At 58.4% G+C, this 99036-nt stretch carries 81 protein-coding genes and 3 pseudogenes; 59 read left to right on the plus strand and 25 right to left on the minus strand.

Annotated features, from left to right (window positions below):
* Positions 1–655: 655 nt before the first annotated feature.
* Positions 656–7774, plus strand: coding sequence for a DUF7507 domain-containing protein (locus ACYBHZ_RS17830; protein ID WP_460275655.1), 7119 nt, complete (start codon positions 656–658; stop codon positions 7772–7774).
* An 11-nt stretch (positions 7775–7785) separates the two neighbouring features.
* The gene (locus ACYBHZ_RS17835; protein WP_460275656.1) at positions 7786–11376 is read left to right on the plus strand and encodes a TonB-dependent receptor; all 3591 of its coding nucleotides are present in this window, start codon (positions 7786–7788) and stop codon (positions 11374–11376) included.
* Positions 11377–11424: 48 nt separating this feature from the next.
* On the opposite strand, the gene ACYBHZ_RS17840 is transcribed toward ACYBHZ_RS17835, so the two are convergent.
* From ACYBHZ_RS17840 to ACYBHZ_RS17850, 3 genes and pseudogenes are all read right to left on the minus strand, one after another.
* Positions 11425–12228: a helix-turn-helix domain-containing protein gene (locus tag ACYBHZ_RS17840; RefSeq protein ID WP_460275657.1), complete on the minus strand. Its 804-nt coding sequence runs from the start codon at positions 12226–12228 to the stop codon at positions 11425–11427.
* Between the two features lie 206 nt (positions 12229–12434).
* A pseudogene (locus ACYBHZ_RS17845) lies at positions 12435–12653 on the minus strand (ATP-binding protein); the annotation flags it as partial.
* 296 nt (positions 12654–12949) lie between these two features.
* Positions 12950–14380 (minus strand): NAD-dependent succinate-semialdehyde dehydrogenase, encoded by a 1431-nt coding sequence (locus ACYBHZ_RS17850; protein ID WP_460275658.1) that lies wholly within the window; start codon positions 14378–14380, stop codon positions 12950–12952.
* A 157-nt stretch (positions 14381–14537) separates the two neighbouring features.
* Here ACYBHZ_RS17850 and ACYBHZ_RS17855 point away from each other — a divergent pair, with 157 nt between their 5' ends.
* The 10 genes from ACYBHZ_RS17855 to ACYBHZ_RS17900 all read left to right on the plus strand — a co-directional run bounded on the left by ACYBHZ_RS17855 (position 14538) and on the right by ACYBHZ_RS17900 (position 25598).
* Positions 14538–15224: a GntR family transcriptional regulator gene (locus ACYBHZ_RS17855; protein ID WP_460275659.1), complete on the plus strand. Its 687-nt coding sequence runs from the start codon at positions 14538–14540 to the stop codon at positions 15222–15224.
* Positions 15221–16213, plus strand: coding sequence for a proline racemase family protein (locus ACYBHZ_RS17860; RefSeq protein ID WP_460275660.1), 993 nt, complete (start codon positions 15221–15223; stop codon positions 16211–16213). Before ACYBHZ_RS17855 ends, ACYBHZ_RS17860 begins: the two co-directional genes overlap by 4 nt.
* Before the next feature lie 54 nt (positions 16214–16267).
* Complete coding sequence (locus ACYBHZ_RS17865) at positions 16268–17104, plus strand: transporter substrate-binding domain-containing protein (protein ID WP_460275661.1); 837 nt, start codon at positions 16268–16270, stop codon at positions 17102–17104.
* Between the two features lie 106 nt (positions 17105–17210).
* Positions 17211–17867 carry an amino acid ABC transporter permease gene (locus ACYBHZ_RS17870; protein WP_460275663.1) on the plus strand — a complete coding sequence of 219 codons (657 nt, stop codon included), beginning with the start codon at positions 17211–17213 and terminating at the stop codon, positions 17865–17867.
* Positions 17864–18712, plus strand: a complete 849-nt coding sequence (locus ACYBHZ_RS17875; RefSeq protein WP_460275664.1) for an amino acid ABC transporter ATP-binding protein — start codon at positions 17864–17866, stop codon at positions 18710–18712. The genes ACYBHZ_RS17870 and ACYBHZ_RS17875 overlap by 4 nt, the downstream gene beginning before the upstream one ends.
* A 156-nt stretch (positions 18713–18868) precedes the next feature.
* Positions 18869–20347 (plus strand): aldehyde dehydrogenase family protein, encoded by a 1479-nt coding sequence (locus ACYBHZ_RS17880; protein ID WP_460275665.1) that lies wholly within the window; start codon positions 18869–18871, stop codon positions 20345–20347.
* Between the two features lie 10 nt (positions 20348–20357).
* Positions 20358–22049 carry a GMC family oxidoreductase gene (locus tag ACYBHZ_RS17885; RefSeq protein ID WP_460275666.1) on the plus strand — a complete coding sequence of 564 codons (1692 nt, stop codon included), beginning with the start codon at positions 20358–20360 and terminating at the stop codon, positions 22047–22049.
* 25 nt (positions 22050–22074) lie between these two features.
* A complete protein-coding gene (locus ACYBHZ_RS17890; RefSeq protein WP_460275667.1) occupies positions 22075–22857 on the plus strand; it encodes an HpcH/HpaI aldolase family protein in 783 nt (260 codons plus the stop codon).
* A 41-nt stretch (positions 22858–22898) separates the two neighbouring features.
* Positions 22899–24173, plus strand: coding sequence for an NAD(P)/FAD-dependent oxidoreductase (locus ACYBHZ_RS17895; protein WP_460275668.1), 1275 nt, complete (start codon positions 22899–22901; stop codon positions 24171–24173).
* A gap of 27 nt (positions 24174–24200) precedes the next feature.
* Entirely contained in the window at positions 24201–25598 is a 1398-nt protein-coding gene (locus ACYBHZ_RS17900; RefSeq protein WP_460275669.1) for an NAD(P)-dependent oxidoreductase, read from the plus strand.
* A gap of 156 nt (positions 25599–25754) precedes the next feature.
* Here ACYBHZ_RS17900 and ACYBHZ_RS17905 read toward each other — a convergent pair whose 3' ends face one another.
* Positions 25755–26585, minus strand: a complete 831-nt coding sequence (locus tag ACYBHZ_RS17905; RefSeq protein ID WP_460275670.1) for an amidohydrolase family protein — start codon at positions 26583–26585, stop codon at positions 25755–25757.
* A 232-nt stretch (positions 26586–26817) separates the two neighbouring features.
* On the opposite strand from ACYBHZ_RS17905, the gene ACYBHZ_RS17910 reads away from it, so the two are divergent.
* The 12 genes from ACYBHZ_RS17910 (at position 26818) to ACYBHZ_RS17965 (ending at position 37199) form a co-directional block, all read left to right on the plus strand.
* Positions 26818–28122, plus strand: coding sequence for an ABC transporter substrate-binding protein (locus ACYBHZ_RS17910; protein WP_460275671.1), 1305 nt, complete (start codon positions 26818–26820; stop codon positions 28120–28122).
* A gap of 168 nt (positions 28123–28290) precedes the next feature.
* Positions 28291–29148 carry a carbohydrate ABC transporter permease gene (locus tag ACYBHZ_RS17915; RefSeq protein ID WP_460275672.1) on the plus strand — a complete coding sequence of 286 codons (858 nt, stop codon included), beginning with the start codon at positions 28291–28293 and terminating at the stop codon, positions 29146–29148.
* Positions 29149–29151: 3 nt separating this feature from the next.
* Positions 29152–30018 (plus strand): carbohydrate ABC transporter permease, encoded by an 867-nt coding sequence (locus ACYBHZ_RS17920; protein WP_460275673.1) that lies wholly within the window; start codon positions 29152–29154, stop codon positions 30016–30018.
* 4 nt (positions 30019–30022) lie between these two features.
* Positions 30023–31108, plus strand: a complete 1086-nt coding sequence (locus ACYBHZ_RS17925) for an ABC transporter ATP-binding protein (protein ID WP_460275674.1) — start codon at positions 30023–30025, stop codon at positions 31106–31108.
* A gap of 3 nt (positions 31109–31111) precedes the next feature.
* On the plus strand, positions 31112–32230 hold the full coding sequence (locus ACYBHZ_RS17930) for a mandelate racemase/muconate lactonizing enzyme family protein (RefSeq protein ID WP_460275675.1): 1119 nt from the start codon (positions 31112–31114) through the stop codon (positions 32228–32230).
* Entirely contained in the window at positions 32227–32556 is a 330-nt protein-coding gene (locus ACYBHZ_RS17935) for an L-rhamnose mutarotase (protein WP_460275676.1), read from the plus strand. Before ACYBHZ_RS17930 ends, ACYBHZ_RS17935 begins: the two co-directional genes overlap by 4 nt.
* Positions 32549–33634 carry a Gfo/Idh/MocA family protein gene (locus tag ACYBHZ_RS17940; RefSeq protein ID WP_460275677.1) on the plus strand — a complete coding sequence of 362 codons (1086 nt, stop codon included), beginning with the start codon at positions 32549–32551 and terminating at the stop codon, positions 33632–33634. The genes ACYBHZ_RS17935 and ACYBHZ_RS17940 overlap by 8 nt, the downstream gene beginning before the upstream one ends.
* Entirely contained in the window at positions 33627–34073 is a 447-nt protein-coding gene (locus ACYBHZ_RS17945) for a MaoC family dehydratase (protein ID WP_460275678.1), read from the plus strand. The genes ACYBHZ_RS17940 and ACYBHZ_RS17945 overlap by 8 nt, the downstream gene beginning before the upstream one ends.
* Entirely contained in the window at positions 34070–34387 is a 318-nt protein-coding gene (locus ACYBHZ_RS17950; RefSeq protein ID WP_460275679.1) for a UxaA family hydrolase, read from the plus strand. Before ACYBHZ_RS17945 ends, ACYBHZ_RS17950 begins: the two co-directional genes overlap by 4 nt.
* Entirely contained in the window at positions 34384–35586 is a 1203-nt protein-coding gene (locus ACYBHZ_RS17955) for a UxaA family hydrolase (RefSeq protein WP_460275680.1), read from the plus strand. The genes ACYBHZ_RS17950 and ACYBHZ_RS17955 overlap by 4 nt, the downstream gene beginning before the upstream one ends.
* A 9-nt stretch (positions 35587–35595) precedes the next feature.
* Complete coding sequence (locus tag ACYBHZ_RS17960; protein WP_460275681.1) at positions 35596–36333, plus strand: SDR family oxidoreductase; 738 nt, start codon at positions 35596–35598, stop codon at positions 36331–36333.
* A 26-nt stretch (positions 36334–36359) separates the two neighbouring features.
* Positions 36360–37199, plus strand: a complete 840-nt coding sequence (locus tag ACYBHZ_RS17965; RefSeq protein ID WP_460275682.1) for a fumarylacetoacetate hydrolase family protein — start codon at positions 36360–36362, stop codon at positions 37197–37199.
* 87 nt (positions 37200–37286) lie between these two features.
* Here ACYBHZ_RS17965 and ACYBHZ_RS17970 read toward each other — a convergent pair whose 3' ends face one another.
* Both ACYBHZ_RS17970 and ACYBHZ_RS17975 read right to left on the minus strand, forming a co-directional pair.
* Positions 37287–38423, minus strand: a complete 1137-nt coding sequence (locus ACYBHZ_RS17970; RefSeq protein ID WP_460275683.1) for a CaiB/BaiF CoA transferase family protein — start codon at positions 38421–38423, stop codon at positions 37287–37289.
* Entirely contained in the window at positions 38420–39532 is a 1113-nt protein-coding gene (locus ACYBHZ_RS17975; protein ID WP_460275684.1) for an extracellular solute-binding protein, read from the minus strand. Before ACYBHZ_RS17975 ends, ACYBHZ_RS17970 begins: the two co-directional genes overlap by 4 nt.
* 203 nt (positions 39533–39735) lie before the next feature.
* On the opposite strand from ACYBHZ_RS17975, the gene ACYBHZ_RS17980 reads away from it, so the two are divergent.
* Positions 39736–40530 (plus strand): IclR family transcriptional regulator, encoded by a 795-nt coding sequence (locus ACYBHZ_RS17980; RefSeq protein ID WP_460275685.1) that lies wholly within the window; start codon positions 39736–39738, stop codon positions 40528–40530.
* Between the two features lie 402 nt (positions 40531–40932).
* Here ACYBHZ_RS17980 and ACYBHZ_RS17985 read toward each other — a convergent pair whose 3' ends face one another.
* From ACYBHZ_RS17985 to ACYBHZ_RS18020, 8 genes are all read right to left on the minus strand, one after another.
* Positions 40933–42375, minus strand: coding sequence for a M20 family metallopeptidase (locus tag ACYBHZ_RS17985; protein WP_460275686.1), 1443 nt, complete (start codon positions 42373–42375; stop codon positions 40933–40935).
* A 66-nt stretch (positions 42376–42441) separates the two neighbouring features.
* Positions 42442–43479 carry an ABC transporter ATP-binding protein gene (locus ACYBHZ_RS17990; RefSeq protein ID WP_460275687.1) on the minus strand — a complete coding sequence of 346 codons (1038 nt, stop codon included), beginning with the start codon at positions 43477–43479 and terminating at the stop codon, positions 42442–42444.
* Between the two features lie 3 nt (positions 43480–43482).
* Positions 43483–44481: an ABC transporter ATP-binding protein gene (locus ACYBHZ_RS17995; RefSeq protein ID WP_460275688.1), complete on the minus strand. Its 999-nt coding sequence runs from the start codon at positions 44479–44481 to the stop codon at positions 43483–43485.
* A complete protein-coding gene (locus ACYBHZ_RS18000; RefSeq protein WP_460275689.1) occupies positions 44481–45389 on the minus strand; it encodes an ABC transporter permease in 909 nt (302 codons plus the stop codon). The genes ACYBHZ_RS17995 and ACYBHZ_RS18000 overlap by 1 nt, the downstream gene beginning before the upstream one ends.
* Positions 45389–46363 (minus strand): ABC transporter permease, encoded by a 975-nt coding sequence (locus tag ACYBHZ_RS18005; RefSeq protein WP_460275690.1) that lies wholly within the window; start codon positions 46361–46363, stop codon positions 45389–45391. The genes ACYBHZ_RS18000 and ACYBHZ_RS18005 overlap by 1 nt, the downstream gene beginning before the upstream one ends.
* Positions 46364–46412: 49 nt before the next feature.
* Positions 46413–48008, minus strand: coding sequence for an ABC transporter substrate-binding protein (locus ACYBHZ_RS18010; RefSeq protein WP_460275691.1), 1596 nt, complete (start codon positions 48006–48008; stop codon positions 46413–46415).
* A 329-nt stretch (positions 48009–48337) separates the two neighbouring features.
* On the minus strand, positions 48338–49258 hold the full coding sequence (locus ACYBHZ_RS18015; protein WP_460275692.1) for a LysR family transcriptional regulator: 921 nt from the start codon (positions 49256–49258) through the stop codon (positions 48338–48340).
* Entirely contained in the window at positions 49249–50193 is a 945-nt protein-coding gene (locus ACYBHZ_RS18020) for a LysR family transcriptional regulator (protein ID WP_460275693.1), read from the minus strand. The genes ACYBHZ_RS18015 and ACYBHZ_RS18020 overlap by 10 nt, the downstream gene beginning before the upstream one ends.
* A gap of 242 nt (positions 50194–50435) precedes the next feature.
* On the opposite strand from ACYBHZ_RS18020, the pseudogene ACYBHZ_RS18025 reads away from it, so the two are divergent.
* From ACYBHZ_RS18025 to ACYBHZ_RS18075, 11 genes and pseudogenes are all read left to right on the plus strand, one after another.
* A pseudogene (locus ACYBHZ_RS18025) lies at positions 50436–50904 on the plus strand (IS6 family transposase); the annotation flags it as partial.
* A 193-nt stretch (positions 50905–51097) separates the two neighbouring features.
* Positions 51098–52387 carry a flavin-containing monooxygenase gene (locus ACYBHZ_RS18030; protein WP_460275694.1) on the plus strand — a complete coding sequence of 430 codons (1290 nt, stop codon included), beginning with the start codon at positions 51098–51100 and terminating at the stop codon, positions 52385–52387.
* 282 nt (positions 52388–52669) lie between these two features.
* Positions 52670–54283: a GMC family oxidoreductase gene (locus ACYBHZ_RS18035; RefSeq protein WP_460275695.1), complete on the plus strand. Its 1614-nt coding sequence runs from the start codon at positions 52670–52672 to the stop codon at positions 54281–54283.
* 39 nt (positions 54284–54322) lie between these two features.
* Positions 54323–55408, plus strand: coding sequence for an ABC transporter ATP-binding protein (locus ACYBHZ_RS18040; protein WP_460275696.1), 1086 nt, complete (start codon positions 54323–54325; stop codon positions 55406–55408).
* Positions 55405–56280: an ABC transporter permease gene (locus ACYBHZ_RS18045; RefSeq protein WP_460275697.1), complete on the plus strand. Its 876-nt coding sequence runs from the start codon at positions 55405–55407 to the stop codon at positions 56278–56280. The genes ACYBHZ_RS18040 and ACYBHZ_RS18045 overlap by 4 nt, the downstream gene beginning before the upstream one ends.
* A complete protein-coding gene (locus ACYBHZ_RS18050) occupies positions 56277–57077 on the plus strand; it encodes an ABC transporter permease (RefSeq protein ID WP_460275698.1) in 801 nt (266 codons plus the stop codon). Before ACYBHZ_RS18045 ends, ACYBHZ_RS18050 begins: the two co-directional genes overlap by 4 nt.
* 60 nt (positions 57078–57137) lie before the next feature.
* Positions 57138–58151, plus strand: a complete 1014-nt coding sequence (locus ACYBHZ_RS18055) for an extracellular solute-binding protein (protein ID WP_460275699.1) — start codon at positions 57138–57140, stop codon at positions 58149–58151.
* A 73-nt stretch (positions 58152–58224) separates the two neighbouring features.
* On the plus strand, positions 58225–58662 hold the full coding sequence (locus ACYBHZ_RS18060; RefSeq protein WP_460275700.1) for a RidA family protein: 438 nt from the start codon (positions 58225–58227) through the stop codon (positions 58660–58662).
* Positions 58663–58666: 4 nt separating this feature from the next.
* Complete coding sequence (locus ACYBHZ_RS18065; RefSeq protein ID WP_460275701.1) at positions 58667–59341, plus strand: DUF1028 domain-containing protein; 675 nt, start codon at positions 58667–58669, stop codon at positions 59339–59341.
* A gap of 47 nt (positions 59342–59388) precedes the next feature.
* Positions 59389–60882: an aldehyde dehydrogenase gene (locus ACYBHZ_RS18070; protein ID WP_460275702.1), complete on the plus strand. Its 1494-nt coding sequence runs from the start codon at positions 59389–59391 to the stop codon at positions 60880–60882.
* A 9-nt stretch (positions 60883–60891) separates the two neighbouring features.
* Positions 60892–61902, plus strand: coding sequence for a LysR family transcriptional regulator (locus tag ACYBHZ_RS18075; RefSeq protein ID WP_460275703.1), 1011 nt, complete (start codon positions 60892–60894; stop codon positions 61900–61902).
* Here the strand turns inward: ACYBHZ_RS18075 and ACYBHZ_RS18080 are convergent.
* The gene (locus ACYBHZ_RS18080; protein ID WP_460275704.1) at positions 61838–62647 is read right to left on the minus strand and encodes a helix-turn-helix transcriptional regulator; all 810 of its coding nucleotides are present in this window, start codon (positions 62645–62647) and stop codon (positions 61838–61840) included. The genes ACYBHZ_RS18075 and ACYBHZ_RS18080 overlap by 65 nt on opposite strands.
* 101 nt (positions 62648–62748) lie before the next feature.
* Between ACYBHZ_RS18080 and ACYBHZ_RS18085 the strand changes: the two genes are divergently transcribed.
* Together ACYBHZ_RS18085 and argE are read left to right on the plus strand one after the other, a co-directional pair.
* Positions 62749–64098 carry an aminotransferase class III-fold pyridoxal phosphate-dependent enzyme gene (locus tag ACYBHZ_RS18085; protein ID WP_460275705.1) on the plus strand — a complete coding sequence of 450 codons (1350 nt, stop codon included), beginning with the start codon at positions 62749–62751 and terminating at the stop codon, positions 64096–64098.
* Positions 64099–64129: 31 nt separating this feature from the next.
* Positions 64130–65272 carry an acetylornithine deacetylase gene (gene argE / locus ACYBHZ_RS18090; RefSeq protein ID WP_460275706.1) on the plus strand — a complete coding sequence of 381 codons (1143 nt, stop codon included), beginning with the start codon at positions 64130–64132 and terminating at the stop codon, positions 65270–65272.
* Positions 65273–65710: 438 nt separating this feature from the next.
* Here argE and ACYBHZ_RS18095 read toward each other — a convergent pair whose 3' ends face one another.
* Complete coding sequence (locus ACYBHZ_RS18095) at positions 65711–66337, minus strand: TetR/AcrR family transcriptional regulator (RefSeq protein WP_460275707.1); 627 nt, start codon at positions 66335–66337, stop codon at positions 65711–65713.
* A 385-nt stretch (positions 66338–66722) separates the two neighbouring features.
* Between ACYBHZ_RS18095 and ACYBHZ_RS18100 the strand changes: the two genes are divergently transcribed.
* From ACYBHZ_RS18100 to ACYBHZ_RS18140, 9 genes and pseudogenes are all read left to right on the plus strand, one after another.
* Positions 66723–67571, plus strand: coding sequence for an ABC transporter ATP-binding protein (locus tag ACYBHZ_RS18100; protein WP_460275737.1), 849 nt, complete (start codon positions 66723–66725; stop codon positions 67569–67571).
* Between the two features lie 33 nt (positions 67572–67604).
* Positions 67605–68891, plus strand: coding sequence for an ABC transporter substrate-binding protein (locus ACYBHZ_RS18105; RefSeq protein WP_460275708.1), 1287 nt, complete (start codon positions 67605–67607; stop codon positions 68889–68891).
* Positions 68888–69721, plus strand: coding sequence for an ABC transporter permease (locus ACYBHZ_RS18110; protein WP_460275709.1), 834 nt, complete (start codon positions 68888–68890; stop codon positions 69719–69721). The genes ACYBHZ_RS18105 and ACYBHZ_RS18110 overlap by 4 nt, the downstream gene beginning before the upstream one ends.
* Positions 69722–69771: 50 nt before the next feature.
* Positions 69772–70329, plus strand: coding sequence for an OsmC family protein (locus ACYBHZ_RS18115; RefSeq protein ID WP_460275710.1), 558 nt, complete (start codon positions 69772–69774; stop codon positions 70327–70329).
* A gap of 84 nt (positions 70330–70413) precedes the next feature.
* Positions 70414–71523: an acyl-CoA dehydrogenase family protein gene (locus ACYBHZ_RS18120; RefSeq protein WP_460275711.1), complete on the plus strand. Its 1110-nt coding sequence runs from the start codon at positions 70414–70416 to the stop codon at positions 71521–71523.
* A 114-nt stretch (positions 71524–71637) separates the two neighbouring features.
* Positions 71638–72495: a sulfurtransferase gene (locus ACYBHZ_RS18125; RefSeq protein ID WP_460275712.1), complete on the plus strand. Its 858-nt coding sequence runs from the start codon at positions 71638–71640 to the stop codon at positions 72493–72495.
* A gap of 38 nt (positions 72496–72533) precedes the next feature.
* Entirely contained in the window at positions 72534–72986 is a 453-nt protein-coding gene (gene cynS / locus ACYBHZ_RS18130; protein ID WP_460275713.1) for a cyanase, read from the plus strand.
* A 52-nt stretch (positions 72987–73038) separates the two neighbouring features.
* On the plus strand, positions 73039–74265 hold the full coding sequence (locus ACYBHZ_RS18135) for an NAD(P)/FAD-dependent oxidoreductase (RefSeq protein ID WP_460275714.1): 1227 nt from the start codon (positions 73039–73041) through the stop codon (positions 74263–74265).
* A gap of 75 nt (positions 74266–74340) precedes the next feature.
* Positions 74341–74412, plus strand: a pseudogene (locus ACYBHZ_RS18140) (IS6 family transposase); the annotation flags it as partial.
* Between the two features lie 266 nt (positions 74413–74678).
* Here the strand turns inward: ACYBHZ_RS18140 and ACYBHZ_RS18145 are convergent.
* From ACYBHZ_RS18145 to ACYBHZ_RS18160, 4 genes are all read right to left on the minus strand, one after another.
* Complete coding sequence (locus ACYBHZ_RS18145) at positions 74679–75611, minus strand: putative B6 ABC transporter permease subunit 1 (RefSeq protein WP_460275715.1); 933 nt, start codon at positions 75609–75611, stop codon at positions 74679–74681.
* Position 75612: 1 nt separating this feature from the next.
* Entirely contained in the window at positions 75613–76695 is a 1083-nt protein-coding gene (locus ACYBHZ_RS18150; RefSeq protein WP_460275716.1) for a putative B6 ABC transporter permease subunit 2, read from the minus strand.
* The gene (locus ACYBHZ_RS18155) at positions 76692–78275 is read right to left on the minus strand and encodes a putative B6 ABC transporter ATP-binding protein (protein WP_460275717.1); all 1584 of its coding nucleotides are present in this window, start codon (positions 78273–78275) and stop codon (positions 76692–76694) included. Before ACYBHZ_RS18155 ends, ACYBHZ_RS18150 begins: the two co-directional genes overlap by 4 nt.
* A 64-nt stretch (positions 78276–78339) precedes the next feature.
* A complete protein-coding gene (locus ACYBHZ_RS18160; protein ID WP_460275718.1) occupies positions 78340–79374 on the minus strand; it encodes a putative B6 ABC transporter substrate-binding protein in 1035 nt (344 codons plus the stop codon).
* Between the two features lie 105 nt (positions 79375–79479).
* Here ACYBHZ_RS18160 and ACYBHZ_RS18165 point away from each other — a divergent pair, with 105 nt between their 5' ends.
* From ACYBHZ_RS18165 to ACYBHZ_RS18200, 8 genes are all read left to right on the plus strand, one after another.
* Positions 79480–79947, plus strand: a complete 468-nt coding sequence (locus ACYBHZ_RS18165) for a hypothetical protein (RefSeq protein ID WP_460275719.1) — start codon at positions 79480–79482, stop codon at positions 79945–79947.
* 542 nt (positions 79948–80489) lie between these two features.
* Positions 80490–81983 carry a 4-hydroxyphenylacetate 3-hydroxylase N-terminal domain-containing protein gene (locus ACYBHZ_RS18170; RefSeq protein WP_460275720.1) on the plus strand — a complete coding sequence of 498 codons (1494 nt, stop codon included), beginning with the start codon at positions 80490–80492 and terminating at the stop codon, positions 81981–81983.
* Positions 81984–82070: 87 nt separating this feature from the next.
* Positions 82071–82472, plus strand: coding sequence for a nuclear transport factor 2 family protein (locus tag ACYBHZ_RS18175; protein ID WP_460275721.1), 402 nt, complete (start codon positions 82071–82073; stop codon positions 82470–82472).
* Between the two features lie 3 nt (positions 82473–82475).
* On the plus strand, positions 82476–83915 hold the full coding sequence (locus ACYBHZ_RS18180) for an amidase (protein WP_460275722.1): 1440 nt from the start codon (positions 82476–82478) through the stop codon (positions 83913–83915).
* Complete coding sequence (locus ACYBHZ_RS18185) at positions 83912–85204, plus strand: amidase (protein WP_460275723.1); 1293 nt, start codon at positions 83912–83914, stop codon at positions 85202–85204. Before ACYBHZ_RS18180 ends, ACYBHZ_RS18185 begins: the two co-directional genes overlap by 4 nt.
* Positions 85201–86301, plus strand: a complete 1101-nt coding sequence (locus ACYBHZ_RS18190; protein ID WP_460275724.1) for an AbrB family transcriptional regulator — start codon at positions 85201–85203, stop codon at positions 86299–86301. Before ACYBHZ_RS18185 ends, ACYBHZ_RS18190 begins: the two co-directional genes overlap by 4 nt.
* A 2-nt stretch (positions 86302–86303) precedes the next feature.
* The gene (locus ACYBHZ_RS18195) at positions 86304–86816 is read left to right on the plus strand and encodes a flavin reductase family protein (protein WP_460275725.1); all 513 of its coding nucleotides are present in this window, start codon (positions 86304–86306) and stop codon (positions 86814–86816) included.
* A 17-nt stretch (positions 86817–86833) separates the two neighbouring features.
* A complete protein-coding gene (locus ACYBHZ_RS18200; RefSeq protein ID WP_460275726.1) occupies positions 86834–87877 on the plus strand; it encodes a M29 family metallopeptidase in 1044 nt (347 codons plus the stop codon).
* 70 nt (positions 87878–87947) lie between these two features.
* Here ACYBHZ_RS18200 and ppaT read toward each other — a convergent pair whose 3' ends face one another.
* A complete protein-coding gene (gene ppaT / locus ACYBHZ_RS18205; protein WP_460275728.1) occupies positions 87948–89132 on the minus strand; it encodes a pyridoxamine--pyruvate transaminase in 1185 nt (394 codons plus the stop codon).
* 233 nt (positions 89133–89365) lie between these two features.
* Here ppaT and ACYBHZ_RS18210 point away from each other — a divergent pair, with 233 nt between their 5' ends.
* On the plus strand, positions 89366–90052 hold the full coding sequence (locus ACYBHZ_RS18210; protein ID WP_460275729.1) for a FadR/GntR family transcriptional regulator: 687 nt from the start codon (positions 89366–89368) through the stop codon (positions 90050–90052).
* The gene (locus tag ACYBHZ_RS18215) at positions 90042–91580 is read left to right on the plus strand and encodes a GMC family oxidoreductase (RefSeq protein WP_460275730.1); all 1539 of its coding nucleotides are present in this window, start codon (positions 90042–90044) and stop codon (positions 91578–91580) included. Before ACYBHZ_RS18210 ends, ACYBHZ_RS18215 begins: the two co-directional genes overlap by 11 nt.
* A 639-nt stretch (positions 91581–92219) precedes the next feature.
* On the opposite strand, the gene ACYBHZ_RS18220 is transcribed toward ACYBHZ_RS18215, so the two are convergent.
* The 4 genes from ACYBHZ_RS18220 to ACYBHZ_RS18235 all read right to left on the minus strand — a co-directional run bounded on the left by ACYBHZ_RS18220 (position 92220) and on the right by ACYBHZ_RS18235 (position 96505).
* A complete protein-coding gene (locus ACYBHZ_RS18220) occupies positions 92220–93317 on the minus strand; it encodes an ABC transporter ATP-binding protein (protein WP_460275731.1) in 1098 nt (365 codons plus the stop codon).
* A 4-nt stretch (positions 93318–93321) separates the two neighbouring features.
* Positions 93322–94215 (minus strand): carbohydrate ABC transporter permease, encoded by an 894-nt coding sequence (locus tag ACYBHZ_RS18225; protein WP_460275732.1) that lies wholly within the window; start codon positions 94213–94215, stop codon positions 93322–93324.
* The gene (locus tag ACYBHZ_RS18230; protein WP_460275733.1) at positions 94208–95080 is read right to left on the minus strand and encodes a carbohydrate ABC transporter permease; all 873 of its coding nucleotides are present in this window, start codon (positions 95078–95080) and stop codon (positions 94208–94210) included. The genes ACYBHZ_RS18225 and ACYBHZ_RS18230 overlap by 8 nt, the downstream gene beginning before the upstream one ends.
* Before the next feature lie 180 nt (positions 95081–95260).
* Positions 95261–96505 carry an ABC transporter substrate-binding protein gene (locus ACYBHZ_RS18235; protein WP_460275734.1) on the minus strand — a complete coding sequence of 415 codons (1245 nt, stop codon included), beginning with the start codon at positions 96503–96505 and terminating at the stop codon, positions 95261–95263.
* 198 nt (positions 96506–96703) lie between these two features.
* Here ACYBHZ_RS18235 and ACYBHZ_RS18240 point away from each other — a divergent pair, with 198 nt between their 5' ends.
* Entirely contained in the window at positions 96704–97441 is a 738-nt protein-coding gene (locus tag ACYBHZ_RS18240) for a response regulator transcription factor (RefSeq protein ID WP_460275735.1), read from the plus strand.
* A complete protein-coding gene (locus ACYBHZ_RS18245; protein WP_460275736.1) occupies positions 97438–98895 on the plus strand; it encodes a sensor histidine kinase in 1458 nt (485 codons plus the stop codon). Before ACYBHZ_RS18240 ends, ACYBHZ_RS18245 begins: the two co-directional genes overlap by 4 nt.
* Positions 98896–99036 lie beyond the last annotated feature (141 nt).

Below are 99036 nucleotides of genomic sequence, written 5' to 3' on the forward strand. Positions count from 1 at the left end.
CACTCAATTTGGCTGGCGCTATTCAGCGTCACTCATGACGCAAGTTAGAGAATTCCGCCTTACTTCTCATCTGGTTAAGCATTTCCTCAAAGTCGAATGTGAACGAAGGCCGTTTTGGTGAGAACGGCTTCATGTGTGGCAAGTGTAGATGAGTTATGGGGGGCGGTATGTGCTGCCGAGAGCTACAAGACATCACGATTATGGAATATTAAGTGTTTTTAATGCGCTGCTGTGAAAAGTGGTGTCATGTTGTTCGTGGTACTAACCGATATGTTTGTTAGCAATGGTTTCGCTCCCTAAGGGCTTCCGAAATGCTTGATTGCTTTGGCAAATATTCTGTCTGGGCAGACTAACGTCTATTTTAGGCGTGGTCTCTCTTTGCAGCGACCGAGAATGTGAAATCTCGAAAATACGACAAATAAATTCCTGATAAGGCAGATGACCGACTGTCTCCCTCCTGCGTGGGGCATTCGGCGTAGGTCTAATGTCATTAGCGATTGTACGCACAGCCTCTCTCTTTCTGATCCGGACGATGTCCGGATCGGTCCGATTGAAAACGGAGAGAGCAGACATGAACAAGGGGCATCAACCCAAAGAATCTTTTGGCTTCAAGAGGCGGAGAAGAACGCCCTTTGTGGTCTCAGCAAAAGCCGTGATGACCATTCTCATATTGTCTCTGGGGGGGATGTTGGCTCCCGCAGGTGCCAGCGCGCAAAGCTACGACTGGGTCGTCAACGTGACCGATGCCGGCTCGGACCCGACGGTTGCTGGCGGTGATGTGACCTATGACATCACGGTCAACAACAACGCTGCAATGGCCGGTGTCGGAGCGACCCCCGAAACCGTAATCAACCTGAATATTCCGTTGGGTGGCGTGCTGAAGGACGTGACCAATACGACCTGTGATCCTGCGCTTCCGATCACTGGGCCTGCGTCCGTTTCTTGTGTGATCCCAGTTCTGGCCGAGGACGAAACCTTTGCACTTTCCGCGATTGTCACATCGACAGAAGCGGGCACCATCACCATGTCTGGTTCCGTGCCGAGCGCGGATGACACGGCTCCTTCCAATAACAGCTTCTCCGAAACCACAACGATTCTCAGCGGTGCTGATGTGGCGCTTGAGATTGTCGGGCCGACGGAAGCCGCCTCCGGTGAAGTGGTCACGTACACTTATACACTTGAAAACAATGGCCCTGATACGGCGACGGAAGTCGTGGTCGAAATCCCGGCGATCACCGGTCTGACGATCACCTCGGTGCCGTCCTATTGTAGCGCCAGCGCCGGAGGGTATCTGTGTACGATCCCGAACGATATTCTGGTCGGCGGGACATTTGACTTTGAGTTGGCGGGGCAAGTGACGGCAGCGGGGACGGGGTCGTCCTTGATCGTCTCAGGGATGGCAGACATTTCCGAACCTCAGGACCCTCTCACCGACGATAACTCTGCCTCTTTGACCACTCAGGTCAGTGACGGCAGCGATGTGCGCCTGACGAAAAGCAACTCTGCATCGGGAACGGTGCTTGTGGGCGATCCGGTCATCTTTACGCTCTCCCCGAGCTTCACAGGCGGGGTGCCCTACGGTCTTGAGATTGCTGACAGCGTGCCATCCGCCTACCAGATCGACTCTGTCAATGTGCTGTCCGGCGGTTGGGATTGCACGATCAGCGATCAGGATGTGAATTGTACGCGCACGTCCGACGGACTTGTGGCCGGTACCGATGTGCCGCTTGGCGACATCTTGATCAACACCACGGCCATCGCGCCGGGCTCTGTCAGCAATAGTGCGACGGTGAGTTCTTCTGGCCCAGAAGATACAAATCTCGGCAACAACACTGACACCGATGATGGTCGCACCATCGAAAATCCGGTGGTTGACCTTTCCGTGTCCAAAACCGGCCCCAGCCCCGCGCTGGTCGTGGTTGGCAATGAGTATGAGTTCAATCTGCGCACGCAGAACACCGGCAATGCCGATTTCTACGGTACACTTTACATGACCGACAGCCTGCCGGCGGGGATGACCTTTACGGGGTACGATGGCAATGGCTGGACTTGTTCGCCGGTGGCACCTGCTACTGGGCCGGTGGACGTGGTTTGCGAACTCGTCTACGAGGCTGGTGTGTCGGGCGCTTTGGCGGCTGGTGACAGCACGCCTGTCGTGGTGATCCGCGCCGAGGCGACACAGTCGGGCACCTTGACCAATACTGCCAGTGTCTCCTCACCGGAATACCTGGGCGTCGGGAATTCCGACAGCTACGATGTGGACAGCAGCGCCGACAGCGCCTCTGCCGACATCACCGTGAACAAAACCGTGGCAGCGTCGGCGGTCACCGTGGGCGACATTCAGACCTATTACATCGAGGTGGTGAACGCGGGCCCCGCGGCATCTGCCGATGTCACCGTGACAGATCCCTTGTTGAGCCTCATCAACAATCAGGTTGGCGCAACGGACGCGGGTCTCGTCAGCATCACCGCACCCGCAGGCGCCACCTGTGGCAGCACGGCGCGGTGGCGGGGCAGGGATCTGACCTGCACATTCGCCGCCCTGCCGGTCTGTACTGCCGGAAGTAATTGCCCGGTGATCGAGGTTCAGGTGCGCCCCGGCGGCAATGCCGGACAGCGGAGCAACACGGTTCAGGTTCTGTCGACGAGCGTGGCCGACCCCGATCTGACCAACAACGACGATACCGTGACCTTCGACGTCGAGGCCCGCACGGATGTGACCGTGACCAAAACCGCGACGCCTGAGACGGCTGTCGTTGGCCAGAACCTCAGCTACGTCGTCACGGCACTCAACCCGTCGACAGAGTTCTTCCTTAGCAACGCGCCGGATACGACGATTACGGATGTGTTGCCGGATGGGCTGATCTTTGTTTCCGCAACGCCGACGACGGGAAGCTGTTCAACCTTGCCAACTGTCGGAAGTGAGACCGCATCGGGCAACAATCAGGTTGTCTGTAATCTCGGCACGGTGACGTCCGGCGGTCAACAAGCCGTCGAAATCGTGGTGCAACCGACCGAGGCCCTGATCGGCTCTGCGATGGAAAACATCGCGACCGTGAGCACCAGCCTCGATGAAACCGACGACACCAACAACAGTGCCTCGGTGCAGACGACCGTCGCGGCGCCCAGCTATGATCTTCAGGTCAACAAGGTCGATAGCATCGACCCGGTGGCAGTCGGTGAGGAGGTGACCTACACGGTCACGATCCGCAACAACGGGCCTTCTGCGGCAGAGAACGTCACGATGAACGATCTCATGCCCGCGCAATATCTGAGCTATCAGTCGCATAATGCGGGTACAGGCAGTTGTACGGCTCCGAGCGTTGGCCAAGTCGGCGGCACGTTGAGCTGTAGTTTCGACCGTATCGAAGCGGGCGGATCGCGCGTGGTGACCATCTTGGCGCAGGGGGTGCAAAAAGGCACCGCGACCAATACGGCGAACCTGACCTCTCCGGGGATCACCAATGGCTACGATCCGCTTCCGGCGAACAACGAAGTGACCGAAAACACCACCGTGCGCACCCGCGCCGATGTCGAGGTCGTCAGCAAGGTTGCAAGCAAATCTTCGGTCGAACTGCTTGAGACCTTCGATTTCGTCATCACCGTGCGCAACAACACCGGCTCCGATGGGGGCGTTGTGCTGGCCGAGGCGGATGGGGTCGAGGTGACGGACAGCCTGCCGGCCAATATGGTGCTGGCGGGGACGCCGTCGGTCAATGTGACCTCTGGCTCGGCGACGCTGCAAAGCTGTGACGGGGCCGCAGGCGGCACCAGTTTCACCTGTGAGCTTGGCACGTTCTCAAGCGGGGCTACGGCGGAAATCACGGTTCCCGTCAAAATCACCAGTGTGACCTCTGATCCGCAGAGCTTTACCAACACGGCAGAGATCACAACGACCTCGCTCGACGTCGATCCGAACAACAACGAAAACTCCGGCCCGGTCGATGTCGTGTCTTCTGCGCTCTCTGGCACGGTGTTCCGCGATTTCGATGACAATGGCGATTTCGATACCGACGACACCGGCGTGGCCGGGGTGACGGTGACGGTGACCGGGACGGCCTTTGACGGAACGCCCGTTTCCGTGTCGGCGACGACGGATGCGAATGGCGATTATACCATCGCCAACCTGCCGCGCGGCACCTACACGGTGACACGCGGAAGCGTGAGCGAGACGTATCTCGAAGATAGCCAAGCCATGAGTGGGTCCGAGGGCGGGAGCCCATCTGGCGCCACCGCGATTACGACGATTGATCTGCCGTCCGACACGGATGCCACCGATTACGATTTCACTCTCGTGCCGCAAGCGCGGATCGGGATTGCGAAACGTGTCAGCTCCGGCCCGACTTCTGCGGCGGATGGCTCCTTCACCGTTGGCTTCAGCTTTGTCGTGGAGAACTTCAGCCTAGAGCCGCTCGACACGGTGGTTGTGACGGACGCCCTGTCGGGAGCCGCACCGCTGTTCGGCAGCTATGCGAGCCTGTCCAATCCGGCAACGGATGACATGGTGCGCGGCTCCTACACGATCCTCTCCGCTCCGGGCGGCTCCTGTGGGGGGCTGAACGCCGGGTTCAACGGCGAAGGCGATCAGACGCTGGTCTCCGGGGCGACGCTTGCGGCGGGGGCAACCTGTGAGATTTCCCTCTCGCTGCGCGTCCGCCCAGAAGTTCCGCTGCCGAGCGCTCAGGCTTCTGGCGGTGTTTATGAAAACCAGGCGACGGTGACGGGCAACGGCACGTGGACCGGGCAAACGCCGGGCGACAACCCGCTGCTCAGCGATGATTCCGACGACGGCACCGATCCGGACCCGAATGGCAACGGTCGCGCCGATGAGACGGGTGAAAACGACCCGACGCCGGTGACGCCTATCTATGAGCCTGCCATCGCGCTGGTGAAATCCGCGACCACGGCGTTCTCCGATCCGCCGGTGCCGGGTAACACGATCACCTACAGCTTTGCGATCACCAACACCGGCTCGCAGACCCTGACCGATGTGACGCTCACGGATGCGATGCTTGAAGGTGTGGGTGTTCTGACAGGAAACCCGATTGCGGCGCTGGCGCCGGGTGCCACAGACGACACGACCTATTCTGCCATCTATGAATTGACGCAGGAGGACATCGACCGCGGGTATGTGGAAAATACCGCGCTTGTGACCGGCACCGATCCGTTTGATGAGGAGGTGACCGACACCTCCGGCACGTCGCAGGACAACGACACACCGACCATAACGCCGGTGGCGCGCACTGCGGCGATTGAGCTGATCAAAACCGCGGATGCGAGCAACGTGAGCGATCCCTCCGAAGTCGGCGAGATCGTGACCTACAGCTTTACGGTGACCAACACCGGCAACGTGACGCTGACCGATGTGACGCTTGCGGACATCCTTCCGGGGATCGTTTGGGAGACACCGGGCGCCAGCATTGCCGAAATGGCACCGGGGGCTGTCGATACCGACACGTTCAAGGCGAGCTATGTGCTGACGCAGGCCGATCTGGATGCAGGCCAACTGGTGAATGAGGCGACGGTCACGGCAGACTCGGTTGTCGGCGAGGTCTCGGATACGGACGATGAAACCGTGCCGCTCGGTCAGGCACCGTCGATCGTTCTTGAGAAAACCGTCGACAATTCCGGTCTGACGCAAACCGTCGGGCAGGTGGGCGAGGAGCTTGAATACACGTTCAAGGTCACGAACACGGGCACCGTCACGCTGACGAATGTCACGATCACCGACCCGCTCTTGGGCGCCAATCAGATCAGCGAGGTTATCCCGTCTCTGGCCCCCGGCGAAGAGTACACCTTCACGGAAAAAGGCATCTACGCGATCACTCAGGCTGACATCGACGCGGGCGAAGTGCTCAACACTGCGACTGCGACCGGCACCTATGGTGAGGACGGAAATGGCGGCGACCTGATGGTCGATGACGAAGACGACGCGGTAGCGGAAACCGTCTTCATCGAGGCCATTCCTGAGACGCCTTGGGAGTTCGACACCGACGGTGGCATCACCACCTCGATGCTGGCCTCCGACAAGATCGGTCAGGAACAGGCGACGCTCGACAATGTGACGATCACGGTCGTGGACAGCGATCCTGAGCTGACACTTGATCCCTCCACGGGTTTCATCACCCTGTCCGAGGGCAATCCGGCGGGCACCTATGAGGTGACCTATGAGATCTGCCGCATCGACAATCCTTTGGTTTGCGATCAGGCCACCGAAACGGTGATCCAACGTCCGATCAGCGCGATTGAGGCGGTGAAGACGCAGGAGCTGACCGACAATGGCGACGGTGTCGATGGGGTTGGCGATCTTATGACCTACACGATCACGGTCGAGAACCTCGGCAACACCACGGTGAATGATGTGGCGCTCGAGGACACTTTCCTGACGCTGACCACCGGCCAGACGCTGGCCCTCGACAGCGGTCCGACCTTTGTGTCGGCGAGCGAAGGCTCTTCGGAAGGCACGTTGGTGATGGGCGAGACCGCCACTTACACCGCGACCTTTGAACTGACCATTGAAGCGGTAGACGCAGGCGGCCTGTCGAACCAGATCCTCGCCACGGCGATGCCGGAGTACCCGGACGAATTCACCGAAGACCCGACCGAGGTGAACGATCTCTCCGACGACGGCGACGATGGCGACGGCAATACCGTGGACGATCCGACGGAGTATCCGCTTGAGCCTCTGCTCTATGACAGCGGTCTGGTGCTGCGCAAAACAACGCCGCGTGGCGTGGTGGAGCGCGGGTCCGTGGTGCCCTATACGATCACGGTGACCAATGAGAACCCGCGCACCAGTGGCACGATGGATCTCATGGACGTGCTGCCTGCCGACTTCGTTTATGTCGAGGACACGGCGACTTGGGACGGGGAACCGATCGAGGTCACGGTGCAGGGCAAGGTCGTGACCTGGCCCAGCGTCACCGTGCCGCCGCTCACCACCGTCGAGGCGACGCTTTCGGCGCGGGTTCTGACCAGCGCGGATGTGGGTGATCACGTGAACCGGGCGCGTCTGCGAGATTCCGACACGCTTGAGCCTCTGTCACCCGAGGCGACGGCCACTGTCTCGATCTTCCCGGAACCGGTGTTCGATTGTGGCGATGTCTACGGCAAGGTGTTCAACGATCTGAATCGGGACGGCTATCAAAACGGTCCGATCAGCCGGATCGTCGATGAGGACGCGATCTTCAGCGGCAAATACAGCGGCAAGGGCGATGCGCCCGTGGAGCTGGACCGCGAGATCGTCGAGAACGGCATCCCCGCTGTGCGCCTGACCGGTGTCGATGGCACGGTGATCACCACCGACCAATACGGCCGCTTCCATGTGCCCTGTGCGATGCTGCCGGAAGATCGCGGTTCGAACTTTATCCTGAAGCTCGACACCCGCTCTCTGCCGACCGGCTATCGCCTGACCACGGAGAACCCGCGTGTCGTGCGTCTCACGCCCGGCAAAATGACCGAGTTGAACTTCGGTGCGGCGCTGACCCGTGTGGTGCGTGTGGATGTGAATGCGCAGGGCTTCGCGCAAACCGCCTCCGGTCCGAAGATGACGCCTGCGCTCGAAACGGCGCTTGCAGGTCTGGTGCAGCAAATCGCTGGCGACCCCGTGCATCTGCGTATCGCCTATCACCTGCCGGATGAGGCGGGATCTGCGGAGAAACGTCTGGCGCGGCAATCCATGCGACAGGTCGAAAGAGAGCTGCGGGATCTATGGAGAGAGCCGGGCCGTGTGAAACTGACCATCGAGAAAACCATCGTGAGGGTGGAGCAATGAGGACGCTTGGTATGAGCAGCAAACAGAAAACCTTCACGCGGATTTTGTGCGGTGGATCGGTGATCGCAATCAGTGCCGTACTTCTGGCGGGGGAGGCGCGGGCGGAAACGCTCTGTGCCGAGGCGCTGGCACCGCAGCCCGAAGGCTGTGAACGGTCCAATTCCGATGTGGTCGTGACCATGCCGGTGGGCAAGAACACCGAAATGGTGAAGGAAGTGATGGGATCGGATTTCGACGCTCAGGGCTTTTCGATCTCCATCGACAAGACGCCGGTGGCGGGGGCGATGCCGCCCCCCGATCCGCGCCGTCCGGCCGACATCGTGGCGGACAGGGCGGATGTCGATATTCGTTTCGACGGGTTGACGCCGCGCCGGTTGCTCAATGTGTCGACCGATGATCTTCGGGCGACCTATCGGGCAGGAGAGGTGGTGCGGTTCCGCGCTTCCACCAACTACCCGGCCTATATTGCCCGCGCCGAAGTGCGGGTGATCGACACCACGGGGCGCACTCCGCGCACGGTGGAAACTCTGCCGGTGGCGCCCAATGGCACGGTCAATTGGACCATGCCGGAGGATGGTCCCGCAGAGATGGTCTATGTGGTCCGCGTCTATGACGCCAAGGGGCGTTACGACGAAACCTGGCCGCTGGAACTGAACCGCAGCGAAGGCCATTTCGACACGCATGAGATCACCGGCGCGCCACTGACGGCGGCGGGCGAGGGCGAAGATCGCACCCGCCAACGCGCCATTCCCATCGCGGGCGGCATGGTCACCGTTTCGGGCCGCGCCGATGCCGGTCAGCCGGTGCGCGTCATGGGCGAGACGGTTCCGGTGACGCCCTCCGGCGAGTTTCTCGTGAGCCGGATCGTTCCGGCGGGCGACCGTACGGTGGATGTGGAGTTCAACCGCTACGGGCAACCGCAACAGATCACCCGCAGGCTCGAAATTCCGGCGAGCGATTGGCACTATGTGGCCATTGCCGACCTGACCTTCGGGCATCGGATCAAGGACACGGAATCTGAGGCCGACCCGGATTACGAACGCAACTACGCCGAGGGGCGTTTGGCCTATTATGCTTCGGGGATCACCCGCAACGGCTGGTCAGTGACCTCGTCTTTGGATACGGGCGAGGGCGATTTGGAGGACATCTTCCGCCGCCTCGACGAAAAGGACCCGCGCTCGGTGATCGAACGCCTGGACCCGGAAGACCTCTATCCGACCTATGGCGACGACTCGACGAGCTATGATGATACGCCGACCTCGGGCCGGGTGTATCTGCGGTTGGAGAAAGACGACACGCGCCTGACTTGGGGCGATTTCAAGGCCGATGTCTCCGGCGGAGAGTTGTTGTCAAACACGCGCTCGCTTTACGGCGCGGAGCTGCGCAGTGCCACGAGTGCCCGTACCGAGGACGGCGAAGCGCGGGTGCAGGGTGTGCTCTATGGCGCCCAGCCCGACACTTTGCCGCAACGCGACATTCTGCGCGGCACCGGCGGCTCGGTCTATTTCCTGACCCGTCAGGACCTCAATGGGGGCTCCGAGACAGTTAAAGTCCAGGTAGTGGATCCCGACACCGGTCGTGTGCTCTCGACTGAAACTCTTCTGTCTGGCGTGGATTACGAGATCGATTATCTGCAAGGCGTGATCACCCTGACCCAACCTCTGGGCTCGTCGAGTTCAGATGGCGGTCTCGTGGGCTCCGGCACGGGCGCCTATGACGTCAATCTGGTGGTGCAATACGAATACACCCCGACCGTCGAGGATGTGGACGGCTTCTCCTACGGCGGACGTATCGAAGCCTGGGCGACCAACGATCTGCGCCTCGGCTTCACCGCGATGAACGAGACCACGGGCGTGGCCGATCAGCGTATGGCGGCGGTGGATGCCTATTACAAATTCGGCAAATCGAGTTTCCTCGAGGTCGAAGTGGCCGGCACTGACGGGCCGGGGTTCAGCCGCAGCCTTTCGTCGGACGGTGGCCTGACGATCACCGAGGATGGTGTCTCCGGTCTCGAAGACGCGATGGCCTACCGCTTCGACAGCCATGTCGAGTTTGCCGATCTCGGCCTGTCCACCGGCGGCTATGCCGAGCTTTACTACGAGCGCAAAGAGGCCGGGTTCTCGACCCTCAACGAGGACATCACCGAGGATCAAACCCTGATCGGTTTGCGCAGCGAGATCGAGGTGTCCGATCGGCTCAGCTTGGGCGTGCGGATCGAGGATTTCGACCGAGACGGTGGCGACAGCAAGGCCGAGGGCGAGCTGGGCGTGGCCTATGATCTGACGGACGCCTGGACCATTGAGGCGGCGCTTGGCTATCTCGACGAGACCACGATTGGCGATCCGACGGAAACCGGGGATCGCACCGATCTGGCGGCGCGTCTGAGCTATGCGTTCAGCGATGACACCAAAGTCTGGGTCTTGGGGAAGGCGACGGTGGACCGCTCCGGCGGGCTGGACCGCGACGACCGTCTGGGCTTTGGAGCGGCCACTCGTCTGGGCGAAAAGGTCAAAGTCTCTGGCGAGGCCTCCGACGGCACCGCAGGCTTTGCGGCCAACGCGCGTCTGGCCTATTCGCCGACCGCCGACAATGAGCTCTATCTCGGCTACACGCTGGACCCGACGCGGACCAACGGCGGCTATGAGCTTGTCGGCGAAGATCGCGGCAAGGTGGTGATGGGCGGGCGCTATCGCCATTCCCAAACCTTCTCGAGCTTTGCCGAAACCTCGATGGATTTCTTTGGCGAACGTCATGCCATGACGGACGCTTACGGGATCACCTATACGCCCAACGCGCGCTGGTCTTTCAGTGGCGCGATGGAAAGCGGCACGGTGCGCGACAAGATCAACGGCGACATCGAACGCGATGCCTATTCCTTTGGTGTGGCCTATACCGAAGAGGATCGCCTGCGTGCGCGTGGTCGGTTGGAATACCGCACTGAAAGCGGCGATGGGGTGTCGCAGGATGCCGACACCTGGGCCTTTGCTGGCGGGTTCGAATACCACGTCAGCGAAAGCGCGCGGTGGCTCGGCAATGTCGATGCGTTGATCTCCGACAATGACGATGACAGTTTCCGCGATGGGGAATATGTCGAGGCCAGCCTCGGCTACGGTTTCCGTCCGATCGACAACGAGCGTCTGAACGTGCTGTTCAAATACACCTATCTTTACGACCTACCGGGGGCGGATCAGGTGACGGCGAACGGCGATACCGAGGGGGATGCGCAGAAAAGCCACGTCCTGTCGATTGATGCCGATTACGACCTGAACCAGCACTTCACGCTGGGCGGCAAATACGGCTATCGCCGGTCCGAGGTCGCCCCGCGCGGCACGGAGGACTTTAGCGACTCGACGGCGCATCTCGGGATCATGCGGCTCGACTGGCATGTCGTTCACAACTGGGATGCGATGGCCGAGGGGCGCTTGATGTATACTGAAGAGAGCGAAACCTATGATACGGGAGCTTTGTTTGGCGTGTACCGCCATGTCGGGAACAATGCGAAAATCGGTGTCGGTTATGAATGGGGGCAGGTGTCTGAGGACATGACCGATCTCGATTACGAAAGCTCCGGGGTCTTCCTGAATCTTATCGCCAAGTTCTGAGGCAGAACGGTAAATGAAAATGCAAAGAGGGGGCAAAGGCCCCCTCTTTTATTCTAAGTGCATTCCGGAGTTGAAATGTGTTTTTACCGTATCACCCAAATTGGGGTCTTCAAGCGACCAAGCGCCACAATGCTTGCGAAACAATTGAAGGGGATTGCCGGTCACCTTTTGAAAGATCACTTTCGACGGTACGATTTGCCCCGGTAGTGAAATACTCGTCGTCAATGTATGGCCAAATAGATATTTTTCAGAATTGAAGCGCGGTAATGACAGGACCAGCAGGCCCAGATCGGTATCCCCGTCATTCAGTCCAGACATTCGGAGAATTTGGAGACATCCGGAGTTCAGGAACACAAGCGAGCCATGCTTGTAGGTTTTGATGCCCGTTCTCGGCTGACCATTCTGACGCAGGGCCATCAAGGATTTTGCATAGGTTTTTCCCACTTCCTGATAGATTCGGATCAAGCTGACATGCACATGGCGCTCTGACATCGCAGTGCGGTGATAGAGCAGGTAGTCACCACAGTGTTGTGCTAAGGCATGCTCTTCGCGCATCGTGCGCGCCATTGCCCGATTAAATGTATTGGCCATTGAAACTTCGAGATCAGTGGTCAGCTTCAATGACGCACCCGCGATGTATTCGCTGTGTCCGGCGGGCTTGAATAACATGTCCATCTCGATGTCGAGCGCCTTGGCGATGCGGTTAAGCGTATGTGCGGAAGGGATGCTGCTGCCGTTCAGATACTTGTTCAACTGCTGACGGTTGACCCCGATGCTATGAGCAGCATCTGTCAACGTGCGATATTTCTCAAGCAGTAGCCTGAGGTTGTGTGCGATGTTTCGGGAGGGCATTGTTTTTAAAAACAGTTTTGTTGTATATTTTGTACTTATTTTTGTATACTAAAGTTTTGTGGTGAATACAAATACTTATATCGTTGGTGTTAGGGGATTTTGGTTTGAATCGTTTGTTTGATTTTAAAGGTGCGCGCCCAGAGGTCAGCGGCTTATCACATAGCAAGCGGGTTCCCGGTCGCATTACCCGTAAGGGCAATTCCTGATCAGTTGTTCGGTGTTGTTTTCCGGCTATGTGCGAGGTGGTAGCTTTCACCATTCATCGAAAGAATGGAGACATGATGGTGGAGCCACTTGAGAAGTGCGCCGTTGAGACGTTCTGATCTGTGCGCTTCGGTCCATTCCTCGAAGGGAAGGTTTCTTGTGGTTAATGTCGAGGCGCGTTTGTATCTCTGCGAGATCAGTTCGATGAGGAGTTCTGCGCCGAGGAAAACGTCTCGTTTGGGCTGGGGCCGGTCCTTTTTGCGCACTGCGCGCATGTCCGGCATGCGCAGGAAGCGACTGTGCTAAATCAAATAGAGTGCCGTTTGAAGATTAAGAGCGGATCAACCAGCCCAGTGCGGAGCTTCGCTCAGTTCGCAGAGAAGGTGCGGAGACAGCCCAAACATACTCCTCGACGCGTTACACCATGACCGAGGCAGCAGACCCTCGCTCAGGAACTTTGACTGTAAACACTGGCAGCAATCGGGACATGCTGCCAGTGTTTCTATGGGAATGGATCTTAAAGTTCTGCGACGTATTTCACGCGCATGTACTCCTCGAGCCCCTCGAGGCCGCTCTCCGATCCGTCACCGGATTCATTGACACCGCCAAATGGGGTTTCCGGGGTCGAGATTCCCATGAAGTTGACGCCGACCATACCGGCTTCGAGTTCTTCTTCGGTTTTGCGAGCGAGGGCGCCGTCCTGGGTAAAGACAAAGGACGCAAGACCGTAGGGAAGGGAATTCGCGCGCTCCAACAGGGAGTCGAAATCCGAGAACGAGGTGAAGGGCGCGATCGGGCCAAAGGGTTCTTCGGACATGATCCGTGCGGTGTCTGGGACGTCACGCAGGACGGTCGGCGCGTAGAAATAGCCTTTGTTCGCGATCCGTGCGCCACCTGTCAGAAGAGTTGCCCCCTTTTCGACGGCGTCGGCAACCAGCCCGTCCATCACATCGAGACGGCGCTCTGCGATCATCGGCCCCATTTGCGTGCCTTCATCGACGCCAGCGCCGATCTTGATCTTCTTCACACGCTCCACAAACCCATTTAGCGCATGTTCATAAATCTTTTCATGGACGTAGAAGCGGGTCGGGGATGTGCAGACCTGACCGGCGTTGCGGAATTTAAACGCCGCAAGAAGGTCGAGAGTCTTTTCAAGGTCTGCGTCTTCATGAATGATGACCGGCGCATGGCCGCCAAGCTCCATGAGGCAGCGTTTGAGCGTGTCGGCGGACTGTTTTTGCAGCAGTTTTCCGACGGCCGTGGAGCCGGTCAGGGTGACGGCCTTGGGGACCGGGGAGGCAATCAGGTGGCTCGAAACAACGGCCGGATCACCGAACACGATATTCAGGACGCCATCCGGCAGGCCCGCTTCCTGAAAGCAGCGGCCGAAAGCCACGGCTGTGCCTGGGGTTTCTTCGGCGGGCTTGATAATGATCGAACATCCTGCCGCAAGGGCGCCACCGAGTTTACGGATCACGTTCGATGCGGGGAAATTCCATGCCGTGAAAGCGGCTACGGGGCCGATTGGTTCTTTGAACACCATCTGGCGAACGCCAGGTGTGCGTGACGGAATAATGCGTCCATAGGCGCGTTTGCCCTCCTCCGCATAAAACCGGAGTGCTTCGGCAGAAAAGGCGATCTCGCCTGCAGCCTCGCCGAGAGGCTTCCCGTTCTCTAAGGTTAGGATCTTTGCGATTTCGTCTTTGCGCCCATCAACCAGTTCCGCCGCTTTCGCAAGAATATTGTAGCGTTCGATCGCTGTCTTCTTTTTCCAAACCTTGAAACCTTTCGCTGCGGCAGCGAGCGCTTCGTCCAGATCGGCAGCCGAGGCATGGGGCACCTCTGCGAGCACCTCTTCGGTTGCTGGATCGAGAAGCGATTCGGATTTTCCTTCGCTCCCCTGACGCCATTTCCCGTCGATCAAGAGTTCGATCTTTTCGTTATACATAACGGTCTCCTGTTGAGTGCTGTGCATTGTATGCATTGGCCATTTATGACCTATGGTGGTTTCGGATGTTGTCGTAATCGCCGTTGAAAATCGCGAAAAACGGCAGAAATCCATTCAAGACTATTGCATTGTATACAGAGCACAGTATGGTGTCTACATGAACAACAGAAAAATACATAAGCTCTCTGCGGGAATCTCCGACAACCTCGCCTCGGTGTTGGAAGAGGAAATCGTGACCCTCGGTTTGGCGCCAGAAGCGCGGCTGACCGAGGAAGAAATCGCAGAAAAATATGGTGTCAGCCGCTCCCCGGTGCGCGACGCACTGCGGACTTTGGAGCGAGAAGGGCTGGTCGTAAGACAGGCACGCAAGGGGATTTGGGTCGCCCCGATGTCTCTGCGTGACTTCGATGAAGTTTATACCTGCCGCATTGCGCTTGAGGCACTTGCCTCTGAAGCGGCTGCGCGGTCCGGGAACTCTGAGTTGAAAAAAGAGCTTGGCGAAGCGCTTGAGGCGATGCGGCATGCCAGCGAAATTGGCGATGCGCATTCCTTCTTCACCGCTGACGTGCGCGGCTCCGAGCTGATTTACGACCTCGCGGACAATCAGACGCTCCGTCGCTTGTTGCAGGGCCTCGAAAAACAGGCTCTTCGATATCGCTTTTATCTCTACAAGGTCGCGCCGGATCTCGTGCGTCTTTCCTTCGACGAAACCGGTGAAATCTTTGCGGCCATCAGCGAGTCTCGTGCGGAAGATGCAAAGCACCTGTCCTCGGCACTCATTGAGAAGATCTGGCAGGCCGCTCGCAGCATCATTGAACAAGAGTTCGGGAAAGAGAACGCATGACGAACTTTGAGGGTGCCTATTCCTACGTCGACAGCCACACGGCAGGGCACCCCACCCGCATCATCCTGAGCGGGATTCCGGCGCTCATTGGGGAGAGCGTCAAAGAAATGCGGATGGATTTCGAACGCCGTTTCGATCATCTGCGCACCGCGCTCCTCCACGAGCCGCGCGGCCACGCCGCAATGGTTGGCCTGATCCCTGTCCCCTCGAAAGTGGCCGATTTCGGAGCGATTTTCATCTCCTCCTATGTCTATCTCGGTATGTGCGGGCACGGCACAATCGGCTATGCAAAGACTCTCGCGCATACCGGGGCGATCAGCCGCGAGACGGGGGATCACTTCACGCTTGAAACGCCCGCTGGCGTGGTCACTGTTCATTTGAACTGGCGCGACAACGGAAGCCTCGAAAATGTCTCCCTTCGAAACGTGCCCGCCGTCATGGGGTATCAGGGTCTCACAGTGAATGTGCCCGGCGTCGGCGAGGTTACCTCAGACATTCTCTATAGCGGAATGTGGTATGCGATGGTGGATGCGCGCCAGGCGGGGCTTACGCTTGATCCCGATCATGCCTCAAAGGCGCTCGACATCGGTTGGCGGATCAAGACGGCGATTGCCGCGACGACCAAAGACGACCCGCTCATGGCGGGCGATCCGGCACCTTCGGTCTTGTTCTACGAGGAGCACGCCCGTGACCGCGCCCGGCATTTTCTCGTCCTTGCTCCGAACAAATACGATCGCTCTCCGTGTGGAACGGGAACCTGCGCACGGATGGCGCAACTCCTCATCCGCGGACAGCTGACATCAGACGAAACCTATCACGCCGAGAATATTTTTGGCGTCGAATTTATGGCCAATCTCCATGCCAAGACCACCGAAGAGGGTCGAGATGGCTATGAAGTTGTGATCCTGGGAAGTGCATACATCACCTCCCAGGGCACACTTTTCCTCGAGAAGGATGATCCCCTCACTCGAGGTTTCCTCAGCCAGTGACCGATCGGTCCTCTGGCACACAGAAACAAAGTAAGCACAGGGAAAGTAACACTTATGTCTATGATTGGAAACATCCTGCGGGCTGCCGCACTCGGTGTCGGTCTCTTGGGCGCCTCTCAAGGTGCAATGGCACAAGAAGACCCCTCCGCCGTTCTCAACGAAATCCGCTCCTCGGGCGAGCTGAAAATTCCCGTCATGGTCGGCGAAGAACCGGGCTACATCAAAGACCCTGCGACCGGAAAATGGAGCGGTTTCTATGTCGACTTCCTTCAGGATGTCGCCGATGCGCTCGGTGTCGAACTGACCACCGTTGAAACCACCTGGGGCAATCTTGCCGCTGACTTTCAGTCCAACAAGATTGACGTCGCTATCGGTGTGAACCCGAACCCGAGCCGTGGTCTCGTTGTGGACTACCTCTGGGAGCCGCTCTTCACCGACGCATGGGCCATGCTGACCCCTGAGGGTGCCCCGATCGCAACTTGGGCAGAACTGAACACGCCGGAAAAAACCGTCGTCGTCCAGAAAGGGTCCACCATGCAGATCGTTGCCGAAGCCCTCCTTCCGAAAGCAACCATCACCGTCGTCGAAGACCGCAACCTTGCGATCATGGAGCTTCAGGCGAAACGCGCGGATGGTATCCTGCTCTCCGTTTTCGACGCTCTGCAAATTTCCGAAATGGCTGTTGGCGACGTGTCCGTTCCGGAGCCGATGCTCCGCAACCCGGCAACCCTCGCTGTTGCACGCAAATCCGGTAACGCCGGGTTCATCAACTTCCTGACCAACTGGGTGCAACAACAGCGCTCCCTCGGTCTGGCACAAGGCCGTCTTCAGAAGTCCTGGGAAGACCGTGGGATCGACCTCTCCATCCTGCCGTCCAACTTCAGCTTCTGATTTGAACGCCTGACGCCGCTTTCCGGTCGGCCTTTCTCCCCTTGTGGTCGACCGGTTTTTACTTCGCAACCAAGAATTGCCGCCAAACGGCATTCCGGAGACGCACATGTTCGACTACTCGGTCATCATACAGAACTGGCCACTGTTCTGGAAAGGATTGCTGGTCACGCTCTTCTACTCTGCAATCTCGATTTCCGCGGGCCTCTTCATCGGACTGATCGTCGGTCTGATGCAATTGACCGGCTCCCGCCTTCTCAAAACCATCGGCCGTATCTACGTCGAGATTTTCCGCAATATTCCGCTCTTGGTGATCCTGCTTTGGATCTACTACGCCTTCCCGATCTTCGCCGGACTTTCGATCACCAAGTTCTGGGCGGGTTTCGCGGGCCTGAGCCTCTACGCTGCCGCCTTCTACGCCGAAATCCTCCGCGCTGGCGTACAGTCGATCGACCCCGGCCAGACCGATGCCACGACCGCGCTTGGCATGACCTATTACCAGCGGATGCGCCGCGTGATCCTGCCTCAGGCCTTCCGCCGCATGATCCCACCGCTTGCCGGTCAGTCGATCATCCAGATCAAGAACACGACGCTCATGTCGATGATCACGGTGCCGGATATTCTCTATCAGGCGAGCTATGTGAGTTCCTTCACCTATCGGCCCATGGAGGTCTACACCTTCGTAGGCATCATGTTCCTCGTCCTCCTTGTGCCGCTCACCCTGTTGTCACGCAAACTCGAAAAAATCTCGGAGACCGTGAAATGAGCGCTGATATCAAAAAGACAGAGCCCCTCCTGCAGATCGAAGCGTTGCATCTTCATTACGGGATCAAACCTGTGCTGCGCGGCATTGACCTCGATGTGATGCAAGGGGAGGTTGTCGTCCTCATCGGCGCCTCCGGGTCCGGCAAGACGAGCTTGCTTCGCTGCATCAATCTGCTGAACGCCCCGACAGGGGGACGGATCACGATTGCAGGTGAAGACATCTATAACTCCGGCGATGACGCAGGCGTCGCGCCGAGCATGGACACTGGGGCAAACACTGTTCCCATGCGTGAGGTAAACCGCATCCGGTCTCAGACGGGCATGGTGTTCCAGCAATTCAACCTCTTCCCGCATATGACGGCGCTCGAAAACGTCATGGAAGGTCCGGTCACCGTGAAACGTGCCGACCCGGAGAAGACGAAGGAAGAGGCGATGGCGCTTCTCGCTCAAATGGGCCTTGAGGGTCACGAACACAAATACCCGCGTCAACTCTCGGGCGGCCAGCAACAGCGTGTCGCCATCGCACGTGCATCGGCCATGCATCCGAAAGTTATGCTCTTTGATGAGCCGACATCGGCGCTTGATCCTGAATTGGTCGGCGAGGTTATGAAGGCCATGACACAGCTTGCGAAGTCCGGCATGACCATGGTGATCGTGACCCACGAACTTGGCTTTGCCTTCGAAATCGCAGATCGCGTCATCTTTCTCGATCAGGGCTGCATCGCCGAAGACGGCCCCCCCAATGACGTTCTCCTGCATCCGACACATGAACGCCTGAAGAGCTTCGTCGGCCGCTTCCACGAAACCGCCAATCTGCTGAGACCCTTCCTCGAAGGCACCGGCTGACTCGCGGTCCATAATACTCGGCGTGGCCAAGCTCATCTGGCCACGCCTTCCCACCGTGCTCGTAACCACGAGACCAAACGAACTCCCGCTAAAGCTGCGCCTTTTAGCGAAACCATTCTTGCGGCCTGACGACTGGCCAAGACGACGAGGTAAATCATGACGTATTCATTCAATCCAGACACGATCACCGTCCCCTCCGGCCACCACATTGGGGGCAAATTTGTCGAACTCCCGGGCGAAGAAATTGTTGTCCTGCGGCCGTCTGACGAAAAGCCGATGGGCGTGATCACGGACGGTGGGGTCGCCTCTGTCGAAATGTCCGTGGCCGCCGCAAAGGAAGCGCTCGCGGAAACGGGTTGGGCGAGGATGGCTCCGCGCGAGCGCGCCAAAATCCTGTTCCGTTTTGCCGAGAAGATCGAAGAAAAGGCCGAATACCTCGGACGCCTGGAGGCCATGGGCTCCGCGCGTCTCGTCTCCGGCACGATCATCGGGGATGCGGTCCGCACCGCTGGCGTCGTGCGCTATTTTGCCGAGTTCTGCGATAAGATCGAAGGGACGGTGACGGCGACCCGCGAGAACACACTGAGCTACACCAGACGCGAACCCTACGGCATCGCAGGTGCCATCGTGCCGTGGAACTTCCCGATGATCACGGCAGCTTGGAAATTCGCGCCCGCGCTCGCCGCGGGCAACGCTGTCGTGATGAAAACCTCGGAGATCACGCCGCACAGCCTTTTGGCCCTCGCGGAATGCGCGGCGGAAGCCGGTCTTCCCGGTGGGTTGTTCAACGTGGTGAACGGTTACGGTCACACGACAGGCGCGGAAATCGTCCGCCACCCTGACATCGGCATCATTTCCTTCACCGGCTCGACCCAAACCGGCGAAGCCATCATGAAGCTCGCCGCAGAGTCGGGCATCAAACCGGTCATTCTCGAACTCGGTGGCAAAAGCCCGCAGATCGTCACAAAAAATTGCGGGGATCTGGATGGTGTCGCGACGCGCGTCGCCAACAATTTCATGGTGAATGGTGGTCAGGTCTGCACGCTCGCGTCTCGCCTCCTGATCGAAGACAGCATCGCGGATGAGTTGACTGAGAAAGTTCTCGCCCGCACACAAGACATCAAAGCGGGCCCGACCTGGGATGAAACGACGACGTTTGCACCGATCATCTCCGCCAAACAATTCGACCGCATCGACAGCATGGTTCAGGAAACGATTGCCCAAGGCGCTGAGGTTTTGACGGGTGCAAAACGTCTCGAAGCTGTCAACGAAGGCAATTTCTATGCGCCGACCGTACTGACCAACGTCTCGCGCGATAACATCGGGTTCTTGGGCGAATTCTTTGGGCCGATCGTCAACGTCTCCCGCTTCGCTGATCTTGATGAGGCCATCGCGGAGGCCCAGCACCCTGTTTATGGCCTCGCCGCCTCCGTTCACACCCTCGACATGAAGGAAGCGATGCGCGTCGCCGACAACGTCGAAGCCGGGATGGTTTTCGTCAACCAGCACGGTCGCGACCCGGAATTCACCTACACCGCTGGCGGCTTCAAAGCCTCCGGCTTCGGCAAAGACATGGGGCGCGCCGGGTTCGAAGCCTTCACCCGCGAAAAAGCGGTGTGGATCAATTACGCCTGAGGATGATGCGATGGAATTTGATTATGTCATCGTAGGTGGTGGATCGGCGGGGGCCACATTGGCCGCACGCCTGTCCGCTGACCGGCGCAAGACAGTTGCGCTGCTTGAGGCAGGTCCGGACACGCCGCCGGATGATGTCCCGGAGATCATTGCCGACAGCTACCCCGGGCTGTCCTATTTCGACCCGAAATATCATTGGTCCGCGCTGCGGGTCTTTGCTCGGAACCCGCGCTCAAATAGCGCCCCTGTGCCGCCGACACGCCTCGAACAGGCGAAAGTCATGGGGGGGGGGTCCTCGATCAACGGGCAATTCGCCGTGCGCGGGCTTCCGGCCGATTATGACGAATGGGCCGAAAAGGGTGCGACCGGATGGGACTGGGAAGGCATGTTGCCCTATCTCAAAAAACTCGAACGCGATCAGGACTTTGATGGTCCGCTCCACAACACGGACGGCCCAATGCCGATCCGTCGGGTGTTCCCCAAGGATTGGGCGGGCTTTTCACGTAGCGTGCTTGATGTCGTCTCCGAGGACATCCCCTACCGCGAAGATTACAACGCGTCTTTCGAGGAAGGGTCTTTCCCTCTCCCCCTGACCAACGAAAAAGACCGCCGCGTGTCTACTGCAGTGGGCTATCTCACCAAGGAAGTTCGCGCTCGGGACAATTTCTCCATCTTCGCGAACACACAGGTCGAGGCGCTGACCACAGAAGGTACCCGTATCACAGGCGTCCGCGCGCACTCCGAAGGTGCTGACCCTGTGATCTACAAGGCTAAGGAAGTGATCGTCTGCTCCGGTGCGCTGCACACACCTGCGATCCTCATGCGTGCGGGGATCGGTCCGGCTGAGGAACTTAAACGCCACGGGATCAAGGTCATCGCTGATCTCCCCGGTGTCGGGGCGAACCTGATGGATCACCCGCACCTCGCCATCGGGGCGCATTTCAAAAAATCCGCGCGACTGAAGCCCCGCCAACGGCGCCACATCTTCCTCGGTGTGCGCTATTCCTCCGGATACGAGGGCTGTACCCCCTCCGACATGTTGATGATGCCGGTGAACCGCGCGGGGTGGCATCCGCTCGGCAAAGCCATGGGGGCGCTCAATGTCTGTGTGAACAAGAGCTATTCGCGCGGCAGCGTCACGCTGACTTCAGCCGATTGGCGGGATGAGCCCTGCGTGAACCTGAATCTCGCAGGTGATGAGCGCGACCTGATGCGTCTCGTCGACGGGTTCGAGCGCATGTACCGGATCATGGAAGACCCGCGCGTCCGCGGCCACGTCAACACGTGGTTCCTCGCCGGATACACCGAAGAAGCGCGGTCTCTCTCGGTTCGCAAGCCATCGAACTACCTCAAAACCGGATCTGCCGCCTGGATGTTCGATTACCTTCCGATCTTCCGTGACACCTTGCTCAAGCACAAATTCGGCACCCAGGACCGGATGCACGCCATGATGAAAAACCGCGATCTCATCGTCGACTGGGCGCGCGAGGCCGTCTGGTCCGGCTGGCACGTCTCCTGTTCCTGCAAAATGGGCGGCGATGACGATCCGATGGCCGTGCTCGATCCGCAATGCCGTGTGCGCGGGGTTCAGGGCCTGCGCGTGGTCGATGCCTCCATCATGCCTTCTGTCATCGCAGCCAACACCAACATCACAACGATCGCAGCCGCAGAGAAAGCGGCCGATCTGATCCTTGCATCCTAATCCTCCATTCAAAGGAAACCAAACAATGCGCGAAAGCAAAACCAAAACCCTCTGGGCCAGCGGTGAAGAAGTTCTCACCGGCTGGCTCGCGACCAACTCTTCCCTGATGGCCGAAATGATGGCGCAGCAGGATTTCGATGCCGTGACAATCGACATGCAGCACGGTGTGGCCGATTACTCCGACGCGCTCGCGATGCTTCAGGCGATCTCCACCACGGACAAAACGCCGATTGTGCGCGTGCCGTGGAATGATCCGGCGATCATCGGTCGTATGCTCGATGCCGGCGCTTACGGGATCATCTGCCCGATGGTGAACTCCGCCGAAGAATGCAAAGCCTTTGTCGAAGCCTGCCGCTACTACCCGCAAGGCGGCCGTTCCGTCGGTCCGATCCGTGCCGGTCTCTATGGCGGTTCAGATTATTTCACCAATGCCAATGACACGATCATCACCTTCGCCATGATCGAACATAAAGACGGCGTCGCCAATCTGGATGAAATCCTCTCCACTCCGGGTCTGGATGCCGTGTTCGTCGGGCCGTCCGATCTTGCTGTGTCCATGGGCCATACACCTGGGTTCGACCCGAAATGGCCGGATGTCGTCGAGGCGATCGAATATATCGCGGAGCGCTGCAAGGCACATGGCGTTGTGCCCGGGATTCACGTCGGCTCGGTCGAATACGGTCAGAAAATGCGGGAGATGGGCTATAAATTCCAAGCCTACCTGTCGGATTTTCGCATGACGCAAATGGCCTTTGGCAAAGCCATGCCTGCCTTCCGCGCAGGCAAACCGGACGCCACCGCTCCGTAATCCCGAACAGCGGCATTCCACAGGCAAATCAGGGTCGAAAAATGACGTCTATCGCGACAGGCAAACACGCCATCGTTATTGGTGCGGGCATCATTGGTGTCTGCACCGCCAATGCCCTTTTGGACAAGGGCTATACGGTTGATGTTTTCGACCCTGCTGAGCCGGGCTCTCCCGACCAGTGTTCCTACGGGAATGCGGGCGGGATTTGCCCCGGCTCCTGCCTGCCGAATGCCATGCCGGGCCTGATGAAAAACGTGCCTCAGTGGCTCCTCGATCCAGAGGGGCCGCTCTATATCCGGTTGTCTTACCTTCCGCATGCTTTGCCTTGGCTCATGCGGTTTGTGCTGGCGGGGCGGAAGTCTCGGGTCGAAAAAATCTCTCAGGCGATGATCAACCTTCATCGGCTGAGTTTCGAAGCCTATGAACCCATGATGGCAGAGGCTGGATGTCTCGATCTTTTGCAAAAGCGCGGCCAGCTCTTTGTCTTCGAGCGCGAGAACGGCCCCGACGGCAGTGCCTATGGCATGGGCCTGCGCCGTTCGCATGGGGTCAAAGTCGAAACGCTCAACGCGGACGAAATTCAGGATTTGGAACCGGCTCTGACCGACCGTTTCAAGAGTGCGATCTATCTGCCGGATCAGGGGCAAAGCCCGAACCCGGGCCGCCTTGTGGCCGAACTGGCGAAGCTCGCAACACGAAAAGGCGCGCGCTTCCATCGTGACTCCATCAAAGGGTTTACATACACCCTTGGCGATGCAACCGGGATCATCACGGCGTCGGGCGACTACACGGCGGATCGTATCGTGCTTGCGGCCGGTGCGTGGTCTGCGGATCTTGCGCGCCAACTGGGCGACCGTATCCCCTTTGAGACCGAACGCGGCTACCATGTGATGCTCCCACAGGCCGATACGGGCCTGAAGGTTCAAACCATCTCGGCAGACCGCAAGTTTGTCGCCTCCCCAATGGAAGGCGGGCTTCGTCTCGCCGGAACCGTGGAATTCGCGGGCCTGAATGCGCCGCCGAATTACAAACGGTCAGACATCCTCGTCAAACAGGCGCAGGGCATGTTTAAACGCTTTGAAAAGAGCGAGGTTCATCGCTGGATGGGCCATCGCCCCGGGACGCCGGATTCCATCCCCGTCATCGACACTTCAAAACGCCACAAGCGTGTGATCTACGCCTTTGGGCACGGACACCAGGGCCTGATCGGCGGGGCTGTGACGGGCCGGATTGTTGCGGATATGGCCTCGGGCCTGCCTGCTCCAATTGATATGAGCCCCTTCCGCCTTGACCGTTTCGGTCTCAGAAACCTCTAAATACTCGACTGCACCTTTAGGATCGTTATGACTGATATGACCCGACCAACTCGCGTTCTCATTGCCGACCTGATCGGACTTGCCTTCGATGCGGACGGCCAGCCGGACCCATCCGAGGCGCGCGCCTATATCGAAGGGATCGAGGGCTGTTCGTTCCATTTGGGCTCAGCCAAGGACACGATTGCGGGCACGGTCGACCCCGCACGCGTCGAGTTCTATTACTGCCCGAACGTATCGACGCGCGAAGAGCTTATCTCTCTCTGTGCAGGCAATGCCTACGATGCCCTAATCGCGGCGGCGACGTTCATTCCGACGGAATGCCAGTTCGATCTCGGCGGTGTGCGCATCGGGGCTGGGACAGGCAACATGGGGTCCGAAAGCTGGGGCGGTGGAAACGGGCTTGGCGGCGTGGCCCCCTTGATGAACACCCCCGGGATTAACAGTCGTGCGACCGCCCAGATGGTGTGGAAGGCTCTCATGTCTACGCTGCCAGACCTGCCGTTCGACACGCTCCATGATCGCGTTGCTGAGGGCACATTCGACACAGGTCGCCACCTGCGCGATTTTCCGACCTCGAAACTCGAAGGTCAGAAACTTGCTGTCATCGGCTATGGCAATATCGGCCGCGAAGTCGCGAAGCTCGGCAAAGCCTTTCACATGGACGTCGCAATCTTTGCCCGTGCGCGCCACAAGGACTGGATCGAAGCCGAGGGTTTCACCTACGCTGCGACGATTGAAGAGGCATCGGCATCGGCGAACGCCCTCTCCGTCCACCTTGGCCTCGGTCCGATGGACGCCGACCGCGGTGTGCCCGCCAACACCGGCTTGATTGACGCAGAGGTTCTGTCCGCCATGGCACCCGGCGGCGTGCTCATCAATTTCGACCGTGGCGAGCTTGTCGATACAACGGCGCTCGGTGCAGCACTCGCGTCTGGTCAAATCGGACAGGCGGTCATTGACGCGGATGTTTTTGTCTCAGAGGAGACGGGTGAGGTTTCTGGGCCGATGGCTCCGTATCTCCCGCTGTTGGAGAAGCACAGAGACAAACTCTGCCTTCTGCCTCATGCGGCCGCCGATACGGACCACCCGACCCGCGTCGCAGGTGCGAAACAAGCTGTCGATCAAATCCTGTCGGTTATTCGGGAACGTGCGGTTGATAATGCTGTCGGAGATGTACCCGATGCGCTAACTCGAGGTGGATCCATAGTTCCGGCGGGTGTCGGGGCTGTGCCTCTGGAGCGATTGATTTCGATATTTGAGACGTCTCGTGGTGATGAGCTGAGAAGCCTTGTGTCGGCCTTACATACAAATCTTGAACTGTTTTCCTCGGCGGATGTAGAGGCTGCAAGTGGGCTGATGTTCGACCTGAACAAATTGCGGTCTCTCATGAACGAGCTTGGTCTTGAGGGCCCGATGCAGATTTGAACTGGTTGATCCATCAAAGGCTTCGTGGAGAGGTATGTCAGAGGAACTTGGCTTGAGAGGGGCAGCTATACTGTCCATGTAAAGACGAGTTCGAATTAGTCTGCCTGCCGTCCGCCACCAATGACCTTGCATTAGAGTGAATTTTTTTGTGACGTTTCAGATTCGCCAAATGCGTTTGGCGTTCTTGTGGGACAAGGCAGCCTGCTCACTTTCTGAGGCGCCAGAGATGAGAGCCAGAGTGATCGCCATCCATTGGTCGAGTGAAGAGTTGAGTGTGCATACAGGACTGTCCGATCCCCAGACGACACGGTCCCAACCAAACGCGTTGATTGCATGCTCGACGTAGGGGCGAAGCGTTTCAAGGGTCCAGTCGGGAGCAGTATATGCGGTCAGCCCCGATATTTTCACGTTTACATGAGGGCGTTCTGCAAGGCGCGTGATCGCGTTGGCCCAGTTTGAAAAGTCACCTCCGGCAATATCCGGCACGCCACAATGATCGAGTATAAAGACAGTATTGTCGCAGGCATCGACCAGATCGGTCGCGTCGGAAAGTTGCCGTTCCAGCATGCAGATGTCGAACGGCAATCCCTTCGCGCCAATCTTTCGAATGTTGCTCCGAAAGAGAGGGGCGCGGTGCAGATCGTCGCTTACGACATGAAGAACGCGTCGTATTCCCTTGACCACAGTCGTGTCCATACGTTCGAGAAAGGCATCAAACTCCGAGCTTTCGGGGCGTGCGGAGGAAATGGCACCCCGAATTAGGCTGTTCGGACGCTTCATCAGTTCAGCAACGACCTCATTCTCATGTTCAATGTCACCCTCGGCACAATCGACCTCCATATGGAGTGTGCCTGAGATACCGATCCGTTTTGCGGTCAACTCATAGTCTTCATAGCTCCAGTCCTTATCCAAAGCCGGAGCCTCCATGAGCCACGGATACTTTATGCGGTTCTTGTTCACGAGATGCAGATGGGTGTCGATAAACATGGTGGGCTCCTCCAAGCGTGTGGTCGTACTTTCTGGCGGGTTCGCCACACTGTCTAAAGTCTGACAAACTATCTGAAGGATCGGAAATCTTTTCCGAGTTCAGCTTGACACATGAGAATAGTTAAGTTTACCTATAAAACAAGCTTCCGAATATGAAATTCATATTTTGACTGTGGAGGGTCGCGGAAGTGGGAGCGGACTTGTTCAAAAAGCCGCACACAGGGAGGAAAGTATGAAAACGATAGCACGAGGCGTGTCATGCGCCGCATTTGCCATCACGGCAGTTTCAGCCGCCTTTGCTGCGGAGTTCGACGGGGTGACCCTCGAAGCGAAGTTGATCGGGGGGCAGCAATACGAGGCGCTATATGCGCGCATTCCCGAATGGGAGGCTGCAACCGGCGCCAAAGTGAACATCATTTCGAAGAAAAACCACTTTGAACTCGACAAGGAATTCAAGTCCGATATCGCCGCGGGGACAACAGACTGGTGTGTCGGTTCCAACCACTCGTCCTTTGCTTCGCAGTACCCATCGCTCTATACCGATCTGAGCGCGCTGATCGACGCAGATACTATCGCGGGCTTTGTTCCGGCGAACATCTCCGCCGCGACGATTGGTGGCAAACTCGTCATGCTGCCGCGTGCGCAATTCGATGTCTCCGCGCTTTATTACCAGAAAGACCTCTATGAAGATGCCGACAAAGCCGCCGCGTTCGAGGCAGAATACGGGTATCCGCTGGCTGTTCCGGAGACTTGGGAACAGGTGAAGGATCAGGCCATCTTCTTTGCAGATCCGCCGAACTTCTACGGCACACAATATGCGGGCAAGGACGAAGCCATCGTTGGTCGTTTCTACGAAATGATCGTTGCCGAGGGCGGCAATCTCTTTGATGAGGAGTTCCATCCGATCTTCAATTCCGATGCGGGCAAGCGTGCGCTCCAGTGGTTCGTGGACCTTTATGACGCGGGCGCCGTTCCTCCGGGCACCACCAACTATCTCTGGGATGATCTCGGCAACGGCTTTGCCTCCGGCACCGTCGCGCTCAATCTGGACTGGCCGGGCTGGGCGGGCTTCTTCAACGACCCAGCAGCCTCGAAACTGGCTGGCAACGTGGGGGTCGCGCCCGCCCCGAAAGGCTCTGCGGGTGTCCGCACCGGTTGGTCCGGCTTCCACGGTTTCTCCGTGACCGAAGATTGTGCCAACAAAGAGGCAGCAGCTTCTCTTGTGGCCTTCCTCACCAACGAAGACAGTCAGAAGCTTGAGAGCGCCGCCGGGCCGTTGCCCTCGCGCACGGCGGTTTGGGACTACATTTCCGAACAGGCGAAGGACGATCCCTACCGCTCCGAAGTGCTGGCCGCGTTCAAGGAAACCGCTGCGACCGCCTTTGCCGTGCCGCCGACACCGCTCTGGATTGAGGCCACCAACCTTATCTATCCGGAACTGCAGGCTGCCATCCTCGGCGACAAGACCGTCGAAGAAGCCCTCTCGGACGCCTCCGACGAGGTCGATGACCTGATGCGCGAAGAAGGCGTATACTAAGACATGTCCACCTTGGGGCGGTGTGCTTCGGCCTGCCGCTCCAAGCCCCCCCCCCCCGACTGACATGACCGAAATGCATGGGCCGCGAACACGCGTCCGCGCCCTGTGCCCAAGTCACGGAACATTCCGATGAAGCGCATGAAGCTCCCTCCCTGGTTGGCACTTTTGATGCCCGCCATCATTATCCTTTCGGCCGTCGTGCTGATCCCGCTATTGTTGTCGCTCTATTCGAGCTTCACCTCCTACCGGTTGACGCGGCCTGACAGCCTTTTCAACTGGGTTGGACTGTTCAACTACGAAAAGGCCGTGACCGACACGAAGTTCTGGGCCGCATTCGGGCGGACCGTGTTGTTGCTTACCTTGGCTCTGAACCTTGAGATGCTCTTCGGATTGGGATTGGCATTGATGGTGTCGAAGGTCACGCGCGGTCAGCGGGCTTTGCGCACGATGATGATGTTCCCGATGATGTTTTCGCCCATTCTCGTCGGCTTCCAGTTCAAGTTCATCTTCAACGACAACGTCGGTCTGGTGAACAACGCTCTGCAATCTCTCGGGATCACCGATGTTGCAATTCCGTGGCTGGTCGATGGCCGACTTGCGATGTTCTCGATCATCTTTGCCGAGATATGGACCTCGACCTCTGTCTTCGCGATTCTCATTCTCGCCGGTCTCTACGCGATCCCGCGCGACCCACTGGAGGCTGCGAAGGTTGATGGGTGCACCGCCTGGCAGTCTTTCAGATATGTCACGTTGCCGTTCCTGATGCCGTTCATCTACATCGCAATGGCGATCCGGTCGCTCGATGTGGCGCGTGCCTATGACATCGTGCAGATCATGACCAATGGCGGTCCTGCAAGGCGCACGGAGCTCTTGTGGACGCTGATCGGACGGACCGGCTACGTCGATGCCCGCATGGGCTACGCGAATGCGATGGGCTATATCTCCATCTTTCTCGCGATCTTCTTCACCGTCTACTTCTTCAAGAAACTGACCAAGGCTCGGGCCGAACTCGGGATGGGGGTGTAAACCATGGCGAGCAATCTCACACATCGTAACCGCCGTCGCACGCTGAAGGTTCTGCATTTCACGGGCCTGTTCATTGCCATGTTGGTGCTCTGCGTGCCGGGCTTCTGGATTGTGCTCAACTCCTTCCGTCCGACCGTGGAAATCATGGCGAAACCGCCGGTCTGGATCCCCAATGAACTGAACCTCGATCACTACCGCGCGATGTTCGGCGGGGCGGGCGAGGGGGGCGTGCCGGTTCTGACCTATTTCCGCAATTCGTTGGTCATTTCGGTCACGTCGACAGTCATTGCGCTCTTGATCGGTATGGCAGGCGGCTATGCCTTCGCGCGGTACCGCTTCAAATTCAAAGGGGCGATCTTTGTTGGGCTGATGGTCACGCGTGCCGTACCGGGTGTGGCGCTCTCGCTCCCGCTTTTCATCCTCTTCGCACGGGTTGGCATCATCGACACGCATATCGGGATGATCCTAGCCTATGTGGCATTGAACGTGCCTTTCACGATCTGGTTGATCGACGGGTTCTTTCGGCAAGTGCCGCCGGAGCTGGCCGAAGCGGCTGAGATCGACGGCTGCACCCGCTGGCAGGCCTTCTGGAAAGTCGAATTCCCCGTCGCGAAATCGGGGATCGCCTCGGCAGGCATCTTTGCTTTCCTTACGGCCTGGAACGAATACGCTTTGGCATCGCAACTCACGCGGTCGACGACCTCGAAAACCATGCCCGTCGGGCTTTTGGACTTCACCTCAGAATTTACGCTCAATTGGGGCGGGATGTGTGCGCTGGCGGTCTTGATGATCATTCCTGCGCTTATTCTCACCTTCCTCGTGCAAAAACACCTCATTGCCGGCCTCACCTTTGGCGGCGTGAAAGGATAAGAACATGGCTCAGGTTCACCTTCGCAACGTGGTTAAGAAATACGGCGCACTTGAAGTCGTTCATGCCATCAATCTTGATATTGAAGACAACGAGTTCGTGGTCCTTGTTGGCCCTTCCGGGTGCGGGAAATCGACGACACTTCGGATGATCGCAGGCTTGGAGGATATTTCGGGGGGCGACATCGCAATTGGGGATCGCGTGGTCAACGATTTGCCGCCTCGGGATCGCAACATCTCGATGGTGTTTCAGAACTACGCGCTCTACCCGCATATGACCGTGCGCGAAAACCTCGGGTTTTCGTTAAAGATCGCAAAGCGTCCGCAAGCGGAAATCGATGCGGCGGTGGATCATGCCGCAGGTATTCTGTCGCTGACCCCAATGCTCGACCGCAAACCCGGCGCGCTTTCTGGCGGACAACGTCAACGAGTGGCGATGGGGCGCGCGATCGTGCGTCACCCCGAAGTTTTTCTCTTTGATGAACCGCTGTCGAACCTCGATGCCAAACTGCGTACGCAGATGCGGGTCGAGATCAAGAAACTGCACCAGAAGGTGAAATCGACCATCGTTTACGTGACCCATGACCAAATCGAGGCGATGACGCTCGCTGATCGGATCGTGATCATGAAGGATGGTCACATCGAACAAGTCGGCACGCCTTTGGATGTCTTTGAAAACCCCGTGAATACTTTTGTCGCGACCTTTATCGGATCGCCGCCGATGAATCTCTTGAAAGGCGAGATCAAAGGCGGGCAGGTCGTACTGCTCGACGGAACGACGGTCGCAATTCCACCTGCCTATGCGGCCCGTGAAGGCCAATCCGTCATCTTTGGCGTGCGTGCTGACAACATTATGCCTGTGGGACATGCGCTTCCGCCAACTGAACATATGGCGCAGATCGAATTGGGCGTGAACCTCACCGAACCTTTGGGCACTGAGACGCTTTTGTTTGCGGAACTGGCTGGTGAGGAAGTGCAGGCCAAAATGCTCAACCCACGCCCCGTGTCACCGGGCGAGCAGATGACGTTCCAGGTTATGCTGGACAAATGTCATCTGTTCGACGCTGACACCGGTCTGGCCCTGAAAGTCTGAACGATGGGCCGGATCACGCGCGCGGAGGCCTTTATGGTGGACCTTGTACCCAAGGTCACACGCACCGATGCCATCCAATCCTTTAAATCGCAAGAGACGATTTTCGTCGTGCTTCATGACGCAGACGGGGCAACCGGGCGCGGCTATTCCTACACCATTGGCGATGGCGGTCCATCAGTTCTGATGCTGTTGCAACGGACCCTGTTGCCGCGCTTGATGGGACAGGACGGCGACCGGATAGAAGCCATATGGCGCGATTTGCTGTTCTGTTCACATGCGACGGCTGTGGGGCCAATCATGTCATTGGCTCTGGCGGCAATTGATACGGCACTTTGGGATATGCGCGGGCTAAAGTCGGGCCTGCCACTTCATGTTCTGGCAGGCGGAGCGAAATCTTCGGTCCAGATGTACACGACCGAGGGCGGATGGTTGCACTTGCCGCCAGAAGCGTTGGTCGAGGATGCCTTGGATGCGCAATCCCAAGGGTTCAAAGGATCGAAGGTCAAAATCGGCACGCCGAGCGTGGCCGGGGATGCCGCGCGACTTGAAGCCGTGCGTGAAGCGCTGGGTGACAGTTACGAACTGATGACCGATGCGAACCAGTCGATGACAGCGGCCGAGGCGCTGCGCCGTATTCCAATGTTGGAAAGACTGAATGTCGCGTGGTTCGAGGAGCCTCTGCCGACTGACGACATTGCCGGACATAGGCGCCTTCAGGCACAATCCTGTGTGCCGGTGGCAGTGGGCGAAAGCCTATATAGCCCCGGACAGTTCGCAGACTATATCGCAGCAGAGGCCTGCGGTATTGTTCAGGCCGATGTGGCTCGGGTCGGTGGGATCACCCCATGGCTCAAGGTCGCCCATATGGCCGAAGCGCATAATCTGGTGATCTGCCCACACTTTCTGATGGAGCTGCATGTTAGCCTTGTCTGTGCCGTGCCGAATGCGCCTTGGCTCGAATATATCCCTCAGCTCGAAGATATCGCGGCACCGATGGGGCGTGAGGGCGGATTGGCCGTTGCTCCGACCGCGCCGGGGTTGGGGATCAGTTGGGATGAAGACAAACTTTCCGCGCTCAGCGTCGAAGGAAGTGCTTTTGAGATCGAAGGGGAAGCCGCATGACCCGTCACGGACAAATCATCGGGATCGGACCAAAGGCGATTGCCGAGTACAAACATCTTCACGCCGAGGTCTGGCCCGGCGTTCTCGAAAAGATCACCGCCTGCAACATTCGCAACTATTCGATTTTCCTACGGGAACCAGAGAACCTGCTCTTCGCCTATTTTGAATATGTGGGCGAGGATTTCGAGGCTGATATGGCCAAAATGGCGGCCGATCCGGAAACCCAACGCTGGTGGGCTGTCTGTATGCCGTTGCAGGAGCCGCTTTCGATCCGCGCCGATGGCGAATGGTGGGCGGAAATGGAAGAGGTGTTTCACCATGACTGATCTTGTAGGAACGGCTCTTGAGGTTGCTGATCTGAGCCAATCGGTGGAGATGCCGGAGACGCCCGTTCCGGTCGTGATCATTGGCGCGGGCTCCATCGTCACGGATGCCCACCTGCCAGCCTATCGTGACCTTGGTGTTCCCGTGCTTGGGATTTTCGATCCGGATCGCGAAAAGGCGGCGGCGGTTGCCGAGGCATGGGGAACGCGGGCGCTTGAAAGTGCCACTCAGGCAAGCGCTCAGAACGGCGTGATTTACGATCTGGCCGTTCCGCCCGCCGCGATTGCAGACGTTTTAGAGACCCTGCCTGACCATGCGATAGCGATCATTCAAAAGCCGCTTGGCTCGAACCTCGGGGAGGCGGATCGCATCATTTCTGTCCTTCGCCGTAAGAAAATCAAAGCGGCTGTCAATTTTCAGTTGCGCTTTGCCCCCATGTCACTGGCTTTAAAAGATGCAGTGCAAAAGGGCTTTCTCGGGGATGTCGTAGATTTCGACGCCTGGCTCGCACTCGATACGCCATGGCATCTCTGGGCGTTTCTGGCAGATTTGCCGCGAGTCGAAATCCTGCTGCACTCGATCCACTATCTTGATTTCACCCGTGATCTTTTGGGCAATCCGAAGGGCATTCATGCGCGCACGATGGGGCACCCGTCTTCAACCGTGTCGAACACGCGTACGGCGATGATGCTCGATTACGGCGAACAGATACGATGCAATTTGTCGATCAATCACAACCACGCGTTCGGGCGCAAGTTCCAGGCCTGTGAGTTCCGCATCTGTGGCACCAAAGGCGCCGCATATATGAAACTCGGCGTCAATCTCGACTACCCCAAGGGCGAGCCGGATGAACTCTGGCTCAACACCGACGGCGAATGGCGGCAGGTGCCGCTGATCGGCAATTGGTTCCTCGCGGCGTTTCACGGCCGTTTCGCACAGGTCCAACGCTTTGCCGCAGGGCTGGATGACAGGCTTGAAGGCTCCGCCGAAGACGCATGGCACACCATGGCATTGGTTGAGGCGGCCTATGAGAGCTCTGCCAAACCCATGCACCCGATCAAGGAGGCACCCGATGCTTGAACAAATCAAATATTACGAGGATTTCGAGATTGGCGAGGGGCGCGACACAGTCGGACGCACGATCACCGAGACCGATTTCGTTGTCCATGCCGGACATTCCGGTGATTTCTTTCCGCATCATCTGGATGAGGAATTCTGTAAGACTCTGCCGTTCGGACAACGCATCGCTCATGGCACGATGGTGTTCACCATCGGGGTCGGTCTGACCGCGACGATCATCAACCCAGTGGCCTTTTCCTATGGCTACGACCGTCTGCGCTTCATCAAGCCGGTGTTCATCGGCGACACGATCAAGTCCCGGGTCGAGATCATCGGTCTGGAAGTGATGGAGAAGCGCCCCGGCTATGGGCGCGTAACCGAGCGCCTGACCGTGACGAAGCAGAGCGGCGAGACCGCACTGGTCGCGGATCATATCTACATGGTGGAGATGAAGCCGTGAGCGGGCCGTTCCTTTTGCTGCATGCCGACGACAACGTGCTCGTCGCGCGCAACCTCGTGCCCGAAGGGGCCGAGGTGGCACTGGACGGTGGCAGCACCATTCGCCTCGCCGCGTCTGTTCCTCGCGCGCATAAGATCGCGCGGCGTGACATCGTAGCCGGCGAGAAAATCCTCAAATATGGCATGCCGATCGGCATCGCGACCGAAGCCATTCCGGCCGGCGCTCATGTCCATATCCATAACATCCGCTCGGCCTATACGCCCACACATGCGCTTCAGGATGCGGATGGGTTGAGTACAGGAGGGATGCAATGACGGTCGAACTCACAGGTTATCTTCGTGCGGACGGGCGCAAAGGCATCCGCAACACGGTTCTGGTCGCCTACCTTGTCGAATGTGCGCATTTCGTAGCCTCGAAAATTGTCGCGGGCTTTGAGGGGGAAGACGTGGAGCTGATCGGTTTTCCAGGATGTTTCCCCAATGAATATGCCGCCACGATGATGGAGCGGCTCTGCACCCACCCAAATGTGGGAGCGGTACTGTTTGTCTCGCTAGGTTGCGAAAGCTTCGACAAGGTGCGGGTCTCCAATGCGGTCTCGGAGACCGGTCGGCCAGTGAAAACCCTTGTGATTCAGAAAGCCGGAGGCACAGCGTCGACCATGGAGGCCGGGCGTGCTTGGGTGCGCGCGGCTCTGGATGAAATCAAGGCCCTCGATCGGGTTCCTATGGGGATCGATGAGTTGGTCATTGGGACGATCTGTGGCGGCTCCGATGGGACGTCCGGCATTTCGGGCAATCCAGCAGCGGGGCGGGCCTTTGATACTCTCGTTGGAGAAGGGGCCGCTTGTATCTTCGAAGAAACTGGTGAGTTGATCGGGTGCGAAGATATCATGGTAGCACGCGCTATCACTCCGGAACTTGGGGCGGAATTGCGCGCTTCGGTCCAGAAAGCCGAGCGCTACTATGCAACACTGGGCTATGGTTCCTTTGCGGCAGGCAATGCCGCGGGAGGTCTGTCGACCATCGAGGAAAAGAGCCTCGGCGCCTATGTGAAATCCGGTGAGAGCCAGATTTCCGGCCTGATCAAGCCGGGTGATGTGCCTCCAAAAGGCGGGCTCTACCTGATGGATGTCGTGCCGGACGGTGACGTACGCTTTGGGTTCCCAAACATTTCCGACAATGCCGAGATCGTCGAGATGATCGCGAGCGGAGCGCATATGACTCTGTTCGTGACAGGGCGCGGCTCCGTCGTCGGGTCCGCCATTTCGCCCGTGATCAAAATTTGTGCCAATCCAGACACTTACCGTGCGCTTGAAGGAGATATGGATGTGAACGCGGGCGACATCATCGAGGGAAAGCGCAGCATTGATGCGGTGGGCCGCGAGATTCACGATCTTGTGCTGTCGGTCGCGGCGGGCACGCAAACCAAATCCGAGGCCATGGGGCATCGGGAGTTTATTCTGACCTATAAGACATTCGAGCCGATCGGGCCATCGTGCCTGCCTGCGGCATGAGGAGGAAAAATGCAAAGACTTGATGGAAAACTATGCCTTGTCACGGCTGCAGGGCAGGGGATCGGACGGGCGTCTGCCGAGCGTATGGCCGCCGAGGGGGCGCGTGTCATCGCAACCGATATCAATGATGCCGCGCTGGCGGAACTCGCTGCGATCGACGGGATCGAGGCGAAAAAGCTTAATGTTCTGGATGGAACTGCGATCACCGCGCTGATTGAGGAAACCGGCCCGATCGATGTGCTGTTCAACTGCGCAGGCATCGTCCACAACGGCACGATCATGGAGGCCACGGAAGAGGAGTGGGACTTTGCCTTTGATCTGAATGTCAAAGCCCAGTTCCGGCTGATCCGTGCCGTGCTGCCGGGCATGCTGGAAAAGGGCAAGGGATCCATCATCAACATGTCCTCGGTCGCGGGGCCGGTCACGGGGCCGGTCAATCGTCTTGTCTACTCCGCGTCCAAGGCGGCTGTGGCAGGGATGACCAAGGCCATCGCCAATGACTATGTGACCCAAGGCATTCGCTGCAACGCTATCGCGCCGGGTACGGTCGATAGCCCAAGTTTGCACGAGCGGCTCCGCGCCACCGGCGACTACGAAGGGGCACTGAAAGCCTTTATCGCACGCCAGCCCATGGGGCGGATCGGCAGGCCCGAAGAAATCGCGGCGCTGGTGACATATCTTGCGGCGGATGAAAGCGCATTCACCACTGGGGTCGTCCACGTCATCGATGGCGGATGGACCGCCTGATCGGGAAGTATTGAAAGGAAATCGACATGAAATTCGCACGTTATGGAGAGGCCGGTTCAGAAAAACCTGCGCTGATTGACGCCGACGGCAACCTGCGCGACCTGTCCGCCCATGTGGCCGATGTGGCCGGAGAGATGCTGACGCGGTTGGATGATTTTAAATCCATAGATCCCGAAAGCCTGCCGCTGGTCGAGGGCGCACCGCGTTATGGGGCCTGTGTCGGGCAGGTGGGCAAGTTCATCTGTATCGGGCTCAACTATGCAGACCATGCCGCAGAAAGCGGTATGGAAGTGCCGCCGGAGCCGGTGATCTTCGCTAAATACACCTCCGCGATTTGCGGGCCGAACGACCCGATCATCATCCCGCGCGGGTCCGAGAAGACCGACTGGGAGGTCGAACTGGGCTTCGTGATTGGCAAGAAGGCCAAGTATGTTTCCGAGGCGGATGCAATGGATCACGTCGCGGGCTTCTGCCTGATCAACGATGTCTCCGAACGCGCCTACCAGATTGAGCGGGCAGGCCAGTGGTCTAAAGGCAAATCCTCCGACAATTTCGGCCCGACCGGTCCGTGGCTGGTCACTCCCGACGAAGTGGGAGATTTCGACAATCTCGGCATGTGGCTCGATGTAAACGGCGAGCGGGTTCAGGACGGTTCCACCGCGACAATGGTCTACCGTGTACCCTATCTGGTTTCTTACCTGTCCCAGTTCTTCACGCTCCATCCCGGCGACATCATTTCGACCGGCACGCCTCCGGGTGTGGGGCTTGGCATGACCCCACCGCGCTATCTGAAGGCGGGTGACGTGGTTGAGCTGGGCATTGATGGTCTGGGTACTCAGCGTCAGGTCTGTGTCGACGACGTTTGAGGCGAGTGCCATTTCGCACCTTATGCGAGACATAAAAAAGGCGGCTCCCGACGGGGCCGCCTTTTGCGTTCCTGAGAGGAGGAGGGCTTACCAGCCGTCCTCCAACAATGCGTTGGCATCGCCCAGATCGGGTGCTGCGCGCGAGGAGGTCGGACGCGTCCCGTCGATACGTAGCGGAAGTTTGGTCGTCTGCATCGCCACTTCGCCACGTGAGATTTCCTGAACCATGTCGAGTGTGTCGAGTACGCCGCTGTTCATCATGCCGTCCCAGTCCATCACCGGTGCGGCCCAGATGTCGGCTTCGACGAATTTTTCCATCCAGTGTTCTGTCGCGGCTGTCTTGAGACGCGTGGCCAGTTCGGCTTTGATCTCGTCGCGTTTTTCGAAGGCATCCAATGCGGCGGTCTCGGGGGCCAGCCCCGTGATCCCGGCCAACAGTTCGAGCTTACCCATTGCGATTGCCACATGCCCGTCCTGGGTCTCGTAGATACCATAGGGGGCGGCGAGATAGGCATGGGCGGGGTTGTTGGCGGAGCGGGTCGGCGTGCGATGCCCGTCGTTAAACCACGTCGTCAGCAACTCGAATTGCAGATCGGCAAGCACTTCGATGAGCGAGGTTTCGACCTGACCGCCGATGCCCTGCATCGCGCGGCGATAGAGCAGGGCAAGAACGCCGTGGGTCAGCGCCGCGCCTGCGAGCACGTCAGCCACGGGCAAACCCATCGCGACGGGGCCATGTTCAGAGCCGCCCGACAGCCACATGACGCCGGAACGGGCCTGCGCGAGCAAATCCTGCCCCGGCAGATCGACCCACGGTCCGTCAGAGCCATAGCCCGTCACGGTGCCATAGACGACAGTCGGGTTGATCTCCTTGACGGCCTCGTAGCCGTAGCCCAGACGTTCCATCACGCCGGGGCGAAAGTTCTGTAGGATCACATCCGCCTCTTTCACGAGTTGCGAGAGACGTGCCTTGTCCTCGTCGGATTTCAGGTCAACGGCAATGGAGCGTTTGTTGCGGTTGATCGCGTGGAAGATCGTGCTCTCGCCCGCTATTTTCGTATCCGTGAGGTAGAGATAGCGGGAGAGATCTCCTAGCCCCGCGCGTTCGACCTTGACCACGTCGGCCCCGAGATCCGCGAGTTTGAGCGCACAGTAAGGTCCTGCGAGAAATTGCGAAAAATCGAGGACTTTCAGCCCTTTCAGCGGAAGATTCAGATCAGTCATTTTGAAAAGCTCTCGTCAAAGCGGGTCTGGAGTGCAGCCAGCGCCGCCGCATGTGTCGCGCGCCCTGTGAGCGCATCCTGCAGAATGTGGGAACCGTCTTCCTGGAAAGCCATATATCCGTCGTGGCGCGGGCGCAGCCATGCGGCTTCGTGGCTCATCCGTGTGTCGGCATAAGCACCATTGACGCGGGCGTTGACGGTTTCGTCACCCCATGCAAGCGCGTTTCCCGGTTGGCCGTTGTTGGCGCAATAGAGCCCGCGTTGGATCTCCGCGGAGGCGACCCATGTGCAGAATTCGACGCACAATTCGGGGTGTTCTGTCTTGGCTGACACGGCAAGCCCTGTTCCGCCAAGTGCCGAACCGAGCGGACCGGAGGCGCCGACGGCGGGCATGTCGTGGAAGGTGATGCGGTGGTCGCGATAGCCTTCACTTGCGTAGGGCGCATAGAGATAGGCGAAGGGACATAGCGCGAACCGGTTCCCTTCGGAGAATGCATCCAGTGCGGCGATAGGGTCCATGTCGTGGCAGGCCGGATCGACCAGATCGACCAGCGCCTGCATCTTCTCCAGCGTTTTCATAGCAGCGGCTTGGTCGATTTCTGTTCTCCGCGCGACGGGGAATGGCACACCAGAATTCGCCATAAGGGAATAGAAGGTCATCAGGATGTGGGGTGGGCGCAAGGGCCAGATGACTTTGCCGTTTCGGGCAAAGCCGAGCACAGCGTCGAATGTGTCAACCGGTGCATGCAACAAATCGGGACGGATCGCCTGCACCTGAGTCGCTGCATCTACGGGCAAGGCCCACTGATGACCCCCGTAAAAATAGCTCTGAAAACTCTTGCCTACAGTCTCGGAAGCCAGTTGTTCCAAGACGTCAGGAGAGGCGATGCTCTCAAGAGGCAAGAGACAGTCTTCCGCGACTACGGCGCCGACATGTGGGTGGTCGATGATCATCAGGTCGTATTCATGCGCAAGTTCATCGACCGGCGTGCTTTCGAACCCTTGCAGCGAGCGTTTGTCCCAGTGGATTTCCACGTCAGGATGGCGCTCCTGAAAGGCCGCGCTGGCCGCGATCAAGGGATCGTACCCGCGCGGATCGGACCACGTCATTCCTCGCAGTCTTCGGGTTTTCAACATGAATTCATCCTCCCGAGAACAACATACAGTAGATATTTTACAAATAAAAGACTATTTTATATTTGATTTATAGCCTGAGGTGTGATGGCTCAGTTGCAACATTGATATGCGCCCGCATATATTCGACAGACTGGAAAATGCAGGAAGAGTACCTGTCAATGCGTGAGAGATGAGACATGGTTGAAAAGCTTGAGGGGCAACAGGACGCAGAAAAATACCGCGCACCTGCGCTGTCTAAGGGACTGGATATATTGGAGCTTTTGGCGTCAGAGGCTGACGGCCTGTCTCAGGTGGAAATTGCCACGCAGCTTGGTCGGAGCACGTCGGAAATTTTTCGGATGCTGATGGTGCTGTCCCAAAGGAACTACATTGAGCAACGCGAAGGCGATGATCGGTATCATCTCACGACAAAAATGTTCGAGATTGCTCATCGCCATCCTCCGGTCCGGCGTCTTACCTCGATTGCAGGCGAGGCGATGCAACGTTTGGCAAATGAAATCAACCAGTCGCTACATCTTGGAATTCTCCATTCAGGGCGAGTGCTTGTCATCGCACAGGTCGATTGTCCCGACAATAATATCACGTCAGTGAGGCTGGGCGCGAATATCCCGATTTTCTACACGGCATCGGGGAGAGTTCTGTGTGCTTGGATGGAGGAACCCGAACTGAAGGCGTTGCTCGGTCAGGCCGGACAGGATCCGGTTGACAGGTATGAGTCTTTCCTTTCGGACCTGCCACATGTTCGAAGCGCTGGATATTGTCAGTCCCCGTCTCTGACCATTGAAGGTGTGGTCAACATTTCCGCCCCTATATTTGACTTTACGGGAAAAGTTGTGGGCGCAATCACCATCCCATTTATCCGTCGTTTGTCGGGAACCTCAATTGTGACGGAGGAAGAGTGCCGGGATCGCCTCATCGCGCTTGGCAGCGACATATCCCGACGTCTGGGCGCTGGCGCGGCTGACGAATAATCCGGGATGTGAGGCCCGCTCAGCGGCCCCTGCCAAAGCCGACTTTCGACTATATTGACGACGACATGAACGTGCGAGGCTGTGTTTCAGGCAAAGGCGATGCCTGCAGAAATTGGTCGTCGTTCATTCTTTCGTTTGCAATTTTTCAATCAGGAGCTTGCTGTTCTACAATCGAGATCATTTCAAACAGGACCGGACCATAGCTCTTGTCGAGTAGCGCGGTCTTAGTGCGGAATAAGGGGCAGCGAGCCTGTTCATGTAGAGACGAGTTAGAATTCGTCTGGCAGCACCCAACCGAGTCCAAGCAGAAAGATCACAGGATGCCCCTTGCCGGGGGCATCCTGCCAAATCGTGTCCTGTCCCCCGATGTGAGGCGGAACCTATGGGGGACAAGTGTCCGTGTCATCGACGAAGCGATGAGGTCGGGGGCGTAAGGTCGCGATTGAGGTTCGACTCCGAAAAGTAGTCCCGGCCATTCAGGCGCTTTGTCAGTTCTGCTTTCGCACGAGCCAACAAATCAGGGTCTTGGACAGCTTCGAGCGCGGTGGCTGCCATCACCTTAGACGCCGTGACCATGGCCTTGTGGGCGGAGGGCAATTTGCCCTGTGTGACGGTTTGCCAGGCATGGAACGGCGTGCCGATGGCATGGGTGGCGGTCAGGCATTGTGCCGTGGGCACGACCCAAGAGACATCGGCCACATCGGTCGATCCCATCAGGACACCGGGTTTGTCCGCGATCGGAAGAACGGCATCATGGAAGGATTTCGGGTAGTCATCCGGTCCGCCGTAGGCCACAGCGCAGGCATCGATATCGTCTTGCGTCAGCGCGGCCTTCTGAAGCGCATCGCCAAAGGCGAAATCTTCGTTGTCGAAGGCCGGAGCACCGATTTCATCGAACTTGCGTTGCATCGTTTCTTCGAGGGTGCGGTTCGGCATCATTTCGGCGGTGACACGATCAAGGGTGATCTCAAAGGTCGTGTCGGTCATCAGCGCCGCGCCTTCGGCAATGCGTTTGACCCGCTCATAGAGGCTTTTGACATCGTTCGAGCGCGGGGACCGGATCAAGTAAAGGCCTTCTGCGGACCCCTGTACGACATTCGGAGAGATGCCCCCGGCGTCAATGATAGAATAATGGACGCGGGCGTCGTCCGGCATGTGTTCGCGCATGAAGTTAATGCCGATGTTCATCAGTTCAAGCGCATCAAGAGCCGAGCGTCCGACCTGCGGTGACATGGCTGCATGAGAGGGGCGTCCAGTGAATTTGAAATAGGCCTGAATGTTGCCCAGCGTCACAGCGGATTGCACGAAGTTGAAAACGCAAGGGTGCCATGTGAAGGCAGCATCGACATCTTCGAAGGCGCCTGCGCGCACCATGTAGGTCTTGCCGGATCCACCTTCTTCGGCGGGGCAGCCATAATAGCGCACACGGGCCTTGATGCCGGCCTCGCGCAGAGCATCGCGCAGACCGACTGCGGCGAGGGCAGAGGCGGAGCCCAAAAGGTTATGGCCACAGCCATGCCCCGGAGCGCCGGGGGTGTCGCTGCGTTGTTCCAAGACGCCGGGGTCTTGCGACAGGCTTGCGAGTGCATCGAATTCGCCGAGAAACGCAATGCAGGGGCCTTCATCTCCAGACTCGGCCATAAATGCTGTGGGCAAGCCGCCCACGTTTCTGGTGATGGTGAAGCCCTCCGCTTCCATTGCGGCGATTTGTTCTGCGACGGATTTCACTTCTTCAAAGCGCAGTTCGGGCATGTCGAAGATGCGATCTGCGAGTGCGGTGAATGCGGGCGCGCGGGCGTCAATTGCCGTCAGGACCTGCTCGAGTGGGAGGTCGTCGTTTTTCATTGGTTTGTCCTGTTTAAGTCGTTGATATATATTGTAAATGTTGCCGGTGTCTAGCGGTGGCGGGGATTAAGCTTGCGCCGCGACGAGATGGCATGCCGAAATGTGATCTGCTCCGATCTGACGAAGCTCCGGTCGCTGGGTGCGACACAGATCGGTCGCGGATGGGCAGCGTGGATGAAACGGGCAGCCGGGCGGAGGATCGAGTGGTGAAGGCAGGTCGCCCGCAATCGGTCGGTGATCACGCCGTTCGACGCTCAGCGTCGGCAGATGCTCCATCAGCAGGCGTGTGTAGGGGTGGTGCGGGTTGGCATAGAGTTCTTCGGTCGGCGCACTTTCGACGACGCGTCCGAGGTACATGATGACGACCCGGTCCGAGATATGTTCCACGACGCCGAGGTTGTGACTGATAAAGAGGTAAGTGAGGCCCAGGCTGTCGCGCAGGTCCATGAAGAGGTTCAAAACCTGCGCCTGAATCGACACATCAAGCGCGGCAACGCTTTCGTCACAAATCAACACGTCGGGTTTCAGAGCGAGTGCGCGGGCAATGCCAATGCGTTGTCGCTGGCCGCCTGAGAACTGATGCGGGAACCGATCTGCCATGTCGGGAGCAAGGCCGACACGGTTCATCAGATCTTCAACATAAGCGTCCATCTCGGAACGGGTGACATAGCCATGCACGACCGCCGCTTCGCCGATGATGTCTCGCACCCGCATCCGCGGGTTGAGCGAGGCGTAGGGGTCTTGGAAAATCATCTGGATGGAGAGCGCGAAATCATCGCGCTCCTCTTTGGTCATTTTTGAGCGCGCTTTGCCGCGATAGGTGATTTCCCCGCCGGTCGGCGTCGAAATTCCGGCGAGCATACGTGCGACCGTCGATTTTCCACAGCCGGACTCTCCGACGATGCCAACGATTTCTCCGGTTTGAACTTTTAGGTTCACGCCGGCCACGGCCTGGACTTCCTGACGTTTGATGCCTGCGCCGAACAGATTGGCGATGTGGCCGCCGATACCCGGCGTAGAGACAAAGCTTTTGCTCAGCCCTGTGAGTTCAAGGATGGTGTCGGAGGGCGAACCAGTATCAGTTTGAGATGTAATCTGGGTCATCAATTATGCTCCCTGAGGATGCCAGCAGCGGATCGACTGGGCCTGTTCATATTGAGTCAGCTCTGGCATTCGCTGACAGGAGGGGCTCGCAAAAGCGCAGCGCTCCCGGAAAGAGCATCCCTCTGGCAGGTTCAAAAGCGACGGGGTTGAGCCGGGGATGCGCGCCAAGCGCTGTCCGCGCGTTTCGTGCATCGGCACGGAGCCCATGAGACCACGCGTATAGGGGTGGCGTGGTTGCTGGATGACTTCGGCGGTGGTGCCTTCCTCTACGATACGGCCCGCGTACATGACGGCCAAACGATCCGCCATTCCGGCGACGACAGCCAAGTCATGCGTGACCCAGATCATCGCGGTCCCGGTGTCACGGCAAAGCGTTTGAAGCTCGTAGATGATCTGGCTCTGGATTGAGACATCGAGCGCGGTTGTGGGTTCATCCGCAACGATGAGCCGGGGCTTGTTCAAAAGCGCGATGGCGATTGCCACCCGTTGACGCATCCCGCCGGACAGTTCGAAGGGGTAGGCGCGCAAGCGCTCTTCGGCGGATGGAATACCCACCATATCGAGCGCATCTTTGGCCCGTCTGCGAGCTTGCGCCTTGGAGCAGGCTTCATGCGCGCGCACGGCCTCGATCATTTGCGTTTCAATTCGCAAAGTCGGGTTCAGGGTCATCGACGGATCCTGAAAGATCATCGCGATGTCCTTGCCCCGCATGCGGCGTTGCTCTTCTGCGGAGAGCTGGGTCAGATCGCGCCCGTCGAGCAGAATGCGTCCCGAAGCGATCCGCCCGGGCGGATCAATGAGACCCATCATAGAATAGCCAGTAACTGATTTGCCCGAACCGCTTTCGCCGACGAGGCCAAGGATTTCGCCCTCATAGAGCTCAAGGTCCACACCATCGACCGCACGCGCGATGCCTGCGCGGGTATCGAACCATGTCTGAAGTTTTTCGATTTTAAGAACGGGCGCGCCCAGATCGGCGTCTCTGTTATGCATGTTCGTCATCAGGCGTTCCTCGGGTTCAGAATGTCGCGCAAGTGGTCGCCTGCGAGATTGATGCCCATGATCACAAGGGCCAAAGCGATGCCGGGAAAGATCGAAATCCAGTAAGCCCCTGACATCAGAAATTCGAAGCCATTCGAAATCAGCATGCCGAGGGAGGGCTGTGTGACCGGAACGCCAACACCAAGGAAAGACAGGGTTGCTTCCACAGCAATGGCGGCGGCGAGATCAATCAGGGCGATGACGATCAGAGGGGGCAGGCAATTGGGGAGAAGGTGGCGCAGTATGATGCGTGGCGCGGAGAGGTTCAGGCAGCGCACGGCGAGAATATATTCTCGGTTGCGTTCCACCAAAGCCGCCCCGCGTGCGGTTCGTGCAAAATATGGCCACTGTGCAATGATCAGCGCCAAGATGACTTTGTCTACGCCTTGGCCCAGAATGGCGAGTAGGACGAGTGCAACAAGGATGGCGGGGAAGGAAAGCTGAATGTCTACGATCCGCATCAGCACCGCATCGAGAAACCCGCCAAAATAGGCTGCACTCAACCCGGCCACCAGACCGATGGCCATGGAGAGACCGACGGAGGAAAAGGCGACAAGCAGGCTGGTGCGGAGGCCGTAAAGGATTGAGGAGAACACGTCGCGCCCTTGGCCATCTGTGCCAAGAAGGTAATGCGTCCCCGTCATTTCGCCGACTGAGCCCGGTGGCAGGATGCTGTCGAAAATGTCCAACGAGGCAATGTCATAGGGGTTTTGCGGGGCAATCCATGGTGCGAAGGCCGCAGCGAAAACGGAAAGACCCACAAGAATGAGGCCGAATACGGCAAGCCAGTTTTCGAAAAAGCGGACTCTGAGTTGTGCGAAACGGCTGGGTTTCTTCGCGGGGGGAGTGAGTGTTGTGGTGTTGGTCATTAGTCGCGACCCTTTTCGCGCGCAGCGGGATCAAGCCAAAGATAGGCGAGGTCCACAATGAGGTTCAGGAAAACAAGGAAAACGACCATCAGCAGGAGGTAGGCGACCACGACGGGGCGATCGAGCGTGAGGATCGAGTCGATGAGTAGTTTGCCCATGCCCGGCCATGAAAAGATGGATTCCGTGACAACGGCGAAAGCGGCAGTACGGCCGAATTCAAGCCCGATAACTGTGATCAGCGGCACCATGATGTTTTTGAGAAGATGCACGCCCACGATGCGGTTGCGGCGAAGCCCTTTGGCGCGCGCGAACTTGATATATTCCTGCCCGGCCACTTCCCGCGTCGCCGCACGAGCCACACGGATAATCAGGGCCATTTTGGTCAAGGACAAAGTGATGGCTGGCAGAAGCAGGTGATGGAGTCCATCGAGCGTGAGAAAGCTGAGCGAAACTGGGCCTAGATCGACGGTGTCGCCGCGCCCCGATGCGGGGACCCAGCCGAGACCGACGGCAAAGACGAGAATGAGGACGAGCGCCACCCAGAAATTGGGAAGGCTGAAGCCCAGAATGGATCCCGCCATGATCGTTTTGCTTGAGGGCGCGTCCGGGCGCAAACCTGCAAGAATGCCAAGGGGAAGGCCGATGCCGGTCGCAAGGATCATCGAGAAGATGACGAGTTCGAAGGTTGCTGGCATGCGCTGAAGGATGAGTTCCATCGCGGGGGCACCGGTCAGGAAGCTATTGCCGAGGTCGCCATGGACTGCGTCGCGCATAAAGGATGCGTATTGTACGAGAAACGAACGGTCGAGACCGAGGGCCTGACGCACGGCTTCTTTTTCGATGTCTGTCGCATCTGGGCTGACCAGCATCTGGACGGGGTCTCCAATGACGAAGAGGCCCGCAAAGACCAAAAGCGTCATGACGAGGACCACGACCAGGGATTGTAGGATTCTGTTGATGATGAAGGCTTGCATCGATGGGCTCCGGTGAGAGGAAGGGGCGACGCGCGCCCCTTCCAAGAGGTTATTTTACGCTGTGAACGTCTTGCGGAAGCGTGCTCTGATCCGCGCGGGCTTCGTAGGTGAGGCCGGTGCGCAGAGCCCAGAGAGGTTTTTCGAAGTGCAGCGGCAGCAGGGCGAAATCGTCGAGTACGATCTTGTCGGCCTTGGACAGCATTTCTTCGCGGGTTGCGGGATCCATGGTGGTGGCCCCAGTCAAAACCAGCTCATCGACCTCCGGGTTGGAATAGCCGGAGTTGTTGGCCGTCCCGATGCCCTGTTCGGGGTCGCGGGTGACTACGAGAGCCTTGAGGGTGGTGCCAACCTCACCCGAGTTGTTACCCCAAGACGCGAGATAAACGCTGTAGGCAAGGCCATAGTAGTTTTTGAAGAACACCGAAGGTGTGCTGGCCTCGACTGTGGTGCGGATGCCGATGCGGGACCACATCGCGGCCAAGGTTTGCGCAATGCGGGCGTCGTTTACGTAGCGGCCCGACGGAGTGCCCAGAACCAGATCGAACCCGTCGGAGTAACCGGCCTCTGCCAGCAGTGCCTTGGCTTTTTCGATGTCAGCGGCGGGGGCTTCGGTATGGCTCGGATCAGCTCCGAACATGGTGGAGGGGACAAAATCGCCTGCTGCCTCGGCTGCGCCACCCATCACGCGGGTAACGATGGCATTGCGGTCGATGGCGAGCGACATAGCTTCGCGCACGCGGTGGTCTTTGAACGGATTGTTGTCGACACCCGACACTCCGGGCGTTTCGTCCCGCGCCTGATCCATGCCGACGTAAAGCACGCGAGCCGGCGGCCCCGCGATGACGGTGACGTCCGGATTAGATTTCATCTTTTCAAGATCAGTGGTGGGCGGAGATTCCATCAAGTCGATGTCGCCTGCCAAGAGTGCTGCCGAGCGCGAAGCAGGATTGATCATCGGCAGATAGATGACGTGATCCCATTCCGGTGCGTCCCCATGGAAGTTTTCATTGCGCGACAGCACAAGGCTTGCGCCATGTTCCCAGCTGTCGAACTTGTAGGGGCCGGACCCGATCAGACCTTCGCCGCGGTTGAGTTCCGTCGTGGTCTTGCCTTCCGGAGCATCTCCTGATGCTGCGGCTTTGGACATGATCGGAAGATATGCGAGATCATTCACCAGAAGGGGGTAGGGCGCTTTTGTTGTGATCTTCACAGTTGTCGGATCGATAGCTTCAACACTGGCGATTTGCCGAGTGAAGAGTGTGAAGGGGCTTGGGCTATTGGGCACCTTTGCCACGCGGTCGAGTGAGAAGACGACATCCTCTGCCGTGAGTTTGCTTCCGTCAGAGAAGGATACATCGGGATCAAGATGGAAAATCCATTCCGTGCCGTCGAATTCCCAACTTTGGGCAATTTCAGGCTCAATGCCGAGTTCTGTGTCCTGCGCCACAAGCGGTTCAAAGATTGCCATCGAGATTTGCATGTTGCTGGCGAGCACATGGAACTGCGGGTCAAGCGATGTCGGTTCACTTTTAAGGCCGATTGTGAGGTCGGCAGCTTGTGCTGACGTGAGAAGCGCAAGGCTGCTTACGGCGGTCACAGCGCCTGCACGAAGTATGTTGCCGAAGCATTTCGTGATCGAAGTCATGGGTCCATCCTGTTGGTGTATAAGGTGTCTTGGCCACCAAGTTGGACCGGACCACAATACACCAGCGGCTCAGATCTGAAGATCTGGCCCAACCCTCGTGGGAAAAAGGACGAGTTGGCTGTTTTGATGTTGCGATCCTATTGGCCCATCCGGGAGCAACTCAACCCTATTCGGTGGTCGTCATATGACGCAAATGAATAGAAATTCAAAAGATAAAACTTTTAGTTATATGTGAGTTGTGCAGAAAATGGTCCGCGGCTCATAAAATATGATGCAAAACAAATGGATGATGCTAAATCATTTTAAATGATTTTACTGATTTGTCGTATTTATTGGGGCAAGCAAGCGACGAAAGGCTCTGCGTAGATGGTACGCAGACGCCGTAGGAATGCTTTTACAAGCGGGCGTTTGGCGCCGTTGGCGCGATAGACCGCATGAATTTCGCGGGTCCATGTCGGAACACTCAGGCGCAAGGGGACCAATTGCTGCATCTCTGAAAAGGATGTCAGCGCGGTCCGCGGCACGAAGGACAACCATTCGGTGCCCTCAAGCATTGGGATCAGAAACGTATTCGAGGTCGTGGTGCAGACAGCTTTGGGGGCTGGCAAGCTCGCCATGAGGAACATGTTTTCGAGGATGCTCAAATCGTTTTCGCCGCTGATAGGGAGCACCCACACGAAATCGACTAGGTCTTTGAGATCAACCGTTGAACGACGGGCCAGCGGGTGTGTGCGGTCTGCGATGATTTCCATCGGCGTACGGGTCAGAAGTTCTGTGTCGACGAGGCCAACGTCTTGAGGCTGTAGCCCCGAGACCAACGCGATATCGATGCGCCCCTCGTGAAGGGCGCTCATCAGTCCACGGTTGGTTTCTGCTGTGACGCTGACTACGACATTCGGGTGATCGAGCAGAAAATCTTTCGTAACGCGAGGCACCATTACACGCACCTCAGAGACCAGAGCTCCAATCCGAATGGATCCGCGTTTCGCGCCGCGCATTTCATCCAATTGATCCCGCACATCACTGCTCAGGCTGAGAACCTGATCGGCATAGAGCAGAAAGCGTTCCCCGAATTCTGTCAGGGTCACCCCGGAGCTGCTCCGATGAAAAAGGGCAACGCCCAGATCAGTTTCCAAGGTGCGTATGGATTTGCTCAGTGCAGGTTGTGTGAGACTCAGATGCTCGGCTGCGGCGGCGAAACTCGCGTGGCGTGCAACGGCCTCGAAATGTCGGATTTGTCTTAGGTCCAAGCTGGGCTCGCTTTCGGATTGTAGTCAGGTGGCACCATAGAAGTCAGGAGCGATACGATTATCCCGTGCAGCCATTGTATCCCGGGGTCTGACTGGAATTGAACATGATAGTGTACTGCCACATTCGTTTGGGGAACGCTGAAGGGCAGAGCAGAGAAGTAAAAACCGCCTTGAGCATTCGCATGGAGCGCTGGCGAATATGGGAAGAGCGCCACCAAGTCTGTCTCACGGACAATTTTGGGTATGGATGCATAATGCGCGGTCGTCATGACGACCTTCCGCTTGACGTGAAACTCTTCCAATGTCCGCTTAGCGACCGCAAATCCCGGCGCATCATCCTGTATGTCAACAAAGCGCAGTCTTGCCATTTCCTCAAGCGTGAGGGGCCTTCCCGCTTTCGGATGATCTTTGGACATAAGGCACACGAAGCTATCTTGCCAAAGAGACGTACTCTTAATGCCATCAGCCGCGGCATCAGGGATATGGCCGAGTGCCAGATCAGTTTGGCCAGAGCGCAATTGACCTATGACGGATGTGGAGTCCAACGGATTAATCGCGATCTGGATGCTTGGCGCGCTGTCCTGCAATTCTGCCGCGAGTTTTGGCAGTAAGTTGGTTTCCGCGATATCAGACATGGTGAGGCTGAAGCGGCGGTTCGAGGTTTTGGGATCGAAGGCTTGATCGGAGTGAACCGTTGCGGCGATTGTCTCGAGTGCTTGCCGAAGCGGCCTGTAAAGATCTTTCGCCTTTTGTGTCGGCTCCATCATGTTGGCTGCGCGAAGGAAAAGCGGGTCGGAATACAAGTCTCTCAAGCGCCGAAGCGACTGACTCACAGCTGGCTGTGTCAGCTTCAGATTCTCGGCCGCGAGCGTGACAGAACGGTGGTCCCAGATTGCGATAAAGACGCGCACGAGGTTCAAGTCGAAATGGCTCATAGCTGTTCCTCGGTGCAGGTCCTACAGGCGAGGGCCGGTTTATTGGCTCTCCTCGTGTTGAGTGTCGCTATAATTCTAGTGGCCCGGCGGCCCAGACTGCAAGGGGCAGACTTTCATAGTGGTGTGGTGATCAAATGGGCAGTGTCACAAGAACTTGGCTTGAGCGGGGCAGGGCCGTCTCGTAGCCTTGTGCGATATTCAAACGTGCTCCTGCCAAATAGTTCAAAACGAGCCCTGAGATCATGCGTCTGGCTGTGATCTTCTACGTTCGATGCCCGCTGTCGCTTGGGGATGTTGAAGATTTGCTGCACACGCTGGGTATCGATGTGAGCCACGAAGCTGTCCGATTTTGGTGGCGGCGGTTTGGCCCAATGTTTGCCGCAAAGATCAGAAAGCGCGGCGTTGAGGGTATGAGACCGAGCCATTGGCGATGGCATCTAGGCGAAATCTTCGTGAAAAATAACGGTGAACGGCACTACTTGTTGCGGGCCGTGGATCGCGAGGGCGAAGTTTTGGAAAGCTTTGTCACAAAGATACGAGATAAGCGTGTGGCATTGAAATTATTAAGAAAAGCAATGCGCAAACACGTACGGCCAGAAGTGATCGTGACCGACAATCTCCGCTCTTATGGGGCTGGATTGCATGAAGTCGGTGCCACGCGCGATGCTGTGTTTCCGGCGCATGCGAAGTTTGCAGAAATTTGCCGCGGTCTCTGTACGGAATAATGGGCCGTGCCGCTGTCCAAGCCGAGATGAGCTCGAATTTGGCACACACATGCCTTGATTAGCTGAAACAAAATCAAGGCTTCAGTAAATCATGTTTTTCGCTCCTTCGGAGGCTCCATAGGATCAGGACAAAGTCCGCGGCAAGCGGTCGAAGCACTGTTTCTGGGAAAGGATTGGGAATGACGATCGAAAAGGTCGAAACATTGATTGTAGGTGCGGGTCAGGCGGGGGTCGCCATGTGCGAACACCTTGGCAAGCTGGGCATTTCTCATGTCGCTCTTGAGCGTTCGCGCATTGCCGAGCGCTGGCGCAGCGAGCGCTGGGATTCTCTCGTCGCCAATGGTCCGGCCTGGCACGACCGCTTTCCGGGGCAGGAATTTGATGGCTTCGGTCAGGACGAATTCGTCCCCAAGGAAGACGTGGCCGATTATTTTGAACGCTACGCTGCTCGCATTGACGCGCCCATCCGCTGTGGCGTCGAGGTCAAATCCGTGCGTAAGAACGAGGGGCGTCCGGGGTTCACCGTCAAGACCTCTGAGGGCACCTATGAGGCCAACAGTGTCGTGGCTGCGACGGGGCCGTTTCAGACCCCGGTGATCCCCAATGTGATCGCCAAAGACGCGCCTGTGACCCAGATGCATTCCAGTGCTTACCGCAATCCCGCGCAGCTCGAAGAGGGCGCTGTTTTGGTGGTTGGCGCCGGGTCGTCCGGTGTACAGATCGCCGAGGAGCTGATGACCTCCGGGCGCAAGGTTTACCTTTCTGTCGGGCCCCATGATCGCCCGCCGCGCAGCTATCGTGGGCGTGATTTCGTCTGGTGGCTGGGCGTTCTTGGCCTTTGGGATGCGGCCGCGATGGAGCCGGGCAAGGAACATGTGACGATTGCCGTGAGCGGTGCCGATGGTGGCAAAACCATCGACTTTCGCGATCTGGCGGCGCGCGGCATGACGCTTGTCGGGCGCACCAACACCTATGCCGATGGCAAGGTCAGCTTTGGTGACGATCTGGTTAAAAACGTCAATGGGGGTGACGAAAACCTGCGCTCCCTCATGGATGCGGCAGATGCCTATATCGAACGCAACGGGCTTGATCTGCCCGAGGAGCCGTCCGCCCGGATCAAACGCCCGGACCCGGAGTGCATGACGCACCCGCTCAAAGAGCTTGATCTGGTCGAGGCGGGGATCAAAACGGTGATCTGGTCCACCGGCTTTGGTCAGGATTTCAGCTGGCTTGAGGTCGATGCCTTCGATGAGGATGGCAAACCTGCGCATCAACGCGGTGTGTCCACCGAGCAAGGTGTCTATTTCCTCGGCCTGCCTTGGCTGTCGCGGCGTGGCTCGACCTTTATCTGGGGCGTTTGGCATGATGCGAAATACATCGCCGACCATATCGCCACGCGCATGACCTACGCGGCCTATGGCGGGCCGGAAACCCAGTCCGAAGAGGCCGGAAAAGTCGCCAACGGCTAAGCCTTATCGCTTCCTCCCCCGAGACGCCCTGACCGCATGTCGGTCAGGGCGTCTTTGTTTGTAACGGTGCTGTTCTTCCTGTTTTGAGAGTCAAATTGATTATCTGAGTGGCGTTGGTGACTAATTTTTGGGCGACCCTTGTAGGGGTGTCATGCGTGATCTGTGTAAGTGTATGATTTCATTTATATTAGTCATTTCCTAATCATCAAGTTACTTCTTACGAATGGGAAAGGGCCCGGCTCTGCTGGCACTAAAAACCTCAAAGACCGCAACAAGGTCCCAATGCACGAGGTCCCAATGCTCAGTGACAGCTTTGACTATATCATCATCGGCGCAGGCTCTGCCGGGTGCGTTCTGGCCAATCGGCTCTCGAAGGACCCGAAGACCCGCGTGTGTATTGTCGAAGCCGGGGGCAAGGACGACGCGTTGCGCGTGCGCGTCCCGGCGGGCATTCTGTCGCTCTATAACGATCCGAAATACGACTACGGCTACATGAGTGTGCCGCAGCCGGAGCTGAACGGGCGGCGCATTCCGATGAACCGGGGCAAGGCGCTGGGCGGCTCCTCTGCGATCAACTCGATGCTCTATATTCGCGGCGCCTCCTCGGATTACGACGAATGGGCTGAACTGGGCTGTGCGGGCTGGTCGTGGAACGATGTGCTGCCGGTCTTCAAGGATTTGGAAAACAACCACATCGGTCAGGACCCGGCCTATCACGGCACGGGCGGCGAGCTGCATGTCAACGAACACCGCGACCCGAACCCGGTGGGCCGCATGTTCATCAAGGCCGGGAAGGCAACGGGACTCGAAGAGAACACCGATATGAACAGCGGCACTCAGGAGGGGCTGGGCATCTACAACGTCACGCAGCATGACGGGATGCGTTGGTCGTCTTACCGTGCGTTCCTGCACCCGGTGCGGGACCGCGCGAACCTGACGATCTTGACCGGGACCGACACGAAAAAGGTCATTGTCGAGAACGGGTGTGCGACGGGTGTCGAGGTCTCCGGGCCGGAGGGCGCACGGGTGTTCAAGGCCGCGAAAGAGGTGATCCTCTCGGCAGGCGCGATCAATTCGCCCGAGCTTTTGCTCCGCTCCGGGATCGGTCCGGCGGAGAACCTGATTTCTGCGGGCGTCGCAGTGGTGCATGATCTTCCCGGCGTCGGGCAGAACCTGCGCGATCACGTCGATGGCATGATCACGGTGCGCTCCAACTCTGCGAAAACGCTGGGCCTGTCGGTCAAGAACCTGCCCTCGATGATCGCGGCACCTTTCCGCTGGCTGACTGGGCGCAAGGGCATGTTTGCCACCAATTACGTCGAGGCGGGCGGCTTTGCGCGCACGAAATACGCCAATGATAATCCCGACATTCAGTTCCATTTCGTCCCCGGCTATCGCAGCCACCGGGGCCGGGTGATTGAATACGGTCACGGCTATGCAGTGCACACCTGTGTTCTGCGTCCGAAATCCATCGGCGAAATCCGCCTCGGCAAAACTGGCGATCTGGAGATCGACCCGAAATTCTTCTCCGACCCGCAGGACGCCACGGTTCTGGTCGAAGGCATCAAAACCGCGCGGGCCATTCTGGGCGACAGCACCTTTGACGACATCCGCGGCAAGGAGATGTTGCCGGGGGATGCGGTGAAAACCGATGCGCAAATTCTCGACTATCTCAAACGCGAGGCGCTGACTGTGTTCCATCCGGTCGGCACCTGCAAAATGGGCACGGATGAGATGGCGGTGACCGATCCGGCGACGCTGAAGGTGCGTGGGGTCGAGGGGCTTCGGGTGGCGGATGCCTCGGTCATGCCCACGCTGATCGGCGGCAACACCAATGCGCCAACGATGATGATCGGCGAGAAATGCGCCCGCATGATCCTGTCTGACGCCGCCTAAAAATAAAGGCCCCCAAGAGCCATATAAAAGGACCAACGCATGAGCTGTCCCTCCGCGATCGAAGTCGTGAACGTGTCGAAACATTTCGGCGATTACGTCGCGCTCGACCATGTCGATTTCAAGATTTTCCAGAACGAGTTCTTCACGCTTTTGGGGCCGTCGGGCTGTGGCAAGACCACGCTTTTACGGATGATCGCGGGGTTCGAGACGCCGAGTGCCGGGACTCTGTTGCTCAACGGCAAAGAGATCGCCCAGATGCCCGCGCACAAGCGCCGGGTGAACACGGTGTTCCAGAACTACGCACTGTTCCCGCATATGACGCTGAGCCAGAACATTGCCTTCGGGCTTGAGAACCTCGGCTGGGACAAGGCGCGCATTCGCGAGCGTGTGGGGCGGATGCTGGAGATGGTCCATATGGAGCAATTCGCCAGCCGCAAGCCCGATCAGCTTTCGGGGGGGCAGCGTCAAAGGATTGCGCTGGCGCGTGCGCTGGCGTCCGAGCCGGAGGTGTTGTTGTTGGACGAGCCGCTCTCCGCGCTCGATCTCAAACTGCGGCAGGCGATGCGCAATGAGCTGCGCACATTGCAGCGCGACACAGGCATCACCTTTGTCTTCGTGACCCATGATCAGGAAGAGGCGCTCGACATGTCCGACCGGATCGCGGTGATGGGGAAGGGGCGGGTGCAGCAAATCGGCAGCCCGAACGAGATTTACGAGGACCCGAAGAACCGCTTTGTCGCGGATTTCATCGGCGACACGAATTTCCTTGAGGGCGAGGTCATTGCGATCAATGGCGAGACCGCGACCATCCGCACCGCTCTTGGTGTCGATGTGACAACGAGTTTTGAAAGCCTTACGGGCACAGGCACCGGAACAGTCCCCGCCACCATGTCGATCCGCCCCGAAAAGATCGGCATGGCGGATCAGGCGGAAGGGCTTTTGTTCACCGGCACGATACGCGCGCGCAACTACCTTGGCGGGTTTACGCATTACACGGTGCAGGTCGGAGACGTCATGCTGCGCCTGTCGCGGCGGAATTTCCAAACCCATCAGGACACGATGGAAATCGGCAGCGAAGTCGAAATCGGCTTTCGCGAGATCAACGCAAGGATTTTGGGTCAATGAGCCGGGCGTTTCGGTTCTGGGGCCTTGTTCCCGCATGGGCGTTGATGGCGCTGACCCTCATCGTTCCGATCCTGATCGTGGCGGGCGTGAGCGTGGCCGAACGTGGGGCTTACGGCGGGTTCAGCTGGTCCTTTGATCTCAGTTCCTATCAGCAGATACTCTTCACCGAGGGCTGGACGGATGAGCTTGAGTTCGATCCGAAATATCTCTGGATCATCGGTCGCACCATTGTGTTTGCCGCAGGGGCCACCGCGATCTGTGTCGCCCTCGCACTGCCCGTCTCCTATTACATCGCCCAGCAATCGGCGCGGGTGAAGACGCTTTTGATCTATCTTGTGACCCTGCCGTTTTGGGTGTCGATGATCGTGCGGGTCTATGCTTGGCTCATTATCCTTGGCAACGATGGCCTGTTCGAACGCGTCTGGCGGCTCTTTGGCGGCGCGGATGTGTCGGGTTTTCTCTTTACACCCGGCGCGATGATCACGGGGATGGTCTATAGCTATATCCCGCTGATGATCCTGCCGGTCTATGCCTCCGTCGAGAAAATCGACCCGGCGCTGATTGAAGCGAGCCATGACCTTTACGGCAGCCGTTGGGTGACGCTCCGGCGGGTGCTTTTGCCGCTCGCGGCACCGGGGCTGACAGCGGGAAGCATCCTTGTGTTCGTGCCCTGCCTCGGCACCGTTTTGGAGCCGATGCTCTTGGGCGGCGGCAAACAACTTATGATGGGGACACTGATCCAGACACAATTCGGCGGCGCGCGCAACTGGCCGTTCGGGGCGGCGATTGCCATGGTGCTTTTGGTCTTTGTCATCCTCGTGCTGCTCCTGAATGCCCGCCGTGCTACCCGTCAGATGGAGGCGTCGCTATGAGCCGCAAACACGATATCCGCGCCTATCCCGGCCTGCGCCCGCTAAGCATTTTGTTCTTTCTCTGGCTCTACCTGCCGATTGCCGTCGTGGTGATCTATTCCTTCAACGCCAACCGGCTTGTGTCCGTCTGGACAGGGTTTTCGACGAAATGGTATGTCACGGCGCTTGAGAATGCCGCGCTGATGGGGGCGCTTGAGATTTCTGTGAAAGTGGCGGTGATCTCAACCGTCTGCGCCACAATGATCGCGCTTTTGGCCGCGCTTGTCCTGACACGCGCGCCCAATCTGAAATTCAAACGCGTGTCCGAGACGGTGGTGAACCTGCCGCTGTTGCTGCCCGAAATCGTGCTGGCTGTGGCGGTTCTGATCCTGTTTTCGCAGATCGGGCTCACCAACGGGTTTTTGAAACTGGTGCTCGCGCATACCGCCTTTTGCACGCCCTTTGCCTTCCTGCCGATCCGCGCGCGGCTTCAGGGCATGTCGCTGGACTTCGAAGAGGCCGCCCGCGATCTCTACGCCACGCCGTTCAAAGCCTTTCGCCGCGTGACCCTGCCGATGATCATGCCGGGGGTGTTTGCAGGCGCGATGACCGCTTTCGTGATGTCGATGGATGATTTCATCACCTCGAACCTGTTGAATTCCGGCGGGGCGACGACGCTTCCGGTCTATATCTTCAGCCTCATTCGCCAGGGTACGACGCCTGAACTGAATGCCATCTCAACCCTTCTCATTCTCGCTTCGCTTCTGCTCGCGACCTTCGTTCTGATCCTGAACGCGCGGGCGATGCGGCGCGAATAATCCGGCCCCTCGCGGCCCCACAACCTGACCCGGACGGGCACCAACATGGAGACTGAACAGATGAAAAAGCTGCTGCTAGCAACCACTTTGATCCTGCCGATGGCGGGCGCTGCCTTCGCCGAGGGCGAAGTCAATATTTACGCCTGGGCGGATTCGATTTCCCCCGATCTTATCGCCAAATTCACCGAGGAAACCGGTATCACCGTGAATGTCGACAGCTTTTCCTCGAACGAGGACGCGCTGACCAAACTTCAGGCCGGGTCTTCGGGCTATGACCTCGTGACGCCGTCCCAGCACTTTGTGAAAATCATGGCCGATGAGGGCCTGCTCGAAGACATCGACGCTGCTGAGATGGATGCCTACGACCAGCTCGACGAGCGCTGGAAAGGCCAGTGGTGGGACCCGGAAAACGACTATTCCATCCCGCTCGCCTACGGCACCGCCGGGTATACCGTGAACCGTGACAAATACGACGGCCCGGTTGACAGCTGGAAAGCCATCTTCGAGCCGACCGATCTGGCGGGCTCCATCGCGCTTCTGTCCTACCCCGATGAAGTGGTCTCCGCCGCTCAGCTTTACCTTGGCGTTGAATTCTGCACCGAGGACAAGGCCGAGATGAAAAAGGTCTACGACCTTCTCTCCGCGCAAAAGCCCGCTGTGACCGCCTATACTTCCGACAACATCGAGAACCGCATCGGGTCGGGCGAAGTGGCTGCGCATTTCTGGTGGGACGGTAACTCCCTGCGCCTGCGCAACGACGGCGCGGATATCGAATTCGCCATGCCGAAAGAGGGCCTCGTTGGTTGGCTCGACAGCTTTGTCGTCCCCGCAGGGGCCGCCAATGTCGACAACGCGAAAGCCTTCATCGAGTTCATGTCCTCCGTCGAGAACGCCACCGAGCAGTATAACTACTACGCCCACTCCGCCCCTGTTGCCATCGACGAGAGCAAAGCGCTCTATACCCCGGAAAACGCCCCGGAACTCTTCCCGACCGTGCCGGTGATCTTTGCTCAGGCCTGTAGCCCGGCCGCGCAGGATCTGGTGACCAAAGTCTGGACGGATCTGTTGCAGTAACCTCCCTGCCTCCCGCTCCGCTTCCCCTAGGGGCGGGAGGATTTTTTCGAAGAACACCGACTGGAGACCAAAGATGGCTCATACGCGTATTCGCACGTTCAACACCAAAGAAACCTATCCCGAGCAGAACCTCGACAACGACCTGTGTCAGGCCGTCGTCACTCAGGGCGGCAAGACCGTCTGGCTGCGCGGCCAATGCCCGCAGAGCTTGGATGATGCGAAGAACATCGAAAGCCACGATCCGGTCGAGCAGACCCATAAGGTCATGCAGAACATCCGCCAACTGATCGAAGAGGCCGGCGGTTCCATGGAACATCTGGTGAAAGTGGTCGTCTACATCACCGACGTGCGCCACCGCGAGGCGGTGTATCGCACCATGGGCGAATATATCAAAGGTGTGCATCCGGTCTCCACCGGGTTGGTCGTGAGCGCCTTGGCCCGTCCCGATTGGCTGGTCGAGATCGACGGCACCGCCGTGATCCCGGACGATTACACCCCGGAAAAGGCATAAGGCGATGACCTTTTCCATCGTTGCACGTTGCGCAGAGACCGGCATGTTCGGGGTGGCGATTTCGTCGTCGTCTCCGGCGGTGGCCGCGCGCTGTTCCTACGCCCGCGCGGGCGTGGGGGCGGTCAGTTCGCAAAACGTCACCGACCCGACCCTCGGCCCGCTCGCGCTCGATTTGATGCAATCTGGCCTCTCTGCCTCTGAGGCGATTGCCAAAGTGAAAGAGAGCGGGAAATTCATCGAGTACCGACAGGTTCTGGCCGTCGACACCAAAGGCGGCACGGCGATCCATTCCGGCCCGAACTCGCTTGGCATCTGGACCGAGGCCAAGGCCGAGAACGTCGCCTCGGGCGGCAATCTTTTGGCCAATGACGGCGTGCCGCAGGCCATTGTGGACGCCTATCTCGCAAGTTCCGGTCACATTGGGGATCGACTGATTGCTGCCATGCGCGCTGGTCTGGCCGCCGGTGGCGAAGCCGGGCCGGTGCATTCGGCGGGTATGATGATCGTGGACAAAGTGTCCTGGCCCGTGGCCGATCTGCGCTGTGATTGGACTGAGGACTGCCCGATTGAAAACATCGCGACCGCCTGGGAGGTCTATAAGCCTCAGCTTGCGGCCTATATCCAGCGCGCCCTCGACCCGCGCGAAGCGCCGTCCTACGGGGTTCCCGGCGACGAATGAGACCTGCGTCCACGCGCGCAAAACCATAGAAAACCAGAGGATTTCCCATGCAGCTAAGCTTTGCCGAGTGGCAGGAAAACGCAAACGCCCTGAACTTTCGGACCAAGGCCTTTATCGACGGGGAATTCGTCGATGCCCTGTCCGGCAAGACTTTTGCCACGATCAACCCGGCCACCGGCGCAGAGATCGCGCAGATCGCGGAAGGCGACGCCGCCGATATCGACCGGGCGGTGAAGGCCGCGCGCGTGGCCTTTGAGGACGGGCGCTGGTCGCGCATGGCGCCGGGGGATCGCAAGGCGGTTCTGTTGAAACTCGCCGATCTCATTCGCGAAAACCTCGTGGAACTGGCGCTGTTGGACTGTCTCGACATGGGCAAGCCGGTGACGGACGCCGCGACCGTGGATGTGCCGGGATCGGCCCATTTCTTTCAATGGTATGCCGAGGCCATCGACAAGATTTATGACGAGGTTGCGCCGACGGGGCAGGGCGATCTGGCGCTTGTGACGCGCGTGCCTTTGGGCGTCGTGGGCGCGGTCGTGCCTTGGAACTTCCCGCTCGACATGGCGACATGGAAATCCGCGCCCGCTTTGGCTGCGGGCAATTCGGTCGTGTTGAAACCCGCCGAACAATCGCCGCTCTCCGCTTTGCGCTTGGCAGAATTGGCGCTTGAGGCCGGGGTGCCGCCGGGCGTGTTCAACGTGGTGCCGGGCTTTGGTGCGACGGCGGGTAAGGCGCTTGGTCTGCACATGGATGTCGATTGTCTGGCCTTCACTGGATCGACCTTTGTGGGCAAGAAATTCATGGAATATTCCGGGCAATCGAACCTGAAACAGGTCTGGCCGGAGACGGGCGGCAAAAGCCCGAACATCATTTTCGCCGATTGCGAAGATTTGGAGGCCGCCGCCGACATGGCCGCTTTCGGGATTTTCTTTAACGGTGGGCAGGTCTGTTCCGCCAACAGCCGCCTCTATGTGGAACGCTCCATTCAGGACAAATTCCTCGCCCTGATGAAAACCCGCGCCGAGGCGCTAAAACCCGGCAATCCGCTCGATCCCGACACGAAACTCGGGGCCATCGTGGATGAAAAACAGACCGAGTCCATCATGGCCCGGATCGAGGCCGCCACAGCCACCTCCCGGCTGGTGTCGGGCGGCGAGCGTGTGCGCCTTGAGGGCAAGGGCTGTTACGTTTCGCCGACGATTTTCGGCGATGTGGCACAGGACGATCCGATTGCGACCGACGAGGTCTTCGGGCCGGTTCTGGCCGTCATCCCCTTCGACGGCGAAGACGAGGTCATCGCCATGGCCAATGATAGCATCTATGGGCTGGCGGCGTCTGTGTGGACCGACAATCTGAGCCGCGCGCTTCGGGTGTCCGAGCGGCTGAATGTCGGCACGGTCTCGATCAACACGGTCGATGCGCTCTCCGCCCAGACGCCGTTTGGGGGCATGAAACAGTCGGGCTTCGGGCGCGATCTGTCGCTTCATTCCTTCGACAAATACACGGCGTTGAAAACCACCTGGATTAAGTACAAACTCTAGGGGTTTTCCGTGGACAAAAGGCGCTCGATGATCCGGTATACGCTTCGGCAGTTGGAATATTTCGTGGCTGTTGGCGAGGCTGGCAGCATCACGATTGCTGCCGGACGGGTCAACGTGTCCTCGCCCTCCATCTCGGCGGCGATTTCGCAGCTGGAGAGCGAATTCGGCATGCCACTTTTCATCCGCCAACATGCGCAGGGGCTGTCGCTGACGCAGGCCGGGCGGGCGCTGATGGATCAGGCGCTGGCGGTGCTCAAGGAAGCCGATAAGCTCGTCGATCTGGCCGGGGACATCTCCGGTCAGGTGCGCGGGCCGATCTCTGTCGGCTGCATGCTGACTTTCGCACAGGTGGTCTTGCCTGCGCTGCGCAAGGAATTCGTCGCGACCTACCCGGATGTGCGGTTCACGCAGACCGAGCTTGACGCCAATGAAACGGTCAGCGCCCTGCGCCGGGCCGAGATCGATGTGGCGCTCACCTACGATCTTGTTGTGCCGCCGGATCTGCACTTTATCCCGCTGATAGAACTGCCGCCCTTCATTATCCTCGCCGCCAATCACCCGTTGGCAGACCGCAGCGAGATTTGCGTCGAAGAGCTGAAGGACCACCCGATGGTGCTGCTCGATCTGCCCCAAAGCGCCGATTATTTCCTGTCCTTTTTCCTCGAACGCGGCATCCGCCCCGAGATCGCCGAACGCTCGCGCGACATCGCCGTGGTGCGCAGCCTCGTGGCCAATGGCTTTGGCTATTCGGTCGCCAATCTGCGCCCTCTGAACGGCCTGTCCCCCGATGGCAAGCCCTTGAAATACCTGTCTTTGACCGGTGATCTGCGACCTCTCAAAATGGGACTGTTGATGCCGGAGCAGGCGCAGAGCAACCATCTGGTGCGCAGTTTCGTGGATTTCGCGAAGACCTGGGTGATCGAGGGGTTTGCGCCGGGCGGTGTGCCCCATACGGTCAGTGGCCCTCAGGCGAGCCCAACATCGGAAGCAAAAGAGAAAACAGCTCCGCCTGAGAGCTGATGCCGCAACGCTGGTACAGCTGTTTGCGGAACACTTTTACGGTGCCGGGGCTGAGATCGAGAGTGAGGGCGATGGAGCCCGTGGAATGACCTTTGAGGATCAAAACAGCTGTTTCGCTTTGCCTTGGAGTCAGCTCGATCCCGAGCTGGCGCTCTGTGTTGCGGCGGAGCGTCTCGGCGGTGGTTTGCGTTTTGATGGCTCCCGTCACGGCGGCAAAACCACGCCAATGCCGGGCCATCAGCGACAGCACAATGGGCGCGATGCGCCCCGCCTGCGCCAGATCCCGCACAGAAAAGCGTTTGCCCGAAGACGCATCGCGTCCCAGACAGACGGTGATCGTCGCGCCGCTTTCGCTGCGGCTCAGGTAGGTCATTTCATCGGTCAGCGTCGTGGCGGCGTAATAGGTCAGGAAATAGTCGCCACGAGTGAAATGGTCCGGCGCGATCTCCGCCAGATGATACAGCCCGTCCGGCGCGCGATCGACATGCAGTTGGTGAAACGGGTCGAGCAGATAGGCGCCTTTGAGATAGGTGCTGTCGAGCCGGGCATGGACCTCTGTCCTGCGTGCTTTGCGGTACAACAATTCCGGCGCGCCGACGGGGGGATAGGCGAGTACTGTGATGTTGTCATAGTTCAGTTCTGCTGCCAGCCATTTATCGAGCACGGCTTCGAAATCGTCTTGGCCGAGCGCCTTGATCACAGCGGCGAGACGCAGAGGCGCGGTTGTAGAGAGAGCTTCGGTCACGGATACCTCCTTGGGGGTATATACCCCCAAGGCGTACTTTATATATCTTTTTGTCGAATTACAGGGGGTATCCCCTGCGCTCTGACAAAAAGGGATATCCCATGACTTCGACCGCCGACGTGCTCGCCCAAGACAGCCACCTGATCCAATCCTTCGCCGATCTCGACGCGCTCAAAACCCAAGGTGCGCGCACCGTGATCAGCCGCGCCGAAGGTGCTTATGTCTATGACAACGATGGACAAAAAATGATCGACGGCATCGCGGGGCTGTGGTGTGTCAACATCGGGCACGGGCGTCAGGAGATGATCGACGCCATCGCCAACCAGATCAAGGAACTCGATTATTACTCGACGTTTTACAATTTCACCCACCCGACGGCGGCGGCCCTGTCGGAAAAGCTGGTCTCTCTTGCCCCCGGTGATCTGAATGCGGTCTATTTCGGCAATTCCGGCTCGGTCGCCAATGACAGCGCCATTCGGATGCTGCATCATTACAACATCCGCAAGGGCCGCCCGAACAAGCTCAAGGTGCTGTCGCGTCACGGCGCCTATCATGGCTCCACCCACCTCTCGATGGCAATGACCACGCCCGCCTATTCGGAGGGGTGGAGTGCGGCCTCCGATCTCGTTCACCACCTGCGCTGTCCGCATCACTGGCGCGAGGGTGACGGCATGACTGAGGCCGAATTCCTCGATGCGCTGGCCGAGGATCTGACAGGTAGCATCGAGCGGATCGGGGCGGAGAACATCTGTGCCTTTGTCGCGGAACCCATTCAGGGCGCGGGCGGCGTGATCACCGCGCCGCAAGGCTATCACAAACGGATGCAGGACATCTGCCGCGCCAATGACATTAAATATGTCGCCGATGAGGTGGTGACGGCCTTCGGGCGGCTCGGACATTTCTTTGCCTCTGAGGCCGTGTTCGACACTCAGCCCGATATCATCAACACAGCGAAAGGCCTCACGTCCGGTTATCAGCCGATGTCGGCGACGCTGATCTCAGACGAGATTTACGATGTGATTTCCGGGCCGGGGGGTATGTTCTTGCATGGCATGACCTATTCCGGCCACCCGGCCGCCGCCGCAGCCGCGCTGACCAATATCGCGATCATGGAACGCGAAGGCATTCCCGAGCGCGTGCGGACCACCGGGGCCTATTTCGAGGCGAAACTGCGCGGGTTGGCCGATCTGGAACTGGTCGGCGAGGTGCGCGGCAGCCATTTCATGATGGGCATCGAATTCGTCAAAGATCGCGCCACGAAAGAAAGCTACGCGCCCGAGGCCGCTGTCGGTCTCAAGGTCGCCCGCGCCTGTCAAAAACGCGGCCTCATCGCCCGGCCTCTGGGCAATGTCCTGATCCTGTCGCCGACGCTCATCATGGATGAGGCGATGATTGACGAGATCGAGGGCATTCTGCGCGAGGCTATTCTCGACACCACCGCTGGTCTATGATCGGCCCTTCACCCCAAATCCAATAGGCCCCATGGACACGCTCACGCTTCTCGACCGCCTCATCTCTTTCGACACCACTAGCGCCAAATCGAACCTGCCGCTGATTGATTTCGTCGAGGACTATCTCAAAACCCGCGGTGCGCGCGTCACGCGTGTGCCGGATGCGAGCGGTCAAAAGGCGGGGCTTTATGCCGTGATGGGGCCGGAAGGGGGCGGGGTTCTTTTGTCGGCGCACACCGATGTGGTGCCGGTTGAAGGTCAGGTCTGGACCCGTGATCCCTTTCGCCTGACCCGTGAGGGGGATCGCGTCTATGGCCGTGGCACGACGGATATGAAGGGCTATCTCGCCGCCATGCTGGCGCTGGCGGACCGGGCCTCAAAGCGCACATTGCGCGAGCCGCTGAAATTCGCGATTTCCTATGACGAGGAGATCGGCTGTGTTGGCATTCAGGCGATGATTACCGATCTGATCCCGACGCTTGGCACCTCGCGCGCCTGTTTCGTGGGGGAGCCGACCTCGATGGAGGTCGCCATCGGGCATAAGGGCAAGGTGGCGTTTGACGCCATCTGTCAGGGCGAAAGCGGGCATTCCGCGCTGGCTCCTCTGTTCACCAACGCGCTCCATATCGGGGCGGAGTTCATCATGGAGATTCGCGAGCTTCAGGCTCATTATGCCAATCACGGTACGCGGGATGCGGCTTACGGGGTGCCCTATTCGACGCTGCATGTCGGCACGTTTCATGGCGGCTCCGCGCTCAATATCGTGCCGGATCGGGCCGAGCTGCGGCTTGAGTTTCGCCATCTTGCGGCGGACCCCGCCGAGGAGATCACCGCGCGGCTCAGGACGGCGGCGGCCAAGATCGAGGCGCGCTATCAGGAGCGCTGTCCAAGTGCCGCTCTGACCCTCATGCAAATCAACGCCTATCCCGGCCTCGACGTGCCGGAGGAGGCGGAGATCGTGACCTTGGCGAAAACGCTGGCGCAGAGCAACGGCGTCACCAAGGTGGCTTTTGGCACGGAAGCCGGGTTCTTTGAGGGGGTGGGCATTCCGACTGTGGTCTGCGGGCCTGGCTCGATGGAGGGGCAGGGGCACAAACCCGATGAGTTCGTCGCGCTTTCTGAGCTGGCCGCCTGTGACGCGATGATGGATCGTATTCTCGACAGTCTGTGCTGAGAAAATGTCAGAGCGCAAAACAATAAAGCGTTTCGACTTTAACTTGATCTCTCACATAAAGTCGAAACGCTCGCTCCGCTTGGACGTTGCACCGCGTTTCTGCTCAAACCCTGATTCAGGTTTAAGTAGAAACGCTTTAGGCGCGGTCCGAGGGCCGTACCTTTTTCACATCGGATGAGTTCAGGCCTCGATCGCCGCGTTCATTCGTCCCGCTTCCTCTTCGTCGATGCTCAGACGCTTGGCGAGATAGGCGCGGAAAATCTCCCGTGCGGCGGGGGGGGGGGGACGCGTAGATCGGCCGGAATTCGGCGCGGATCGCGAACAGCGGACGTGATCTAAAATGTCTTTCCGCCAGCCTATGAAGGGGGCTTTGTGCTGAACAAGGAGAAGTCTTGCCGTCCACCCTGAGATGGGCTCACATCGGTCTGGTGTTTCGTGTCAGGTGTCGATCTGCGCCAGATATACCGTTGCGATCTCGCGGGCGGTCCTCGCAAAGCTTGGATCGCGCGCATGTTGTGCGGCGACAATCGCCCCATCGAAGAGAACGGCAATCGCGCGGGCCGTCTCGTTCACATCTTTCGCCTTCATTTCCATGGCTTGTGCTTTGAGCCATGTTAGCAAGTGCTGCTTGTGAAGATCTGCCGCGCGGCGGACCGCTTCGTTGCCCGTGTCAAACTCTGCGACAGCGTTGATGAATGGACAGCCGTAGAAGCCGGGGTCGGAGAACCATTCTTCGAGCACATCAAAGACCGCAAGTATACGTGTGCGGGCGGGGCCTTTCACTTCAGACAGGCGGCCAAAAAACCAGCTGCGCCAAGTTTCTCCCTCGGCTTCCAGCACTGCGGCAATCAATTCCTCCTTGGAGGAAAAATGGTGGTAGAGCGTCGCTTTTGCGGTGCCTGCACGGTTCAGAATTCTGTCGATGCCTGTGGCCGAAAAGCCGTGATTGCAAAACAGATGCGATGCGGCGGTCATGATCTTTTCGCGGGCGTTTTCAGGATTCTTGGCGGCAAAGCTCCAATCGGAGGTTTGCAGGGAGCAGAACTCTTTAAGGGCGTCTTCCATTCGATAATCTCCTGCGGACCAAATCAAAACTGTGCTGCGGCGATAGGGGGGAATCGTTCTGTCGCAAAATCTTTAAAAACTCACTCTCATATATATTACAAAAAAACAAGACAGCTTTGTCTATATTTTTGCGTGAGATTCTGAGGTGCGACATTCTTGTTTGTTAGGTGGGTTGTCGCTGCCGTAAGGCCGAATTTCTGCCCGATTGCGCCCGGATGCGGGCAGTCTACCTCTATTTTTGCTGAATATTTAAACAGAACAATAAGAGTCACCATTTTTGTCATTCGAGCGTTGACGGAACGATCTGTATGTCGCTCGATAAGACAGAACGGTTTGTATGGTTCACAAAATTCAACCCGGAGAGAAAGAGATGGCCGTGAGTGAAATGAAAGATCAGTTCCCGTCCGGGATGCCTGAAAATCCTGTCACACGGCGGGCCCTCATTGGTGCGCATGTCGCGGTGAAAGGTCTGAGTCATTCCTATCGGAAGGCCGATGGACATGTGCTTGAGGACATGGATTTCGAAATCCATCAGGGTGAGGTTATCGCGCTTCTCGGCCGTTCCGGCTGTGGCAAATCCACGCTGCTCCACATGCTCGCTGGATTGACGCACCCGTCAGAGGGCGAGGTCGTGATCAACGGCAATGTGGTCGAGCATCCCTCGCCGAAATGGGTGATGATGTTCCAAGCCCCGTCTCTCTATCCGTGGATGACCGTGGCGCAGAACGCGGGGCTGGGTCTGAAATTCGGGCGTCGCAGCCATGAGATCGCCAAGCGTGTGCCGGAAGTGCTGGAACTCGTCGATCTCGGGCCTTTTGCCGACCGGAACGCGCAGGAATTGTCTGGCGGCCAACAACAGCGCGTCGCATTGGCGCGCTCTCTCGCGCCGCGCCCGGAAATGCTTTTGCTCGATGAACCGTTCTCGGCACTCGACGCTTTCACCCGCCGCTCTCTACAGCAAGACGTCCGCAAGATTGCGAAGGATCTCGGCCTGACGCTTGTCATCGTCTCCCATGATGTGGGCGAGGCGGTGCGTATGGCGGATCGGGTTCTGGTTCTCAAAGCCAATCCGGGGCGGATTGCCGAGGACACTCAGATCGCACTCTCCGAAGAAGAACGCGGCGGCGGCACCGATGCTTTCGCAAAGGAACATGCTCGACTGATGAGCATCTACGCGGAAGTCGCTGAGATGGGCGATGCGCCGACCGAGAACGATTTCACCCGCCTTTCCTAAACAAGACCAACCGAACATCAACAGGGACCCGACATGACTGACGACCACAAGAAAACTTGCGGCCACGGCCATCACGACCACGACCTCCATGGCGCTTGCTGTGGTGGCAACACCGACTTCGATCCGGGCCGTCGATCGGCGCTCGATCTCCTCGCAAAGGGTGGTCTCGCGGCCCTTATGGGCGGGATGCCCGCAATGCTGCCGCGTATGGCGGCTGCGCAGGACGACGACGTTTTGCGCATCGGCTACCTGCCGATCACCGACGCCACGCCGCTTCTTTTGGCCCACGCCAAGGGGTATTTCGAAGAAGAGGGTATCAAGGCAGAGCAACCGACGCTGATCCGTGGCTGGTCGCCGCTGATCGAAGGCTTTGCCGCCGGCAAGTTCAACCTTGTGCACTTCCTGAAGCCGATCCCGGTCTGGATGCGCTACAACAACAATTTCCCGGTCAAAATCATGTCCTGGGCGCATACCAACGGCTCCGCTCTGGTGGTCGGTCGCCACACGGATATCGAGGATTTCGCCGGTCTTGGCGGCAAGCAGGTGGCCGTGCCCTTCTGGTACTCGATGCACAACATCGTGCTGCAATACGCGTTGCGGGCCAACGGGATCAAAGCCGTGATCAAGCCGCAGGGCGAGCCGATCGCAGCCGATGAATGCAACCTTCAGGTCCTGCCGCCGCCCGAAATGCCGCCCGCACTCGCCGCGAAGAAAATCGACGCCTATATCGTCGCCGAGCCGTTCAACGCGCTGGGGGAACTGAAAGCAGGCGCGCGGATGCTGCGCTTTACCGGCGATATCTGGAAAAACCACCCGTGCTGCGTTGTCTGTATGCATGAAGAGGCCACGACGGCGAAACCGGAATGGACCCAAGGCGTCATGAACGCCGTGGTGCGTGCCTCGATCTATGCCTCTCAAAACAAAGAGGAAGTGGCCGAACTTCTGTCGAAAGACGGGGCAGGGTATCTGCCCGCACCGGCTCCGGTCGTGAAGCGCGCCATGACGCTCTATGAGAACAACCCCGATTACATCTCCTCCGGTGCGATCAAGCATCAGGCCGAATTCCACAATGGTCGGATCGACTTCCAGCCCTGGCCCTATCCGTCTGCAACCAAGCTTATCGTGGAAGCGATGAACGAAACGGTTGTCTCCGGTGAGACCACCTTCCTTGAAGGGCTCGATCCGCAGTTCGTTGCCGACGATCTCGTGAACTACGACTACGTGAAAAATGCGCTCGAAAAATATCCGGAGTGGAAGAACGATCCTTCGGTCGCCACCGGCGGTGATCCTTACACTCGTGAGGAGATCTTCGAGCTATGAGCGACGTGACCCAGCTTCCCGGGCAACTTGCCAAGACAGGTTTCTCCCTGCCGAAGCTGGGCCGCTTCCGCGGCCTTGCAAACGGGGTGCTCGGCATCGGCATGCTGCTGGTGGCGTGGTGGTTCGGCGGATGGATCGTGCAGAACAGCGACGATCTGTTTGCTTTCGCCGATTTCGCTCCGGCACCGACGCTGTCGCGGTTGTGGCAGATGATCGGGGACGGCGAGATCCTCGCCATGTCCGGGCCGTCTCTCATGCGTGTCGGTCTGGGCCTGTTCTATGCCACGGCCATCGGTGTGCCGGTTGGGATCATGATCGGGCGGATGAAGCGCCTCAACGAGGTCGCCAACGTGCCGTTCCAATTCTTGCGGATGATCTCTCCGCTGTCTTGGATGCCGATTGCGGTCATGGCCTTTGCCACATGGGACGGGGCGATCATTTTCTTGATCGGCATGGCCGCTGTCTGGCCGATCCTGTTTTCGACCGCAGGCGGGGTGCGCCGCATCGACCCGAGCTGGCTCAAGGTGGCCCGCAATCTGGGCGCCAACCCGCTGCACATGCTGTTCTCTGTGATCCTTCCCGCCATCGCGGTGGACATTCTCTCGGGCATTCGCCTCGCGCTGGGTGTCGCCTGGGTGGTGTTGGTGCCCGCCGAATATCTCGGCGTCACCTCCGGGCTTGGCTACGCGATCAACGATGCGCGGGACACGCTCGAATACGACCGGCTGGCCGCCACTGTGGTGGTGATCGGGGTGATCGGTTTCGCCCTAGATGCCATCGCAGGCCAGCTCATCAAGAAATTCAACTGGGTGCGCTCTGACGGGCACTGAGCCCCGCGCGCCCATCCTTTTAACCCACCAGACGAAACGGAGGAATTCCCATGTCTGAACCCGTAACCGCTCTTACCGGCTGTCTCGCTCCTGACGCCGACGGGCTGGACCCGATCTCGAAAGAGGGGCTGGAGGCGCTGATCGCATCCGGCAAGGCCAACCCTAAGGCTGTGAAGACGCTGAAATGTAAAACCGTCGCAGAAGGGCGTTTCCGTCACGCCAACTACATCCGCGACCTTGAACCCTACATTGTGGACGAGCCGCCGGGGCTTCTGGGCGATGACACTGCGCCGAACCCCTCCGAGGCTTCTCTCGCCGCTCTGGGCTCTTGCGTCGCCGTTGGCCTGCACGCCAACGCCATCGCGCGGGGTATCAAGATCCAAAAGCTTGAACTTGAGCTTGAAGGCGATCTGAACATCACCGCCGTATGGGGTACGGGCGATGTGTCCGAGAAGCCCGTTGGTTTCACCGATGTGCGCATCAAGGTCGATATGGAAGCCGATTGCCCGCAAGAGGAAATCGAGGCCCTGATCACCCACGTGACCCAGTGGTCGCCGGTGTTCAACACCTTCTCGCGCCCGGTGAACATGGTCGCCGAACGCGTCTGATAGATACGATATCCGGGGGGCCGTCCGAGAGACGCGCATAGGGCGGCCCCCGTTTCCCCAAATTCAAACCTCTGGAGTGATGAGATGAACGTCGCCACCTCCCTCACGGCTTACGATTTCGACGAGATCGACCGTATTTCCCGCGAAGATCTGGCCTCGATCGTGAACAAGATCGACGATGAACGGATCTACGCCGAAGATATCATGCGCGCATACGGCAAGGCCGGCGCTTACAGCACCCATGTGGGTGGGGTCGACGGTGATGTCGATCTGACCTCTGCGGTTCTTTCGATGGCGCGGACCTCGGAAGAATGCCTTTCCACGGGCTTCTGTGTCTGGTGTCAGGACACTCTGGCCTGGTACATCGCATCTTCTGACAATGATTTCCTGAAAACCGAAATTCTGCCGAAAGTGACCAAGGGCGAAGCGCTTGGCGGCACCGGCATGTCCAACCCGATGAAGGCGATGGGCGAGATCGAAAAGATGCGCCTCAAAGGCACGAAGGTCGAGGGCGGCTACATCGTCAAGGGCCTGCTGCCCTGGGTCTCCAACCTCGTCGAAGACGGTTATTTCGGCTCCATGTTCCATGTGGATGTTGAGGGCGAAGACACCCCGAAGCGCGTCATGGCGATCTTCCACGCGGGCTGGGAGGGCATCAAGCTCAAGCTTGACCATGAATTCGTCGCCATGGGCGGCACCGCCACCTGCAACGTGCAATGCCGTGATGTGTTCGTGCCGGATGAGTATATCCTTGGCGACCCGGCGATGGATTTCGTCAAACGCATCCGCCCCGGTTTCACCATCCTGCAATGCGGTATGGCGGCGGGGATCATCAAGAATTGCATCGAGCTGATCGAACAGGTCGAAGCGCCGCTCGGCCATGTGAACCAGTATCTCGACAAGCAGGCCTCTGATCTGCGGGCCGAGTATGACGCGCTTGTCGCCGAAGTGCTTGAGCTGTGCAAAACGCCTTATGATCTGTCCGATGCCTTCTATCTCCGTGTGCTGAAGGCCCGTCTGCGGGGGGGCGAACTCGCCATGGAAACCGCGCATTGGGCGCAGCTTCACATGGGCGCGCGTGGCTATGTCAGTCATGGCGCGGCACAGCGCCGTCTGCGCGAGGCCTATTTCGTCGGCATCGTGACCCCTGCGACCAAGCATCTCAAGATGCTGATCGCGCAGATGGAAGGCTGATCCTTTCGACGCAAGTTTCCCCAAGGGGGAGGGACCATCTCTCCCCCCAATAACGACAAAGACCAAAACCAAGACGACAAGACTTCAACGGAACCAACAACAGGGAGCCGCCGCATGGATACTGCGCTCATTTCACCGTCTGACCTGAAAACGCTTGCCGAGGCCGATCTCGCGGTCGTCATCGACACGCGCGATCCTGATAGCTTTGCCGCCGGGCATATTCCCGGGGCTGTGAACATGCATGACATTTTCACATTCCTCGCCACGTCTGACGCTTCCGGCATGGCGGCGCTTAAGGAAAAATTCGCTGCTGAATTCGGGGCTGCGGGCCTCGATGGCGAGAAGACCGCCGTCATTTACGAAGCTGCGATGGATGGCGGTTTCGGCCAGTCCTGCCGCGGCTTCTATCTTCTGTCCTTCCTTGGCTATCCGAAGGTCAAAGTGCTCCACGGCGGCTATTCCGCTTGGGTCGGCGAAGGCTTCCCGATCTCGGCTGCCGCTGTCATGCCGACGCCCGCCGGTTTTGAAATCGACGAGGCTGCCGCCAGCCTCATGATGAACGCGGAGGACATGAAAGCCGCGATCGAAAATCCGGAGGCAGTGATCCTTGATGTGCGCGACATCGACGAATGGATCGGCACCTCGTCCTCGCCCTACGGCGTCGACTTCTGCCCGCGCAAGGGGCGTATCCCCGGCGCTGTCTGGATCGAATGGTATCGTATGATGAAACCCTCGGCCCACGGCAAGATGATGAAATCCCGCGAAGAAGTCCTCGCTGAATGCGCCACCGTCGGCATCACGCCCGACACGCCGGTCAAGCTCTACTGTTTCAAAGGGGCCCGCGCTTCGAACACCTTCCTCGCCCTCAAGGAAGCCGGGATCAAGGATGTCGCGATCTATTTTGGCTCGTGGAACGAATGGTCCCGAGACATGTCCCTTCCTATCGAAGAAGGTCTGCCGTTCGGCGCCTGATCCCCACTTTAAACATCTGACATGACGGAGAAAAACAGATGACTACCCGTGCAGAACTCACCGAGAAAATTGTCGCCCACAAGGTGTTCAACGATATCAAATGGGCCGATGTGGCCAAGTCGGTCGGCCAGTCGAAAGAATGGACCACCGCCGCTCTGATGGGGCAAATCTCCCTCACCAAAGAGCAGATCGCCAAGGTCGACAACGCTATGGGGATCAATTTCTCGGATGAGGAAGTCGCCCTTTTGATGACCGTGCCTTATCGCGGCTCGCTTCCGACCGCCGTGCCGACCGATCCGCTGATCTATCGTCTCTACGAGGTGGTGAACGTCTATGGCACCACGATGAAAGCGCTGATCGAAGAGGAATTCGGCGACGGCATCATGTCCGCCATCGACTTCACCATGGACATTTCCCGCACGGCGGACCCGAAAGGCGATCGCGTGAAGATCATCCTCGACGGCAAATTCCTGCCCTACAAAATGTACTAACTTTTGCGGGCGCGGGGTTTCCTCGCGCCCTCTTTCTATCCGAGGAAAAACAATGACGCATATCGCCGTGATCGGAGCGGGGCAGGCCGGCTCCGCCCTTGCCGCCAAACTTCGCGCTTTGGGCTTTGAGGGGCGGTTGAGCCTTATAGGCGCCGAGCCTGTGCCGCCCTATCAGCGCCCGCCCTTGTCGAAGAAATACATGTCCGGCGAGATGGAATTGGACCGTCTCTTCCTGCGCCCTGAGAGTTTCTACGAGGAGCAGGGAATTGAGCTGCTGACCGATACCCGCGTGTCTGGGATCGACCCTGAGACCATGGTGATCTCTCTCTCAAACGGGACCGACCTTTCGGTCGATCAGATCGCGCTCACCACCGGGGCCGAGCCGATTTGTCTGCCGCCTGCCATGGGCGGTGGTGCGGCGGGGATTTACACCATGCGCTCGCTCGCGGATGCTGATGCCATGGCGCATGAATTTACCGCCGGTCGCCGCGTGCTGATTGTTGGCGGCGGCTATATCGGGCTTGAGGCGGCTGCGGTCGCGGCGCTCAAGGGGCTTGAGGTCACGCTCGTTGAAATGGCACCCCGCATTCTGGCGCGTGTCGCCTCGAAAGAGACCGCCGACTGGATCAAAAACATGCACAAATCGCATGGTGTGGACATTCGTGAGGGCTGCGGCCTTAATAATTTGTCCAAATCGAACGACGGGCCATTTGCCGCAGAGCTGACCGACGGCACCAGCGTGGAGGTCGATTTCGTGATCTGCGGCATCGGCGTGCGCCCGGGAACGGCGCTGGCCGAGATGGCTGGCGTTGAGACTGAGAACGGGATCAAGGTCGATGAATTTGGTCGAACCTCACATCCGAAGATCTTTGCGGCAGGTGATTGTGCGTCTTTCCCGTGGAAGGGGCAGCGCATCCGGCTGGAGAGCGTGCCCAACGCAATTGAGCAGGCGGAAGCGACGGCGGCCACGATGCTGGGGCAGGGTGCGCCTTATGCCGCAAAGCCGTGGTTCTGGTCGGATCAGTATGACGTTAAGCTACAGATTGCGGGACTGAATGTGGGCTATGATCGTGTCGTTGTGCGAGTTGGGGACAAGCCCGGTACGCAGAGCCATTGGTACTATTGCGGGGATCGCCTTTTGGCGGTTGATGCGATGAACGATCCGCGCGCCTATATGATGGGAAAACGTTTGATCGAGGCCGGACAATCCCCCTGTCCAAAGGCTGTTGCCGATCTGTCGCAGCCTTTGAAAACGCAGTGTCAGAAAATCTTGGCGTGAGCGCAGGAGTGCGGTTTCGCAGCCTCGTGCCATTGTCATGCGCGGGCCATTCGCTACTTCAAGACGAGCCCTTAGATCATCCGCCTCGCGGTCATGTGGTACATCTGCTTTCCGCTGTCGCTTGGGAATGCTGTAAATCTTCTTCATGGCGAGGTTCTGGAAAGCTTTGTCATGAAGACATGAGATAAGCGATCTGTGCTGAAATTCTTAAGGAAAACAACGCGGAGGTCGGACAGGCTGTGGCCGTTGTGATGGACATGTGGCGACGTGGTTCAAAGCGGTAATGCGCTACGGAAAGCATCATCCAATCCTCAGTGACGTAAAGCACGTAAAAAGGACCGCAGATGATCTCTACAGTCCTTTTTGTGTTTCTCTTTGTTCTGTCTCCCACAGGACGGGATGAAACCGGAAGCTTACCGTTCGCCCCGGACATAGGCTGCACCCAGTGCAGCGGGGAGCTTGGCGTTGCGGCCCGCGATGAGCAGCACGGCCATGACGGCGAGGAAGGGCAACATCTGGACAACATCTGTGGGGATGTCGACGCCCGCGACCTGAAGAGCGGTGGCGGCAGAGAGGCAGGCGCCGAACAGAGCTGCGCCAAGCAGCACCCAGAGCGGGCGGCCGCGCGCCAACATCGCCAGAACGATGCCGATGAACCCGTTGCCGTGGGTCATGAACGGGACGAAGACGCCCGCGCCGACGATGGACATGAATGCGCCGCCCAGTCCGACAAGCGCACCACAGCCCAGAACGGCAAAGCTGCGAATGATTAAGACGTTTTGCCCGGCAGAGTCGAGCGCCGCGGGTTTGTCTCCGGCGGCTTGCAGAGCCAAGCCAAGGTGCGTCCGGCGATACACGTAGACCAGAAACGGAACGAGCGCGATGGCGAGGTAGACGACAGGTTCCCGGTCGAATAGGGCAGGGCCGACAATCGGGATGTCCGCGAGCACCGGGATGCGCCAGGTGGCGACATCGGGGAGGCGCGGGTAGAGGCGGCTGAACTGCACATGATGCAGCAGAGCTGTCGCGCCTTCGGCCCCCAAGGTGAGAGCGATCCCGATGACGATCTGGTTCAGACCCATGCGGACACAGAACAGCGCCATCAAAGCTGCGACCAGAATGCCGCCTGCAACCCCGCCGACAAAGCCGAGGCCGACGCTTTCTGTCGCCCAGGCAATGTAAAAACCAAGGTAAGCACCGCCGAGCATCATGCCTTCGATGCCGACGTTCAGAACGCCTGCTTTTTCCGAGAGTTGTTCGCCGAGCCCCGCCAGAAGAAGAGGTACGCCGGAGGCGGCCATGCCCGCAATCAGGGCAATGAGGAATGTATCGGTGAAAAGGGTCATCTTACGCCCCAGCTTTCTGGCGCTTGGCGCCGTAGTATTCGGAAATAGCCAGCATCACGAGCAGGATGCCAATGGTGACGAGGGTGAAGTAGTTTGGGACACCTGTGCGACGTGCCGCGCTTTCGGCCCCGATTGACATGATGGAAAACAGGCCCACAAAGCCGATGGCCGCAAAGCCGTTGAACCGGGCGAGGAACACAAGCGGGACCACAGCCAGCGAGTAGCCGGGGTTCCAGTCGGCGCGCACGTTGCCGTATTGTCCAAGGATCGCAACGCCGCCGGAAAGCCCGGCGAGAGCGCCGGAAATGGCAAACACCGCCACGGTTAGAAGCGGTACGGCGAGGCCAGCGTGCACTGCCGCGCTGGCATTGCCGCCGACAACGCGAAGACGCAGGCCGAAAGCGGTCTTGGTCATCATGAAATGCACGGCGAGAATGGCGATGAGGCCAATGATGAGCCCGCTGGAAATCGTGGTGCCGAACAGGTTCGGTAGGCGATCCTCGACGGCAAGTGTACGCGTCTGCGGGACGGTGGTGTTCGGATCGAGGAAGACCAGTTTGACCAGAACCGAGGCGAGCGAAATGCCAAGAAAGTTCATCATCAAGGTGGTGATGATCTCATTCAGCCCCTGATAGGCGCGCAAAAAGGCCGGGACCAGTGTCCAAAGCGCGCCGAAAATGGCCGAAATCGCCGCGCCCGCGAGAAGCCCGATCCAGATCGGGACGTGGGGTGCCATCAATGGCGTGAATGCTGCGCAGAAAACGGCACCGACGAGGAACTGTGCGTCGCCTCCGAGGTTCCAAATCCCGGCGCGGAAGGCCACGATCAACGAGGCCGCGATCAGCAAGAGCGGTCCCATCCGGGTCAGTGTCGCCTGCACCCCGGTCGGGGAGAGGAGGCCGCGCCCGAAGACATATCCGTAGTAGGAGAACGGATTTACGTCGAGGAGCAGAAGAATGATGCCGGAGAGCATGAAGGCAGCGGCCACAGGGCCGAGGCTCATCAACAACGTGTTTGAGATCGCGCGGAGTTTTCTTCGGAAATCCCCGGTTTGGGCGGTGTCTGTCATCGTGTCCGCGCTCATTTTTCCACTCCGCTCATAAGCTCGCCAATTTTGTGGCGGGCGTCTTCTGTGTTTTCGACGATGCCTGCGATCCGGCCCTGATCCATCACCGCGATGCGGTGGCTGAGGGCGAGAATTTCGTCGAGTTCGGTTGAAATCAGGATGACCGCTGCACCGCTTTGCGCGGTTTCTCTGATCCGCATTTGGGTTGCGGAGATATTCGCGAGATCAAGCCCGTATGTCGGTTTCTCAAAGATCACGACACGCGCGCTGCCGGACAGTTCGCGGGCCAGAAGAACCTTCTGGATGTTGCCGCCGGACAATTTGCCGACCGGGGTGTCGATAGACGGTGTGCGAATGTCGAAATCTTTCACCTTTTGTCTGGCGTTCTCCCGGATGGCCTCCGGTTGTTCAAGCCCGCCGCGCCAATATGGCATTTGGCCGATTTCTTTGAGCAGCAGGTTGATCGACATCGGGAAGCTGCCGACGGTGCCTTCGCCGAGCCTGTCGTCGGTCACGTAACGCAGCCCTTTTGCGCGGCGTTGGCCAATGGAAAGGCGATCAATATAGGCGCCATCCATCATGATCCGGCCATCGCTGATCGGAGCCTGACCCGCGAGCGCTGCGGCTAGCTGTTTTTGTCCGTTGCCATCGATCCCGGCGATCCCGAGAATCTCCCCTGGCCAGACTTTGAATTCGAGGTTGGCTAGTGGTACGCGCGCGGCGTCCGCGTAAAGCGCCAACACTTCAAGAGACGGTTTTGCACTGCGATCGACCGTCGACATGTCCGGTCTTTGATCGGCGCGCGCAGCGGTGTCCCGCGTGCCGAACATCAGGCGCACGACCTGATTGGTCGCTTCCTGAGCGTCAAGGCTCTTAAGCTCTTCCGGGCTGAGCCCACCGACTTTCTTGCCGAGGCGCAGAACCGAGATGCGATCACCATACGCGACCGCTTCGTTGAGTTTATGGGTGATGAAAACGACGGCCATCCCTTCGGCAGCCAGACGCCGCATCAACTCACCGAGACGCGCGGCATCGTTGGGGGTGAGCATGGCGGTGGCTTCATCGAGGATCAGGAAACGCGCGCCGCGCATGAGGGCGCGGGTGATTTCTGCCTGTTGGCGTTCCCCAAGCGACAGATCGCCGGTCACAGCCATCGGGTCGAGTGTGACACCGATCCGTTGCGCGGCGTCCTGCATGGCCTTCGCCGTGCCGGTCCGGTCCGGGCGTTGCCACCATTTCCGACCGAGCGTCGCGTTTTCGACCAAGGTCAGGCTGGGGACCAGCATCGAATGCTGAAACACCGTGCTGATACCAATATCGAGAGCCCCAGCAGGAGAAGAGATTGGCTTTTCCTCCCCGTCGATCAGAATGCGTCCGTCGTCGGGTTGTTGAAGGCCGGACAACATGGAGACCAGGGTGGATTTCCCGGCACCGTTCTCTCCGAGCAGAACATGCACTTCACCGGCGCGGAACTCCATGTCGATGCTATCGTTTGCGATAATACCGGGATAGCGCTTGGTCACACCTTCAAAGGTGACGATTGGGGGCGCCTCTGTGCTCGGTATCGTCGAGGGCGAGGAAGGGTGTGCGTCTAACATGGTCGTCTCCGGGGGAAATAGGCGGAACGGGCCCGAAGGCCCGTCCGAATTTTATGAGGTGAGATCACTCACCGGTCACAAGCGCGTGGACCGATTCAGCATCGAATTTCGGTTCGATGGTCAGGTCGCCGGACACGATTTGATCTTTGACAGCCATCACTTCGCCCCAAACATCGTCTGGGATCTGCGGGCTCTTGAGCAGAGCAACAGAGCCGTCAGCAAGATTGATGCCGTAGTTCCGGGTGCCGAACTTGTCGGCGCGGATGTCTTCGATCATGGCCTCATAGACCGGGGTCAGGTTCCAGAGCACAGAGGACAGAAGGTAGCCTTTGTCGATCGGGGTCTTGTCGCCGATCACGTCGATGAACATGACTTTTCCGCCATCTGCCGCCGGGGTCGTTTCAACCGCTTGCAGCATACCGAAGGACGACCCGTTGCCTTGGCCGAAAATGATGTCGGCGCCAGCGGCGATCAGGGATTCGGTCACGCGTTTGCCGCCTGCCGCGTCAGAATAGGCAGCCGGTCCGATCACCGCATAGCGGATGACGAGGTCCGGGTTGGTGGCTTTGACGCCTTCCGCGAAGGCTGCGGATTGGGAGTTCCATGACGGCGGCTCACCGGAGGTGACGATCCCGACCGTACCGGAGCGGGTCATCTTTGCGGCCAGAACGCCAGCGAGATATGCGCCTTCATGGCCGGAAGCGGTGTAATCGACCACGGCGCCTTCGGTCAGAGCGCTTGGGCTGTCAACGATGGCCACTTTCACGCCGGTTTCCGCACCGATTTCCGGAGCTGCGGTGTTATAGCCGCTGGCGTGTGCAATGATCAGGCCGGGTTTTTCTTCGGCCAGCTCACGCAGAGTCGGGCGCACGTCGCCATAGCCGAGGTTTTCCGCGACGATCACGTCAATATCAAGCGCGTCACCTGCGGCTTTCGCGCCGTCGATGCCCTGTTGGTTCCAGCCGAAATCCGTTCCGGTTTCCGGCGTCAGAATCGCCATGCTGGTGATCTCTTCGGCCATGGCGGAGGTGCCAAGGCCTGCGACGAGTGCAAGGGCTGAGATCAGCCGCACCGCGCTTTTGGTGGTCCTGTTTGTCATGATTTACTCCATCTGTTGACAAATCTTTTTTTTAGTTTTCCGTTTCCGGCTCCATCGTTGCGCAGCCGCGCATCGAATTGCTTTCCCCCACAAGAGGCTTCTCCCGTGACTGATCTCATCCGCATTCTCGCCCCCGCTCTTTTCGTCGCCATCGGAACGGCTTCCGCCGTTGCACAGGGCCACGGGCCGACGCCGGAGCGGGGAACGGAAGGGCTGGAACCTATCGCATTCAACATTGAAAACACGGGGGAATTGCCGCTCAGCTGCAATGTGAAGCTGGCGCATTGGTATTCTTTGGAATTGGGACAAGCGGCCCATGGTGTGAGCCTGTCCGCGACGCTTTGGTCGAACCCGGAAAGCGGTGCCGTTTTCTTGCTGAACCCCATCGGAGACCAGATGCCGGTTGAGCGTCTCTGGTGCGGCGTGGCAGGGCGGAGTTGGGACACTCGATTCGAAATGCCGCTCAAACGGCGCGCCGGTGAAGCAGAGAATGACATGATCATGTCTTGCGCCGCAGCACCGGCTGGCGCGGTTCTGGAAGAGGCGACAGAGACGGTCTGCGCACCGCGTTGAGCCGCTGCGCGAAGAGGCCTGGCCATCTGCCGGGCCTCGTTCGCATGCTTGATGCTCTGCTGTGGCGCGAGGGTGGTCATGTCGCCGGGGGCCTTTCCTTATGGGTCTACAGTTTGAGAGTGTGCGTGGGCGTTTCTTGGCCTTGTTCAGGTTCGTGCAGCCATGTGCGAACCAATCAACCAATTTAAATGAACCATATCGCCCGACTTTTGGTCGTCAATAAGTCTCAACCGTTTTAATGGTTGAAAATGCACAGTTGGGAAATGGTTGAGGGGGATCGCATAAATTTCCACCAAATTACGCCAATGCAGCGACTAATTGTGAAAAAAATGGGCAATTTTGGAAGAATCCCCCAATGTGTTTGGTGAGTTTCTTTGCGCTCCAGCAAAAACTTTTCGGTTTTTATGCTCAACCATTATTTTTTGGTTGCACTTTTTGGGTTGTCCTCGCAACGTGACCCTATCGCAGGCTTCGGTCGGCAAACGGCAAGCTCGCCTCAGGGCACAGCCGCCCCTCACCAACAGGGACGTTCAGGAGACGTTATGACAGTGCAACAAACATCCACCGACGCGGCAAAGCCCGCGCATCGCCTTAAGACGGGCGCAGAATTCAAGGCCTCGCTCGATGATGGCCGTCAAATTTGGATCGGCGGGAAGAAACTCGACAAAGTCACGGATGAGCCCGCGCTGGCCGCTGGTGTCGATCTGATCGCGGAAATGTTTGACGATCAGTTCAAGCCGGAATTTGAAGAGGCAACCACCTATCTGGATCCGAAAACCGGAGAGGTCGTAAGCCGGGCTTGGCAACTTCCGACCACGGTCGAAGAACTCGCTGATCGTCGCAAGATGATTGAATACACCAGCCTCAAAACCGCTGGCACGTTCGGTCGTCCGCCGGATCTTTCGCCCGCGATTGTTGCCGGTCTGATGGCTTATCAGGATGTTTTCAAAGAGAAAAAATCCATGATCGACGGCTGTGAGCCGGATTTCGCGGAAAACATCGAAGCCTATATGGACTTCGGTCGCAACACCAACCTGACCGCGTCCGAAAGCTTGGCTGGTCCGCAGACCGACCGCTCCAACCCGAAAGCCGCCGAAATGGCGTTCCTGCGCGTCAAGAAGGCGACGAAGGACGGCATCTACGTCTCCGGCGCGAAAACCGTGGGATCGATCGCGGCGCAGGCCAATGACATCTTCTTCACCAACCTCGGCGGTTTGACCACGACTCCGCCGGAGGCCTGTGTCTGGGGTGCTGTCCCGATCAACGCCGACGGCATCCGCATGATCTCCCGCGAGATGGTGTCGCAGCCGGGGGCCGATAAATTCGACCACCCCGTGTCCTCAATGGGTGAAGAGGCCGACCAGTTCATCGTGTTCGACAATGTCTTTGTCCCGAAAGAACGTATCTTCAACCTCGGCGATCCGGACGGGATGTCCTGGTATGGCCGTGCGACCGTTTTCGCGCACTGGCATGTGCTGACCCGTATGGCCGTCAAGGCGGAGCTTTTCGTTGGCGCCGGTCAACTGGTTCTGGATGTACTTGGCACGGGCAAAATCCCGGCTGTTCAACAAATGTTGGGCGAGTTGATCCAATACGCTCAAACTCTGCGGGCTTTTGTGGTCGCTGCTGAAGCCCAGCCGCAACAGCTGAGCTCGGGCGTCGTGACCCCGGATGTGTCGATGCTGACCGCTGGTCGTCTCTACTCCATCGAACATTATCCGCGCATCATTCACACGTTGCAGGAAATGTGTGGTCAAGGGCTTGTGATGCGCTTCGGCAAAGCGGCCTTCGAGAACCCGGATATCGGTCACTATCTGAACGATCTTCTGCCGGGCCACGGTGTGAGCGCGATGCAGAAAGAACTTCTGATGAACTTCATCTGGGATATGACCAGCGGTTCTCTGGCCGGTCGTGTCGCTCTGTTCGAGAACGTGAACTCTTCGCCGGCTCCGCGCCTGCGTGCACGTCTCTTCGACGAAGTGAAGCGCGAAGCCTTCGTGGATCAGGTCAAGACCATCTCCGGCATGGATTGGTGACCCCTTCCAATCCATGACGAATGGGCGCGCCCCTCCCTGAATTGGGCGCGCCACATTTTCTTTCATCGAAACCCATCGAGACACCCAATGACCGAATACCCTGTGCTTGAGGCATTCTATGCTGCCTACAATGCCCATGATGCCGCGGCCGCTGCTGCGCTCTACGCTGAAGATGGCCGACATGACGAGATCGCCATGGGCAAAAGTCGCAGTGGGACTGCTGCCTTGCGGGACGGTCTCGAAGGGTTCTTTCGAATGCTGCCGGATGTCGCTTGGTCACCGAAAGAGGTGATCCGTTCGGGCGAATGGCTTGCAGTAAGTTATCGGATGACAGGCACGTTCACGCCGCGCGCCAAAGAAGACCAACCGGCACCGCGTCCAAAATCGGTGGCGATTGATGGTCTGCACCTCTTGAAGGTCGCGGACGGGAAAATCGAGACGACACAAGACTATTGGGACAAGGACGTGTTTCTTGCCCAGATCGGATAAGACATGCTCAGTGAATATGACAGGCTGGACGCGACCGGCGTCGCCGCCCTTGTCAGGACCGGAGAGGTTTCTGCGAAAGAAGTGTTCGAGACGGCGATGGACCGTATCGAAAAGCTGGAACCTCACCTGAATACTATCGTCCACCCGCATTTTGATCTCGCTGAAGCCGATATCGACGCGGGGTTGCCGGACGGGCCATTCAAGGGGGTTCCCTTTCTGGTCAAGAACACCGGCATTGCGGTGCGTGGCATGGAAATGTCCACGGGATGTCGTCTGTTCAAAGGACATGTCGATCAAGCCGACTGTACGCTGGTTGCCCGCTACCGGGCAGCCGGGATCGTGGTTCTCGGCAAATCGAATACGCCGGAATTCGCGCTGAGTTTCGCAACTGAACCGCGTGAATTTGGCGTGACGCGCAACCCGTGGAATTTGGAATATGGTCCGGGCGGGTCTTCGGGGGGCTCTGCTGCGGCGGTGTCGGCGGGGCTGGTGCCCTTTGCCAACAGTTCCGACGGGGCCGGATCAACGCGTCTTCCCGCAGCGCATACAGGGCTTTTCGGCTTTAAACCGAGTCGGATGCGCAACCCTTTGGGGCCTGTTGCCGTCGAAGGCATCGCAGGGATGTCGACGCCCCATGCGTTGACCAAATCGGTGCGAGACAGCGCTGCGCTGCTGGATGTGTCGGGCGGTGCCGATATCGGTGATCCCTATGCCCAGCCGGTGAAAACCGAAAGCTATGCTGCCTCTGTCAATCGTGATCCGCAAACGCTGCGGATCGGTCTGACTTTGGACTCCCCGCTGGGCACGCCTGTTGATCCCCAATTGCGGGCGCGCTGCGAGGAAGCGGCCAAGTTGATGGAAAGTCTCGGGCATCATGTCGAGATCGTCGCGGATGCTGGATATGATGCGCAGGCTTTGAAAACCGCATGGCAAGTCATTCCCGGTGTGAATGTCGCCGCAGCCGTTTTGGCGCGGGGCCGTGCGCTTGGGATCGAAGATCCCATTGCAGAGCTGGAGCCCGCAAATGAGGAATGGATCCGCAAGGCTCTGACCCTGACGGGGATGGATTATCTCGCGTCGGTCAATCAGCTCCATGCAACGGCGCGCGGTCTTGGACAGTTCTTCGAGCGTTTCGATCTTTTGATGTCGCCGACAAGCGCGGAACTGCCGCCTAAAATTGGCGAGATGTCGAGTGAAACGCCGGGTTTGGATGCCTTCTATGACCGGTTCTGGGCGCATAGCCCGTTCACATGCGCCTTTAATGCGTCGGGTTTCCCGGCGATGAGCATTCCGTTTGGACTGTCGGAAGAGGGCTTGCCGATCGGCGTGCATTTCGGTGCAGCGCTCGGTGGTGAAAACCTGTTGTTCTCTGTGGCCGGTCAACTTGAACGGGCCGCGCCTTGGGCTGATCTGCGCCCGAACCTGTCGGAGTTGCTGGCATGAACGATCTTTTGAAATGCGACGCAACGCGCCTGATTGCTCAGGTTCAGTCTGGCAAAGTCCGTCATCGCGACGTGGCGGAAGCCTATCTGGAGAGAATTTCCGAGAAAGACCAAGAGGTCGACGCCTATATTCATTGTGACCCGGACTTGGTGCGGACCTCTGCGGATGCGCTCGACGGGCAAGAGGCGGGGCCGTTGGCCGGTCTGCCGGTCGGAGTGAAGGACGTGATTGATACGGCGGATATGCCGACGGGTTACGGCTCAGAGGCCTATGCAGGGCGCCGCCCGTTCTGGGATGCGCCTTGCGTGACGCAAACCAAGGCGGCGGGCGGATTGATCGTCGGCAAAACGGTTTCGACCGAATTCGCGATGGCAAGCCCGGGCAAAACCCGAAATCCTTGGAATTTGGAGCATACGCCGGGCGGCTCTTCGTCCGGGTCCTGCGCGGCAGTGGCGGCGGGTATGGCGCTTATGGCCTTCGGCACCCAGACGGCTGGCTCGATCATTCGCCCGGCGTCCTATTGCGGCGTGGTCGGATATAAACCGTCCTTCGGATTGCTCGAACCTGCCGAGGTCAAGGTGTTGGCGCATTCGCTCGACACGCTTGGACTTGTGACCCGCACTGTGCGCGATGCCGCTTTGGTGGCGTCCGTGCTTGCTGGGCGCCCCAGACTTGCCCTGTCTGACGAGCTGCCTGCCGCGCCACGTGTTGGCCTGTTTCGGACGCCGCCTTTCGATGTTGCAGACGCCGCGACCGTTGCTGCGCTCGATCTCGCCGTGGCGCGGATCGAAGCGGCAGGGGGCACGGTTGTCGAGATTGAGGTGCCTGCGAATTTCGTTTCGACGCATGAGCTGCATGCGGCAGTGATGGGCTGGGAAGTGACGCGCGCATTGTCCTATGAGCGCACGGTCCTGTGGGATCAGTTGACGCAAACGACCCGAGAGTTCCTGACCGAAAAGGCGCTGGTGGATGCGCCTGCCTATGACAAGGCGCGTGCCGCCCTGCCTGCGGTCCACGCTGCGCTGGCTGAGGCGATGGCCGATGTCGATGTTCTGCTTGCGCCCTCTGCGCTGGGAACGGCACCGAAAGGTTTAAGCTCCACGGGCGCACCGGCATTCAATACGCCTTGGACGCTTTTGCAGATGCCTGCGCTCAGCGTGCCGGCATATTTTGAAAATGGCCTTCCGGTTGGCGTGCAAGTCATCGGGCGGCGCGGCGAGGATGCGCGCACGCTTGCAGCGGCGCAGTTCGTGGAAGCCGCTCTGAATGTGGTTAAGGAGCCGGTATGAGGGGCTTCAACCCATTAGACCGCATCGCGTCAGCCGATGTGCGACGGGGCGTGCAATGGATCGCTCTTCTCGCTTGTGCGATTGCGCTCGCGGCGATGCTCGGGCTGATCCACTTCCCGGCGGCTCCGCTTTTAGGGGCCATGATCGCAGGGATTGCTTTCGGGGCAGGTGGTAGCTCGCTGCGCGTTCCGCGTCCTGCCTATCTTCTGGCGCAAGGCGCGGCGGGGGTCTTTATCGCAACCTCCATGTCTCCCGCGATCTTCGTGGACGCGGTGCAGGAATGGCCTTTGCTTCTGGCGCTCACTTTGGCGACCCTGACTGTCGCATTCTCCATCGGCTGGATCATGAACCGCATGACCGGTATTTCCGAGGATGTCGCAGTCTATGGCAGCCTGCCGGGCATGTCTGGGGCAATGGTGATCATCGCGAATGAACGTGGCGCAGATGCTCGGATCGTGGCGTTGATGCAATATGTGCGCTTGGCGTCTGTTATCATCTCCGTGGCTCTGTTTGCATCTTTCCTGCCGGACAGTCAGGTTGGGCAATTGCCGGAGCGAGAGATTTCTCCGCTCTCTCCGATCCTCACGTCGGCGCTTGCGGCGCTTGCACTTGTCGCGGCGCGGATCAAGGCGCTTCCGGCGGCTGGCATGCTTATTCCCATGATCCTCTGTGCGGTCATTGAGGCGACGGGATGGATGCATCTTCAGATGCCAAATGTGCTGATCCTCGCGACATTTGGGGTCATCGGTCTTGAGGTCGGGCTCAAATTCACCCGCGACGTGTTGGGGCATGTTCTGCGCCTCATCCCCGCGGTGGTCATTTCCTCACTGGTGCTGATCATCATCAGCGCTGGGCTGGGGCTGGCCCTCATGGCCGTGACAGACCTTGATATGAAAACTGCACTTCTCGCTGCGGCTCCGGGCAGTATCGAAACCGTGGCTCTTGTGGCCATCGCGACCAAAGCGAATGTGGCGGCAGTGCTCGCGTTTCAGACCGTTCGCATGTTCACCGTGGTGCTCTTGGGGCCTTTTATCGTGGACCAACTGATGCGCCTGCCAATCTGGCACAACAATGCTCCAACAAGGAATGAGACATGATCATGTCGACGATTTTTCCAGAAGCTGACGTTACCGAAGGCCTGAAATCCGCAATGCGGCTCTATGCCTCTGGCGTCACAGTGATCACCGCCGGGCAGGGCGAGGGCCGCCGCGGCCTCACCGCGACCGCTTTTACTTCTGTCACGATGGATCCGCCGACCGTCTTGGTCTGTGTCAATCGCAACGGACAGGCGCATGACGCTATCGTCGACAATGGCCATTTCTGTGTGAACGTCCTTTGCGAAGAGGCGCGCGATGTGGCGGAGAGCTTTGCCGGTATGACCGGGAAAACCGGGGCGGAGCAGTTCGAAGGGTTTGAGTGGATCGAAACCCGTGTCGGCGCGCCAGCCTATGCTTTCGCGCAAGCCGCCATCGCCTGCAAGCTGACGCAGACCGTCGAAACGGCCAGCCATTCGATCTTCATCGGTGAGGTCTGCGAGGCCGCAACCAATCCCGACCGGACACCGCTTTTGCATTTCAACCGAGGCTTTCACGCCATCGGTGCCCTCAAATAACGCTCTAGGAGAGACTTATGTCGATCAGTAACGCAGATTTCGTCATCGCTTGGAAAAATGTGCTTGAGCAATGCCAGCTCAAACCCGGCGAGCAGGTTGCGATCCTTACATCCGATGACAGCAACATGCAGATCGTCGAATGCGCGCGCACGGCCGTGGGACTATTGGGCGGCATCATCACCATGATCAACCTTCCGATGATCAATGGCGACAAGGCCTTGTCGCGTGACAAGTCTGGCTATGTCGGCCAGACCACGCAGCTGGGTCTCGGGGTCAACACGGCGGCGCTTGCGGCGTTAAAGGCCTCTGATCTTGTGATCGACACGCTTCAGCTGCTCTTTTCCCACGAACAGGAAGAGATCTTGAAAACCGGTACGCGCATGCTTCTGGCTGTCGAGCCGCCGGAAACCATGCTCCGAATGATCCCCTCGCCGGAAGCGAAGAATAAGGTGATCGCTGCCAATAAATATATGGAACCTGCAAAGGAAATGACCGTTACCTCGAAAGCCGGAACGGATTTCAGTTGCAAGCTCGGTCAGTACCCGGTGCTCCTGCAATACGGCTTGGCCGATGAGCCGGGGCGTTGGGATCACTGGCCGAGCTGTATGATTGCACGCTGGCCCGATGAAGGGTCCGCGGAAGGGCTGATCGTGATTGATGAGGGCGATATTTTGCTCCCGTTCAAACGCTACGCCGCCGACAAGATCTATCTCACCATCGAGAAAGGGTTCGTTACGAAAATCGAAGGCGGCTGGACGGCGGAGTACATGAAGAGCTTCATGGATAGCTTTAACGATCCCGACGCCTATGCCATGGCGCATGTCGGCTGGGGCTTGGAGAACCGTGCCAGCTGGACCACGCTCGGGCTTTATGATCGTGAAGCGGCTCTGTCGATGGATGCGCGCTGTTTTGCGGGCAACTTCCTGTTCTCGACAGGACCGAACACGGAGGCGGGCGGGTCGCGCGACACGCCATGTCACCTCGATATTCCGCTGCGGGGCTGTTCACTGTCTTTGGATGGTGTGCCGATGACCAAAGACGGGGTTGTCGTTCACGACTAAGTCTTAGTCAGGTATCAAAGAAAAGGCGGCCTCTCGGGGCCGCCTTTCGTTTTGGTCTGTTGCTAAGAAATTAGCCTCTGATCACAGCCTCAGCGGCGACGACGGCCGCGCCGATATCCATCGGTTTGTTCATGATCTCGCTCAACGCGCCGCCCAGAGCGGTCAGTGCCAGAATGCTGTAGAGCGGATAGGCCGTTGGCCCCATGTGGCCGACGCGCACAAGTTTGTTGAAGGTTTCCGCGCGCCCCGACGAGATCACCACGCCGTACTGTTCTTTCATCTTGTTGCGCAGTTCGGTTTCATCCACGCCTTCTGGCAATTTGATCGTCGTGCAGGTCGGGGAGGCGATGTCTTCGCGTGCGGCCCAAAGATCAAGCCCCATGGCTTTCACACCAGCCCGCATGGCCTCCGCTGTTTTGGCGTGCCGCGCCCAGACGGCTTCCGGCCCCTCTTCGAGATAGCGATCAACCCCGGCCTCAAGCCCGTAAATTTCTGAAACGGAGGGGGTGAAGGGGAAGCCCTCGGAAGCTTTCCATGCGTTTTTCCAATCGAGAATGGATAGGATCGACGCGCGCGGTGCGGCCGGATTGGCTTCCATCTTGGCCCAAGCTTTTTCGGACACGGTCAGGATGGACAGAGCTGGCGGGCAACCCAAGCATTTGTTGGGGCCGGTCACGAGCACATCAATACAGCAGGCTTCAATGTCGACTTCGACGCCAGCCCATGCAGAAACGGAGTCAACGATATAAAGCGCGCCATGGTTGCGCACGATATGACCGATGTCTTGGATCGGGTTGATGGTGCCGGAAGGGGTGTCGTGATGGCAGATGGCCACGACGGCGGTGTCGGGGTTTTCCTCAAGGAACGCTTCGACCGCTTTCGGGTCAATCGCATCGTTATAAGAGGTTCGAATCTCGTGGAACGACCCTGCGCGCGGCTTCAACCATTCCCCGTAACCAGCGCCGTAAACGCCTGAGGCCAGATTGAGCACCTTGTCGTCCGGGGCCACAAGAGAGTGTGCGGCAGCTTCCAAACCAAGCACGGGCTCCCCCTGAAGGACGATCGGGACGTCCGGCGCACGAAGCGCTTGGCCAAGCTTTTTCATGACGCGTTCATAGAGCGCCATGAATGCCGGGTCGTAGTCGTAAAGCACGGGTTTTCCCAACGCAGAGAGTACCTCGGGGTAGCAATTGACCGGTCCGGTCGTGAGAGTGAAAAGCGCGGGAACCTCCGCTGCCTTCTGGGTATGTGTCATGAATGTCTTCCTGTTGTCTGAGCGGCCTAAAACCTCTTGTGAGATTTGGGAAAAAGCCGCGCACCTACACCAAGGCATAAGTGCTCAACCAAACTCAACCATAATTTGACCATTTATGTTTTTTTGGTTGCGATGCGCTGAAAATTCCACCAATATTGACGAAACTCACTGATCTGACACGGGTTGGAGGGGCAATGAGTTCGGTGCAGTGATCGCGAGGAGGACAGGTTTGCATGAGTGAGCAGGAAGTAGGAAAAAACGTGGACAAGGCCATGGAGTTAACAGAACAGCTCCGTTCGATGCTGAAGGAGGCAAGCGAACTTGCTCCCGAGCGCATTTTGGCCGAGCAACTCGGGGTTTCCCGTCACACGCTCCGCAAATCTTTGAAAACGCTTCGCGACAGCGGCGAACTCACACCTGCCAAAAGCGGACGGCGCGCCAGTTCTGAGACGCGTTCGACAAGCACGAAACTGGTGCAATCGACCAATCCGCTTGAAGTTATGGAAATGCGCCTCATGATCGAGCCTGCACTCGCGCGGTTGGCGGCGCTTCGGGCGTCTCCCGACGAGATCGCCCGCATTTTGCAGACAGCGCATTCGCCGAAAGAAATGAGCCCCGCACAGGCCGACCAAGATTTCCACCGGGCGGTGGCCGCAGGGTCACGCAACAGTCTCGCGTCGGAGCTGCACATCCTTTTGCACCGCGTTCAGCACGACGCGCGGCTGCGCTTTACCGACAGTGATGCCGATGAGCAAAAGACGGACGCCCGCGTGAAAATGCGCGACGCGGAACACCAACGGATCGCGGAAGCAATCGCTGACCGCGACGCACTTGAGGCAGAAAAGGCAATGTACGAACATCTTGAACGCACGCAACGCAAGCTGATGGGGCTTGGTCTGAGGTCCGGCGATGCCGCATGACGCTGATATCCTGATCCTCGGGGGGGGGTCGGCAGGCTGTATTCTTGCAGCGCGATTGAGTGAAAATCCGGATGTGAAGGTGACGCTGATCGAGGCCGGCGAAGAGGCGAAAGATCCCGACATCGTGAAACCGGATATGTGGCCGTTTATTCAGGGGCGCGATTTTGACTGGGATTTCGAGACGACGCCGCAGCCCGGAACGGCGGGGCGCGTCCATCGCTGGGCGCGGGGCAAGGTGCTGGGCGGGTCCAGCAATCTACATGCGATGTTCCATGTGCGTGGTCATGCCGAGGATTTTGCGCGTTGGGCGGAACTGACGGGCGATGAACGCTGGAGTTTCGAAGGGCTGCTGCCGCATTTCAAGGCGACCGAGAGTTGGAACACTGGCGGCGATGAGCTGCACGGCGGTGATGGGCCGATGCCGATCATGCTGCCGTCTGAGCAAACCCACCCGCTCGTTCGCGCCTATATCGATGGCTGGGTCGAACTCGGCATGCCGCGCCTGCATGACCATTGCGGTCGTGAGCTGATCGGGACTGCGCCGAATGCGCTTATGATCCGAGACGGCAAGCGCGTGAGCGTCGCAGATGCTTGGCTGACCGAAGAGGTTCTCGCCCGTCCCAACCTCACCATCGTCAAGAACAGCCCCGTGCGTCGCCTTGTTCTGGAGGGCACGCGTGTCAAAGCGGCCGAAATCCAACGCGGCGATGAGTTGGAGTTTTACACCGGCGATCATGTGATCCTGTCGTTGGGGGCCATTGGCAGCCCGCTGACCCTTATGCGCTCCGGCGTCGGTGATCCCGAGGTGCTGCGCGCAGCGGGCGTTGAGTGTGTCCTTGAGCGGCGTGAGCTTGGGAAGAATTTGCACGACCACCTGCTTGGGGCGGGCAATATCTATCGTGCGAAACAACATGTCGGGCCGTCCAAGCTACAGATTTCCGAGTCTCTGAGCTATCAGGCGGAAGATCCGACCCAAACGACCGGCCGCCCCGATATCGTGGTGGGCTGCGTTGCGGCTCCGAGCGCGTCCGAGATGCTCACAGCGCCAGAGCTGGGGGAAGGGTTCACGCTCTTGTTCGGGGTGACGAACCCGACAAGCCGCGGCGAGCTTTACATCACGGGGCCGGAGCTTTCGGATCAGCCGGTGATCAACCCGAACTATCTGCAGACGGAACGCGACCGCCACCTGTTCCGTGTGGCGCTTGTGCGGGCCCGGATGGTGGGGCAGAGCGAAATGCTCGCGCCATGGGTGGCTGAGGAAATGCATCCGACGGCCAGTGATCTTGAGACTGAAGAGGCGATGGATGCCTTTATTGCAAAGGCTGTCATCACACACCATCATCCGGTTGCGACCTGTCGTATGGGGGCTGATGCAGCATCGATTGTCGATGCCAACCTTGCGATGCGTGGTCTCGACAACCTGTCGATCGTGGACTCCTCTGTGATCCCCGAAATCACCGCCGGTCCGATCCATGCCGTGGTTATGGCAATCGCGGAAAGCTTTGCTGCGTCGTTTCTCAAAACTTGAGTGCCGCAAGTTTTGAGAAACAGTTTAGCCGTCGCACGCCATGGATCATGAGGGGGAAGTTTTGGAAAGCTTTGTCACAAAAGCATGGGCAAGAGGCTTGGCCTGAAATCCTTAAGAAAAGCAAAGCGCAAGTATGGACGACCAGTCACGCCTCAAACCAAATTGCGGACTGAACCGTGCCGTCGCTTTCTCCGAGTGTCGTGGTCTTTGCTCGGGATAAGGGACAGGGCCATCAGACTGCACTCAACGCTCGGGTATCTGAACCCCAGCCAGCTCGAAGACGGCGACGCTACTTTCGAAAGTACTGCGTGAGATATGCGTCTCAAAAATCAAATGGCTGAAAATTCCATCATGTGGAGCGTTTGCGGTGATCTTTGGAGGTGGCAAAACATTGCCCACGAGAGCTACACGGCAGACCTGAGCCCGCTTCACCACGCAATAGGTCTTCCAGATGAGGTAAAAACTCGGCGCAACCTGACGTCTGCGCCGAGTTTTTTTCGTGTAATGCGCTCTGCCGCAGAGATATTAAAGCGTTTCTACTTAAACCTGAATCAGGGTTTGAGCAGAAACGCGGAGCAACGTCCAAGCGGAGCGGGCGTTTCGACTTTATGTGATAGATCAAGTTAAAGTCGAAACGCTTTAGTTCAGCCTTTCTCCTGTCTCTGGTGAAAAATAGGAGACTTTCGACAGATCGAAGGCCAAGGCGCGGGTTTCTCCTGCCACAGCGCCGGTTTCGGCGTGAAGACGTGCGGTGATTGGCTTGCCGCCCAATATGGCCGTCACATAAGTGTCGGCGCCGGCTGGTTCTACCATGTCGAGATGGCATTCGGCTTCTTGTACATCGCTGCCGGCTCTAAACCCGGCTTCGGCAATGTCTTCTGGGCGAAGGCCGACAATGACATTGTCAGGCAGGCTGTCCGCATGATGATCGCGAAGCATCATTGGCGCTGCGCCGATGCGGTCGATCTCCACAACTATGCCGTCGCTGTTCTTGTGGGTTCTGGCCGGGATCAGGTTCATCGCCGGGCTGCCCATGAAGTCTGCCACAAAGAGGTTGGCGGGCTTGTTGTAGATCTCGGAAGGGGTGCCGATTTGTTGCACGATACCAGATTTCATCACAACGATTTTGGTCGCCAGAGTCATGGCCTCGATTTGGTCATGGGTGACATAGACCATCGTCGCGCCCAGATTGTGATGGAGTTTCTTGATCTCCGAGCGCATCTCAACCCGTAGTTTTGCATCGAGGTTTGACAAGGGTTCGTCGAAGAGAAAGAGCTTTGGGTCGCGAACCAGTGCGCGTCCCATGGCCACGCGTTGCCGCTGTCCGCCCGAGAGTTGGCCGGGCCGCCGTTTGAGCAAGGGTTCGATCTGAAGCTGTTTCGCCACTTGTGCGAGTTTGCGATCCTGCGTCTCCTGATCCGCGCCTCTGACCTTCATGCCGAAAGTGATGTTCTTGGCCACAGACATGGTCGGGTAAAGCGCGTAAGATTGGAACACCATTGCGATGTCACGATCCTTGGGGCTGACATGGGTCATATCCCGCCCGTCGATGGCGATGGAGCCGCCGGAGATTGGCTCCAACCCTGCGATGCAGTTCAGAAGGGTGGACTTGCCGCAGCCCGAAGGACCAACAAGCACGAGGAAATCTCCTGGTTCGATGACGACATTGATGTCTTTCAGGATCTCGGTGGACCCGTAGCTTTTGTAGAGATTGCGGATGTCGAGAATGGGTGCCATGGGATTATCCTTTGACCGACCCGGCGGTGAGGCCGCGAATGAAGTATTTGCCAGCAACGACATAAACGAGAAGGGTGGGGAGACCTGCGATGATCGCTGCAGCCATATCCACGTTGTATTCCTTCACCCCGGTTGTCGAATTGACGATGTTGTTGAGGGCGACCGTGACGGGCTGAGTGCCTGCCTGAGAGAACGAGACGCCAAAGAGGAAGTCGTTCCAGACTTGTGTGAACTGCCAGATGACGGTGACCGTAATGATGGGCAGCGAAAGCGGCAGGAAAATCGACCAGAAAATCCGAAAGAACCCGGCACCGTCGACCTTTGCTGCTTTCACCAACTCATCCGGGATGGACACATAGTAGTTGCGGAAAAACAGTGTTGTGAAACCCAAGCCATAGATGACGTGGACGAAGATAAGTCCCGGAATGGTCCCCGCAATTCCCATCAGACCTAGCATGCGCGCCATTGGAAGCAGCACGACCTGAAACGGGATGAAACAGCCGAACAGCATGAGCGAAAAGATCAGGTTTGCACCTTTGAACCTCCACTGAGCGACGACATACCCGTTCAGCGCTCCTAACAGCGTCGAGATCAGGACGGCAGGTACGGCGATTAGCATTGAGTTCCAGAAGTAGGGGCGCAGACCCTCGCATTGAATGCCGGTGCAGGCCCCGGACCATGCTGTACGCCAAGCCTCCAAGGTCAACTCGCGCGGGAAGGCGATAAGGGAACCCGTGCGGATTTCCTCAAGGCTTTTCAAGGAAGTGGTGACCATCACGAAGAAGGGCATGAGATAGAAAAGGGCGAAGAGGCCAAGAATGATGAACAGCAGCCAGCGCAGCGTGGTTTGGGTCCAGTTGCGGTTGGCCGTTGTGGCAGAGGGTGCAAAATCAGTCATGTTTCACCCTCAATTCGGAATAGAGGTAAGGGACGATGATCGTGAAGACGACGCCCATCATGACCATAGCGGACGAGGCTGCCTGACCTATATCGCCCCGCGAAAACGCCATCGCATACATATATGTCGCAGGCAGGTCGGTTGCGTAACCGGGGCCACCGCCGGTCAGCGCGACGACGAGGTCGAAGCTTTTGACCGCGAGGTGCGCCAGCACGATGAAGGCCGACAAGAAAATCGGGGCCATGGATGGGATGATAATGGCGGTGTAAATGCGCCAAGTCGGAATCCCGTCGATCTGCGCGGCTTTGATGATCTCTCCATCGACAGACCGCAGGCCGGCCAGAAACAGCGCCATGACAAAGCCCGAAGCTTGCCAGACGCCTGCGAGGACCACGGCATAGATTGCCATATCGGGGTTGATCACCCAGTCGAAGGTGAAGCTCTCGAACCCCCAGCTTTGGACCATTTTCTGAAGCCCGAGGCCGGGATTCATGATCCATTTCCACGCGGTGCCGGTCACGATCATGGAAAGGGCCATTGGATAGAGGTAAATCGTACGCAATAAGCCTTCTGTTCGGATGTTCTGATCCAGCATGATGGCGAGCAACAGGCCCAGAACCATCGACACCCCGATGAAAAGCCCGCCGAATAGAAACATGTTCGAGAAGGCCGTGTCCCATCGCGGTGAGGCAAACAGCCTGTCGTATTGGATGAAACCGACGATGTCGTATTTCGGAAGAAGTTTCGAACGCGTCAGCGAGACCCAGGCGGTCCAGCCGATGAAGCCGTATACAAACAAGAGTACGGCTGCAAATGAGGGGGCAAGCACCATTTTGGGGACGTGACGTTCAAGCCAATCTGTCATTTTTCTACCTAAAGCGTTTTTCGTTTCATCTGAAACAGATTGAGCGAAAAACAGTTGCCACACTGTATTGATGTTGTTGCGTCTCTCAAAAAGGAGGGCCTCGATTTTTGAGAAACGGTCTGTCTCGGATAGAATTGGTCTCCGCATGAGCGAGCTCGCGCGGAGACCGGGAGGGTCAGGTTACATGGAGTTGGCGACGGCCTCGGCCAGCATCTTTACAGCGTCCTCCGAGGACATATCCGAGTTGAAATGTGCGGTGACAACATCAGTGATTGCACCCGATTGCGCGCTGCGAAGAGCCATCCCGTGAGCGTAGGACGGGAGCAGGGCGCCATTCTCGGAGCTCGCGGTCATTTCTTCAGACGAGAGTTTCGCACATGTGTCGAAGTCATCCAGCGACACGTCGGTCCGAACCGGGATAGAGCCTTTGTTCAGGTTGAACACCTTCTGGAAGCTCGGGCCGACAATCAGCTCGGCCAAAAGCGCCTGACCGGCCACTTTGTCTTCCCCGTCCACATCGAACATCGCAAAGCTATCGACATTGTACAGGAATCCGTCGCCAGGGGTCGATGCACAGAGGAAGTCTTCACCCGGAATTTTACCCGCGGCGAGGAATTCCCCCTTGGCCCAGTCCCCCATGATCTGGAACGCGGCTTCGCCGTTCATCACCATTGCGGTTGCGAGGTTCCAGTCCCGGCCTGAGAAATTGTCATCCACATAGCCACGCATTTTGCGCATCTGGTCAAAGACGGCGATCATGTCGGGCGAGGTCAGCGTATCGGCGTCCAATTCGACAAAGGCTTTGTGAAAGCCTTCTGGTCCAAGGATACCAAGAGCAACGTCTTCAAATACGGTTGCGTCCTGCCATGCCTGGCCACCATGTGCCAACGGCGTGATGCCGGCTGCCTGAAGCTTGTCAGCCGCCGCGTTGAATTCGTCCCAAGTGGTCGGCATTTCAATGTCATTGGCTTCCAGCACATCAGCGTTGGCCCAGATCCAGTCCACACGGTGCACGTTCACCGGAGCGGCACACCAGCTGCCATCGCATTTCATATGTTCGGCGATTGCCGTCGGCAACACGTCAGACCAGTGGTTCGCTTCGGCCACAGCCGAGATGTCAGCCAGCACGCCTTCTTCATACCATTCCTGAATGGCGGGACCTTTGAGTTGAACGGCGGCCGGTGCGTTGCCTGCGAGCACGCGGGCCCGCAAAGCGGTCATTGCCGCATCCCCACCACCGCCTGCGACGGGCATGTCGGTCCAGGTGCCGCCGTTACTCGCGAATTCTTCTTGAAGAACGGCGACCGATTTGGCTTCGCCGCCGGATGTCCACCAGTGCAAAACCTCCGCTTGAGGTTCAGCAAAACTTGCAACCCCAACAGAAAGAGCCACGGCCGAAGTGGCCGCAAGAACGGAATAATTCATAGTATATCCTCCCATGGGCGCACGTCCTCCACGGCGCCTCACCCTTCAGTGTGAAGAAAGTAGGGCGATCATTTCAAGTCTGACGGAAGGCGAAACCGCATAAAATGCGCTGTTTTGTTACGGATTGTTACGAAAGCGATGGAATCTGTTGTATCGTCTATCGTCGCACAGGACATTGAAGTTCGAGGAGGCGGGCTGATGACGATACCGCGTTTGTTGGTCGTCGAGGACGACGAAGATATGCGAGACATGCTTATGCAATTCCTGCGTCGGCATGGTTTCATAGCGCTGCCTGCGCAAACAGAGGCCTCGATCCGGGCCGAGATGCAGGCGGGACGCATCGATCTAATCGTGCTTGATGTCATGTTGGGGGACGAGAACGGCATCGACATCTGCAATCGCCTGAGGGCGGAGCAAGACGTGCCGATCATCATCGTCTCGGCACTCTCTGCCGACCATCAGCGTATGGCTGGATATGAAGTGGGAGCCGACGATTACGTGGCAAAACCCTTTAATCCGGATCTGCTTCTGGCCCGCATCAGAGCCGTTCTGGCCCGCGCAAATCGCTCTTCATCTCTGATCTATCGACGCAAGACGCGTGTCTTTGGTTTCGCGGGCTGGAGTTATGACGCAAAATTGGATGAAGTCCGTTCTCCGCAAGGGTTTCAAGTCGCACTGTCATCTCGTGAAACCCGGCTTTTGAACGTCCTGCTGGCAAATCCACATATCCCTCTCACGCGCGAGGAAATCGCGCTCGCTTTGGACGTGACCGGGGATGGCGATAACGCGGATGCTTCGGGCCGTGCCATTGATGTGTTGGTGGGGCGTTTGAGAGGCAAAATAGAAAATGACCCCAAAGCGCCGCTGCTTTTGCGCACTGAGAGAGGGGTGGGGTATGTGTTTGCGGTCGATGTGACCGAAGAGGACGCAGCGTGAGGAAAACGCCGACTTTGCGTGTCTACGGGACGAGCTTGATCTTGATCGGCGCGTTGGTCGGCATCATTGCAGCCAGTTTGTGGCTCTTGTCCGGACGCGCATGGCAGGCCTATCTAACGCGCGCTGAGATGGCTGGAATTGGCATATATCAAACATTGCGTTTGGGCGATCCTGCGCCGGAAGGCGTGGAGATTACGTCCCTCAATGCCGCTGACAGTGCATTCGCAAGCCAAGGCGCCTTTGCCAGACTTTCTATCGCTCCCCGTCCGTCCCACATCACGGTCTTAACACTTATCGAAGAAACGCAGGATCCCTTGTCCGGCGAGGCGCTGACCGTTGCGATCCTTTCAAATCGGCTGAACTATGCTGTCGGCGAGGTGACCGGAGCGCGCACGGTCACGCGGCAAGTGGGGGCTTTGACCCGCCTTATGGCCAGCTATTGCTCCGAACCGGTCCTGGTGGTCCGTCGTGCAGAGGGGCCATGGCTGTTGGTCAAAGGCCCATCGGTCTGGAACTGTGATGCGGCGCCAAGCGATCTGCGGCTCGGTGCATTGCTCTCTGCCGCTGTCGCTTTGCTGATTTTGGTGACCAAGATGGCGAATGCGGCGCAACCTTTTGAACGGATCGCGCAGGCGCTGAGATCAAGAACATTGCGGGGTGGCCCTGACGTTTATGAAGCCAATGGTCCGCGCGAGCTGCGCGAGATAGTTGATGCCATCAATGCAAACCTTGCCGACGAACGCGCTCGGCTGGAGAAGCGGGCGGTCGTGCTGTCCGGTGTGTCCCATGATCTCGGAACTCCCGCGACACGGCTTCGGCTGCGGGCCACTCTCATATCTGATCCAAGTCTGCGATCAAAGTTCGAGGCAGATATCGCCCAGATGACCAGTATGATTGAAAGCGTTCTGACCTACACCCGCTCGGAACTTTCCACCGAAAGCCCGCGCGACCTCTCCCTGACATCACTCGTTGAATCCGTGGTGGCGGATTATCAAGATCTGGGCGCGCCGGTTGAGCTTGTGCCCGTCGAGCACGCAGGCGCGACCGGGGTCGGATCGCTGTTTTCAGCAAACCGTGGTCACGGCAAAATGACAGATCCAGCGCGCATTTTGGTGGCAGCGCGGCCAGTGTCGCTGACACGAGCGATTTCCAACCTTATCGACAATGCGCTGAAATATGGCCGTGCGGCCCATGTTTCGCTGACGGCTGATGCTCATGAGGCGATCATTTCCATAGAGGATGAAGGGAATGAGACGTCTTTGGACAAGATCGAAACCTTGCTTGCGCCGTTCACGCGTGGCGAGAATACCGGTGGCATTGACGGGGTCGGGCTTGGCTTGACCATCGTCGGGACGGTCGCGGAAAGCCACGGTGGACGGTTGGAGTTTGACATCGGCCAACGTGGATTGGTGGCCCGCTTGATTATCTCTCGTATGGGCGAAAGGGGAGGGTGAAGCCCTTCTTACAGAAGTGAAGAGTTGCATGCCGGGGCTGATGCGGTTGCCGTGATCTTGTCCTGAAGGTCTCGAAACTTTGCCGCTTCATTCCCGCGGCTGACCCATTCCCTCCAGCGCCACTTATTTGGCGATTCACCC

The organism is Celeribacter sp. ULVN23_4, assembly GCF_054788345.1.

What these genes read in the sequence shown, in the direction of transcription:
- ACYBHZ_RS17830 (WP_460275655.1), top strand. Translation starts at nt 656, where the DNA reads ATGACCATTCTCATATTGTCTCTGGGGGGGATGTTGGCTCCCGCAGGT.
- ACYBHZ_RS17835 (WP_460275656.1), top strand. Translation starts at nt 7,786, where the DNA reads ATGAGCAGCAAACAGAAAACCTTCACGCGGATTTTGTGCGGTGGATCG.
- ACYBHZ_RS17840 (WP_460275657.1), bottom strand. Translation starts at nt 12,228, where the DNA reads ATGCCCTCCCGAAACATCGCACACAACCTCAGGCTACTGCTTGAGAAA.
- ACYBHZ_RS17850 (WP_460275658.1), bottom strand. Translation starts at nt 14,380, where the DNA reads ATGTATAACGAAAAGATCGAACTCTTGATCGACGGGAAATGGCGTCAG.
- ACYBHZ_RS17855 (WP_460275659.1), top strand. Translation starts at nt 14,538, where the DNA reads ATGAACAACAGAAAAATACATAAGCTCTCTGCGGGAATCTCCGACAAC.
- ACYBHZ_RS17860 (WP_460275660.1), top strand. Translation starts at nt 15,221, where the DNA reads ATGACGAACTTTGAGGGTGCCTATTCCTACGTCGACAGCCACACGGCA.
- ACYBHZ_RS17865 (WP_460275661.1), top strand. Translation starts at nt 16,268, where the DNA reads ATGTCTATGATTGGAAACATCCTGCGGGCTGCCGCACTCGGTGTCGGT.
- ACYBHZ_RS17870 (WP_460275663.1), top strand. Translation starts at nt 17,211, where the DNA reads ATGTTCGACTACTCGGTCATCATACAGAACTGGCCACTGTTCTGGAAA.
- ACYBHZ_RS17875 (WP_460275664.1), top strand. Translation starts at nt 17,864, where the DNA reads ATGAGCGCTGATATCAAAAAGACAGAGCCCCTCCTGCAGATCGAAGCG.
- ACYBHZ_RS17880 (WP_460275665.1), top strand. Translation starts at nt 18,869, where the DNA reads ATGACGTATTCATTCAATCCAGACACGATCACCGTCCCCTCCGGCCAC.
- ACYBHZ_RS17885 (WP_460275666.1), top strand. Translation starts at nt 20,358, where the DNA reads ATGGAATTTGATTATGTCATCGTAGGTGGTGGATCGGCGGGGGCCACA.
- ACYBHZ_RS17890 (WP_460275667.1), top strand. Translation starts at nt 22,075, where the DNA reads ATGCGCGAAAGCAAAACCAAAACCCTCTGGGCCAGCGGTGAAGAAGTT.
- ACYBHZ_RS17895 (WP_460275668.1), top strand. Translation starts at nt 22,899, where the DNA reads ATGACGTCTATCGCGACAGGCAAACACGCCATCGTTATTGGTGCGGGC.
- ACYBHZ_RS17900 (WP_460275669.1), top strand. Translation starts at nt 24,201, where the DNA reads ATGACTGATATGACCCGACCAACTCGCGTTCTCATTGCCGACCTGATC.
- ACYBHZ_RS17905 (WP_460275670.1), bottom strand. Translation starts at nt 26,585, where the DNA reads ATGTTTATCGACACCCATCTGCATCTCGTGAACAAGAACCGCATAAAG.
- ACYBHZ_RS17910 (WP_460275671.1), top strand. Translation starts at nt 26,818, where the DNA reads ATGAAAACGATAGCACGAGGCGTGTCATGCGCCGCATTTGCCATCACG.
- ACYBHZ_RS17915 (WP_460275672.1), top strand. Translation starts at nt 28,291, where the DNA reads ATGCCCGCCATCATTATCCTTTCGGCCGTCGTGCTGATCCCGCTATTG.
- ACYBHZ_RS17920 (WP_460275673.1), top strand. Translation starts at nt 29,152, where the DNA reads ATGGCGAGCAATCTCACACATCGTAACCGCCGTCGCACGCTGAAGGTT.
- ACYBHZ_RS17925 (WP_460275674.1), top strand. Translation starts at nt 30,023, where the DNA reads ATGGCTCAGGTTCACCTTCGCAACGTGGTTAAGAAATACGGCGCACTT.
- ACYBHZ_RS17930 (WP_460275675.1), top strand. Translation starts at nt 31,112, where the DNA reads ATGGGCCGGATCACGCGCGCGGAGGCCTTTATGGTGGACCTTGTACCC.
- ACYBHZ_RS17935 (WP_460275676.1), top strand. Translation starts at nt 32,227, where the DNA reads ATGACCCGTCACGGACAAATCATCGGGATCGGACCAAAGGCGATTGCC.
- ACYBHZ_RS17940 (WP_460275677.1), top strand. Translation starts at nt 32,549, where the DNA reads ATGACTGATCTTGTAGGAACGGCTCTTGAGGTTGCTGATCTGAGCCAA.
- ACYBHZ_RS17945 (WP_460275678.1), top strand. Translation starts at nt 33,627, where the DNA reads ATGCTTGAACAAATCAAATATTACGAGGATTTCGAGATTGGCGAGGGG.
- ACYBHZ_RS17955 (WP_460275680.1), top strand. Translation starts at nt 34,384, where the DNA reads ATGACGGTCGAACTCACAGGTTATCTTCGTGCGGACGGGCGCAAAGGC.
- ACYBHZ_RS17960 (WP_460275681.1), top strand. Translation starts at nt 35,596, where the DNA reads ATGCAAAGACTTGATGGAAAACTATGCCTTGTCACGGCTGCAGGGCAG.
- ACYBHZ_RS17965 (WP_460275682.1), top strand. Translation starts at nt 36,360, where the DNA reads ATGAAATTCGCACGTTATGGAGAGGCCGGTTCAGAAAAACCTGCGCTG.
- ACYBHZ_RS17970 (WP_460275683.1), bottom strand. Translation starts at nt 38,423, where the DNA reads ATGACTGATCTGAATCTTCCGCTGAAAGGGCTGAAAGTCCTCGATTTT.
- ACYBHZ_RS17975 (WP_460275684.1), bottom strand. Translation starts at nt 39,532, where the DNA reads ATGACGTGGTCCGATCCGCGCGGGTACGATCCCTTGATCGCGGCCAGC.
- ACYBHZ_RS17980 (WP_460275685.1), top strand. Translation starts at nt 39,736, where the DNA reads ATGGTTGAAAAGCTTGAGGGGCAACAGGACGCAGAAAAATACCGCGCA.
- ACYBHZ_RS17985 (WP_460275686.1), bottom strand. Translation starts at nt 42,375, where the DNA reads ATGAAAAACGACGACCTCCCACTCGAGCAGGTCCTGACGGCAATTGAC.
- ACYBHZ_RS17990 (WP_460275687.1), bottom strand. Translation starts at nt 43,479, where the DNA reads ATGACCCAGATTACATCTCAAACTGATACTGGTTCGCCCTCCGACACC.
- ACYBHZ_RS17995 (WP_460275688.1), bottom strand. Translation starts at nt 44,481, where the DNA reads ATGACGAACATGCATAACAGAGACGCCGATCTGGGCGCGCCCGTTCTT.
- ACYBHZ_RS18000 (WP_460275689.1), bottom strand. Translation starts at nt 45,389, where the DNA reads ATGACCAACACCACAACACTCACTCCCCCCGCGAAGAAACCCAGCCGT.
- ACYBHZ_RS18005 (WP_460275690.1), bottom strand. Translation starts at nt 46,363, where the DNA reads ATGCAAGCCTTCATCATCAACAGAATCCTACAATCCCTGGTCGTGGTC.
- ACYBHZ_RS18010 (WP_460275691.1), bottom strand. Translation starts at nt 48,008, where the DNA reads ATGACTTCGATCACGAAATGCTTCGGCAACATACTTCGTGCAGGCGCT.
- ACYBHZ_RS18020 (WP_460275693.1), bottom strand. Translation starts at nt 50,193, where the DNA reads ATGAGCCATTTCGACTTGAACCTCGTGCGCGTCTTTATCGCAATCTGG.
- ACYBHZ_RS18030 (WP_460275694.1), top strand. Translation starts at nt 51,098, where the DNA reads ATGACGATCGAAAAGGTCGAAACATTGATTGTAGGTGCGGGTCAGGCG.
- ACYBHZ_RS18035 (WP_460275695.1), top strand. Translation starts at nt 52,670, where the DNA reads ATGCACGAGGTCCCAATGCTCAGTGACAGCTTTGACTATATCATCATC.
- ACYBHZ_RS18040 (WP_460275696.1), top strand. Translation starts at nt 54,323, where the DNA reads ATGAGCTGTCCCTCCGCGATCGAAGTCGTGAACGTGTCGAAACATTTC.
- ACYBHZ_RS18045 (WP_460275697.1), top strand. Translation starts at nt 55,405, where the DNA reads ATGAGCCGGGCGTTTCGGTTCTGGGGCCTTGTTCCCGCATGGGCGTTG.
- ACYBHZ_RS18050 (WP_460275698.1), top strand. Translation starts at nt 56,277, where the DNA reads ATGAGCCGCAAACACGATATCCGCGCCTATCCCGGCCTGCGCCCGCTA.
- ACYBHZ_RS18055 (WP_460275699.1), top strand. Translation starts at nt 57,138, where the DNA reads ATGAAAAAGCTGCTGCTAGCAACCACTTTGATCCTGCCGATGGCGGGC.
- ACYBHZ_RS18060 (WP_460275700.1), top strand. Translation starts at nt 58,225, where the DNA reads ATGGCTCATACGCGTATTCGCACGTTCAACACCAAAGAAACCTATCCC.
- ACYBHZ_RS18065 (WP_460275701.1), top strand. Translation starts at nt 58,667, where the DNA reads ATGACCTTTTCCATCGTTGCACGTTGCGCAGAGACCGGCATGTTCGGG.
- ACYBHZ_RS18070 (WP_460275702.1), top strand. Translation starts at nt 59,389, where the DNA reads ATGCAGCTAAGCTTTGCCGAGTGGCAGGAAAACGCAAACGCCCTGAAC.
- ACYBHZ_RS18085 (WP_460275705.1), top strand. Translation starts at nt 62,749, where the DNA reads ATGACTTCGACCGCCGACGTGCTCGCCCAAGACAGCCACCTGATCCAA.
- argE (WP_460275706.1), top strand. Translation starts at nt 64,130, where the DNA reads ATGGACACGCTCACGCTTCTCGACCGCCTCATCTCTTTCGACACCACT.
- ACYBHZ_RS18095 (WP_460275707.1), bottom strand. Translation starts at nt 66,337, where the DNA reads ATGGAAGACGCCCTTAAAGAGTTCTGCTCCCTGCAAACCTCCGATTGG.
- ACYBHZ_RS18100 (WP_460275737.1), top strand. Translation starts at nt 66,723, where the DNA reads ATGAAAGATCAGTTCCCGTCCGGGATGCCTGAAAATCCTGTCACACGG.
- ACYBHZ_RS18105 (WP_460275708.1), top strand. Translation starts at nt 67,605, where the DNA reads ATGACTGACGACCACAAGAAAACTTGCGGCCACGGCCATCACGACCAC.
- ACYBHZ_RS18110 (WP_460275709.1), top strand. Translation starts at nt 68,888, where the DNA reads ATGAGCGACGTGACCCAGCTTCCCGGGCAACTTGCCAAGACAGGTTTC.
- ACYBHZ_RS18115 (WP_460275710.1), top strand. Translation starts at nt 69,772, where the DNA reads ATGTCTGAACCCGTAACCGCTCTTACCGGCTGTCTCGCTCCTGACGCC.
- ACYBHZ_RS18120 (WP_460275711.1), top strand. Translation starts at nt 70,414, where the DNA reads ATGAACGTCGCCACCTCCCTCACGGCTTACGATTTCGACGAGATCGAC.
- ACYBHZ_RS18125 (WP_460275712.1), top strand. Translation starts at nt 71,638, where the DNA reads ATGGATACTGCGCTCATTTCACCGTCTGACCTGAAAACGCTTGCCGAG.
- cynS (WP_460275713.1), top strand. Translation starts at nt 72,534, where the DNA reads ATGACTACCCGTGCAGAACTCACCGAGAAAATTGTCGCCCACAAGGTG.
- ACYBHZ_RS18135 (WP_460275714.1), top strand. Translation starts at nt 73,039, where the DNA reads ATGACGCATATCGCCGTGATCGGAGCGGGGCAGGCCGGCTCCGCCCTT.
- ACYBHZ_RS18145 (WP_460275715.1), bottom strand. Translation starts at nt 75,611, where the DNA reads ATGACCCTTTTCACCGATACATTCCTCATTGCCCTGATTGCGGGCATG.
- ACYBHZ_RS18150 (WP_460275716.1), bottom strand. Translation starts at nt 76,695, where the DNA reads ATGAGCGCGGACACGATGACAGACACCGCCCAAACCGGGGATTTCCGA.
- ACYBHZ_RS18155 (WP_460275717.1), bottom strand. Translation starts at nt 78,275, where the DNA reads ATGTTAGACGCACACCCTTCCTCGCCCTCGACGATACCGAGCACAGAG.
- ACYBHZ_RS18160 (WP_460275718.1), bottom strand. Translation starts at nt 79,374, where the DNA reads ATGACAAACAGGACCACCAAAAGCGCGGTGCGGCTGATCTCAGCCCTT.
- ACYBHZ_RS18170 (WP_460275720.1), top strand. Translation starts at nt 80,490, where the DNA reads ATGACAGTGCAACAAACATCCACCGACGCGGCAAAGCCCGCGCATCGC.
- ACYBHZ_RS18175 (WP_460275721.1), top strand. Translation starts at nt 82,071, where the DNA reads ATGACCGAATACCCTGTGCTTGAGGCATTCTATGCTGCCTACAATGCC.
- ACYBHZ_RS18180 (WP_460275722.1), top strand. Translation starts at nt 82,476, where the DNA reads ATGCTCAGTGAATATGACAGGCTGGACGCGACCGGCGTCGCCGCCCTT.
- ACYBHZ_RS18185 (WP_460275723.1), top strand. Translation starts at nt 83,912, where the DNA reads ATGAACGATCTTTTGAAATGCGACGCAACGCGCCTGATTGCTCAGGTT.
- ACYBHZ_RS18190 (WP_460275724.1), top strand. Translation starts at nt 85,201, where the DNA reads ATGAGGGGCTTCAACCCATTAGACCGCATCGCGTCAGCCGATGTGCGA.
- ACYBHZ_RS18195 (WP_460275725.1), top strand. Translation starts at nt 86,304, where the DNA reads ATGTCGACGATTTTTCCAGAAGCTGACGTTACCGAAGGCCTGAAATCC.
- ACYBHZ_RS18200 (WP_460275726.1), top strand. Translation starts at nt 86,834, where the DNA reads ATGTCGATCAGTAACGCAGATTTCGTCATCGCTTGGAAAAATGTGCTT.
- ppaT (WP_460275728.1), bottom strand. Translation starts at nt 89,132, where the DNA reads ATGACACATACCCAGAAGGCAGCGGAGGTTCCCGCGCTTTTCACTCTC.
- ACYBHZ_RS18210 (WP_460275729.1), top strand. Translation starts at nt 89,366, where the DNA reads ATGAGTGAGCAGGAAGTAGGAAAAAACGTGGACAAGGCCATGGAGTTA.
- ACYBHZ_RS18215 (WP_460275730.1), top strand. Translation starts at nt 90,042, where the DNA reads ATGCCGCATGACGCTGATATCCTGATCCTCGGGGGGGGGTCGGCAGGC.
- ACYBHZ_RS18220 (WP_460275731.1), bottom strand. Translation starts at nt 93,317, where the DNA reads ATGGCACCCATTCTCGACATCCGCAATCTCTACAAAAGCTACGGGTCC.
- ACYBHZ_RS18225 (WP_460275732.1), bottom strand. Translation starts at nt 94,215, where the DNA reads ATGACTGATTTTGCACCCTCTGCCACAACGGCCAACCGCAACTGGACC.
- ACYBHZ_RS18230 (WP_460275733.1), bottom strand. Translation starts at nt 95,080, where the DNA reads ATGACAGATTGGCTTGAACGTCACGTCCCCAAAATGGTGCTTGCCCCC.
- ACYBHZ_RS18235 (WP_460275734.1), bottom strand. Translation starts at nt 96,505, where the DNA reads ATGAATTATTCCGTTCTTGCGGCCACTTCGGCCGTGGCTCTTTCTGTT.
- ACYBHZ_RS18240 (WP_460275735.1), top strand. Translation starts at nt 96,704, where the DNA reads ATGACGATACCGCGTTTGTTGGTCGTCGAGGACGACGAAGATATGCGA.